General features: G+C 45.3%; 77 protein-coding genes, 4 tRNA genes and 1 pseudogene (1 of these 82 running past the window's edge). 38 read left to right on the top strand and 44 right to left on the bottom strand.

Translation table 11 applies throughout. The features are described 5' to 3' along the window. From KO537_RS16115 to KO537_RS16085, 7 genes are all read left to right on the top strand, one after another. Nucleotides 1–3934: choice-of-anchor K domain-containing protein (locus KO537_RS16115; protein ID WP_219234884.1), on the top strand; the 3934-nt coding region annotated here is incomplete at its 5' end. 116 nt (nucleotides 3935–4050) lie between these two features. Further along, nucleotides 4051–6228: a type I secretion system permease/ATPase gene (locus KO537_RS16110; protein ID WP_173496184.1), complete on the top strand. Its 2178-nt coding sequence runs from the start codon at nucleotides 4051–4053 to the stop codon at nucleotides 6226–6228. Further along, a complete protein-coding gene (locus KO537_RS16105; protein ID WP_168825932.1) occupies nucleotides 6225–7607 on the top strand; it encodes an HlyD family type I secretion periplasmic adaptor subunit in 1383 nt (460 codons plus the stop codon). The genes KO537_RS16110 and KO537_RS16105 overlap by 4 nt, the downstream gene beginning before the upstream one ends. Nucleotides 7608–7636: 29 nt before the next feature. Continuing rightward, nucleotides 7637–9058 (top strand): TolC family outer membrane protein, encoded by a 1422-nt coding sequence (locus KO537_RS16100; protein WP_173247975.1) that lies wholly within the window; start codon nucleotides 7637–7639, stop codon nucleotides 9056–9058. Beyond that, nucleotides 9055–9663 (top strand): OmpA family protein, encoded by a 609-nt coding sequence (locus KO537_RS16095; protein WP_105250449.1) that lies wholly within the window; start codon nucleotides 9055–9057, stop codon nucleotides 9661–9663. Before KO537_RS16100 ends, KO537_RS16095 begins: the two co-directional genes overlap by 4 nt. Nucleotides 9664–9682: 19 nt before the next feature. Then, on the top strand, nucleotides 9683–10390 hold the full coding sequence (locus KO537_RS16090) for a transglutaminase-like cysteine peptidase (protein WP_219234882.1): 708 nt from the start codon (nucleotides 9683–9685) through the stop codon (nucleotides 10388–10390). An 8-nt stretch (nucleotides 10391–10398) separates the two neighbouring features. Continuing rightward, nucleotides 10399–12318, top strand: coding sequence for an EAL domain-containing protein (locus KO537_RS16085; protein ID WP_105250451.1), 1920 nt, complete (start codon nucleotides 10399–10401; stop codon nucleotides 12316–12318). A 264-nt stretch (nucleotides 12319–12582) separates the two neighbouring features. Here KO537_RS16085 and KO537_RS16080 read toward each other — a convergent pair. The 4 genes from KO537_RS16080 to KO537_RS16065 all read right to left on the bottom strand — a co-directional run bounded on the left by KO537_RS16080 (nucleotide 12583) and on the right by KO537_RS16065 (nucleotide 13130). Next, nucleotides 12583–12659: transfer RNA gene (locus KO537_RS16080), tRNA-Pro, on the bottom strand. Nucleotides 12660–12815: 156 nt separating this feature from the next. After that, nucleotides 12816–12892, bottom strand: a tRNA-Pro gene (locus KO537_RS16075). 32 nt (nucleotides 12893–12924) lie between these two features. Further along, a tRNA-His gene (locus KO537_RS16070) sits at nucleotides 12925–13000 on the bottom strand. Nucleotides 13001–13053: 53 nt separating this feature from the next. After that, a tRNA-Arg gene (locus KO537_RS16065) sits at nucleotides 13054–13130 on the bottom strand. A gap of 206 nt (nucleotides 13131–13336) precedes the next feature. Here KO537_RS16065 and KO537_RS16060 point away from each other — a divergent pair. Continuing rightward, nucleotides 13337–15985: a diguanylate cyclase gene (locus KO537_RS16060; RefSeq protein WP_219234881.1), complete on the top strand. Its 2649-nt coding sequence runs from the start codon at nucleotides 13337–13339 to the stop codon at nucleotides 15983–15985. A gap of 47 nt (nucleotides 15986–16032) precedes the next feature. On the opposite strand, the gene rep is transcribed toward KO537_RS16060, so the two are convergent. Further along, complete coding sequence (rep, locus tag KO537_RS16055; protein WP_219234879.1) at nucleotides 16033–18045, bottom strand: DNA helicase Rep; 2013 nt, start codon at nucleotides 18043–18045, stop codon at nucleotides 16033–16035. Nucleotides 18046–18279: 234 nt separating this feature from the next. Here rep and KO537_RS16050 point away from each other — a divergent pair, with 234 nt between their 5' ends. The 3 genes from KO537_RS16050 (at nucleotide 18280) to KO537_RS16040 (ending at nucleotide 19378) form a co-directional block, all read left to right on the top strand. Continuing rightward, nucleotides 18280–18534, top strand: coding sequence for an accessory factor UbiK family protein (locus KO537_RS16050; RefSeq protein ID WP_006083441.1), 255 nt, complete (start codon nucleotides 18280–18282; stop codon nucleotides 18532–18534). Between the two features lie 94 nt (nucleotides 18535–18628). Beyond that, nucleotides 18629–18994 (top strand): hypothetical protein, encoded by a 366-nt coding sequence (locus KO537_RS16045; protein WP_219234876.1) that lies wholly within the window; start codon nucleotides 18629–18631, stop codon nucleotides 18992–18994. Between the two features lie 36 nt (nucleotides 18995–19030). After that, nucleotides 19031–19378, top strand: a complete 348-nt coding sequence (locus KO537_RS16040) for a hypothetical protein (RefSeq protein WP_168825950.1) — start codon at nucleotides 19031–19033, stop codon at nucleotides 19376–19378. On the opposite strand, the gene KO537_RS16035 is transcribed toward KO537_RS16040, so the two are convergent. Next, entirely contained in the window at nucleotides 19375–20547 is a 1173-nt protein-coding gene (locus KO537_RS16035) for a crosslink repair DNA glycosylase YcaQ family protein (RefSeq protein ID WP_219234874.1), read from the bottom strand. The genes KO537_RS16040 and KO537_RS16035 overlap by 4 nt on opposite strands. Nucleotides 20548–20796: 249 nt before the next feature. Between KO537_RS16035 and KO537_RS16030 the strand changes: the two genes are divergently transcribed. The 3 genes from KO537_RS16030 to KO537_RS16020 all read left to right on the top strand — a co-directional run bounded on the left by KO537_RS16030 (nucleotide 20797) and on the right by KO537_RS16020 (nucleotide 23885). Continuing rightward, on the top strand, nucleotides 20797–21327 hold the full coding sequence (locus KO537_RS16030; RefSeq protein ID WP_219234872.1) for a hypothetical protein: 531 nt from the start codon (nucleotides 20797–20799) through the stop codon (nucleotides 21325–21327). 176 nt (nucleotides 21328–21503) lie between these two features. Further along, complete coding sequence (gene creD / locus KO537_RS16025) at nucleotides 21504–22982, top strand: cell envelope integrity protein CreD (protein ID WP_219234870.1); 1479 nt, start codon at nucleotides 21504–21506, stop codon at nucleotides 22980–22982. 93 nt (nucleotides 22983–23075) lie between these two features. Next, entirely contained in the window at nucleotides 23076–23885 is an 810-nt protein-coding gene (locus tag KO537_RS16020) for a phosphatase PAP2 family protein (protein ID WP_173247985.1), read from the top strand. 83 nt (nucleotides 23886–23968) lie between these two features. Here KO537_RS16020 and KO537_RS16015 read toward each other — a convergent pair whose 3' ends face one another. Next, nucleotides 23969–24694, bottom strand: coding sequence for a transporter substrate-binding domain-containing protein (locus tag KO537_RS16015; protein ID WP_219234868.1), 726 nt, complete (start codon nucleotides 24692–24694; stop codon nucleotides 23969–23971). A 190-nt stretch (nucleotides 24695–24884) separates the two neighbouring features. Here KO537_RS16015 and KO537_RS16010 point away from each other — a divergent pair, with 190 nt between their 5' ends. The 3 genes from KO537_RS16010 to KO537_RS16000 all read left to right on the top strand — a co-directional run bounded on the left by KO537_RS16010 (nucleotide 24885) and on the right by KO537_RS16000 (nucleotide 27667). After that, nucleotides 24885–25385 (top strand): Lrp/AsnC family transcriptional regulator, encoded by a 501-nt coding sequence (locus KO537_RS16010; RefSeq protein WP_105253008.1) that lies wholly within the window; start codon nucleotides 24885–24887, stop codon nucleotides 25383–25385. A 333-nt stretch (nucleotides 25386–25718) separates the two neighbouring features. Then, nucleotides 25719–27083, top strand: a complete 1365-nt coding sequence (locus KO537_RS16005; protein ID WP_173247988.1) for a sodium-dependent transporter — start codon at nucleotides 25719–25721, stop codon at nucleotides 27081–27083. Nucleotides 27084–27328: 245 nt separating this feature from the next. After that, on the top strand, nucleotides 27329–27667 hold the full coding sequence (locus KO537_RS16000) for a hypothetical protein (protein WP_173247990.1): 339 nt from the start codon (nucleotides 27329–27331) through the stop codon (nucleotides 27665–27667). 227 nt (nucleotides 27668–27894) lie between these two features. Here the strand turns inward: KO537_RS16000 and KO537_RS15995 are convergent, their stop codons facing one another. The 11 genes from KO537_RS15995 to ilvC form a co-directional block, all read right to left on the bottom strand. Beyond that, nucleotides 27895–28758 carry a TIM44-like domain-containing protein gene (locus KO537_RS15995; protein WP_173247993.1) on the bottom strand — a complete coding sequence of 288 codons (864 nt, stop codon included), beginning with the start codon at nucleotides 28756–28758 and terminating at the stop codon, nucleotides 27895–27897. 273 nt (nucleotides 28759–29031) lie between these two features. Beyond that, a complete protein-coding gene (locus KO537_RS15990; protein ID WP_173247996.1) occupies nucleotides 29032–29181 on the bottom strand; it encodes a hypothetical protein in 150 nt (49 codons plus the stop codon). A 62-nt stretch (nucleotides 29182–29243) separates the two neighbouring features. After that, on the bottom strand, nucleotides 29244–29762 hold the full coding sequence (locus KO537_RS15985) for a DUF4303 domain-containing protein (RefSeq protein WP_173247998.1): 519 nt from the start codon (nucleotides 29760–29762) through the stop codon (nucleotides 29244–29246). Between the two features lie 47 nt (nucleotides 29763–29809). Further along, nucleotides 29810–30436 carry a hypothetical protein gene (locus KO537_RS15980; RefSeq protein WP_346729626.1) on the bottom strand — a complete coding sequence of 209 codons (627 nt, stop codon included), beginning with the start codon at nucleotides 30434–30436 and terminating at the stop codon, nucleotides 29810–29812. Nucleotides 30437–30932: 496 nt separating this feature from the next. After that, nucleotides 30933–31193 (bottom strand): hypothetical protein, encoded by a 261-nt coding sequence (locus KO537_RS15975; protein WP_105250466.1) that lies wholly within the window; start codon nucleotides 31191–31193, stop codon nucleotides 30933–30935. Nucleotide 31194: 1 nt separating this feature from the next. Further along, nucleotides 31195–32328, bottom strand: a complete 1134-nt coding sequence (locus KO537_RS15970) for an alanine--glyoxylate aminotransferase family protein (RefSeq protein ID WP_219234866.1) — start codon at nucleotides 32326–32328, stop codon at nucleotides 31195–31197. A 195-nt stretch (nucleotides 32329–32523) separates the two neighbouring features. After that, nucleotides 32524–34125, bottom strand: coding sequence for a threonine ammonia-lyase, biosynthetic (ilvA, locus tag KO537_RS15965; protein WP_219234896.1), 1602 nt, complete (start codon nucleotides 34123–34125; stop codon nucleotides 32524–32526). Between the two features lie 17 nt (nucleotides 34126–34142). Next, on the bottom strand, nucleotides 34143–36002 hold the full coding sequence (ilvD, locus tag KO537_RS15960; RefSeq protein ID WP_131524929.1) for a dihydroxy-acid dehydratase: 1860 nt from the start codon (nucleotides 36000–36002) through the stop codon (nucleotides 34143–34145). Between the two features lie 57 nt (nucleotides 36003–36059). Further along, nucleotides 36060–36317 (bottom strand): acetolactate synthase 2 small subunit, encoded by a 258-nt coding sequence (gene ilvM / locus KO537_RS15955; protein WP_007651625.1) that lies wholly within the window; start codon nucleotides 36315–36317, stop codon nucleotides 36060–36062. Next, nucleotides 36314–37987: an acetolactate synthase 2 catalytic subunit gene (ilvG, locus tag KO537_RS15950; protein ID WP_219234864.1), complete on the bottom strand. Its 1674-nt coding sequence runs from the start codon at nucleotides 37985–37987 to the stop codon at nucleotides 36314–36316. Before ilvG ends, ilvM begins: the two co-directional genes overlap by 4 nt. A gap of 675 nt (nucleotides 37988–38662) precedes the next feature. After that, nucleotides 38663–40141, bottom strand: a complete 1479-nt coding sequence (ilvC, locus tag KO537_RS15945) for a ketol-acid reductoisomerase (protein WP_131524931.1) — start codon at nucleotides 40139–40141, stop codon at nucleotides 38663–38665. Between the two features lie 219 nt (nucleotides 40142–40360). On the opposite strand from ilvC, the gene ilvY reads away from it, so the two are divergent. Further along, nucleotides 40361–41233: an HTH-type transcriptional activator IlvY gene (gene ilvY / locus KO537_RS15940; protein ID WP_105250471.1), complete on the top strand. Its 873-nt coding sequence runs from the start codon at nucleotides 40361–40363 to the stop codon at nucleotides 41231–41233. A 193-nt stretch (nucleotides 41234–41426) separates the two neighbouring features. On the opposite strand, the gene KO537_RS15935 is transcribed toward ilvY, so the two are convergent. The 4 genes from KO537_RS15935 to KO537_RS15920 all read right to left on the bottom strand — a co-directional run bounded on the left by KO537_RS15935 (nucleotide 41427) and on the right by KO537_RS15920 (nucleotide 48197). Next, nucleotides 41427–42743: a hemolysin family protein gene (locus KO537_RS15935; protein WP_105250472.1), complete on the bottom strand. Its 1317-nt coding sequence runs from the start codon at nucleotides 42741–42743 to the stop codon at nucleotides 41427–41429. A 755-nt stretch (nucleotides 42744–43498) separates the two neighbouring features. Further along, a complete protein-coding gene (locus KO537_RS15930; protein ID WP_219234894.1) occupies nucleotides 43499–45283 on the bottom strand; it encodes a GGDEF domain-containing protein in 1785 nt (594 codons plus the stop codon). Nucleotides 45284–45328: 45 nt separating this feature from the next. After that, entirely contained in the window at nucleotides 45329–46357 is a 1029-nt protein-coding gene (locus tag KO537_RS15925) for an ABC transporter substrate-binding protein (protein ID WP_173248009.1), read from the bottom strand. A gap of 694 nt (nucleotides 46358–47051) precedes the next feature. Next, nucleotides 47052–48197, bottom strand: coding sequence for a DUF1963 domain-containing protein (locus KO537_RS15920; RefSeq protein ID WP_219234862.1), 1146 nt, complete (start codon nucleotides 48195–48197; stop codon nucleotides 47052–47054). Between the two features lie 218 nt (nucleotides 48198–48415). Here KO537_RS15920 and KO537_RS15915 point away from each other — a divergent pair, with 218 nt between their 5' ends. The 3 genes from KO537_RS15915 (at nucleotide 48416) to KO537_RS15905 (ending at nucleotide 51909) form a co-directional block, all read left to right on the top strand. Beyond that, nucleotides 48416–49942, top strand: a complete 1527-nt coding sequence (locus KO537_RS15915) for a YifB family Mg chelatase-like AAA ATPase (RefSeq protein ID WP_131524934.1) — start codon at nucleotides 48416–48418, stop codon at nucleotides 49940–49942. Between the two features lie 112 nt (nucleotides 49943–50054). Next, entirely contained in the window at nucleotides 50055–50951 is an 897-nt protein-coding gene (locus KO537_RS15910) for an acyltransferase (RefSeq protein ID WP_105250476.1), read from the top strand. Nucleotides 50952–50964: 13 nt separating this feature from the next. After that, nucleotides 50965–51909, top strand: coding sequence for an acyltransferase (locus KO537_RS15905; protein WP_219234860.1), 945 nt, complete (start codon nucleotides 50965–50967; stop codon nucleotides 51907–51909). Nucleotides 51910–51916: 7 nt separating this feature from the next. Here KO537_RS15905 and KO537_RS15900 read toward each other — a convergent pair whose 3' ends face one another. Beyond that, a complete protein-coding gene (locus tag KO537_RS15900) occupies nucleotides 51917–52411 on the bottom strand; it encodes a DUF523 domain-containing protein (RefSeq protein ID WP_113941620.1) in 495 nt (164 codons plus the stop codon). Nucleotides 52412–52711: 300 nt separating this feature from the next. Here KO537_RS15900 and KO537_RS15895 point away from each other — a divergent pair, with 300 nt between their 5' ends. From KO537_RS15895 to KO537_RS15865, 7 genes are all read left to right on the top strand, one after another. Further along, the gene (locus KO537_RS15895) at nucleotides 52712–53479 is read left to right on the top strand and encodes a GntR family transcriptional regulator (protein ID WP_006084449.1); all 768 of its coding nucleotides are present in this window, start codon (nucleotides 52712–52714) and stop codon (nucleotides 53477–53479) included. A gap of 52 nt (nucleotides 53480–53531) precedes the next feature. Continuing rightward, nucleotides 53532–54410: a methylisocitrate lyase gene (prpB, locus tag KO537_RS15890; protein WP_006084450.1), complete on the top strand. Its 879-nt coding sequence runs from the start codon at nucleotides 53532–53534 to the stop codon at nucleotides 54408–54410. A gap of 167 nt (nucleotides 54411–54577) precedes the next feature. After that, on the top strand, nucleotides 54578–55705 hold the full coding sequence (prpC, locus tag KO537_RS15885; protein WP_219234858.1) for a 2-methylcitrate synthase: 1128 nt from the start codon (nucleotides 54578–54580) through the stop codon (nucleotides 55703–55705). A gap of 80 nt (nucleotides 55706–55785) precedes the next feature. Further along, nucleotides 55786–58389: a Fe/S-dependent 2-methylisocitrate dehydratase AcnD gene (gene acnD, locus KO537_RS15880; RefSeq protein WP_173248019.1), complete on the top strand. Its 2604-nt coding sequence runs from the start codon at nucleotides 55786–55788 to the stop codon at nucleotides 58387–58389. Between the two features lie 139 nt (nucleotides 58390–58528). Beyond that, nucleotides 58529–59740, top strand: a complete 1212-nt coding sequence (gene prpF, locus KO537_RS15875; RefSeq protein WP_219234856.1) for a 2-methylaconitate cis-trans isomerase PrpF — start codon at nucleotides 58529–58531, stop codon at nucleotides 59738–59740. A gap of 55 nt (nucleotides 59741–59795) precedes the next feature. After that, nucleotides 59796–60659 (top strand): isocitrate lyase/PEP mutase family protein, encoded by an 864-nt coding sequence (locus tag KO537_RS15870; protein WP_219234854.1) that lies wholly within the window; start codon nucleotides 59796–59798, stop codon nucleotides 60657–60659. Nucleotides 60660–61058: 399 nt separating this feature from the next. Continuing rightward, nucleotides 61059–65585 carry an EAL domain-containing protein gene (locus tag KO537_RS15865; RefSeq protein WP_219234890.1) on the top strand — a complete coding sequence of 1509 codons (4527 nt, stop codon included), beginning with the start codon at nucleotides 61059–61061 and terminating at the stop codon, nucleotides 65583–65585. 72 nt (nucleotides 65586–65657) lie between these two features. Here KO537_RS15865 and KO537_RS15860 read toward each other — a convergent pair whose 3' ends face one another. Further along, nucleotides 65658–66749: a branched-chain amino acid aminotransferase gene (locus KO537_RS15860; RefSeq protein WP_131524942.1), complete on the bottom strand. Its 1092-nt coding sequence runs from the start codon at nucleotides 66747–66749 to the stop codon at nucleotides 65658–65660. Nucleotides 66750–66967: 218 nt separating this feature from the next. Between KO537_RS15860 and KO537_RS15855 the strand changes: the two genes are divergently transcribed. Together KO537_RS15855 and KO537_RS15850 are read left to right on the top strand one after the other, a co-directional pair. Continuing rightward, the gene (locus KO537_RS15855; RefSeq protein WP_219234852.1) at nucleotides 66968–67240 is read left to right on the top strand and encodes a Rho-binding antiterminator; all 273 of its coding nucleotides are present in this window, start codon (nucleotides 66968–66970) and stop codon (nucleotides 67238–67240) included. Between the two features lie 13 nt (nucleotides 67241–67253). Then, complete coding sequence (locus tag KO537_RS15850) at nucleotides 67254–67601, top strand: hypothetical protein (RefSeq protein ID WP_173248027.1); 348 nt, start codon at nucleotides 67254–67256, stop codon at nucleotides 67599–67601. A gap of 156 nt (nucleotides 67602–67757) precedes the next feature. On the opposite strand, the gene KO537_RS15845 is transcribed toward KO537_RS15850, so the two are convergent. Together KO537_RS15845 and KO537_RS15840 are read right to left on the bottom strand one after the other, a co-directional pair. Then, the gene (locus KO537_RS15845; RefSeq protein ID WP_173248029.1) at nucleotides 67758–68111 is read right to left on the bottom strand and encodes a RidA family protein; all 354 of its coding nucleotides are present in this window, start codon (nucleotides 68109–68111) and stop codon (nucleotides 67758–67760) included. 81 nt (nucleotides 68112–68192) lie between these two features. Beyond that, nucleotides 68193–69686 (bottom strand): Na+/H+ antiporter NhaC family protein, encoded by a 1494-nt coding sequence (locus KO537_RS15840; RefSeq protein ID WP_219234850.1) that lies wholly within the window; start codon nucleotides 69684–69686, stop codon nucleotides 68193–68195. 179 nt (nucleotides 69687–69865) lie between these two features. Here KO537_RS15840 and KO537_RS15835 point away from each other — a divergent pair, with 179 nt between their 5' ends. Then, nucleotides 69866–70087 (top strand): cell division protein ZapB, encoded by a 222-nt coding sequence (locus KO537_RS15835; protein WP_006083484.1) that lies wholly within the window; start codon nucleotides 69866–69868, stop codon nucleotides 70085–70087. Here KO537_RS15835 and KO537_RS15830 read toward each other — a convergent pair. The 7 genes from KO537_RS15830 to KO537_RS15800 all read right to left on the bottom strand — a co-directional run bounded on the left by KO537_RS15830 (nucleotide 70084) and on the right by KO537_RS15800 (nucleotide 75680). Beyond that, on the bottom strand, nucleotides 70084–70296 hold the full coding sequence (locus KO537_RS15830) for a DUF1107 domain-containing protein (protein WP_006083486.1): 213 nt from the start codon (nucleotides 70294–70296) through the stop codon (nucleotides 70084–70086). The genes KO537_RS15835 and KO537_RS15830 overlap by 4 nt on opposite strands. Nucleotides 70297–70800: 504 nt before the next feature. Then, complete coding sequence (locus KO537_RS15825) at nucleotides 70801–71409, bottom strand: thiol:disulfide interchange protein DsbA/DsbL (protein WP_173248033.1); 609 nt, start codon at nucleotides 71407–71409, stop codon at nucleotides 70801–70803. 129 nt (nucleotides 71410–71538) lie between these two features. After that, a complete protein-coding gene (locus tag KO537_RS15820) occupies nucleotides 71539–72561 on the bottom strand; it encodes a serine/threonine protein kinase (protein WP_173248035.1) in 1023 nt (340 codons plus the stop codon). A gap of 2 nt (nucleotides 72562–72563) precedes the next feature. Beyond that, a complete protein-coding gene (locus KO537_RS15815; protein ID WP_219234848.1) occupies nucleotides 72564–72911 on the bottom strand; it encodes a DUF3630 family protein in 348 nt (115 codons plus the stop codon). Between the two features lie 13 nt (nucleotides 72912–72924). Then, complete coding sequence (locus KO537_RS15810; protein WP_173248039.1) at nucleotides 72925–74379, bottom strand: protein adenylyltransferase SelO; 1455 nt, start codon at nucleotides 74377–74379, stop codon at nucleotides 72925–72927. 9 nt (nucleotides 74380–74388) lie between these two features. After that, on the bottom strand, nucleotides 74389–74700 hold the full coding sequence (locus tag KO537_RS15805) for a hypothetical protein (protein ID WP_105250486.1): 312 nt from the start codon (nucleotides 74698–74700) through the stop codon (nucleotides 74389–74391). A 143-nt stretch (nucleotides 74701–74843) separates the two neighbouring features. Continuing rightward, entirely contained in the window at nucleotides 74844–75680 is an 837-nt protein-coding gene (locus tag KO537_RS15800) for a hypothetical protein (protein WP_173248041.1), read from the bottom strand. 273 nt (nucleotides 75681–75953) lie between these two features. Here KO537_RS15800 and KO537_RS15795 point away from each other — a divergent pair, with 273 nt between their 5' ends. The 4 genes from KO537_RS15795 to KO537_RS15780 all read left to right on the top strand — a co-directional run bounded on the left by KO537_RS15795 (nucleotide 75954) and on the right by KO537_RS15780 (nucleotide 78567). Then, a complete protein-coding gene (locus KO537_RS15795; RefSeq protein ID WP_006083495.1) occupies nucleotides 75954–76313 on the top strand; it encodes a DsrE family protein in 360 nt (119 codons plus the stop codon). A gap of 146 nt (nucleotides 76314–76459) precedes the next feature. Then, nucleotides 76460–76858, top strand: coding sequence for a nitrous oxide-stimulated promoter family protein (locus KO537_RS15790; RefSeq protein WP_173248043.1), 399 nt, complete (start codon nucleotides 76460–76462; stop codon nucleotides 76856–76858). A 57-nt stretch (nucleotides 76859–76915) separates the two neighbouring features. Beyond that, entirely contained in the window at nucleotides 76916–77830 is a 915-nt protein-coding gene (locus KO537_RS15785) for a hypothetical protein (protein WP_173248045.1), read from the top strand. A 152-nt stretch (nucleotides 77831–77982) separates the two neighbouring features. Further along, a complete protein-coding gene (locus KO537_RS15780; protein ID WP_105250489.1) occupies nucleotides 77983–78567 on the top strand; it encodes a YSC84-related protein in 585 nt (194 codons plus the stop codon). A 147-nt stretch (nucleotides 78568–78714) separates the two neighbouring features. Here KO537_RS15780 and KO537_RS15775 read toward each other — a convergent pair whose 3' ends face one another. The 7 genes and pseudogenes from KO537_RS15775 to KO537_RS15745 form a co-directional block, all read right to left on the bottom strand. Further along, a complete protein-coding gene (locus KO537_RS15775) occupies nucleotides 78715–79569 on the bottom strand; it encodes a universal stress protein (RefSeq protein ID WP_173248047.1) in 855 nt (284 codons plus the stop codon). Between the two features lie 32 nt (nucleotides 79570–79601). Then, a complete protein-coding gene (locus KO537_RS15770; RefSeq protein WP_173248049.1) occupies nucleotides 79602–81092 on the bottom strand; it encodes a SulP family inorganic anion transporter in 1491 nt (496 codons plus the stop codon). Nucleotides 81093–81548: 456 nt separating this feature from the next. Further along, nucleotides 81549–82799, bottom strand: a complete 1251-nt coding sequence (arsJ, locus tag KO537_RS15765) for an organoarsenical effux MFS transporter ArsJ (protein WP_173248051.1) — start codon at nucleotides 82797–82799, stop codon at nucleotides 81549–81551. Between the two features lie 5 nt (nucleotides 82800–82804). Then, a complete protein-coding gene (locus tag KO537_RS15760) occupies nucleotides 82805–83815 on the bottom strand; it encodes an ArsJ-associated glyceraldehyde-3-phosphate dehydrogenase (RefSeq protein ID WP_173248052.1) in 1011 nt (336 codons plus the stop codon). 84 nt (nucleotides 83816–83899) lie between these two features. Beyond that, nucleotides 83900–83992 (bottom strand): annotated as a pseudogene (locus KO537_RS15755) (thioredoxin family protein); the annotation flags it as partial. Between the two features lie 11 nt (nucleotides 83993–84003). Next, the gene (locus KO537_RS15750) at nucleotides 84004–85002 is read right to left on the bottom strand and encodes a permease (RefSeq protein WP_173248056.1); all 999 of its coding nucleotides are present in this window, start codon (nucleotides 85000–85002) and stop codon (nucleotides 84004–84006) included. Nucleotides 85003–85092: 90 nt separating this feature from the next. Next, entirely contained in the window at nucleotides 85093–85440 is a 348-nt protein-coding gene (locus KO537_RS15745) for a metalloregulator ArsR/SmtB family transcription factor (protein ID WP_105250495.1), read from the bottom strand. A gap of 357 nt (nucleotides 85441–85797) precedes the next feature. Between KO537_RS15745 and KO537_RS15740 the strand changes: the two genes are divergently transcribed. The 3 genes from KO537_RS15740 (at nucleotide 85798) to arsH (ending at nucleotide 88322) form a co-directional block, all read left to right on the top strand. Continuing rightward, a complete protein-coding gene (locus KO537_RS15740; protein WP_173248059.1) occupies nucleotides 85798–87081 on the top strand; it encodes an arsenic transporter in 1284 nt (427 codons plus the stop codon). 87 nt (nucleotides 87082–87168) lie between these two features. Then, a complete protein-coding gene (gene arsC / locus KO537_RS15735) occupies nucleotides 87169–87603 on the top strand; it encodes a glutaredoxin-dependent arsenate reductase (RefSeq protein WP_198573266.1) in 435 nt (144 codons plus the stop codon). After that, entirely contained in the window at nucleotides 87600–88322 is a 723-nt protein-coding gene (gene arsH / locus KO537_RS15730; protein ID WP_346729621.1) for an arsenical resistance protein ArsH, read from the top strand. Before arsC ends, arsH begins: the two co-directional genes overlap by 4 nt. Before the next feature lie 158 nt (nucleotides 88323–88480). Here arsH and KO537_RS15725 read toward each other — a convergent pair whose 3' ends face one another. From KO537_RS15725 to KO537_RS15710, 4 genes are all read right to left on the bottom strand, one after another. Then, nucleotides 88481–91588 (bottom strand): EAL domain-containing protein, encoded by a 3108-nt coding sequence (locus KO537_RS15725; RefSeq protein WP_219234846.1) that lies wholly within the window; start codon nucleotides 91586–91588, stop codon nucleotides 88481–88483. 288 nt (nucleotides 91589–91876) lie between these two features. Continuing rightward, nucleotides 91877–93127, bottom strand: a complete 1251-nt coding sequence (locus KO537_RS23305; RefSeq protein ID WP_158682992.1) for a response regulator — start codon at nucleotides 93125–93127, stop codon at nucleotides 91877–91879. Beyond that, nucleotides 93120–95789, bottom strand: coding sequence for an ATP-binding protein (locus KO537_RS15715; protein WP_219234844.1), 2670 nt, complete (start codon nucleotides 95787–95789; stop codon nucleotides 93120–93122). Before KO537_RS15715 ends, KO537_RS23305 begins: the two co-directional genes overlap by 8 nt. A gap of 32 nt (nucleotides 95790–95821) precedes the next feature. Next, nucleotides 95822–96832: the 3' portion of an HDOD domain-containing protein gene (locus KO537_RS15710; protein WP_219234843.1), read on the bottom strand. Its footprint extends 210 nt past the window's final position; 1011 of the gene's 1221 nt are visible here — the last part of the coding sequence; its start codon lies off the right edge, out of view; it ends in the stop codon at nucleotides 95822–95824.

Raw genomic sequence — 96832 nt, 5'->3', positions numbered from 1 at the left:
CACCCTGACGGTCAATGCCAACGGCACCTACAGCTTTGAGCCCGCCGCCAACTGGAACGGCAACTTCCCGGTTGTCACCTACACCGTCACCGACGGCGTCAGCACGGACACCTCGACCCTGACTATCACGGTCACGCCAGATAATGACGGAGTTTCTTTAGGTGGTCTCAATGTCCAAGATGGTGAGCTAACAGTTAACGAAGCTAACCTTTCAACGGGTTCAGCGCCTAATAGCAATGCGCTGACTCAGACTGGTAACTTTAGTTTTACCTCTGTTGATGGATTAGCCTCTATCACCATCAAAGGACAAAGCTTTAATTTGGCGGCATTACTGGCACTCAGCCCCAATACTGCGGTAAACATTACAACTCCTTATGGTGTCTTAACACTGACTGGTTTCACAGGTGATGCAAGCGGTGGCTCCATCAGCTACAGCTACACCTTAAATAATAATGTCGACAATGACTCTCCCCCTGCAACTAACACTAGTTATTTAGATAGCTTTGCTGTAACCGTTGTGGATCAGGATGGTAGCCAAGCAAATGGCAGCCTTGATGTGAAGATTGTTGATGATGTCCCTAATGCCAAAAACGACACAGGCAGTGTCGATGTTATCGTGGATACTTTTATCGTATCTGGCGTTGTGGCAAATTGGACATCATGGACAAATGGCACAAGCGTAACCAGGTTCGATGGTACAAATAATCCTAATGGTGGTGGCACGGATAATGACAGTGGTTTAGATCAGATCAGATGGGGGAATCCAACTAATACCTATCAATCTGGCTATGGTTTTATTGATAATGACAGTGCATTAAATGGTCAGTTCTCATTAAACCAAGATATCATTTTAGGTACTTTTACCCACTATAATTTCCCAGTCTCTTCAGGAGGAGCAATTACCAAAGCAAGCATGGATGTCACTTTCTCGGTTACTGATGCCTATGGGGTAGTCACACCAGTGACCCTTAAAGTCAACTTTGAACACAATGAAACGCCTAACACCAACGATCCTGAAGCATCAAAGGATATTATTAAAGTCAGCAATACGAATGTAACCTTTGAATATCAGGGGGCAATTTATACTCTGCAGGTAATTGGTTTTAGAGATCCAATTACTAATCAAGTTGTGACTGAAATTAGAACGTCTGAAAATGATGCAAGTAGCTATGAACTAGTTGTTCGTGTAGTAGCTGGTAATGGTTATGAATTACCCTCAACTACTGGCAATGTGTTAGCTAATGACATAATCAGTGCTGGTGCTGATGATGATATCACGGTAATTGGTGCCGCAGCTGGCAACCAAACAGGTTCAGGTACCTCTGGCAACCTAGGAACCATTATCCCAGGGCAATATGGCACATTAATCATCTTCGCCAATGGTAGTTACACTTATACAGTAACAGCCAACGCCTCTGCGATTCCTGCTAATGCAACGGAAACCTTTACGTACACCATGCAAGATGCTGATGGTGATAAATCCAGTGCATTACTGACTCTTAATGTAAATACCGTTAATGCAAATACGCTGAAAGCGGCTCAAGATCAAGATAGTGGTCCTGAAGATACTACTGTAATCGGTAATGTGCTGGATAATGATGGCAATAAAAATACGTCAGTAACCCATTTCACTGTTGCTAACAATGCCGCTCAGCATGCCGCTGGTAGTAAAATCACCTTGGCAGAGGGCGAACTGACTCTCAATGCAGATGGTAGCTATACCTTCAAACCTGCCGCTGATTGGAATGGTCAAGTCCCAGTGGTTACCTACACCACCAATACGGGAGCAACAAACACGCTAACCATCAAGGTAACGCCTGTTGATGATCCAACGGTAACTCAGGCAGATAGCAAAACCATTTCTGAGGATGCCTTAGCTAATGGTAACGTGTTGGAAAATGATACGGATGTTGATAGCACATTATCCATTACCAGCTTCCAGGTGAATGGCACAACCTATAATGCCGGTAATGCTTGGTATCAATTACCTGAAGGCAAGCTGCAATTGAAGGCAAATGGTGAATACAGCTTTGATCCAAAAGATCACTGGAGCGGTTCATTGCCTGAAATCACCTACACCACTAATACAGGTGCCACAAGTACATTGAATATCACTGTTAAAGCAGTAGCAGATGTACCTAACCTGACAATTAATGGGTACACCTCTGTTGCTGCTATCAACTTTGAAGATGCCAAATTCTCTGGCAGTTGGGATGGTGTTAAGGCAAATGACATTAAGGGCCTAAATACTATCGGCACTTGGCATACCAGCAATAAAGGTGGCCAAGTTGAGATTGGTTATGAAAGTGTCTACGTCTCTGGTGGCTCCAATAGCAATAAAGTCATGGAAATTGAGTTCAATGGTGGCGATAAAACCTTATATACCGATATTCAAGCGGATGCTGGTCGATTCTACGAACTCGGATTTGATATTGCGGCCCGCTCAGGTAGCGTAAATACCTCTGGACTGACGATTAAGCTTATTCCGCTAGATGCTCAAGGCAACCCATTAAATGCTCAAGCCATACCGCTATACGATTTCGATCCAACGAATGCTAATTGGTTAAGAGATCAAAAGATCACCTTACCTATTGATCACTCAGGTAAATATCGTTTGCAGTTTGAAGGAGATAATGGGGACTCATACGGTGCCTTGTTGGATAACTTAGCGTTTAAAGTGGTAGACAATATGGGCTATCGCGGTGAGTTTATTAAACTCAGCAATATTTCGTCGTCGCTCAAAGATACAGATACTTCAGAAACACTGAATCTTAAGCTGCAAGGCTTACCTGAAGGCGCAGTGCTGAAAGATGCTGCGGGCAACGAAGCTACCGTAGGTGTTGATGGCACTGTAGATATCAGCAACTGGGATAAATCCAGCCTACAGATTAAAGTCACTAGCCATGGCAACTTCACCATCACTGTGGTGGCTACGGCGACTGAAACCAGTAATCAGGACACAGCGCAGAGCACTGCGGACTTCCAAGTCACCGTTCTGCACCCCAACAATGTTGTCGGTGGTCAAAGTGTTGATTCATTCATCATGACCGATTGGATCAATAATACAGCTCAATTTGCCGTTAATTTAGGAGGATACGGTACTGTCGCTTCATCATCCAAGACTCAGTACATTGCTAAAGATACTGAGCTGCTGATTAATGCTGGCAATAGTAATGATTACATCGACCTTGGTGTTTCTACTGCTAACAATATTGTGAACACAGGCAGTTCTTTGCCAAACCTAAATAACCCTGTAGTCACTCAGGCAGAGATCCTTAGTAGCAAATTTATGGCTCAGGATGATATCACCACCGATGCAGGTACATTGATGGCTGATGTGCTGCAGCCACTGCAACCAAAAACTGACACTGTTAACCTTGGTAGCGGTGATGATACAGTCTATGGTGATCAAGGTAGTCAACTTGTCTACGGTGGTAGCGGTGATGACTTACTGATTGGCGGCGAAGGTATTGATGGCTTACGCGGCGGTGACGGCAACGACACTCTGATTGGAGGCCTTGGTAATGACGTCCTGCGTGGTGATAGCGGCGCTGACACCTTCGTATGGCGCTATGCAGAAACGGGTATAGACCATATTACAGACTTTAACGTGAATGAGGACAAATTGGATCTGAGTGACTTGCTCCAAGGTGTAAATAGTAACGACCTAAATGACTATTTAAGCTTTAGCTTTGATGACGGCTCAACTTCAATAACCATTGATACAGATGGTAACGGACCAAACTCGGTAACCCAGTTGATTATTCTTGATGGAGTGGATTTATCTAGAGAGTATGGTGTGACCAGCGATGTTGGTATTATTAATGGCTTACTCGGTACCAATGGTAATGGCCCGTTAATTGTTGATACTCAGCCAATTGTTGTAGACCCTGAGCTCAAGCATGAACCATTGAAAACTACAGAACTATTCTAGAAATAAAATTGTGAACAATTTAGTTTTAATAACTAATTGGATGGCCTATAGAAATATAGGCCATCATGACCGATACTTGCCATAACCATATAAAAATCCAAAGGATAAGTAATTAGGTGTCTGCTGCAGCTTCTGAAAAAATTGATCAATGGACCATTTCAGCCTCACAAAGAGTGTTAGTGGATCCTTTGCTGGATTGTTTAGTGTTACTCACTGAGCATTTTGGCAATCCGTGCTCGAGCGATTCGCTTGCGGCAGGTTTACCCTTGTCAGGTACCGTGTTATCACCCGACTTATTGCCTCAGGCAGCTTCAAGAGCGGGTCTAGCGGCTAAGCTATCTCGAAAAGGCTTAAACGAAGTATCACCTATATTGCTCCCCTGTATTTTATTATTAAAAGACAAAAAAGCCTGTATATTGCGAGAACTTGATGTTGCATCAGATAAAGCAATTATTCAATTACCCGAGACGGGCGGTGAAGAAACACTGACAATTGAGTCGCTCGAAGCCTTATATGTGGGATATTTATTCTTAGTCAAACAAGAATACCGTGGCGACATGGGCTTCGATGTTTATCTACACGATAATAAAACCCACTGGTTAGTACAAACCCTCAAAGATTCAGCACCCATTTATCGTGATGCATTAATCGCTTCTGTATTGGTGAATTTATTCGCCTTAGTTTCACCGTTATTTATTATGAATGTGTATGACAAAGTCGTCCCAAACCTCGCCTTTGAATCCCTTTGGGTTTTAGCGATTGGTGCGGCGATTGCTTATATGTTCGATCTTATCATGCGGCAACTTAGAAGTTACCTCATCGATGTTGCAGGAAAAAAAGTAGATATTATTGTGTCTTCGCAACTTTTTGCTAAAGCGATAGGTATTCCGCTAGAAAAACGTTCTCCTAGTATCGGCGGCATGGCGAAACAGTTAGGTGAATTCGATAATATTCGTGAAATTTTAACTTCGGCAACGATCACAACTTTAGTCGATCTCCCCTTCGCGATATTTTTCTTAATCATTATTTTTATTGTCGCTGGTGATCTCGCTATAGTTCCAGTCATTGGCGGCATCATCATTATTGGCTTCACGCTTTATATTCAACCTAAACTCAAAGCGGCAATCGAAGAAGGCAATAAATTTTCAAGCTTAAAACATGGGCATTTAATCGAGAGCTTATCAGCGCTAGAGTCAATTAAAGCTAATGGTGCTGAAGGAATTGTGCAAAAAAGCTGGCAACAGATGATAGGCCACAGTGCAAACTGGCAATTAAGGTCAAAAAAGCTCTCCAACTCTGTATCGAACGTAGCGAACTTTACGGTGCAATTTACCGTTGTCTGCGTGGTGATTTTGGGCGTTTATCGTGTGGCTGATAATGCGATATCTATGGGCGGAATTATTGCTGCGGTCATGCTATCGAGCCGCGCCATTTCACCTATGGCACAACTTGCAGGCCTGATGACGAGAGCAAACCACACAGCCAGTGCACTACGCCAACTGAATGAAATCATGACTCAAGAAGATGAGTTTGAAAATAAAGGACATTTAGTTAGCAAACAAAGACTCATAGGCAAGATCAATGCTGATCATGTTGGTTTTAGTTATCCCGGTTCTGAAAAGCCTGTGCTGCATCCGATGTCGCTGACGATTAATCCTGGCGAACGCATTGCCATTATCGGTCGAAATGGTTCAGGTAAAAGTACGCTAGCTAAGCTACTGGTCGGGCTATTTCAACCCACGGCAGGAAGCTTGCGCTACGACGGTTTAGACTCAGCACAGATTCATCCGAGTGATTTACGTCGTAATTTTGGCTACCTACCCCAAGATGTCACCCTATTCCATGGTTCTATTCGCGACAATATTTTATTTGGTACACGTCAAGTCACTGAACATCAACTCATCCGCGCGGTACAGCTTTCTGGTGTGAGTCAATTCACCAACCTAGAAGCAGAAGGCCTAGACCAACAGGTCGGCGAAGGCGGCATGTCACTCAGTCGCGGACAAAGACAAACTGTCGCTCTTGCTCGCGCCACACTGAATGATCCCCCAGTGTTACTGATGGATGAGCCTACGGCGAGTTTAGATGCTCGCGCTGAACAACAATTTATTCGTTCAATGCAAAATGTCAGCAAAGATAGAACATTAATTCTTATTACCCACAAGATGCATTTATTGCAACTCGTCGACCGCATTATTGTACTTGAACGCGGCCATGTGGTTGCCGATGGACCTAAAGCAGAAGTGCTAGAAAAACTCAATTTTGGCCTAGTGAACGGTGAGGCTAAAAGATGAGTAAACATTTAACAACAAACGACTTAGACATGGTTGATGATGTCTATGGCGCCATGATGACAGACGCTCCCAGCGGACACAGATTAATCATATGGGCACTTGCTGCTATGGTAGTGTGTTTTCTACTGTGGGCGGGGTTTGCTCAATTAGATAAGGTTACTACTGGAACGGGAAAAGTGATTCCTTCATCACAAGTTCAAGTTATCCAAAGTCTAGATGGCGGCATAATGCAAGAACTCTACGTTCAAGAAGGTGAGATAGTCACAAAAGGGCAGCCTTTAGTGCGTATTGATGATACCCGCTTTCGCTCCGACTTTGCTCAACAAGAGCAAGAGGTTTATGGCTTAAAAACCAATGCTATCCGTATGCGCGCCGAACTCGACAGCATTCTAATATCAGACATGACCTCTGATTGGCGTGAGCAAGTGCTAATCACTAAAGAAGCATTGATATTCCCTGAAGCTATCATTGCTGCGGAACCCGCCTTAGTGAAAAGACAACAAGAGGAATACAACGGGCGCTTAGATAACTTAAGTAACCAACTTGAGATCCTCGTACGTCAAATTCAACAAAGACAGCAAGAAATTGATGATCTCGCCTCTAAAACAACGACATTAACGACGAGCATGCAGCTAATATCCCGCGAGCTTGAACTCACTCGACCTTTAGCCAAAAAAGGTATTGTTCCTGAAGTTGAGTTACTCAAACTCGAACGCACGGTAAACGACTTGCAAGGTGAATTGAATTCAATGCGTTTACTCCGCCCTAAAGTAAAAGCGGCATTAGATGAGGCTATCTTAAAACGCCGTGAAGCTGTATTTGTTTACGCTGCAGAGCTGCGCGCGCAGCTCAATGAAACTCAAACCCGCCTCTCTCGCATGAATGAAGCACAAGTTGGCGCGCAAGATAAAGTCAGTAAGGCGATTATCACCTCCCCTGTTAATGGCACCATTAAAACCACACATATCAATACACTGGGTGGTGTAGTGCAACCTGGGATCGATATTATCGAAATAGTACCGTCGGAAGATCAACTGCTGATAGAAACTAAAATCTTGCCTAAAGATATCGCTTTCTTACATCCAGGATTACCCGCCGTAGTAAAAATTACCGCCTATGATTTTACCCGCTATGGCGGCCTTAAAGGAACTGTCGAACATATTAGTGCCGACACTTCTCAAGATGAAGAAGGCAATAGCTACTATCTCATCAGAGTTAGGACTGCAGAATCTAGTTTAACCAAAAACGATGGCACACAGATGCCAATTATTCCGGGAATGTTAACTTCAGTTGACGTTATCACGGGGCAAAGATCCATACTTGAGTACATTTTAAATCCAATTTTAAGGGCTAAGGACACAGCGCTCAGAGAGCACTAAGCCTTTTTTTATAAACCGGGAGGTTGGTCATGAAGACTTCAGCAATACGACAATTTCAATGTTCAAAGATAGCCATAGTGCTGTCATTAATCCTGTTACCTTTATCGGCTCAAAGTCAGACGTTAGAACAAGCCGTTGCACATACGCTAGATACAAACCCAGATTTACGAGTGGCCTTCAACCGCTTTAAAGCGCGAGAAGAACAAGTTAATCAAGCGATAGCAGGCTATATGCCAACTATTGATGTCAATGGTGGCTACGGTTACGAACAAACCGACAGCGTATCGACACGTAGACGACCCAATATCGGCGAAGTCGATAGCAAAGGGGTGGCTGAATTAAATCCCGGAGAGTTTGGTGTTAGCATAAAACAAATGCTTTTCGATGGTTTCTACACCAGCAGTGAAGTTGATCGTTATAGCTTTGAAGCTAGCGCAGACCAATGGGCACTGCTTGCTGCAGCTGAAGATATGGCACTCGATGTCAGTAAAGTCTATCTCAACTATTTACGCACCGATGAAGTGTTAAAATTAGCCGAGAAAAACCTTAACAGCCATAAAGAAATTTATGACCAGATTAAACAACGTACTGACTCAGGTTTAGGCTCAATCGCAGATCTCTCCCAAATCTCGGGACGTTTGGCGCGTGCTAATGCTAACGTTATTTCTGCTCGCAACAATTTACTTGATGCAAAAGCACAGTACGTCAAAATTGTAGCGTCGGCTCCGACAGACTTAATATTACCAGTGCCAGATGCAGACATGCTGCCAAAGGATCTTAGCTCTGGCATTATTGTTGCGCAAGAGAATCACCCCATACTCAAATCTGCAGCAAACGATATTAGTGCCGCTGAAAATGAACGCTCTTCAGTACAATCCAATTACTATCCTCAGGTTTCTTTAGAACTGAATGGTAACTGGAACAACGATATTAGCGGCGAAGATGGAATATCAGGTGCTGGTGCTTTCCGCAGTGATGTGGGTGGTCATAGTAACGATCTCGTCGCCATGGTGAGGGTGAGATACAACTTATTTGCGGGTGGTAAAGATCTTGCCCGTGAAAAAGAAACTGCTTACAAGTTAGGTGAAGCGAAAGAAATCCGCCAACGTGCCCAACGTGAAGTTGTTGAAGGGGTAAACCTAGCTTGGAACGCATTTGAAATGCTAGCGCCGCAAAAACAATATATTCGCGATCATGTCGTGGCCGCAAAGGATACTCAAACAGCCTATGCACAACAGTTCAACTTAGGCCAACGCAGTCTACTCGACTTATTAGATACCGAAAATGAGCTCTTCGAGGCGCGTAAAGACTACTTACAAGCTGAATATGATGAAGTTATTGCTAAGTATCGCGTGCTCAATTCTACAGGGCGATTATTAGACTCACTTAAAGTCACTAGACCTGATGCGTGGCGCGGAGAGCGCAATTATGAAGGAGGAGCTAACAAATGAAAACTCTCACATTTTTTCTAAGTGTCACTCTTTTAGCTGGTTGTTCGATGCGCGATACGGTTAATATTGACGAAATGGTCACAACTCAAACCTATGATCTATCTGATAAAGATAGCGATGGTGTCATTGAAGCCCGTGAACGCTGCAACGACACCGCCCAAGGGGCAGGTATTGATAACTATGGCTGTGGCAAAATAAAAGCGATTAATGAGCGAAAGGAAATAAATATTTTATTCCCGAATGACTCTGCTTATATTGCGCCTGAGTACTATCCTCAAATTGAAGAGGTGGCTATTTTTCTACGTCAGTATCCAACGACCAAAGTGACTATCGAAGGTCACACGAGTCGCACAGGAACCGATGAACGAAATACAGTATTATCTCAAGAACGTGCAAATGCTGTCACCGCAGTACTGGCTGAACGCTTTAGTATTGATAGAAGTCGATTAACTGCTATTGGATATGGTTCTAGCCGCCCAATTGTTTTAGAACAGACGCCGGAAGCAGAAATTCGTAACCGTCGTGTTGTTGCAGAAGTCACTGGTGATGATACGGCAGCAGACATGAAATGGACAATTTACTCGGTCGATGACAACTCAAAATAAAGGACTAACACATTAGGTTATGAACGGCAGACTTGATTATAAAGATTCATTATTGCGAGTCTGCCGCTTTAGCCTAATAGCGTCAGCCTTAGGCATATGTTGCCTATATGCGGTCCCCACACAAAACCTTGATGAAGTGAAGATAACTTCAACCCTAGAAAAACATTACGGCGAACGTGCTGGAATGCGAGCAAGGGCTTGGTTCAAAGTGTTATCGGAAGCGAGTACGCTAGATGAAAAAGAAAAGTTATTGAAGGTGAATAACTTTTTTAATTTATTCCGTTTTGTGGATGACAGTAAATTATGGGGAGACTCGAATTATTGGGCAACGCCGATGGAGTTTATTGGTGTGAATGGCGGTGATTGTGAAGACTTTTCGATCGCAAAATACTTCACCCTACTCCAACTTGGTGTTCAAGAGGACAAGATGCGGATCACTATGGTTAAAGCCACTACGGTTAATCAATACCACATGGTATTGGCTTACTATGAAACACCATCATCAATTCCTTTAGTGCTCGATAATCTTGACCATGAAATAAAACCCGCCACAAAAAGAAAAGATCTACTGCCTGTTTATAGCTTTAACGGTAAACAGTTATGGCTCAATAAAGAGCAAGGTCGAGGCGTACTGGCAGGGTCCTCAAAACGATTAGAAAAATGGAACGATCTTAACCATAGATTAGGTGTTGACCGTCTTAGGCAACCAAAATTAAAACTGGAGTAGCACCAAAAATGACACTGTTTAGACAGATTTATTCGCTGCTTTTTAGCCTATTCTTGCTTGTAGTTGCAAGCCTTGGCTATGTGCAATTCACTGAGACTCAAAGCTTTTTAACAAAGCAAATGGAGTCCGATCTAAACAATGCCAGCACTTCACTCGGTCTAATGCTTACACCAGCACTCGAAGCCGGCGATACCGCAGCGGCAGAAACCTTAGTGAATGTTATTTTTGAAGGTGGTTACTATCAAAATGTAAAATTGACTTGGATGGTTGATGGTAAGCAACAAGAGTGGAATAATCCTTTAAAAATTGAAGATGTCCCTCAATGGTTTATCAATCTAGATCTGTTTAAAACCATAAAAAAACAAAGCACTATCACCTCGGGTTGGCTGCAGCTAGCACAGCTTGAAATCACTGCTCATCCTGGTTTTGGTTATCATGAACTATGGCGAATCATGTCCAATACCATCATAGCCTTCTCACTACTTTTTCTCGTTGCTATTTTTACAGCAAGAGTAGGCTTAACATGGATATTGAAACCTCTCCACACCCTGTCTGAACACGCAAAAAGTATCGCAGCACGCCAATTTGGTCCAGACATGGCACTCCCCAAAACAACCGAATTAAAAGACTTAGTAACTGCATTTAACAGCATGTCAGCTCAATTGAAACAAGTGTTCCATTCTCTTGACGAAGAGGTTGGCGCGTTACGTAAGAAGAATCTTGTCGATCCCGCGTCAGGCCTGCCTAACCGCCAATATGTAGTAAGCCGTTTAAATGGTTGGTTAAGTGAACCTAGCAGCGGCGCTTTATTCCTCGCCAAACTCGACTGGCTCGAAGAAGTGCACAGTAAATATGGCTATCAAGTTCGAGATGAAACCATACGGATCCTCGCAGAAAAGTTTCAACAGCAATTAAACGAAATAACGCCTTCGGTCATAGGGCGTATTGCCGCCTATGAATTTGCATTTTTAGTGACCGATGTTGAACACGATCAGATCAGTAAATATTTACAAACACTTATACGTACTATCAACCAAGAAATGTCAAAGGCAGGGTGTAAGCCCAACGAAGACTTTGCTATCGGTATTGCGGAACGTATTGGGCAAATGAATGTGTCGGATATTTTGGCCCAAGCCGACAATGCCCTTCAAAAAGCGTTACAAGAAAATAAAACCTTCCACTGGTTTGAAACCACAGAGCAGCAATTATTCACCCGCGAGCAATGGCGCGATAATCTCAGCCATGCTATCAGCAATAAGAAGTTTAAGTTTAGATGGCAACCCATCCAATTTTGCGATGGTGATGGCATAGCGCAACGGGAATTGTATTGCCAATTAGAGCTTGGTGATCAACTCGCTCATGCAGGGCAATTTATGCCGTATATCGAGTTATTATCACTTGGTGCCTTACTCGATAAATGCTTAATTGAAACTGTCTACGAGCAAAAACTGCTCGAGCGGAGCTATGAACCGCTCGCAATTAACTTAACCCACCAAAGTATTAACGATCCTCAGTTCCATGAGTGGCTAAATCAATTTTTGCGAAATGCCACATTTATTGAGCGCATCTGCTTCGAAATCCCTGAGGCTGGTGTTTATAGTGATCTTAAGTCATGCCAGCACTTATGTAACATCATTCGCGATAACGGTGCTAAGTTTGGTATTGACCACTTTGGTCGTCAGTTTGGCTCTATGTCTTATCTACAGGAATTAAGACCTAGCTATGTGAAGCTGGATCAATCCTTCGCCTACTATGATGAGACACACCACAATAGCGAATTGTGCCGCGCCCTAATCAACGTAGCAAAAGGATTGGACATTCAAGTCATAGTGACGGGTATTCAAGAAAAAGCTCAGCTAGAACGTTTTAACGAGCTTAGAACAGATGCCTATCAAGGCTTTATCGCCCCGCCAGTGAATCTTGACTAAGCCGTATTATTAAGAAGTGATGTTTGCAAACAAAAAGCTCCGTAAGGAGCTTTTTGTTTTTCTACGGTTGAGTGACTATGCCGATACAGTTCTGCTCTGCAAGTCTGCCAGGTGTAAATAAGAACTGTGGCCAACTTCTATACTCATTAAGGATGCGCTATCAAGCGACAACAAACATGATAATGTCAGTGAGTAGTTCCATTTCGCCAATGCAAAAAAGCCCCAGTGCATTCATTAATGAATGCTGAGGCTTTTCTACTTATTTGGTCGGTGATAGAGGATTCGAACCTCTGACCCTCTGGTCCCAAACCAGATGCGCTACCGGACTGCGCTAATCACCGTAAATTTTGTACTATTGTTTACATACGCTTAGAGGGTTCACCCTCTCGTCCACTTTCATCCAAAACATCAGGATGCGTTATCGGACTGCGCTAATCACCGTAAAACATTAACTATTTACTTAACTTACATTAAGCTCGCTAGCCACGCGAAGAATTTGGTCGGTGATAGAGGATTCGAACCTCTGACCCTCTGGTCCCAAACCAGATGCGCTACCGGACTGCGCTAATCACCGAGAATGAAAATCTTTATATCAAAGTAAATGAATGGGGTGACTGATGGGGCTCGAACCCACGACAACCGGAATCACAATCCGGGACTCTACCAACTGAGCTACAATCACCACTGATTTTCACTTACTTTACTAACCTTAAAGCTCACAACTCTATTCGGAAGTGGTGCGCCCAAAAGGATTCGAACCTTCGGCCTCACCCTCCGGAGGGGTGCGCTCTATCCAGCTGAGCTATGGGCGCTCGCCTTGGTTAGCGCCGCATATACTAGGGTCAAATCCCCTTTGAGTCTATAGCTGTTTTGCACTTTTTTTACTGACTGCTCAAGTTTTATCACATTAGCTGACTTTTAAAGCGGAATGCAGCCAAAATATGACTTGGATGTTACAGTATTTCATGCTAATTATAGACTTTGGTAAAAGCAAACATATATTTAACTAGTGAGTATCATGTTTAAGGATGAAGATGAAACTGGCCAGCCGCGTGTGAGTGAAACTGAACGCTTACGCAAAAAAATTATTCGCTTAAAACAATTAGCGCATAAATATAAGCATGCTGAGATCATTCAAAACGCATTACTCGAAATATCCAATATTGCGACTCATGCTTCTTCACTCGAAGAATTCTATGTCGGCGTACATAGCCATCTAAAACAGCTCATTCCCGCTGATAATTTTTTTATTTCAACCCTGGATACTCACACAGGTGAACTCGCCATCCCCTTTTTCGCTGATGAGAAAGATGCCCATCCAGCGGAGCTTTATCCTGAACAATCACTATCTACATTATTACAGCAAGGATTAACAGGCTACGTACTCAGAACTGGGAAAGCTTTGTTGTGCAACAATGACACTGTCAATGAACTGATTGCGGCAGGAGAAATTGTTAATTTAGGTTCTCCCTGTCATCTGTGGCTGGGCGTGCCCATCAAACAAGATGACATAGTAACAGGTGTGTTAGTGGTGCAAACCTATGACACAAACATCAGTTATGGTGAAATCGAACTCGAGTTAATGACGTTCATTTGTCACCATATTGCTGGGGTCATGGAACGGCTAAAACATCAAGAACAATTAGAACAAGCTATCCAGCAAAGAACAAAAGAACTCAGCCAAGCCTACGATAAGTTAAAACTAGAAGTCTATGAACGGCGTAGAGCTGAACGCTTACAAAAATCACTGTTCGAAATCGCCGAGCTAGCAAGTTCCAGTGCAGACAACCCAGACTTTTATGCCCAATTGCATAATGTTATTCGACACCTCATTCCCGCCAACAATTGCTATATCGCGCTTTTGGATGACACAGAAACTCATCTCACGTTTCCTTTTTATGTATCGCAATTAGCCAATAAGCACCCAGGCACTCGGCCGCTACAAGACGGCTTAACCGAATATGTGCTCAAACATAAGCGCCCACTATTGCTAGATCAAAGCAGTATCAATGCATTAATTGCCTCTGGTGAGCTGTATTCCCAAGCGCCAGCATTAAATCATACTCAAACCATGCATCAGTGGATCGGAATCCCGCTTTTTATCCATGATCAAGTTCGTGGTGCGTTAACGATTTACAGTTTTAGCATGACACAGAATTACCAAGTTAAAGACTTAGAATTACTGACATTTGTATCACAACATATAGGCTCGGCTATCGAGAAAAAGCTGTCCGCTGAGTCCTTACAACGCAGCTATGAAGAGCTAGAAGAAAAGGTTATTGATCGTACCAAAGCGTTAGCCGAACTGAATAAAAGTCTTGAGAAAGAAATTCAACAACGCCGTAGTATGGAAGCCAAGCTAGTTCACGATGCCAAACATGATGCACTTACAGGCCTGCCTAATCGCGCTATGTTTATGGAGCGTTTATCTCAAGCGATCAAGCATGTTCGTCGCCATAGCTTAGAACAGTTTGCCCTACTGTTTATCGACCTCGACCGCTTCAAACAGATTAACGACACTATGGGACACCTAGAGGGTGATAAATTCTTAATTGAGACGGCAAGCCGCCTCAAGTCCTGCATACGTGATAACGACACCTTAGCGCGACTCGGTGGCGATGAGTTTGTGATACTGCTCGATAGCATTAACAACATCAACGACGCAAAAGATATATCAGAAAGAGTGATCCAAAAAATATCCCAGCCCTATCGACTTGGCACAATGGAATTTAGTTCTGGAGCCAGTATCGGTATCACCATCAGTGGCAAACACAGAATTGATACTAGTGAATCTATGTTACGTAATGCAGATACTGCCATGTATCAGGCGAAAGCCAATGGTAAAGGCTGCTATGTTATTTTTGATGATAACGCCCAACATCAGGCCATGCAGGATGTCGAGTTAGAAACTGAATTTAGACATGCATTACACCATGCTGAAATCCAGCTTAGTTACTTACCAGTAGTCAATTTTAAAACAGGTCAAGTGCATGCATTAGAAAGCCGCCTGTTCTGGCAACATCCGCAGCGTGGGCTCTTACAGCAGGAACAACTTAGCATGCTTGCTGAGCAGTCACACCTTACCGTTGAACTCGATAAATATACGATCAGCATCATAGATAGCAGCTATCCCCAACTCCTCAAGCAATATGATGAATCTGTTGAATTACATGTCATGCTTTCGAGCCAACATCTCAAGCATAAGCATGTACTGCGCAATTTGAAAAACACTCTCAAGCAAACCCAGTTAAACCTGAGCCATTTGTGGTTATTCTTCAATGAAAAAGCCCTAGTGCAGGAAACTGAAAATCATATCAATGGCTTTGAATTGTTGCAGAAGCTCGGGGTGAAACTCGGCATCAGCCAGTACGGTAGCGGCTATAGTGCATTAAATAGCTTATTGTTTCTGCCGATAAAAGGCTTAAAACTCGATGCCAACCTCACCAAACAAATACAAGGCGAGCAACAGCTTAAGTTAATGTCCGCTTATCAAAAAACGGCATCAACCTTAGAACTGCAAACCTTTGTCGATGGCATTGATAGTCCTGAACAAAAACGTATCTTCAATGAACTGGGTTATCAGCTGGGTCAGGGGGCTGCTTTAGCCGACACTTTTACCTTATGTGAAACCCAACCACAGATCTGTGCTCAGCTCGAATATGCCTAGTAAAAAATAAGTAGCTGATTTAAAAGAATAGTAAGCGAAACCGCTCGCTATTTTTTAAACATATCTCTTAAGCTAGAAATATTTGCCCGCCCCGTTTGCATCCGCTCCTGCTCCGTTTGTTGTGGCTTACGATTTTCCCACACCACATCATCTTGAGGTAACTCAAGTAAGAAACGGCTTGGTTCACAACGCATGGTTTCACCAAATTGACGCCTTTCGCGGCAGAGGGTGAACCAAAGCTCTCGTTGAGCTCGAGTGATACCCACATATGCCAACCGACGCTCCTCATCGACGTTATCTTCGTCTATGCTGGTTTGATGGGGCAAGATACGCTCTTCTACTCCAACCATAAACACGAAGGGAAACTCTAAGCCCTTAGAAGCATGCAAGGTCATCAACTGCACCTGATCGCCGCCTTCATCCTCACTATTACGCTCCATCATGTCCCTGAGCGTCAATCGAGTCACCACCTCTGGTAGAGTCATAGCTTCATCTAACTCATCACCCGCGAGCATCTCAGTCACCCAACGGTAAAGCTCTGAGATATTCTTCATCCGCATTTCAGCGGCCTTGGCACTGGTGCTGGTTTCGTATAAATAATCTTCATAATTGATCTTACGGATCAAATGCTTCACCGCCTCGACGGGTTCACCACGTTCGGCATGATCCCCAGTCTCCACGATAAAACGACCAAACTGATACAAAGATGACATAGCCGCAGGCGGTAAATGATGATTCAGTTCAGGCTCAAAAATCGCCGCAAACATAGAAATATGCTTCTCGTTGGCAAAATTACCTAAACGCTCTAAGGTTGATGGACCTATGCCACGTTTAGGCAAATTAACGATGCGCAGGAAAGCATTATCGTCATCGGGATTCACCACGAGCTTTAGATAGCCCATAATGTCTTTAATTTCAGCACGAGCAAAAAATGACGTACCACCACTCAATTTATAAGGAATACGGTTCGTCATCAGTGCGCGTTCGAGTAACCGTGATTGATGGTTGCCCCGATACAAAATCGCATAATCGCCAAACTGAGTACGGCCAACAAACTTGTGCCGCACAATTTCAGCAACAACACGTTCGGCCTCTTGCTCCTCATTGGCGGCAAACAGCACCCGCAACGGCTCACCATAGGCAAGCTCGCTAAACAGGGCTTTATCGTAAACATGGGGATTATTCGCGATAAGAATGTTCGCTGCCCGTAGGATCCGCTGGCTAGAACGGTAGTTCTGCTCCAGTTTAATCAGCTTAAGCTGCGGAAAATCTTTACCCAATAACACGAGGTTTTGTGGCTTAGCACCGCGCCATGAATAGATAGACTGATCGTCGTCCCCCACCACAGTAAAGCGTGCCCGATCACCCACTAACAGCTTTACCATTTCATATTGGCTGGTATTCGTATCTTGATATTCGTCCACCAGCAAATATTGGATCTTGGTTTGCCAGCGCGTCCGCACTTCTTCATGGTGCCGCAACAATAGGGTTGGCATCAGGATTAAATCGTCAAAATCTAAAGCGTTATAGGCTTTCATATGTTGAGCATAACGCTGATACAACATAGCAAATAAGTGCTGTTGCTCATCTTTAGCGATTTTGCGCGCCTGATCGGGAATAATTAAGCCCCCCTTCCAGTTTGAAATCGTACTGGCGAGCGCTTTGAGTAAATCTTTATCTTCATCCAACTCGTCTTGGGTTAACTCTTTGAGCAGTGCCAAGGTATCTTGATCATCAAACAGCGAAAAGCCTGGCTTTAAGCCTAAGACCTTATGCTCGCGTTTAATGATCTCAAGCCCTAAAGTGTGGAAGGTTGAAATCCACAGACCTCTGGCTTCCTTGCGGCCCATCGACTGAGCGACCCGCTCTTTCATCTCACGGGCAGCCTTATTGGTAAAGGTCACCGCCGCGATATTACGCGCCTTATAGCCACATTTTTCGACCAAGTAAGCGATTTTATTGATAATTACGCGCGTTTTACCACTACCCGCACCCGCCAAGACTAGGCAAGGGCCTGAAACATAATGAACAGCATCGTTTTGGGCAGGATTAAGTTTCATCTTTGCGCAATATCCAAACAAGTCGACAGAAAGGGATGGGATCATAGCAGAATCGACAGTTTTAAGGCTAACAAATCCCCGCTTAGGTTGAGCAGAACTCAACTCTGTAGATAAGCTTCTCCGTGATATAAACCCCAACAACAGCCAACTAAATTGTTCACGCGTCTGCTTTACTTTTGAAAGCTAACATACTGAGTTACAATCGAGCTATTCAGTAAAGAGGCGGACAAGATTATGATCAATCCAAAGAAAATCGAAGAAATGGCGAAACAATTGAGCGAAAGTTTGCCCAGCGGTCTAAAGCAATTTGCCGGTGAATTTGAAGAGCGCAGTAAGCAAGTACTGCAAAATCAATTGCTCAAGTTGGATATGGTTTCCCGTGAAGAATTTGATGTGCAGCAACATGTACTACTGAAAACCCGCGAAAAATTAGAAGCCCTACAAGCTCAAGTCAATGAGTTAGAAAAAAAGCTCAACGCAGCGGGCTAACTTATCATGCATGTTTGAAAGAGCACAGTTAGCGATAGCGCAGCTGTGCTTTTTTGTTTTTAACACTTCAAGCATTGAGTCACTTGGGGAAATAATGCAACAACTCGCCAGCTATATCCTTGCTATTGAAGGCTATCCAAGCCCTGTCTACGTGGTAAGCCAATCAAACGAGCAGCAAACCTATCACGATGATAATGTGGAGATTTGTGAGTCCATAACGCTTTATCACTTCGATAACGGGGTTGTGATTAGCAAGCTAAGCGAGCAAGATAAACAATCTTATGAGTCAGACATGGTTTGTGAAGATTATTGGCTCAGCTATCGGGTTGTAACAGCTCATATTGCGATTTCGCCGCAGCAAAAATCCTTTAGCAATCTATGTCAGCAAAGCTTTTGGCTTAAGATGCAGCAAGGGCTGGCAGTAAAGCCACCGCTGCAACCAGAGCATAAACAGACTTAATGCTTTAGCGTCGAACAATCAAGGAATGAAGCTACAATGGATGTCACAATCAGCACACACTATCAGGACTATCTTCTTTGGGGATTATTGTTGCTTGGTGGCCTGCCGCTACTCACTTATCCTGGTGTGCTTCTCGCCAGTTTGATGGGACTGGCCAGTCAATCAAGCATTAAACCCGCTTTTATCTATCGATTGATGAATCAGTGTTTTCTATGGGGAAGCCTAATTTATCCCGCCGTGTATATCCCCTGTTATCGCATTACGAGCGATAGCACTGCGACTTCTTCATCTTTAGTCATTGCTGCGTTGCCACTGCTGTATCTAATCTTACTGTATGGCTGCTTTCGCTTTATGGATGCTCCAACTAAAGAGACAAATAATTAAAGCTTTTGTTGGCGAGCATACTTTTGCTTAAGGCCTTTATGGTTAGCCTTAACTAACTTCCAGCGGTCACAACCATTGAAACGAGCATATTCACTGACTGCGATATCAAAGGCCGCACAGAAATTCTCATCTAAGCCATTCACCATCACGCCCTCTTCTAAAATCAATTGCTGTAATAGCAATAGGTTAGCTTGGCGATCGGCTTTAACATCCACACGGCCAACAAAAGTGTCGCGCCACAGAATTGCTAAAGAATAATAACCATACTGACGCTTTTCGGCTGGGACATAGACTTCAATTTGATAATCAAAATCAAACCATTGCTTTAATCTTTGCCGTTGGATCAATAAATTATCGAAGGGATTAAGCAGCCACACTTTATTAGGTAATGGTGCATTTAGCTGTAATGAAGGACGATAAAAGTAGCTTTGGCCCGCCGTCTTAAAACACGCTAATAACCCGTGAGCTAACAACTCTGCCAACTCTTGGGCTACTGCTGATTTCATACCTTTGCGTAAATAAGCCATTTGCGCCGCAGTACCGAAGGCGTGGGCATCAAGATAACCATCAATTAGATAGCGGGTAAATTCACTATCTGTCGGTGCTTTGGCATTTATATCTTGTGGCAACACTCGCGCGGTAAGATCGTAAACCTTTTGAAATTTCTCCCGCCGCACCACCATCAACTCACCATGCATAAACAGCTGCTCTAGGGCTTTTTTCGCGGGTTTCCAATCCCACCAGGCACCGTTTTTAGCTTCACTATGTTCGAAATCACTGGCCTTGAGTGGCCCTTCTGCGAAGATTCGCGCCCGCACTTCCTGCATTATTTTATCGTCGGGCTCAAACCAATGCTTACCGCCATTTTGCAGCTGCTGTTTACGCTGCAAACTAAAACGGTAATCAGCAATAGGTAAATAAGCTGCCGCATGGGACCAATATTCGAAGATCTCTCCTTTGGCTAAAGCCATATCGAGCATCTTTGGCTGATATTCTGGCATACGACTATGCAGCACATGATGATGCGCTCGCTCAACCACGTTGATAGAGTCAATTTGTACATAACTGAGACGTGAAATTGCCTCGGTGACAGAGGTATATGGTTGCAATAATCCTTGCTGCTGCATATTTAATTGCAGCCACTCGCGGGGTGAAAAGGGATTAGACATCGATTCTCCAAATTCAACGACAAGCAAATACCAAACCAGAGCAAAAAATATAACAAACTGAAAATAAAAGTATTTAGCACACGATTCAATGAGTAGGTTTGTGAAATGTGCGCACAACTCTACTCACTAGGCAGTATCTTCGGATAACATAAGCCATTTATACCTTAACGGCTATCGGTTTACCTACCCGTTAATTTCACGACTCGAAATAGAGCCTATCTGGCATAGGCTCTTCATTAAGGATTGATGATGAATATCTACTATCGCCAAGCACAACTCTGCGGCCGCAAAACAGGTAATGGCACTAAGCTGCCATTTTTGATGAATATCTTATATTCACTTGCTGCTAAAAATGGCGATCACCAGCCCTTTTCAATAGATGACATTAACGCGGTACTGTTTAATCAGCATCAGTCGATTGGTTGCTCTATCGAGGCGCCGCTACCGATAGTGAATTGGCGCACCGAAGCGATAGAGTATGAGTTATTTAAAGGCGAAGAGCTGGTGTACCTGCCCCAATGTATCATCTTTAGCAATGGCGCCATTGCCTATGTCATTGTCGTCATGGGTGATGAGTATGAGCTGCGTATTTGGCCCGATTACAGTAATCGTGATCGAGAAAAACACCACTGGTTTTCCCACCATGCCGTAGTCTATTCCGCAGAACTTGATGTCTTTAAGCAAAGCTTCGAAGCACTGCTCAAGCATATTAAAAAAGAAAATGACTACGAGAAAAAACACCCCAAATTTAGCAAAGACACCCCACTATCAGATTCATAAACTTGAATAATGAGTATAGGTTTAGCGGCAATCGCCATAATGTTGCCACTATTGATCAGCAACTTGCCCGCAACTTTTGTAAGAAAATCTGTTTTAATACCCGCCGTGATACCAAGTTAACTCTGCACAATCTTAGCGGATAAGTCTCGGTCGTATTTCATAGGGAATGAAATTCAATGTTCAGCATTATTTTCTGGGTACTCACCCTACTTAGTTTGGCCTTATTTGGTAGCGCAGCCTATTTAGTGGTGCGCGCACTCCTCAAAAAATTTAATCGAAGTCAAGGAATCGATATGTCAGCACAAGAACCGTTGGCAGTAGCCACCGCAAAAGGAACTGCATTAAAAAACACCACCTTATTAAAAGCCTTAACCATTGGCATACTCTCAATCCTCGCGTTGATCCCGCTGGGGATCATTATGGATATGACTTCTGATCGCCAAGCCCTTTACCACAGCGTTGTCGATGAAATCGGCCGTTCATGGGGTGAGCAGCAAACCCTCTCAGGTCCTGCGCTGGTGATCCCTTACAGCTATTTTGTGTTACAAGAAGAAGTCAGTAACGACGGTAAAACTCGCCATGAAGTGAAGCGTACCTATCAAGATGAGCTAGTGATCCTACCGAAAAAGCTCACCCTCGACTTAGACCTAAAACATGATTTTCGCACCCGTGGCATTTATCAATCGCTGGTGTATAACGCAGCTCTACAAGGTCAGGCCGACTTCAGCCTTAACCGTTATGATATTCCTAACCTTATCGCCTTCGATAACAAAAATGCCCGGTTAGTCTTTGGGGTGTCATCGAATCAAGCAATTGATAAAGTAGAAAAAATTGAAATCACCGGTGAATCGACCTTACTCTCTGGCTCGCTGATGTCGGGCACGGGGTTAACCACTGGCGGTTTAGAAAAAGGCTTTAATCAAAAGATCCAAGTCAGCGAAGCGAGTGATTTTAGTGTGGATTTTGCCATGACACTACGCGGCTCTCAGTCTATCAGCGCATTGCCACTAGGCGAGCAAACGCTAATCAATATTCGCGCCGACTGGCCGCATCCAAGCTTTAAGGGATTATTACCCGCAGAACGGGACATCAACGCGCAAGGCTTTACTGCAAGTTGGAATATCAGCCACTTAACCCGTAACTATCCACAAGAGTTTATTAAGAGTAATCAATCGACTCTGACTGAAGTGTCGGCTAATGCGATTTTATTCGAACCAGTGACTCACTACGGCAAGATTGATCGCTCGGTAAAATACGGCCTATTGTTTATCGTGCTGACTTTTATCATGTTGTTTATCTTCGAAATTGGACAAAAAACCAGCCTAAGCACGATTCAATATGTGTTAGTCGGCAGCGCCATGGCCTTGTTCTATTTGCTACTACTCTCGCTATCTGAGCATCTAGCCTTCTTGCATGCCTATTTAATTGCCGCCTGTATTCCCGTGCTGTCGGTATCGGCTTATGTAGGGAGTGCCACAGCAAGTATTAAGCGCGGTGCATTAGTGGGCATTATGCTGGTGAGTTTATATGCAGTGCTGTACTCGATACTGCAACTGGAAGATTACGCCCTATTGATGGGTTCAGGTTTACTGTTAGTCGTACTGTTGATTTTGATGTTCGTGACTAGGCATCACCCTAAGAACACGGCGCAATAGCGCCCTACCGATCCACCCTTGAAGACCCCCGACAGCGCCATCTTTTGCTGTCGGGATTTTTTTATTGGCAAAACCATTGCCGCGTTGTAGCCTATGGCGTTTTATGAAGAGGCTTATATTTTGACCCATAGCGTCTATCTTTTACGCCGTTTAGGTTTAGCTTGGATACTGTTGGCAACCATTCCGGGCTTACTATTACTGACACAGAATCAGCTGTTTCCACTGATCGATCTGCACTCTACCTTAGCCAAAACCTTATATTGGATTACCATGACGGGCACAGCGCCCTATGGCGTCGCAACAGTCTTGTTTGTATTGGCGATCGCCTATCGTCATATGCCTAAACCACTCTTTATAAGTTTATTCTTTGCCATCAGCCTCAGCCAAGTTATCAGTTTAGGCTTAAGTCACACCCTCAAATCTTATTTTAAAGAACCCAGACCTAATCTCGTTTTTCTAGCAGAACAAACACTGCCTAAGCATGAACCGCTTTCACTCGATGCCTTTTATCAATTGGATAAACAGTCACGTTCAAAGACAATTGCCAATGCACTCGATGGCTTGATCGCTGCAGAACCCGCCTTGAAACTCGACTCACGGATCCATCAGCATTGGGAAGATGAAATCGGCTATTCTTTTCCTTCGGGACATACCATTTTTGCTGTGACGCTAGTGCTTACCGCCAGCTACTATTTGCTACTCGCTGGATTACCTAGCTTAGTCATGGCGTTATGGAGCTGGGGATTTTTGATGGGATTAAGCCGTATGCTGCTTGGCATGCATTGGCCGCAGGATGTGCTGTTTTCAACCTTTTTAGCCGCCATCATCAGCGGATGTAGCGTGTTTTTTGTCAGTAAGTTGCGTCCACTCTCCCATGCGTTTGCTAAAGGATCTGAACGCTAACGCTGTTAATTCAGCGTCTCGATTTGGCTGTCGACTCAAATACGATAGCTTCAAACACTATGAAGTTAAATACTTAGGCATTGCTAAGCACTGCCTAAGTATTTTGCCACTAGGGCCTGATAAATCCCATTGGCCTTAATTCTAGCGAGCCCTTGATTGAAAGTATCCCGCGCCACTGAGTTGTGGAACACCATTCGATAGGATGTTGGGGGGAAAATAAAGTGGTAGCTTAATGCTTGCTGGGTATCAACATCATCCTCAACGAACTTATTCAGTTGAGCGAATATATAACGATCGGCAATCACAGTATTAATGCGACCTAAGTACAACATACGGTTCTGGCTTAATTGGCTATCGACTTCACGATAAATAGTCTGTTGCGCTACGGCATTAAACTCAGGGCCAAGTAAGAAGCGAGCATTTTCAAAAGCGGCGACACTGTACTTTTTAAGATCCACAATACCTGTTATTTCAAGGCGTTGTTCGGACAAACTGATCGCCACATTGGTATATTCAACATAATCATTGGACCAATAACCATCAACGCCATTTGCAGGGTTCATCGTCATTACAGCATCTAATCTATCTTTATTGAAATATAAAACTTGGCGTTTACGAGAGTAGAATTTGAAGTTGACTGGCTGCCCCATTTCCTTAAACGCGGCCTTAATAATATCGATCTCAAGCCCTGATTCAGCATCTTCGATAATATAAGGCGGTCGATTTAGAGCACTACCAATGGTTAACGATGCAGAAAATACATAAGTCGGTAATATGAATAAGCAGATTAGCAACAAACTCAAGCGCATACAGTGTCTCACTCTTATTAGTATCATAACAATAGCGGTAAATAACGGGAGTTCAAAACAGCGCGACTCCCAAAATCTCTATCCGTTATCACTGTCACAACCTTTAAAATATCTCATTTGATCAAGATTTTTGGCAAAGTCCGCTAAGACTGGCAAACTAGAGGCTGACTCAGTTAACCCTAAGCTTTCGATGACAGACACTCACCCCTACAAACTCGATCAACTCGATTTAACGATTCTGCGCTTACTGCAAACCCACGGCAGATTATCGAATCTCGAACTGGCCAATAAAGTCGGACTATCGCCATCTCCTTGCTCGCGCCGTGTTAAAGCCTTAGAAGAAGCGGGTTATATTGCCGATTATGCAACGCGTCTGTCGGCGGATAAGTTCAACCTGCATTTGACCGCGTATATCCATGTTCGAATGGAGAAACATACGCCGGCGATTCTCAATCAATTTGAAACCAATGCACTCGCCTACGAAGAAGTCCAAGAATGCGCGCTGATCACGGGCTCAGAGGCCGACTACCAACTTAAAGTGCTAGTACAAGATATGGCGCACTTTCGCACTTTCCTGTTAGATAAACTCACGACCAACGTGCATATCGCAGGGGTGCATTCCAGCTTTGTCCTCAAAAAGGTTAAGGACCACACGGCCATTCCCTTAGGGCACGTCAACATTCAAGCATAAGCCAACAGTCACGGCAAACACCGCAAACAAGACAGAGGCACAAGTAACAGTCATAGCACAAAATAGCCATTAGACATCTGCCATACGGTATTTTTTGACCATAAGATCACAATTCAATGAATTTTTATCATCGCAATGATTCGCCAAATCTCGACCATCAGTCGCACCTGATAGCAATAAAATCTCGCACAAAACAGATAAGCGGCACACAACATTAACTTATAGCCAAAAACCGATAAATTATTGCCAATTAACACCAAATTAACGCACTAAAATTGCGTTGAAATCCTAATTTATCCGCCTAAGATACGCCTTCTTTTTACGGGAGGCACAATGCAATCGGCCAATACAAGTTCAACTAACCACTTCAGCTCACGCTTAGGTTTTATCATGGCGGCCGCAGGTAGCGCCGTTGGCGTCGGCAATATTTGGGGATTCCCCACCCAAGCGGCCACCCATGGTGGCGGCGCCTTTCTACTTGTGTACCTAGTGCTGATTTTCATCCTAGGCATTCCCATGCTGATGGCCGAACTCATGATAGGTCGCCACGGGCAAACCAACCCCGCCGATGCCATGGGCAAACTCGGCTTCAACTCGCTCACCCGCGGTTTAGGCAAGACCATAGGTTTGCTTTCCATAGTGACAGCGGGATTGATTTATACCTTCTACAGTATTCTCTCTGGCTGGTTTGTCAGCTTTGCCATCGCGCCAATCGCCACAGCCTTTGGCTCGAATGATACCGCCGCTTGGCTAGTGGATTTTTCGCTGTCACGTAATCTGGTGTTTACACTGATCTTCAGCACGCTGGTGTTTCTGGTATTACTGCAAGGCGTGCAAGAAGGCATAGAAAAATGGTCGAAACGCTTAATGCCGTTATTACTGATCATGCTGATCGCGGGCGTGGCGTATATCTTCACCCTAAATGGTGCGAGCGAAGGGATAAGCGCGCTACTAACACCTAACTTTACCAAGGCACTGGCGCCAGATACCTTGATCAGCGCGCTCGGACAAACCTTCTTCTCCCTTACCATAGGCACAGGTGCCATGATGGTGTACGGCAGTTATCTGAGCCAAAAAGAGAATATTGCCAAGCTGACCGTCTGGGTTGCCTTTACCGACAGCGGTATCGCCTTTCTCGCCGCCTTTTTAATCATCCCAGCCATGTATGTCGCCCAGCACAATGGCGTGCAGATTTTTAACGCTGAGGGCAAATTACTCGATTCGGATGCATTGGTGTTTACTGTCTTACCCGCGTTATTTTCGACCTTAGGCGATACGGCCAACCTCATCATCAGCGTGATTTTCTTTATTCTGCTGATCATCGCAGGTTTAACCTCGGCCATATCCATCGCCGAAGTGCCGACGAGTTATGTGATGCAAAAGTTCGGACTCAGCCGTCAACGCGCCACCTTGATCATCGGCCTATTGTTGACCTCATTATCCTTATTACTGGCGGTATTTTTTGAGACGCTATTTAGTTTCACTATAATGCTGACCACCCAAATCGCCCAGCCGCTGGTCGCCCTCGGTATTGCGGTTTACTTAGGTTGGATTTGGCGCCAAACCCAGCTGCTCAAGGTAATTCGTGGGCAAGAAGGTGTCGATAGCACAGGACTTTTCTGGCGCATTTGGCCAAAGTATGTGAAGTATATTTGCCCAGTGCTGATTATCGCCATAGCCATCAGACAATTTGTATAACCTCTTTCCAAAAGCTAACAATCCACGCTGAATTCGGGGATTGTTAGCTCACAATCAAAAAACTAAGCCCCCCCCTTTTATTCTGTTTAAATATATAATGCCAACCACCTTAAAAAACACATAAGGTATAGCACTTTATTTTTGTATAAGTATAATCAGCCCTCAATGAGAGCAATTGAAATTTATTGCCTTTAAACGTTGCAGATTAATTTTGTAATAGATTTTCATATAAAATGGATTTTATTATGCTAGCGTGGATCATCTTGATATTAATAACGATTGTTCCAGTAAAAATTGGAGCTGAATTATTTGAAGCAGAAAATAAAACTATTATACATTGTGGTTTAGCCGTTTCGATTGGAACAATACTAGCATTTACAATAGTTATTGCCATCAAAGGATTGTTTGGACTAATTGTGACATATATTGCAATATCAGTAGTTTACAGCAAGATTTTTCAACTATCCTTTGGTAAAGGTTTAACTTTTACATTAGTAGTATTTGTAATTCAATTAGGAATAGTACAAGGTTTAACTGATTTTGGCCTCCACCTTATTTCTCCATATATTAGCACCTCAACTTAACGAAAAATTAGCGCTATAAAATACAATCTATAAATAATAGCCCTCATAGTAAGTAACTTAATTACAACTCGTCACGCAACGACTGTCTAGCCAGTAAAACAGTCAAAGTAATGATAAGCGCTTTTTCAATCAATAACGTTGAACTACTGAGGGAAGGCTGGATTGAAACGAAAGGGGATGTAAACAGCAGCCTTAAGAGATTAAGGCTGCTTTAAACACTGGGCTGATTACTGTTCGATACCCACAATTAACCAAGGTGAGTTGGCTTGTGTTACGTTACGCTCCAAATGCCAGATTTCCTTAATGTCCTCTTCTACGCCTTCAACAGTATCGCGGTAGCGGCCGCTAAATTTAACACTCACTTCCGCAAGATTGGCATTGTGCGTGGCGCGGACCAGTTCTGCATCCAAAAACATCACTTCTGTGTGCTGATCGCCAACTAACTCGCGACGTTGGTTGCTGAGTTCATTGTAAAGATCAATAGAAACATACTCTTGGATTTTGCTTAGATCGTTTTCATTCCACGCCAATTGCAGGGTTTTGTAATGACTGCGAGCGCCTTCCAAAAAGCCGGGTAAATCAAAACCGGCAGGCAAATCGAAGGGAACTGCGCTTGTCGCTTGGCCAAAACCATTGCTGCCGCTGTTTGCATTGGTGGCAAAACCTGTTTGTTCAGTCTGTTGACGCTGCATATTCGGATTGGGTTGGCCAGCACCCGCATAGGCTGGTCTTTGCTGCGCCCCCGCTTTTGAGGCCATCACAGTACGGACGATTTTGAATAGCACGAATGCCAGCAAACCGATAATCAAAATATCCATGATTTGAATATTTTCAAAACCACCGCCCATAAACAGCGCAGCCAATAAGCCACCTGCTAATAAACCGCCTAACATGCCGCCCATCATACCTTTTTTGCCCGGTGCTCCCGCTGGCGCCGTAGTCGGTGTGTTGGTCGCCACTGGTTGAGCCGGAGCCGTTTGATGGCTTTTGCCGATAGATTTACTACCGCCGAATTTTTTCGCTTCAACGACTGGGCTAGTAACTAAGCTAACCGCAAAAATCATCGCCAGCATAATAAATAACTTTTTCATTTATAGGATCTTGTTCGTGTAATCTGAGGTGCTGCCATAATAGCGGGATGACATTATATGTCAATTAGCAAAAAGCGAAGGCTGATTGTCCTGTGCATATTTAGTGAGTTGCGATTAGCACTGTCATTCCAGTGACGCGCCAACTTTGGTTTAAAAATAAGTCATCCCTGCGGGCTCGACGACGGCATCTGCTGCATACGGAAGTGCAAATGTCGCGATCACATGGATGTGAATGAGCGACCATGCCGCCAACAGTCACTTACATGCCAGTGCTTAATCCCATAAACTGCCGTACATTCTGATAGCCTGAACTACCCAAACCGAAGTCCAGACAAAGGTGACCATCTCAGCAGTCATATCTTTTGAATCAAGATTTAGAATAATCGCCATGAAGAAAAGATGCGTTTGTCCTATATTTTTCATCTTTGTCATCTTTTCAAAAAGATACTTAGCTTCTATTTTAATAGATAAACCTGTACAGTTAATTAGTCAAATCTTGAAATAAATGCCATTAAAAGTGGTGTATCGTTTATTAATTTTGCAGAAGAGTTTTCTATTCCCTCAGACTCATCATCGTCAGTAATTGAAACAAAACACACTGTCGAATTTAGCTCAAGAGACAGTTCTCTTTTTATTCTGATTAGTACATTTGATAATGTCTTAATTAGTTCATTTTTAAAATTTTCAAAGTTTATTTCTCGAGATGAGTCCTCTCGAAGCATCTTACTTATTTTGCAGAAGGCTCCCGCATTATATCCGTCATAAAACCACTCAGATACTGCCCATCTATAGTAATGTTCACACTCTATGCTCTGATCTTCTTCAGCAGCGAGAATGCTTTTAAGCTTACCCTCAGAGCTAGCACTTAATGATGCTGACATGGCACTACTGTCAGTGTAAAGAGATACCGCATAGAATGCCTCATCTTTATTTTCTAACAATAACATCTTGATTGTATCGTATGTAATTTCAAAGCATTTTTCTTCTAACTCAATCCAGTCCATTATTCACTCCTTGTACTTAGCTTCAACATTATCATTTTATGAGGCACTCAGTCCCATGCAGAATACTGATAATTATCATTTATTTCCTTAAAAACCACACCCATCAAACCAAGAGCCTCGTACTCGTTTTTAAACTGAATAGAACATACAGAAGCCGCTATCTCGTTACAAAAGAATAAATGTTCACGAACATTATTCTTTATTTTAAATTTATCTATAGACTCATAATATGTCTTCTTTAACCCACGTTCCTCTTGCGTGTTCAATTTTCCAGAATCTAAGTCAATCGAGATAGTATAAGTGGACTCATCCTTATCTAAGATAGACAAATAACTTAGTGGAAAAAATAAAAAGTACTTTTTCTGCAGACGAAATCCTTGATGCAAGTTAATATCGACAGGAATACGAATACACTTAACCTTTAATTTTTCACACAAGTATAACATTTCATTAGAAACTAAATTTTCATCAACCAAATAATCACCATTCAGTTGATATGTTTTTGCTTTAAGAGAATAAGCATTTAAAAAATCAACCTCACATGGTGGTGAGTCATAAAACTCATAGTCAGGTAGCTCAGGAGTCCAATGTTTATCCATAAAATACGGTATTCCCTTACCATCAGGATCTGATTGCACAATAAAAAATGGCTGTAGATTTGTACTCAAAATCACTACCATGTAATAGGTTAAAAGTTTAATGTCTCTAAGAAAGCATTAGCGCAAACTTAAATTTATTTAAAACATCGTTTTACTCTGTTGCTAGCCATAATATTCCTCCGCAAGTCAAAAAAGCTTAACGAGCCACCCATTGTTAAATTCTCGGTATTAAATTCTCGGAATGCATAATTATAAATAACAGACTATCAGGCATACCAAGGGTTTAACGGGATTAAGCACTGTCGTGGAAGTGACCATTGGCTACATGCTCGCTCATTCACATCCATATGATTGCGACATTCTAGTCTTGTTATAAATCTAGCCATATACAGCAGATACCGCCGTAGGGCCGATAGGGTCAACTTATTTTTTAAACTAAAGTCGGCGAGTCAGTGGAATGACAGTGCTAAATCAATATTACCTGCTGCCAAAAGCGACTTTATTAACAAAATTAAAAAATCCCCGCATTTCGGGGATTTTCGTTTAATCAAAACCACTAAAACTAACTAAGTTACAAACACTTTCCATCCGATGAATCATCGGAAGAAAGTGCTCGGCTGATGCCGCCGAAGATGACATTCAAGAAGCCGATACCGACATCTTTTTGCCGCTCATCGGCGCTGCCCGTATCGTGGCCGCTCGCGTCGCGCATGCTTTGATTATTGTTGGTTCCGCGCACAAAATCGCAGGAGACATTGCTCGTATTATTCACCGAGCAGGCACTGAGCAAAGCGATCATTAGCCCGCAAAAGGCAAGGCGTAATCTTGGCATATTAGTTCAACACCTCTTCTAATGCCTTGAGGCATAAGGCGACATTTTCGCGACGGGCACCAAAACCCATGAGGCCAATGCGCCATGCTTTGCCCGCAAGGGCGCCAAGGCCGGCGCCGATTTCGAGATTGTAATCTTTGAGCAAACGAGTCCGCACCGCGGCATCATCGACTCCAGCGTGGATGTAAACTGCGTTAAGTTGTGGCAGACGCGAATCTTCGGCCACCACAAAATTTAGCCCTAACTTTTCCAGCCCAGCACGCAGCACTAAGTGCATGTCATGATGGCGTTGCCACGCATTCTCTAAGCCTTCGGCCGCTAAAATACGCAGGGATTCATGCAGTGCATAAAGCGCATTCACTGGCGCAGTGTGATGGTAACTGCGCTTGCCGCCCGCGCTGGTCCAATAGGCCATCACTAAGCTTTGATCGAGGAACCAACTTTGCACTGGGGTCTTGCGATTCTTGAGTTTTTCGACGGCAGCAGGCGAGAAAGACACAGGCGATAAACCCGGTACACAGGAGAGACACTTTTGGCTGCCAGAATAAATAGCATCTATGCCCCATTCATCGACTCTTAACTCAACGCCGCCAAGGGAAGTCACCGCATCAACTATGCTCAAACAACCATAGGTTTTGGCTAATGCGCACAGAGTTTTGGCATCGGACAAGGCGCCAGTTGAGGTTTCGGCGTGCACAAAGGCTAAAAATTTGGCATCGGGATTGGCTTTCAGTGCCGCTTCAACCGCAGCAGGATCAACAGGTGTGCCCCACTCATTGTCCACCAGCACGGCAATGGCGCCCATACGCTCGACGTTTTGGCGCATACGCTCACCAAACACACCGTTACGGCAGACAATCACCTTCTCACCCGGCTCGACTAAGTTAACGAAACAGGTTTCCATGCCCGCACTGCCCGGCGCTGATACCGCCATGGTCATTTCGTTTTTAGTTTGGAAGGCGTATTGGATCAGACTCTTAAGCTCATCCATCATGCCCACAAACAGCGGATCTAAGTGGCCAACCGTAGGTCTGGACTGCGCCGCAAGCACTTCGGGATAAACATCCGACGGGCCAGGGCCCATTAAAATACGGCGAGGAGGATTAAAAGCGGTAAAACGCGGTGCTGGTAACATCATGTCTCCTTAATGCGTGTAGGTGTAGGTCGAAGTCTAGTTATTATTCGTTAGCCAATCGTCAGCGGATTAAGTCAGCGACTTAACTGTGGCGCGCTAATCGGCGGCTAGAGTATTAAGTCTACAAAACTACCACAAAAAGGAGCGCCTGTGCGCTCCTCCTTTAGCCTTAGTTATGACTAACATAACTATCCGCTAAGGTTGTAATGCCTTGTTGCCGTTACCCGCATTTAAAAACAGCTGATAGGCAGGACTTTGGGTTTCCTCTTGATAGACGAAACCCAGCTCAGTTAAAAACTGTTGGAACGGCAAGGCATCACTCGCAGGTACTTCAAACCCCGCCAGCACTCGGCCAAAGGCCGCGCCGTGGTTGCGATAATGGAACAGACTAATGTTCCATTTGCTCTGCAAGGTCGTTAAAAACTTCAGCAGCGCACCGGGATGTTCAGGAAACTCAAAGCTAAATAAACGCTCCTCTAAAGGCTCTGGTGGATGACCACCGACCATATAACGCACATGCAATTTCGCGGTTTCATCCCCGGATAAATCCTGAACTTCAAAACCATTAGCCTCTAAGGTGGCAATGATTTGTTCTAGCTCACCTTGGCCTCGGCTTAAGCGAATGCCGGCAAACACCACGGCAAGATCACGACTACTGAAACGATAGTTAAACTCTGTCATCACCCGCTTATCGAGCAACTCACAGAATGTTAAGAAACTTCCAGGACGCTCAGGGACTTTCACCGCCAGTACCGCTTCTTTCTGCTCACCGAGTTCGCAGCGTTCCGACACATAACGCAGACTGTGGAAATTCACATTCGCGCCACTTAAAATCGCGGCGACCTTCTCACCATTGCCGCAATCACCATGGGCATTAGCGCTGATATATTTTTTAAGCCCAGCTAAGGACAAGGCCCCTGCGGGTTCGGCGATCGCACGGGTGTCTTCGAAGATATCTTTCACCGCAGCGCAGATTTCATCCGAAGTGACAGTCACTACTTCATCGACATAAAGTTTCGCGACTCGAAACGGCTCAGTGCCGATACGTTTAACCGCCACGCCATCGGCAAATAAACCGACTTGCGCCAGCGTCACCGGCTCGCCCGCTTCCATCGCCGCCTTTAAACAAGCGGCATCTTCTGGCTCGACGCCGACAATTTTCACCTGCGGCATCACCGCCTTGTAATAGGCTGCGATACCCGCGATTAAACCGCCACCGCCCACGGGCACAAATACCACTTCAAGATCGCGCTGCTGCTGCAACATCTCTTGGGCGATAGTGCCTTGGCCTGCGATCACCGCTTCATCATCGAAGGGCGCGATATAGACTCGGCCCTCTTCTTTGGCCATCGCCATCGCAAAACCATTGGCTTGATCGAAGGCTTGGCCGTGCAATACCACGTTGCCACCTAAACGGCGCACCGCATCGACTTTAATATCGGGCGTCGTCTCAGGCATCACAATCACAGCATCCACACCGCGACTCGCCGCTGACATCGCCACACCCTGAGCATGATTGCCTGCTGAAGCACACACCACACCGCGCTGACATTCTTCTTTCGTCAGCTGGGCGATACGGTTATAGGCACCGCGTAACTTGAAGGAATGCACTGGCTGCATATCTTCGCGCTTCAAAAATACCTGACAACCCAAACGCGCCGATAACTTGTTCATGCTGGAAAGCGGCGTCACTTTCGCTATGTCATACACAGATGACAACAGGATTTTTTGCAGATAGCTTTGTGCCAACTGAAAATGAGTTAAATCCGCCTGAGTTTGCGATGCAAGTGGCAACATAGATGCAGTAAACATAATTAGTCCTCCAGTTTACTGCGATCGCGCACCGCGCCCTTGTCGGCACTGGTGGCTAGCATGGCGTAGGCCTTAAGTGCGAGTGACACATAACGTTGGCGACCAATTGGTTTCCACGCCATTGGGCCAAGACTGTGCATTTTTTCACGGCGAGCATTGAGTTCAGCATCGCTTACCGCCAGCTTGATGCTGCGCTTTGGTATATCAATTTCGATACGATCGCCATTTTCAATCAAGGCGATTGTGCCGCCAGCGGCCGCTTCGGGTGAGACGTGGCCGATAGATAAACCTGAAGTACCACCAGAGAAACGACCGTCGGTTATCAGCGCGCAGGCCTTGCCTAAACCACGTGATTTTAAGTAACTGGTTGGATACAACATTTCTTGCATACCCGGGCCACCTTTCGGGCCTTCGTAACGGATAACCACCACATCACCCGCCACCACTTCACCGCCTAAAATGCCCGCCACTGCATCATCTTGGCTTTCATAAACGCGCGCCGAGCCGATGAAGGTCAGATTAGATTCATCTACGCCCGCAGTTTTAACGATACAGCCGTTTTCGGCCACATTACCCGACAATACGGCAAGACCGCCCTCTTGGCTGAAGGCAAACTCGCGGCTACGGATACAGCCTTCTTGTCTGTCATTATCCAGTGACGGCCAGCGACAATCTTGGCTAAAGGCTTTAGTGGTCGGAATGCCCGCAGGTCCCGCCATAAAGAAATGTTTTACTTTTTCATCTTGCGTCTGCATCACATCGTATTTCGCCAATACAGACTTCAAATTGCCACCTTCATCGGCCGCCACATGGAACACATCGGTATGCAGTAATCCGGCTCTGTCTAGCTCACCTAAAATCCCCATCACGCCGCCCGCACGGTGCACGTCTTCCATATGGTATTTAGGCGTCGATGGCGCAACCTTACAAAGGTGCGGCACAAGGCGTGACATACGGTCAATATCCGCCATGGTAAAATCAACATCGGCTTCCTGCGCGGCGGCCAATAAATGCAATACAGTATTAGATGAACCGCCCATGGCGATATCTAAGGTCATGGCATTTTCGAAGGCTTTGAAGTTGGCGATATTGCGTGGTAATGCCGATTCATCATCTTGATGATAATAACGTTTTGCCAGCGCCATCACGCGGCGCCCCGCTTCCAAAAACAGCTCGCGGCGATCCGCGTGGGTTGCTAGCATAGAGCCATTACCCGGCAGCGATAATCCTAGGGCTTCGGTTAAACAGTTCATTGAGTTGGCGGTAAACATGCCCGAACAAGAGCCACAAGTTGGGCACGCACTACGCTCGATTTTGGCACTGTCTTCATCGCTCACGTTCGAATCGGCGCCCGCCACCATAGCATCGACTAAGTCGAGCTTGATGAGTTTATCCGACAGCTTAGTTTTACCCGCTTCCATCGGTCCACCAGAGACAAACACGACGGGAATATTGAGGCGCAGCGCCGCCATCAACATGCCAGGTGTGATCTTGTCGCAGTTGGAGATACACACTAAAGCATCGGCGCAGTGGGCATTAACCATGTATTCCACACTGTCGGCGATAAGCTCGCGCGATGGCAGACTGTAAAGCATGCCGCCGTGGCCCATGGCGATACCATCATCGACTGCGATCGTATTGAATTCTTTGGCGATACCGCCCGCTTCTTCGATGGCGCTCGCCACCAGTGAGCCCATGTCTTTTAAGTGCACATGGCCCGGTACAAACTGAGTAAAGGAGTTAGCAATGGCGATAATTGGCTTACCAAAATCATTGTCTTTCACCCCTGTGGCGCGCCATAGCGCACGGGCACCCGCCATATTGCGGCCTTCGGTACTGGTAGCTGAACGTAACTTTGGCATTGACTGTATCCTTTATCTCAAATCGAAAATCGTATTCTTAATTCACAGGGCGAATACTTAAGCATTCGCCGTTTGTTGCAAGCTCAGCGGTAACAATACCTTACACTGGGTCACATCAATCAGTTTATTCAGCTGATTACTTAACAGTTCGATGGCACGTTCGCTATCGACCTCCATATCCAGCGACAGGCTAGCGTCGTCATTCATGCGCATCTGCATTTGGGTAATCCTAAAGCCACGATGGCGAGTCACGCGCAAAACACGCTCAAGCACTTCGGGGCGTTGTTGAACCGTTAATTCCAGAGAGTGGATCATGTTTGTTTCTCCATTTCGTCCATCATATCGCTGTTTGATGCGCCGGGGGGCACCAGTGGCCAAACGTTAAAAGCATCGTCGATTGCAACGTGTAACAAATACGGACCCTTAGCCGCTAACATTTCGGTTAAGGCTTCTTCCACTTCATCGGAAGAAAAAATCGTGCGGCCGGGAATATCAAAAGCGGAGGCCAATTGCACAAAATCGGGGTTATCGGATAAATCCGTTTCGCTATAGCGCTCTTCAAAGAATAGCTGCTGCCACTGCTTCACCATGCCAAGCTTTTGGTTATCAACCAGCACGATTTTCACCGGCAGCTTACGGCGTTTGATGGTGGTCAGCTCCTGCACATTCATCATAAAAGAACCGTCGCCAGAGACAGTCACCACAGTCGCATCGGGACGCGCCACTTGCGCACCAATGGCGGCGGGTAAGCCAAAGCCCATAGTGCCTAAGCCCGCGCTGGACAGATGATCTTCAGGGCGGCGGAACCACATATGCTGGGCAACCCACATTTGGTGCTGGCCCACATCGCAACAAACAACATTGTCCTCGGGTAACTTATTGGCTAAACGGCGCAGCAGCGCAGGGGCGTAAATCAAACTGCCGGGGTGTTGATAATCCCATTGATGCTTACGACATAAATGCTCCACTTCAGCCTGCCAAGGCGTAATGTTCATCGACATGGCTAAGGCGGGGAGGATTTGGCGTAAGTCACCGGCGATTGCCACCTCTGGCATACGTAACTTGCCCAGCTCAGCGGCGTCTATGTCTAAATGGATCACTTTGGCCTTGTCGGCAAAGCTCGCTAAACGGCCGGTGACTCTGTCATCGAAACGGGCGCCAACCACGATCAGCAAATCACAATCCTGTACCGCTAAGTTAGCCGCCTTGCCACCATGCATGCCTAACATGCCTAAGTAACCTGGCGTGCCGTGGGCGATACTGCCCAGCCCCTTCAAGGTCGCGACCGAAGGTATACCCGTTACTTTGATAAACTCACGCAGTTGATCGACCGCGCCCGCCATGCCCACACCGCCGCCGACATACAACATAGGTTGTTTCGCTTCTGCCAACAGCGCACGGGCGGCCTCGATATCACTCATCTCGGCTTGGGGTTCGTTCATGACGGCCAGCAAAGGTGTACGGTATTCGAGGTGAGCGAGTTGGATATCCTTCGGGATATCGACCAACACAGGGCCAGGGCGGCCGGATGCGGCGATTTCGAAGGCTTGATATAAGGTTGGGATAAGATCGTTGATGTTTGTCACCATAAAACTGTGCTTAGTGCAGCTCAGTGACATGCCCAGCACATCGATTTCTTGAAACGCATCAGTGCCGATAACGGCGGTGGAGACTTGGCCTGTGATGGCCACGATAGGCACTGAATCTAACAACGCATCGGCAAGCGAGGTGATAAGGTTAGTCGCGCCTGGGCCTGAGGTCGCGAAGCACACGCCGGTTTTACCGCTGGCTCTTGCGTATCCTACGGCGGCAAAGGCGGCGCCTTGTTCGTGACGGCTTAAGAGATGTTCAACAGGGCTTCCATAGAGGGCATCGTATATTGGCATAATGGCACCACCTGGGTAACCAAACACTGTGGTGACTCCATGTGCTGCTAACACTTTGATTACCGCGTCTGCACCTCTGATCATCTGCCCTGGTTCCATATTCTCTCTCGCTACGTTAGTCCTGAATTGCCGAAAATCGACGCTAATTTTTTACTCTTTCGAAGCTTAGGACCTTGCTCTAGGCCCTGAAACGAAGAACCCCCCGGTCCTTTCGGAGCGGGGGGTTCTTTCGAAACTTTTAACCTTTTAGGTCTATCAGTTCGCCATGCGCCGCCCCCGCTGTGATTTAATAATCACGACGGTAATAATCACGAGAATGAGCTTGGCAGCTTGGTTAAACATCAATATGGATTCCTAATCGGTGTTTCTAAAATTTGGGTATTGAATGAAAGTTAGTATCGCTTTGGGCTTTGCCCTAGCGCGAGCTATTAGCTTTACCATAAAGCAACGGCCAAACACAATAAAAAATATCTTTTGTCAAAAAAAATTCAGCTTCCCTGCCGAGACAATGCAAAACAACAAAGTAAAACGTTAACTGTTGAGCCTCAGTCGGCGCGATTCACCTACTTAACGATAGACTCACTAACTGTGTCGTTTTTGCCCGCTCGACAACCCACTGAACAGGAAAAAATTGTTTCTCACTAAACTGATTCATCACTAAGCAAGCTCAAGATGCGCGTTTCACTATCTTGAGCTTGCTTGGGAACTGAGCTGAGACCCAAGTCCTTTGAGTCTCAACCCTCTCCCCCAATGCTGGGCTTAACTCACTATCACTTAAGCCTCAACAATGCTCTTCATATCAGTCATGTAACCGCGAAGCTCAGCGCCAACATATTCCACTGCCGTTTCACGAATCGCTTCGTTAACAGCGATGAGCGTTAGGTTGTCGACACCGGTTGCGCTGTCTTTCAGGCCAGCACCTAAATACTCAGATGACATGGCATTAACATAGTCACGCAGCATAGGTACGGCAGCGTGATTGAACAGGTAGCAACCGTATTCGGCTGTGTCTGAAATCACTACGTTCATTTCGTACAAACGCTTACGAGCAATCGTGTTAGCGATCAGTGGGGTTTCATGCAGTGACTCGTAATAAGCCGACTCTTCCACAATACCCGCAGACACCATAGTATCGAACGCCAGTTCCACACCCGCTTTGATCATAGCAACAAGGAAAATACCTTTGTCGAAATAGGTTTGTTCGTCGATATGCTCGCTCGATACGGGCGCATTTTCGAAACCTGTTTCGCCAGTTTCGGCTCTCCAACGCAGTAAGTTCGCATCATCGTTTGCCCAGTCTTCCATCATAGTGCGTGAGAATTCGCCGCTGATGATGTCATCCATGTGCTTTTCAAATAATGGTTGCAGAATTTCTTTTAAATCTTCTGCAATTTCAAATGCTTTAATCTTGGCTGGATTAGACAAACGGTCCATCATGTTAGTGATGCCGCCGTGTTTCAGCGCTTCAGTGACCGTTTCCCAACCTTGCTGGATAAGCTTGGCCGCATAGCCTGGCTCAACGCCATCGGCGATCATTTTCTCGTAACCTAAGATGGCACCCGTCTGCAACATACCGCACAGAATGGTTTGCTCGCCCATCAGATCCGACTTCACTTCTGCGATGAAAGACGACAGTAAAACACCGGCTCTGTCTCCACCCGTTGCGCTAGCATAGGCTTTAGCAATCTCTAAACCGTCACCGTTTGGATCGTTTTCTGGGTGAACAGCGATAAGGGTAGGCACACCAAAACCACGTTTGTATTCTTCACGCACTTCAGTACCAGGGCACTTAGGCGCAACCATCACCACAGTGATGTCGGAACGAACTTGCATACCCTCTTCAACAATGTTGAAGCCGTGTGAGTAAGACAAGGTAGAGCCTTGCTTCATCAGTGGCATAACTGCGTTAACCACGTTTGAATGCTGTTTGTCCGGCGTCAGATTAAGAACCAGATCCGCCGCAGGGATTAATTCTTCAAAGGTACCGACACGGAAACCGTTATCGGTTGCTTTTTGCCATGAGGCACGTTTCTGTTCAATCGCTTCAGGACGCAGGGCAAAAGAGATATTCAGACCCGAATCACGCATGTTCAAGCCTTGGTTAAGACCTTGAGCACCACAACCTAAAATAACAATATTCCAATCTTTGATGTAGTTACAGCCGTCGCTAAACTCAGAACGATCCATGAAACGACATTGGCCAAGCTGTGCTAATTGTTGACGTAAATTCAGAGAGTTAAAATAGTTAGCCATCTGATATACCACCTATAAGTCAGAAATTTTGGACGCAACCAAACTAACATAATGTTACGACTTGGTTGTGATTGAAATCACTATAACCCATGCTTATCATTGCTTAAAATGATATATTCGGAACTTCATATTGCATTATTCGCAACGTCAGCCGCAATAACGCTCAGTAACATCGGCGGCAATATGCAGCACTCAAGCTCAGGCTAAACAGGATAAGTTATGGATATTCGTACCCTCAAATTGTACCTGCACTTATGTGACAGTTTGCACTTCGCCAAGACCGCGGAGCAGATGCATGTGAGCCCATCGACCTTAAGCCGAGCCCTGCAAAGATTAGAAGAGGAAGTGAACGCTAAGTTGTTAGAGCGGGATAATCGCAGCGTGACCTTAACCCACGCGGGACACGAGTTTAAGCGCTTCGCCGAGCAGACCTTGAACCATTGGAGCACGCTCAAGCACAGTATCGATCTCAAGCAGGACGTGCTGCGCGGTCGGCTGAATCTGTATTGCTCGGTCACTGCCGCCTACAGTCATTTACCGGGTTTATTGGATCTATTCCGCCAAGAGCATCCCTTCGTCGAAATCGCCTTAACCACGGGAGATGCAGCCAACGCGCTAGCAGAAGTGCAGCAGAATCGCGCCGATATCGCCATCGCCGCCCTGCCCGATCCTTTCCCCAGCAGCTTACATTTTGCCAAAATCGACGATGTGCCACTGTCGATTATCGCACCGACGATCCGCTGTGCAGTACAGCAACAAGTGAGTCAAACGCCCATCGATTGGTCGAGCGTACCCTTTATCATCCCAGATCACGGCCCAGGACGGCGCCGCGCCGATAACTGGTTCAAACAAATGGGCATCAGCCCTAATATTTACGCCCAAGTGTCGGGCCAAGAAGCGATCGCCTCTATGGTAGCGTTAGGTTGTGGCGTGAGCATGAGCCCAGAAGTGGTGATCAATAACAGCCCAGTGCGTGATCGCATTCAGCTGCTCTCGTCGCCGGTTGCGATTCCACCGTTCGAGTTAGGTTGCTGCTGCAAAGTGAAACGGCTTGACGATCCCATCGTTAATGCGTTTTTGGATGTGATTTAAACGAGGAAAGTAATACAAAATAAAAGTGCGAGTGAAGAGTTTCAACGAGATAGAAAACCGAAACGGCTCTCAAAAAACTAAAAAATTAGCTAAAGAGAACCGCTTCACTATCGAACAGTTGCGATCAAATTGGTGCTAACGAGCTATTGCCACAGGATTTCTATCGCCAGGCAATCAACACAAGATGACAGGATTACACATCCGGCGAGTTGAGCTTATCAATAGGATCGATACGGGTCACCAATAGCTGATCGACCTTGTACGAATCGATATCGACCACCTCAAATTTATAGCCCGCATAGTTCACGAAATCCGTACGCTTAGGGATTTTACGCAGCATATACATCATAAAACCAGCAATGGTTTCGTAGTTCTGATTATGCGGAAACTCCTCAATACCAAAGGCGCGCATTACGTCGGTAATAGGCGTCACACCGTCGACTAACCAAGAGTTGCTATCACGGGCGATGATCTGCTCTTCGCTCTCGTGCAATGACCAAGCCCCCATTACGGCGCGCTGTAGATCGTTAGTCGTGACAATCCCCACCACTAAGGCGTATTCGTTCATTACCACGGCAAAATCGGCGCGACTATTTTTAAAGTATTCCATCGCTTCTGACAGGCTCAGCGTATCGGGAATGATCAGCGAAGTATGGATTAAGTTACTGCCTTTTAAGATGATATTCTCACCGTTGATCACACGGATCAGCAATTCTTTCGCATCCACGAAGCCTTTGATCATATCTAACTGACCATCGCAGACGAGGAACTTAGTATGGGGATCTTCAGAAATTTTACGCTTGATATCTTCTTCACTGTCTTGCAGTAAAAAGTACACTAAGCTTTCACGGGCCGTCATGGCCGAAGTCACAGAAACGGTTTGCATTTCAAACACATTTTCCATCATCTGTTGCTCACCGCGATCTAGCACCCCAGCTTCGGCGCCCGCATTCATGACGGCATAAATATCGTCGGAGGTGATGGCATCGTTACGCACGGTTGGGATCTGCAGCAGTTTAAAGATACCACTCGCCATGCCATTGAAAAACCACACTAATGGGCGTAATAGCACAATACAGAAAGACATCGGCCCGACAACAGCTAAAGCGACAGGCTCAGGCATCGCCATGGCAATGCGTTTTGGCATTAAATCGGCGACTAAAATAAAGGCGCTGGTTACCGTTATGAAGGATAAAACAAAGCTCAATTGGCTCAGCCAAGGCTCGGCAACTAAAGGGGAAAGCAACTGATAGAAGTAAGGCCGAAATGCCGACTCACCCACAATACCGCCCATGATGGCAACGGCATTAAGACCAATTTGTACTACCGTAAAAAAGCTACCGGGAACGGCTTGTAACTGCAGCACTTTTTCTGCTCGTGCATCGCCCTCATCGGCTAACTGACGTAAACGAATTTTACGTGAAGCGGCAAGTGCAATTTCTGACATAGAGAAAAAACAACTCGCGCCGATTAGACACAATATAATCATCACGTTATCAAAGAGACTCATGTAACACCTTTCATTTAACACTGGACTAACTAGGACCAACTCGCGCTTTATTGCTCGCGAGTCAGTTGAATTCATTGTATTTGAGCAAAGTTTGCTTTGTCTGGTCGCTGCACAACAAGATTGTATTGACCACTTTCACCCCAAAGATGAATGATCGCTTAGATGACAATCCTTAGGGTGCACTCAGTATATCTGCAAATTCACGAGTTATGCGTGACTCCGCTCTCGCAGCCCACGCATAGCGCTAATGCACTTGCATCATTTAAGTAATGTTTTATGTCGAAGCGACTGAATATACAGCATTTAATTATTTTACTCGACTCGATGGCATTAGACATCCGAGCGCGGTGGCTTTGATATTGAGCTGCTAGAACGTACATTTAAACCAATAGAATTGACTATGCAGTCGTGGCTTTGCTTAGTTGCGTTACGTAAAATACGTCCAGAATGGCAGCATGGATGTCACTCAGAGTGCATCGCTAAATCGACATTAGGCGGCAGATTATATCTCATCTGCCGCCTAATATTACCTCACCTTGGGTAATTTTTATCTTAGCGACTTATCTACCGCTATGTTTCACATAAATGTTATCAATTAGTTAGCATGATTGAGGGCGTCTGTGGCGTGGTGATGCTAACCGAATATGTCTCCAATTTTGCAGCATAGAGCCTAGACTCTTGAAGCTCAGTAGCCAATCCAGCAACGCGTTGGGATATCTTGGCGAAAGAGTAACGTCACCTTCAACCGGCTCCCATTAAATCACTTCAACCTCGACTCTGTTGCGACCTTTATCCTTAGCGCGATAGAGGCAAACATCGGCGCGGCGTAATACGTCGGCCATCTTAAACCCCGAGATCTTATCTAATGGCAAAAACACGCTGCCAATACTGATCGTCACCACAGCCAAGGGAGATACTTGATGGGGAATATTGAGTTGCTCAACGAGATAACACAGTTGCGTAGCAATAGCCGTTAACTGTGCTGGCGTGACCTGCTCGACGACCAAAGCAAACTCTTCACCACCAATGCGAGCCAATAGAGCATTATGCGGCAGGATATCGCACTGTGCTAAGGCATCTGCCACTCGCTTGAGCACAGTATCGCCTTCAAGATGACCATAAGTGTCGTTGTAGGATTTGAAATAATCGATATCCAACATTAACAATCCCGCTGGAGTGTTAGCTTGTAGCACAGTAGCTAATCTTTCAGTAAAGGGTCGTCTATTAGCTAAGCCAGTTAACTCATCGGTTTCAGCCATCACCTTTAATTGGCTATTCGCGGCAACCAGCGCTTGTTGTAGCACTATCATCTGACGCTCTTTCTGTTCGCGTAGCAGTAACTCGTTCAATGCGGAGGCGAATTGGGTCAGCATATTCTTTTTCTGGGCGTTCCAATTTAATGGCCGCGACACAGTCGACAGCGAGAGCAATCCCAATAACTCCCCAGCATTTTTAATCGCAAAGGCGGCAATCGAACATATCCCCACGGATTTCATTACCTCATATTCCTGTGGTGAAAAAGCCTTTAACGCCTCAAGATCCTCAATCACTAAGGTCGATTCCGTCTCGAATTTTTTAGCCAGTTGAGCAATATTATCTACCGAAATCACTTGGACCTTATTTGCGTGTAAGTCACTGGTCCAAAAGCTGCGGTAATAGGCATGCTGCTGATGGAATTCGAGAAGACTCACCCTTTCAACATCAAATAACTGACCTATTTTGTGGCATACCTCAGTTAAGGTTTTATCCACATTGCAGGTATCTATGCTCAAAAATTGCAACGAAATCTCAGCCAATAATTGATTCGACTGCGACTGCCAATCTAATTCTTTAGTTCGTTCTTTGACCAAGTCAGACAATAAATGCTGTTGTTGTTGCAGTGCACGTTGCTGACGTTTATTGATGGCTAGATCATTACGTATCCTTTGATACATGCCCTTAAGTGACAATGCCACATGGGCTATTTCATCGGGTCTTGCGGTTACCGTCTCGGGCACAGATAACTTTTTTAACGAGTTAAGATTGATTTTATTAGTGAAATCTTCCAGTGCCGACAATCTATCTGTCACCATGAGTCGCACTAAGGTCAAAATCAAATAAATCATCAATAGGGTCTTTAACCCATTACCGAGCACGATAAAAATCAACTGCCGCCACAGCTCGTAGTAAAGCCGATTGGTATCTAACCCTACGGTCAAAGTCGCTATTGACTGCTCTTGATAGGTCACAGGATAGTGAAATAGAGTTTGCGACTCGTCATCGGTTAACAAAGGTTTACCCAGATGCATAGTGACGCCATCGATACTGTCTAAATGTACACTCGACACTAATGGCATCATCCCCAGTCCAGAGAGCAAATCCGATAACAAGCTACGGTCGACGTCCCACAGTGACTTCGCCACGCTTGGCAAAATAGATTCTGAATACTCGCGGATATCCGAAGTCGCATTATCGATACTATCCTGATAGTTCCAAATCAACTGTACCAGCATAGTTAACACAGCAAAAAACGAGCTCACCCCAATAATAATCAGCGTCATCTTGTGGCTAATAGAATGATTACGATGCTTCATGTACACCTGTTATTACGCCTTGAGTGGCAACTTATTCAAAATCTGAGACTGGAAAATCTGTGGCCAATCTCGAGCAACTAACATTTGATAAAATGCCGAATCTGGTTGCAAAACACCGAACAAGGCAACATTGTCATAGGGGAGATATTTTTTATGCTGCTGATAATATTGCAATTCGACCAAACCTAAAGCGCCAACCAAAAAATGCCCGCCACCAATAACACTCACAGAGTGCTGGCGACAAAGCTGTAAAATCTCAGGTGAAGTATTGATCGTACCGACAAATACATCTTTACCAGACACCAAACCTTTTTCCTTCAATGCCTTAAGCACCCCAATCGCCATACGATCACTGGCGGTCCAAATCACATTCAGATCAGGATAACGATTCAGCAGGGTTAACGCTTGCCCATAAGCCACAGCCTCACTCCATTGGCCATAAACCGTTTGAGTCAGAGTGGCATTGGACTGCATAAAGAAATAGTCACTGGCGCCTTGGGTACGTAGCACTGAAGCAGGCGTCGATTTATCGCCCGAAATCAACAGAACTTTAGCCGCCTTTCCCTCTAAATCGTCCATTAAGGCCTTAGCGGTCGCCGAACCAATAGCGTAATTATCGGGAATAATGGCGGGTAACAGATATTCTTGCCAATGGGGATCTTGCAGCAAGGCATCACGCTCGCCAGGGGAAATATCATTTAAAATCAATTGCACATAGACAGGGTGAGGATAAAGCGCCTGCAGCATTTTTATCGCGGATTGTTTTTCATTAACCAGAATAACGTAATTAGGTAACGCCTTTGCAGAAGCTAACAACTCATCGAGTTGGGTGATCATCTTGAAGTGATTGCGATCGGAATGAATGATATCGAGTTTAATATCGAGTGTCGTCGATGCCGCCAACATCAATTGGTCGACATCTCCCCAAAAACTGTCATCGACAGCCCCAGGATTAAAAAAAACCACATCGAGTTTTGCCCATGCTGCCCCACCAAAACCCGCAGTACAGATAAACACACACGCTAACATCCACGAACGCATAGGCGAGTTCTCCTCGACCATGTTCCCTCAAATGTCATCCTTCACAAGAGGTCACTTTATTATTATCGATTCACAACCTTGTTACCGCATCGCCGCCCAAAATGTTGCTAAAATCGGCAGCAGATGTTTCGATTAAACCACAAAATGATACAAAGTATACTTTATATGCTGACTATTTATTCCGACACCCTGTCTGTATAAGGAGTTCGAGTGGCTCAGTAGCAGAATGTTTATGGGGATGGTAAGTGGCGGCCTTATGGTCAGTCTTGCAACCTAACCACGGAGAAAATGACGGGGACTTAAAAGGAATACAAGTTAGAACTCAGACGTTAATGCAGCCTAGCGCTCAAGTTGAATCAAGGTCGTGGGGAGGGGAACCATGATTTTCAGTGGAGGGTAAACCAAATGAGACTGTGCAACGATGCCCTCATATAATGGCATAGGTTAACCAGCCTCTATTAACTGATTGAAATAATTAAATATAACTATCAAGCACTCAATCTATTCAGTCGTAATCATTTCTCCCAGAATCAATCCTTTATAACTCATATTCATTCAAAGGCACTAAATTGTGCTTGTGACTCTTCTTTTAATCGGTCGCAACATACATCTTCAATCGTCTCGGTGTACTCCAATTGCTGTGTAGCCCGTATCGCCCAGCAAAAAGGTTGGCTGTAGCCAACCTTTCGATGAACTAATAATCATATATGCAGTAAATGCGATCGAATTTTCCTAACGCTAAATCGTCTCGATGGATAATAAAATTCAACTGCATCGAGTGCTCACTATAGACGACTTTGAACAGCACCAGATAATCTTCGGCATTGCCGCCTAACTCAGCCGCGGCGCGGAGTTCGGGGGCTTTATAGCGGCTATCTCCATGGCCATTAATGCTGGCGATACCATTGTAATACGGCAGCGGCTGCTCGGGGACCAGCAATGCCTGCAAGTTGGATGACTGCCAGTCGGTATTAGCCCATTGCGATTGAGTGAGAATCTGACCAGGGATAAACCCGTGCTCATTCAATTGTATCAGCTCATAGCCCTTGAGCAGATCTTGCCACTCTGGTGCCAATTCATCATCTACAACCGCTAAGGCCTCCAGCACCATAGCTTGTTGCGGTTCTGGTAGCGCTTGTAAACGTGCCTTGGCTAACTTTACTAAATGCGGGTTGTCACTATTAATCATGTCAGGGGCTATCATCTTAATGCTGGCAATTCCCTGAAGTTGATAAGCCTCTTCATACTCATAGTTTGCACATACCGCATCGTCGAACTTAGGTTCGGCAATCGCTTTTCCAGAGTTCAGTTGCTGATCCTCAGCGACATAATAGACATGGCCGCGAAGCATTTCCGAGAATCGCCAGCGCTCCAAAAAGAACAACAATCGCCCTTCTCGAGGCAAATAAGATTGAAACGCCTTCAGGTCGCTGCAGTTGAGCTGTGCGATAAATTGCATGGGCACACGGAAGGCTTGCACCGCCTCGTCCCAGTCCCAAAGATGCGCCTCATCTGTCTCCCAATCATCCTGCCAGTCCTCCCGCCAATGCTCATTAATAAACTCGCGGGTATGGCCAAAGCTCTCAACATAGCCATCCAACATCTCCTCCCTTCCGACCAAAGTCACCGGATAATCCATGCCAACAGGCAAATCCGGCAATCCACCCAGTCGGCTATTACCTAACTGGCCATAGTCTTCGATTGGACAGGGATAGAGATCGACACTACTTCGAATAAATGCCGAAAGCGTATGGGCAAGATGCGGGTCTTTAAACTGCGCCAACTTTTGCTCTAGCAGCTGCTGACGAATGGGGGAATTTTCTGCTAACAACATATCCATATTTACCTCACGACTCCAATATTTGTTTTTTTATCATTTCTATCAACTATTTGCCACCTTCAAATAAGGCAAATTGCCAAACCTATCACACGATTAGCAAAGCCGGAGTCAACGGCTTGCTAATGAGAAGGGCAACGACCTAGGCGATAGGAAACCCCTCCCATTAATTACTGCTACACTCAAATTCAGCGCAAAAAAATTAACAAAAGGATTTGTTTATGGCGATAGCCTGTGTCAATACCCGAGCCAGTTGTGGAGTCGAAGCTCCTCAAGTCACAGTTGAAGTGCATCTCAGCAACGGCTTACCAGCATTTAATCTTGTAGGCTTACCCGAAGCTTCGGTAAAAGAAGCCCGTGAGCGAGTACGCAGTGCCTTGATCAATGCGGGATTCGAGTTTCCAATGCGGCGGATAACAGTCAATCTCGCGCCAGCTGATTTACCTAAACAAGGTGGCCGCTACGACTTACCCATCGCCGTGGGCATATTGGCCGCTTCGGAACAGATTCCCATTAACAGTTTAAAAAATATCGAGTTTGTCGGCGAGCTGGCACTGTCAGGGCACATACGTTACTGCCAAGGATTATTGCCCGCGATTATCGCGGCGAAGCGCCAAGACCATGCCTTGGTCTTACCGCTAGATAACCGCCACGATGCCGAGCTAGTCGGCTATCCCAATGTGTTATTTGGTTCGCATCTGCAAAGTCTAGCCGCGTATTTACAAGGGCAAAACCAACTGCCCACACTGGCGCCACAGTTAGAATGGGTAAGCCAAGAGACACCCGAGTCTCATACTTGCCTGAGCGATGTGATTGGCCAATATCAAGCCAAGCAAGCTCTCGAAATTGCCGCTGCGGGTAACCACAACCTCTTGATGCTAGGCCCGCCGGGTACTGGCAAGACCATGCTTGCCAGCCGCATGATGGCGCTATTGCCCGCGCTCAATTATGAGGAAGCGTTAGAAGTGGCGGCAATTCATTCCGTTGCTGGGCTCGACATTAAACCGCAGCATTTTTTACAGCGACCATTTAGGGCGCCGCACCACACGAGTTCTTCGATCTCCCTCGTGGGCGGTGGCAGTATCCCAAAACCCGGTGAGATCTCCCTCGCCCATCGCGGTGTATTATTCTTGGATGAAGTGGCTGAATTTCCGCGTAAAGTCTTAGATTGCCTGCGCGAACCGATGGAAACCGGCGAAGTAGTGATTTCCCGCGCCGCCGCTAAACTGACATTTTTGAGTCGATTCCAATTAATCGCAGCGATGAATCCTAGCCCGAGTGGCGACTTGGATAGCCATCATAGATCCAGCCCTGAACAAATCCAACGTTACCTTTCGCGGCTTTCAGGTCCGTTTCTCGATCGTTTCGACTTGACCATAGAAGTGCCTAAACTTCCCGCGGGCACTTTAACTCAAGCCGCGCCGCAGACAGAAACCAGCCAAGATATCGCCAAACGAGTTAAGCTAGCACGTGAGCTACAACTCGCCCGTGCTGGTGTGCTCAATAGCGAACTTACAGGGAAACAATTGAAACGCTTCAGCGGACTCAGTGATGCTGATTTAGTATTTTTGGAGCAAAGCGTGGTGAAGCTTGGCCTTTCGGTTCGCAGTTTTCATCGTATACAAAGAGTCGCCCGCACTATCGCCGATCTTGAACAAGCACCTAACACCGAACGCCGCCATCTTGCCCAAGCACTGGGTTATCGTGCTATGGATAGGTTGCTCGCACGACTATCCCAGCAATATTGAGTCAGCAGCTTTACAGTGAAGATGAACAAATGCACCGACCAGCAGTGCCTAAGATTGAGCCAAACGCCTACACCGAGTAACATAGGCCTCCAATTTTTGTCAGGGGGCTCGGATGGGAATGCTGTTTTCACAGATAAAAGGCTGTATTGCATTTTTAGGTTACGTTATAAATACCGTCTTTTGGACTATCCCAATCGTGTTAATCAGTTTTATAAAACTGATACCTATCAGTCCATTAAGGACTGCGACTAGTCATGTGCTCGATTTTTGTGCCAGCGCTTGGATCAGCGTCAATGGCGTGATTGAGCGTTGCTTACATCCCGTTAAAATAGAACTGAGTGGTGACACCGACTTTTCCACTAAAGAGTGGTATATGGTGATTGCCAACCACCAGTCTTGGGTCGATATCCTGATCCTGCAGCGGATTTTTAACCGAAAAATTCCTTTCTTAAAGTTTTTCCTCAAGCAAGAGCTGATTTTTGTACCTGTATTAGGCCTAGCTTGGTGGGCACTCGATTTTCCTTTTATGCGCCGTTATAGCACAGCGCAGTTGCGTAAGAATCCCAAGTTAAAGGGCAAAGACATTGAAATTACACGTAAAGCCTGTGCTAAGTTTAAGGCTAAGCCTGTGAGTGTGATGAACTTTGTCGAAGGCACGCGCTTCAGCAAGGCTAAGCATCAAAAACAAAACTCACAGTTCCAACATTTGCTAAAACCTAAAGCGGGCGGTATGGCCTTCGCGCTATCAGCCATGGGTGAACAGATCCACAAGCTAGTCGATGTCTCCATTTACTACCCAGACGCAGTACCGAGCTATTGGGACTACCTGACAGGCAAGTTGCCAAGCGTTAAAGTACACATCAAGGTCTCCGATATTGATCCTGCAATGCGCGGCGATTATATGAATGACCGCGATTTTAAAATTGGCTTCCAAGAACAACTGAATCAACTCTGGCTCACTAAGGATCAAGTGTTAAGCCAACTCGCTAGCCAAGCGAATAAAGAATAAAGGTAACGCCACTATGTTGAATTTCCTGCCTGGTTCAGTGTTGTTTATTCTGAGCTTAAGCTTGCTGATCATTAATACCGCCGTTTGGGGCTCGCTTATCAGCATTGGCGGATTAGTGAAACTTGTGATGCCAGCACAAAATGCGCGCAATGCGGTGACTGCGGTCATGAACCGTTTTATGTGGGCTTGGGCCTGCTGCAACGGTGGCATTTTGTATTTGATCGCTAAAATTGAGTGGGATGTCAAAGGGCTCGAAGGACTCGATAAAAACAGCTGGTATTTACTGATCAGCAACCACCTCAGTGGATTCGATATCGCCGCGCAAACTTACGTGTTACGTAACCACATCCCTATGCTGAAGTTCTTCCTCAAAAAAGAACTCGCCTATGTGCCCATCATGGGCCTAGGATGTTGGGCGCTGGATATGCCATTTATGAATAGAACCAGCCCAGCAAAACTTAAAAAGAATCCAAAGCTTAAGGGCAAAGATTTAGCGACCACACGCCGCGCCTGTGCCAAGTTTAGCAATATGCCCACCTCAATCATTAACTATGTTGAAGGCAGCCGTTTTACCCAAGATAAACATCAGCGCCAAAACTCGCCTTATCAACATTTGTTACGTCCTAAAGCGGGTGGTATCGCCTTTACCTTATCAGCCATGGGCGAACAATTTACTAACCTGCTGGATATGACAATCGTCTACCCAGATGCGCCTGAAGATATTCTGTTTGGGGTAATGAATGGTAAGGTCAGTAAGATTATTGTGCGAATTAACGCCCTGCCCGTGCCCCAAGTCGATGCGGCACGTTATTTCTCTGAGTCAGAGTACCGCGTCGAATTCCAGCGCTGGTTAAATCAAGTGTGGGCGGAAAAAGATCAACAAATTCATGCTTTACTCCAAACACATCAAAGTGTGAACAATAAGGCCACCAGCCCAAATCACACTCAAGCAAGCTAGCTCGTCTCTAGCTTTGCTCTAGTTCAGCAACACATGCCGCTGCAGCGGATAACTCCAATTCATTGAATACAGTTATTCCTGCGGCGCTGAGTTTTTCAGCCGTTAATCCTTGTCCCGCAATTAACTGTTTTACAAATTGACCATCGTAAATCTGCCTATTACCACAGGATGGACTACGGGCTTTTAAAATCGCCACTTTAATCCCGTGTTGCTGCGCCAGCTTAAGCGCGAGATCGGCTCCCAGACTAAAAGCGTGGGTCACATCCTCACCTTGGGCAGTTAAGATGCGCTGTCCAATCCGCTCCGCTGGCGGTCTAGGTGTTGGCAAACCGCCTGCACATTCGGGACAAATCGCCACAATCCGCCCTTGCTCGAGCCACGTTTGCACCAGCTCGCTCTCCATCAAGTTATGGCCACCGTCGTAGCGCACCGCTTGTCCGAGTAAACAACTGCTCACTAACACTTTTTCCACTGTCATCCCCAAATGTCTCATTCCGCCCATAGCATAACGCGAAGGATAAACATGCCAAATTCATTTGGACGATTTCCCCCAAAACCATCAACATCCGCAACGAGGTTGGAAGGTTAAAACTACGCCATTGTTGACAATTTAATATTTAAATATTCATAACATAAAATATTAATAACGAGATAATTAAAATAAGATGATAAAAATCAATTACTAAAACAGAAGACCATTGAAATATAGACTTACGTCTAAGTAAACACATTGTTGACAATCCGCCAAGGGAGGGCTATTTTTTACCCATTGTCGACAATCCTATTAATAGTGATGCGCTCTATGTTGAAGCAAGACACGACGTTCGTTTCTGATGACACTCAAGTTCCCCACCTGCACAAGGTCAAATCGACCTCGGCAGATAAGACGTCGACCACATTAGCCGATCAAATTTTGGTGCAGATCCAAACCAGCATTATCAAGGGCGAACTGCCTGCAGGCAGCAAGATTAATGAGCAAGCACTGGCCGAAAAATACGGCATCAGCCGCGGCCCGACCCGCGAAGCACTGCAAACCTTAGAAAGACAACGTTTAGTGGTGCGTGCGCCCCATGTTGGTGCCCGCGTCGCCCAGCTAACAGTGAGTGAACTTAACGATTTATATCAACTACGTAGCGTGCTTGAAGGCATGGCCTGCGAACTCGCCGCCAGCCGTATTACCCCAGAACAATTAGCCAAATTAGAAGATCTGCTCGCAACGCAAGAAGCGGCGCTCGCCAAGGGCGATACTTACTTCCAAGAGGAAGGCGATGTCGACTTCCACTACCAAATTATTCAAGCCAGCGGTAACAAGCATCTGCAGGAAACCTTAGTCGGCGGGCTGTATCACTTGCTGCGTATGTATCGCTACCAGTGCACCAATAAAAATCGCCCAGTGAAAGCGATTGCCGAACACAGACGCATAGTCGAAGCCATTGCCCAGCGCGATGGTGAGTTGGCCAGTTTGCTGATGCGCCGCCATATCGAACAGGGGCGTAAAAATACCGAATTACGCTTAATTGAATTGCAAGCCAATGCAGCCGCAAAAGAAACCTTAGCCAACATTAGCTAAGTTCTTACGGCTCAATATGCCCACTTCCCATAAAATGGAAAAGGATAAAACCATGACCCAAAGCGCAGGATTACGTTTTCGCCAAGCTCTTGCTAAGGCCAAACCGTTACAAATCGTTGGCACCACCAATGCCTATTTTGCCTTAATGGCAGAGCAAACTGGCTTCCAAGCCTTGTATCTTTCGGGCGCTGGCGTTGCCAATGCTTCCTACGGTTTGCCTGACTTGGGCATGACATCAATGAATGACGTGCTGATTGATGCAGGCCGCATCACCTCTGCCACGCAGGTGCCTTTATTGGTCGATATCGATACTGGCTGGGGCGGCGCATTCAACATTGCTCGTACCATCAAAGAATTCGAAAAAATCGGCGTCGCTGCTGTGCACATGGAAGACCAAGTGTCGCAAAAGCGTTGCGGCCATAGACCCAACAAAGCAGTCGTGAGCATTGAAGAAATGGTCGATCGCATTAAAGCGGCCGTCGATGCCCGTACCGATCCTAACTTTGTGATCATGGCGCGTACCGATGCGGTCGCCGTGGAAGGTTTAGAAGCGGGTATTGAACGTGCTCAAGCGTATATCGCCGCCGGCGCCGACATGATCTTCGCCGAAGCCTTAACTGAGCTAGACCAATATCGCCATTTTAAAGCACAGGTAAAAGCACCAATTTTGGCGAACATGACTGAATTTGGTCAAACCCAATTGTTCAATAAAGAAGAACTCGCCGAGGCGGGTGCCGACATGGTGCTTTATCCACTCGGTACTTTCCGTGCAGCCAACCAAGCCGCACTGAACGTCATGCAAGCGCTGATGAATGATGGTCATCAACGCAATGTGCTAGACACTATGCAGACCCGTAAAGACTTGTATAAATACTTGGGCTACCACGCCTTTGAAGACAAGTTAGATCAACTGTTCAGCCAAGATAAATAACCGAAAAGCTGCAACCCTACAGGGTTTGACGTTAAAACAGATTTAGCGTTAAACAAATTAAATAAAAAGTGCAGCCTTAACCAATAAATGTCGGCGAATAAGTGCTCTGAAATGAGCACTGAAATCCGCCAGCAATAACCACATAGAGTTAACGGAAGGGAAGGATTATGTCAGAAGCGAAAAAACTAAGCGGTGCAGGATTACGTGGCCAGAGCGCAGGCGAAACAGCATTGAGCACAGTGGGCGTGTCAGGCAGCGGCCTAACGTACCGCGGTTATGATGTGAAAGATCTCGGTGAAAATGCCACCTTCGAAGAAGTCGCCTACCTTATTCTTTACGGCGAGCTGCCCACGGCAGCCCAACTTGATGCCTACAAAACCAAACTCAAAGGCCTTCGCGGTCTGCCGCAAGCATTAAAAGAAGTATTGGAGCGCATTCCAGCCGACACTCATCCTATGGATGTGATGCGTACTGGCTGCTCTATGCTAGGCAACTTAGAAGCCGAGCACAGCTTTAGCGAACAGAGTGAAATTACCGACCGTTTACTCGCCGCCTTCCCATCAATCATCTGTTACTGGTATCGCTTTAGCCACGATGGCGTACGTATTGATACTGAAACCGATGACGATCAAATTGGCGCACACTTCCTGCACTTGTTACATGGTAAAGCGCCGTCGGCACTGCATGCTAAAGTGATGGACGTATCGTTAATTCTTTATGCAGAACATGAATTTAACGCATCAACCTTTACCGCCCGCGTATGCGCTTCAACCTTGTCAGATATGCATTCATGCGTCACTGGGGCGATTGGTTCACTGCGCGGTCCGCTGCATGGCGGCGCGAACGAAGCGGCGATGGAACTGATCCAAGACATGAAAGATGAAGCCGATGCGCGCGACATCTTAATGGGCAAACTCGAGCGTAAAGATAAGATCATGGGCTTCGGTCACGCGATTTACCGCGACAGTGATCCACGTAACGCCATCATCAAAGAATGGTCAGAAAAACTGGCGGCGGCCAACGGTGACGACCGCCTATATCGAGTATCAGTTGCCTGCGAAGCCCTGATGTGGGAACAGAAAAAACTCTTCTGTAATGCAGATTTTTTCCACGCCAGCGCTTACCACTACATGGATATTCCGACTAAGTTGTTTACGCCAATCTTCGTGTGTTCACGCGTCACTGGCTGGGCGGCGCACGTGATGGAGCAACGCTCTAACAACCGCATCATCCGCCCGAGTGCCGATTATGTGGGCGTTGCGCCGCGCAAAGTGGTACCGATTGCCAACCGTTAAGCAAAATTGACCACACTTGGCGCGAGATTTCACTCAATGTAAGTCTTGCGCCAACTTCATTTTCCGAAATGGATGATGTTATGAGCACTGCTATGAATACCCAATATCGCAAGCCCTTACCCGGCACTCAACTCGATTACTTCGATACCCGCGAAGCCGTAGAAGCCATTCAAGCTGGCTCGTATGCCAAGCTGCCTTACACCTCGCGCGTTTTAGCTGAAAACTTAGTCCGTCGCTGCGATCCGGCCGTTTTGACCGACTCGCTAAAACAGATTATCGAATCTAAGCAAGAACTGGATTTCCCTTGGTTTCCTGCCCGCGTGGTGTGCCATGATATTTTGGGGCAAACCGCTTTAGTTGACCTTGCAGGTCTGCGTGACGCTATTGCCGCTAAAGGTGGCGATCCCGCCAAAGTGAACCCAGTTGTGCCAACCCAGCTGATTGTGGATCACTCACTCGCTGTCGAATTTGGTGGTTTTGATAAAGACGCCTTTGCCAAAAACCGCGCCATCGAAGACAGACGCAACGAAGACAGATTCCACTTTATTGATTGGACGCAAAAAGCCTTTAAAAACATTGATGTTATCCCTCAGGGTAACGGCATCATGCATCAAATTAACTTAGAGCGTATGTCCCCTGTGGTGCATTCACGCAATGGCGTGGCCTTCCCAGATACCTTAGTTGGCACCGACAGCCACACGCCGCACGTTGATGCGCTCGGCGTTATCGCCATAGGTGTCGGCGGCTTAGAAGCCGAAAGCGTGATGCTAGGGCGCGCATCCTATATGCGTCTACCGGACATTATCGGTGTAGAGCTCACGGGCAGACCACAGCCCGGCATTACGGCTACCGATATCGTATTGGCCTTGACCGAATTTTTACGCGCACAAAAAGTCGTCTCCTCTTACTTAGAGTTCTTCGGTGAAGGCGCAGCGGCACTGACATTAGGCGATCGCGCCACGATTTCGAACATGACACCTGAATTTGGCGCTACTGCGGCCATGTTCTACATCGACCAGCAAACCTTAGATTATTTGACCTTAACTGGCCGCGAAGCCGAGCAAGTTAAGCTGGTTGAAACCTATGCCAAAACCGCAGGTTTGTGGGCCGACAGCTTGACCGAAGTACACTATCCACGCGTACTGCATTTTGATTTATCTTCGGTGGTGCGCACCATTGCAGGGCCATCAAACCCACATGCGCGGGTGCCAACATCAGAATTGGCTGAGCGCGGAATTAGCGGCGTAGTCGAAAACGAGCCAGGCTTAATGCCCGATGGTGCTGTGATTATTGCGGCGATTACCAGCTGCACTAATACCAGTAACCCACGCAACGTGATTGCCGCAGGTCTCATTGCCCGCAACGCCAACGCTAAAGGCTTAAGCCGCAAACCTTGGGTCAAAACCTCACTCGCCCCCGGCTCAAAAGCGGTGCAGTTGTATTTGGAAGAAGCCAAGCTATTGCCTGAACTTGAACAACTCGGTTTTGGGATTGTTGGGTTTGCCTGTACGACGTGTAACGGTATGAGCGGCGCGCTGGATCCTGTGATTCAAAAAGAAGTGATCGACCGCGACTTGTACGCCACCGCTGTGTTATCGGGTAACCGTAACTTCGATGGCCGTATTCATCCCTATGCTAAACAAGCTTTCTTAGCATCGCCGCCATTGGTCGTCGCCTACGCGATTGCAGGCACCATACGTTTCGATATCGAAAAGGATGTGCTGGGACTAGATAAAGACGGTAAGCCAGTAAAACTTATCGACATTTGGCCATCGGATGAAGAAATCGATGCCGTGATTGCGACAAGTGTTAAACCTGAGCAGTTCCGTAAAGTGTACGAGCCCATGTTCGATTTAGCCGTCGATTATGGCGAAAAAATCAGCCCGCTGTACGATTGGCGTCCGCAATCTACTTATATTCGTCGCCCACCTTACTGGGAAGGCGCATTGGCGGGTGAACGCGCACTCAAGGGTATGCGACCACTGGCGGTGCTGGGTGACAACATCACCACAGACCATTTATCGCCCTCTAACGCCATTATGATGGACAGCGCCGCGGGCGAATATCTGCACAAAATGGGCTTGCCGGAGGAAGACTTTAACTCCTACGCCACCCACAGGGGCGATCACTTAACCGCCCAACGTGCGACCTTTGCCAACCCTAAACTTAAAAACGAGATGGCAATCGTTGACGGTAAAGTGCAACAAGGTTCACTGACGCGTATCGAGCCAGAAGGTCAAGTGACCCGTATGTGGGAAGCGATTGAAACCTATATGGAACGTAAGCAGCCGCTGATCATCATAGCGGGCGCAGATTACGGCCAAGGTTCGTCCCGCGACTGGGCAGCCAAAGGCGTGCGTTTAGCGGGTGTAGAGGCCATAGTTGCCGAAGGTTTCGAGCGTATTCATCGCACTAACTTAGTCGGTATGGGCGTGTTGCCGCTGGAATTTAAAGCTGGTGACAACCGCGCCACCTACGGTATAGACGGCACAGAAGTGTTCGATGTCCTAGGCACGCCAGCGCCAAGAGCGGACTTAACTGTCGTTATCACCCGTAAAAACGGTGAGCGCATCGAAGTGCCAGTGACGTGTCGTCTCGATACCGCCGAAGAAGTGTCTATCTACGAGGCTGGCGGCGTATTGCAGCGTTTTGCTCAGGACTTTCTTGAGTCAAATCAGGCTTGAGTCGAGATTTGAATCGACGCCCGTGTCTGGTTAGAGACGACTCTTAAATATCAGCTAGCGAAACCGAGCGCCAGCGACTTCACCATTAAGTTACTGACGCTCATTTGGACTCCATTGGGAGTCCTTTTGGAGTTAATGAATGAATGCTTCAACAATCCACGCGCCACAAATCAAAGTCGCCGCGACTTATATGCGCGGCGGCACCAGCAAGGGCGTGTTTTTCCGTCTGCAGGATTTACCTAAAGCTGCACAAGTTGCCGGCCCCGCCCGTGATGCCCTACTGCTGCGAGTGATAGGCAGCCCAGATGCTTACGGTAAACAAATTGATGGCATGGGCGGAGCCACCTCGAGCACCAGCAAAACTGTAATCCTCTCCCCTAGCACCCAAACCGATCACGATGTCGATTACCTCTTCGGCCAAGTGGCGATCGATAAACCTTTTGTCGATTGGAGCGGTAACTGTGGCAACTTGACCGCCGCTGTCGGTGCCTTTGCCATCAGCAATGGCCTAATTGATACGGCCCGCATTCCACACAATGGCGTCTGCACAGTCCGAATTTGGCAAGCCAATATAGGCAAAACTATTATCGCCCATGTGCCAATCACCCAGGGTGAAGTGCAAGAAACTGGTGATTTTGAGCTCGATGGTGTGACCTTTCCTGCCGCCGAAGTGCAAATCGAATTTATGAACCCAGCTGCGGACGAAGATGGCGGCGGTGGTAGCATGTTCCCTACGGGTAATGTTGTCGATGTGCTAGAAGTGCCTGGCATTGGCAGCTTTAACGCTACTATGATCAACGCGGGCATTCCCACCATTTTTATCAACGCAGAAGACTTAGGCTACACGGGCACAGAGCTACAAGATGATATTAATAGTGACAATGCCGCCCTGGCCAAATTTGAAACCATTCGCGCCTATGGCGCCGTGCGTATGGGCTTGATTTCACATATTGATGAAGCTGTTGCACGCCAACATACGCCTAAGATCGCCTTTGTCGCTAAGCCTAAAGCCTATGTGTCATCGAGCGGTAAAACCGTCAATGCAGATGAAATTGACCTACTGGTACGCGCCTTGTCTATGGGCAAACTGCACCACGCTATGATGGGTACGGCTGCCGTTGCGATTGGTACGGCGGCGGCAATTCCCGGCACTTTAGTCAACTTAGCCGCAGGCGGAGACACTAAGGATAAAATAGATGCGGTACGTTTCGGTCATCCATCAGGCACCTTGCGCGTTGGCGCTGAGGCGTCAATGGTCAACGGTGAATGGACAGTTGTTAAAGCCATTATGAGCCGCAGCGCCCGGGTACTAATGGAAGGTTTTGTGCGGGTGCCGAGCGATAGTTTCTAATCGTTTATCTAGTTTTAGATTCAATAGCTAAAGGCGCACAAGGAAGACGATTCAAATGAAAAAAACAACGGCATTACGACAAATGCTGAGCGGCACCGATATCCACGTCGCCCCAGGCGTTTACGATGGCATGACGGCACGTTTAGCCGAACAGGCGGGGTTTAACCTGATTTATGCCAGTGGCGGCGCCATTGCGAGGAGCAGTGGTTTCCCCGACATAGGCATGTTGAGCTTTAGCGAAGTATTGCATCGACTCGAACAAATGGTTGAAGTGACCCAAGTGCCCATCATAGCAGATGCGGATACTGGGTTTGGTAATACAATCAACGTGAGTCGAACAGTGAAAGCCTTTGAGCGAGCAGGTGTCGCGGCATTACACTTGGAAGATCAAACCTTTCCAAAGCGTTGCGGCCATCTGAATGATAAATCTTTGGTGAGTACCCAAGAAATGGTGCACAAGATCCAAGTCGCCAAAAATAGCCAAACTGACCCAGATTTTGTCTTAATTGCCCGCACAGACGCGATCGCCGTTGAAGGATTCGACGCTGCGATTGAACGCTCACATGCTTATCTAGCAGCAGGTGCCGACGTGATTTTTGTCGAAGCGCCCGAAACCATTGAGCAAATTGAATTAATTGCTAAGCATATCAAGCAGCCTAAGCTCATCAATATGTTCCACAGTGGCAAAACACCGCTAGTATCGAAGGATAGACTGCAAGCATTGGGATACAAATTCATTATTATTCCCTCTGACTTACAGCGAGCGACTATCCATGCTTGTCAACACACCTTACGCACCATTCTCGAGCAAGGTGACAGTGGCAGCATTGCCGAGCAGATGGTGTCATTTACGGAGCGTGAACAAATCATCAATACCCAAGCGTATTTGGATCTTGACCTCGGTTATGAACATAAATGAGTCGCCGCAGGTTTAACCCTATCCTCTAAACGCTAAACGCTAAACAGTTTAACCAAAGACCTTGCTTCTCCCCCTTCCGGCAAGGTCTTTTTTCTATTCTCGCCCATCATTTTAATCTGCTTCGCCCGTATTTGTCTTAGCATGATATGTTGACATACCTGAAACAATGCTAAGATCCTTTAGCAAAAACGCCAGAATACAAACCCGTCATAAAAAGAATATTGGCAGTGAAACGGTACAGTTAATATATTGCATGATCTATTACAGAATCGCGCCCATCGATTTTGGTTATTTTTAAACCAAGTCAGCAATTTAAGTCGCATTTTTACAGCAAAATGGCATGTAAGGTCTAGGCTAAGAACTAAACTAAATAGAAACCTAATCAGGATGGGTCCGTTTTTGGTAGGGGAAAATTTGAGTCAACTAATCCACAAGCTAATGTTTAGTACGCTTTTTATCCTAAGTTTGTTGGGGATCTCGTGCAATGGATTAGCTCAACCATTGAGCGCGGCTTCTACACAGCTCAAATTTGAACATATTCGCAGTGAAGATGGCCTTACCCAAAATACGATTACTAGCCTGTTTATGGATAATGCAGGTATGTTATGGATTGGCACTCAAGATGGTTTGCATGCTTATAACGGTCACAGCTTCAATATTTTCCCCCATTCACCCAATGATCCGAGGAGTATTTCTGAGAGCTATGTCTCTGACATTATTCAAGACTCAGAAGGTAATATCTGGGTTTCGACTTTCAGCCAAGGGGTAAATCGACTCGATTTGAGCACAGGGACCTTTGAACACTTTGGCCAAGAACAAGGGCTTACCGATCCACGCACAACCAAACTCAGCGTTGTAGGCAATACACTCTGGATTGGTACTAAAGCAGGACTATTTTCCCTATCGACCAAAACCAAACGCATTACCCAAGTAAACTTAGGTAATAGTGTTCAACCCCACATCACCAGCTTAGCCAATGTTGAAGACACTTACCTGCTGGCAGGAACACAAGATAGCGGCACCTTTGCTGTCAGTGCCAATACTATCACTCGCTTAAATGTCCCGCAGAATCTCACTGCACATCAAATTAGGGCACATTCCGCTAATGCGATCACCTTAGCTCTGGGTGAGCAATTATGGCATTACAACTTGGCGTCACAACAGGGCGAAATCCTCTGGCAGACAGACGATAATGTGCCTTACATTAAAGATTTTATCCAAACTGAGCAGGGTGACTTTTGGGTTGTTGGGCCAGAAGCCGGTCTCATTCAACTCGAGAGAAACGATAAAGCATTTACTGCGACCTACCACAGGTATGATCCTAAGCGTACCAACAGTATCAGTGAAAATAACATACTGAGCTTACTGCAAGATCCCTTTGGCAATTTATGGTTAGGTGCCAGTTATTCTGGTCTAGATAAAATAAATACGCGCCGTCAGTATTTTCAGCATATTTACGAATCCACCCCTAACCTGTCGCAACAAAGTAACAACATTCGCACCTTGTTCCGCAGCCAAGATAATGCGCTATGGATAGGCACCGAAGGTGCTGGGCTTAAACGCATGTTGGCCAATGGAAAATATGAACACTACACGGAGCTCTTTGCTAACGCCTTAGGGATGCATCAACGCAACTTGAATCTTATCCTGCGAGATATAGACCAAGACAAAAATGGCGTGCTTTGGTTTGCCACTAACTATGGGCTAGGTCGACTGGCGCTAGATGGCCACTTCCAGTTACTCAAGGTGACAGAACGCACCGATCAAGGCTCAGAAACCAATTATATCCGTAGTTTAGATATTGATGAGCAAGGTCGCCTCTGGGTGGCAACAACCAATGCCCTCTACCGTAAGGCGATAGATACCGATGAATTTACTTTTATCTCATTGGCACATATTGATAATTTCTATCCAGCACAAAACCAGTTTTTAATCCTCAGAACACACAAAGACACGCTATGGATAGGTACTCTCGATGGCCTACTTAAACTGGATATGAAAACAGGCACAGGTAAATCCTACTTCCATCAATCCTCAGACAAAAACAGCCTGATCAACAACCGTGTCCGCGATATTTTAGTCACAAAGTCGGGCGAGGTATGGTTTGCCACCCATGGTGGGATCAGCAAGTTACCGTCCCAAGAGACTGATGCAGGTTTTAGCCACTATACCCGCAATCAGGGATTACCAAGTGATACCATCTATGCCTTACTCGAGGATCAAGAACACAACATTTGGTTTAGTAGTAATGCGGGGATAGGAAAGCTCAATCCTAAAACCAATCGTGTCATCATATTTAACGAACAAGAAGGGCTACAAGCACTGGAGTTTAACGGTGGCGTAAAACTTGAAGACAGCGATGGCGATCTCTGGTTTGGTGGCATTAATGGCATAAATCGTTTCAATCCAAAGTCAATTCCAGATCAACGACCCGATGTTAAAGTCGCACTCACTGGCTATAGTATTGCGGGTAAAGGGCACACTATTCTCGATTTAAGTCATCCACCTAGCATAGTAATGGACTATAGCGATCAGCTGATCAGTTTTGAGGTGACCTCATTGGATTTCAGCTATACGGGTAAAAACCGCTTCAGCTATTTTCTTGAGGGATTTGATAACGAGTGGCATGAGCTCCCCACAGGTAATGAAATCACCTTCACCAATATTAATCCTGGTCACTACCAACTGCATGTTCGCCATGGGCTGCAATACAACACTCAAGGTGACTACGCCCTTTCTGTCGATCTTCATGTAAAAGCGCCCTTCTATCGAACTCAGTTCGCCTACGCCCTCTACAGCTTGCTCTCTCTATGGCTGTTGGCTTGGATCATTATCTGGCGTAAAAGAAAACGTCAGCAACAGCGCGAATTTGAAACCAGTATCCGCGCCTCAGAGGAGCGACTCAAACTTGCACTTTGGGCCTCTGGCGATGGCATGTGGGACTGGAACATACCAGAAAATCGAGTCTATCGTACCAATATGGATTCTTCAGTCCCCCATTGGAATAGCAGCAATATAGCCCATGAGAGCATGCACTCAGAGGATAGAGAAAGATTCAAATTTGAGCTTAACGAACACCTTCAAGGTCGTTCGCCTTTCTTCGAAGCAGAGTACCGAGTCGAACGCTCCCCCGGTAATTGGGTATGGATTTTAGACCGCGGTAAAGTGGTGGAAAAAGATAGCCTAGATAATCCGATCCGCATGACAGGGACCAATCGTAACATTACCTCGCGCAAACTGATTGAAAACGAGTTGGTACTGTCATCACAAGTGCTCAACAGTATGAACGAAGCCGTTGTAGTGGGAGGATTAAACTATCGAATTCGTTCGGTCAACCCAGCATTTTGTGCCATTACAGGGTACACAGAACGCCAAATAACCGACAGGCATTTCATTCACTTAGCCTTTAGTCGCCAACAGCGGGAGTTGTTCAATACAATTGAACAACAGCTACTGCGTCACAAACATTGGGTCGGAGAACTGTGGATCCGCAATAAACAACGTCAGGCCATTTTAGTCTGGCTTGAAATCAACCAAGTGATCGATATCAAAGGCGAAACCAGTCACTTCGTTGCTGTATTTACCGACATCACAGAGCGGAAAAAAGCCGAAGAAGATCTGCGTTTCCTCGCCAGCTTCGACACATTAACTGGCTTACCGAACCGAACTTTATTTCAAGACAGGCTCAACCACGCGATTACTCAAGCGCACAGAGCGAATAATATCGTTGCCTTGCTGTTCTTAGACCTCGACCGCTTTAAACATATCAACGACTCTATGGGTCATCATGTCGGGGATTTGTTACTGAAAGCCGTGGCAAGACGACTGCAAAATGCAGTGCGTGATGGCGATACTGTCGCACGCTTAGGTGGCGATGAATTTACTATTATTTTAGAAGGTGTTGCGAAAACAAAAGCCGCAACCCTGATCTCAGAAAAAGTGCTCAGAGCATTCCAAACACCCTTCCTATTGGACGATAAAACGCTAACCATCTCGACCTCAATTGGTATCAGCTTATACCCTAACGATGCGGACAATGCCGACTCACTGATTAAATTTGCCGATACCGCCATGTACCACGCAAAATCATCAGGTCGAAATAACTTCCAGTTTTATACCTCTAAGTTGAATGAAATCGCCACCCGTCATGTACAACTCGAAAGTGGTTTAAAGGAAGCTATCCAACGCAAAGAACTAAGCTTGGTTTATCAACCTAAATTCTGTTTACGAGATGGTTCACTCACAGGACTGGAAGCACTTTTACGTTGGTATCACACTGAACTTGGTCCTATTTCACCTGTGGAATTTATTCCACTCGCGGAAGAAACGGGTATCATCACTCAAATTGGCCACTGGGTGATCAATCACGCCTGCCAGCAATTAGCCGAATGGAATAGCCTAGGATTTAACGGGATCACTATTGCCGTCAACCTATCGGCTCGCCAACTGAAGGCGGACATTATCTCCACCATCGAAGTTGCTTTAGCCGTATCAGGTCTCCCGGCTCAATCCCTTGAGCTTGAGCTTACTGAATCAATGATCATGGGCAATCCGCAGGAGTCGGTCAGCATCCTATCTAAACTCAAAGCCCTAGGATTGACCATAGCCGTGGATGATTTTGGTACGGGTTATTCGAGCCTAAGCTATCTCAAACGCTTCCCGATAGACACACTCAAAATCGATCGAGAATTTGTCAGAGACATCACCAACGATCCCGACGATGCCGCCATCACCAGCGCCATTATTGCCCTCGCTCACAGCTTAGAACTGAATGTCGTCGCCGAAGGCGTAGAGACCCAAGAACAGCTCAACTTCTTGGCGATGCAAGGTTGCGATCAAGTACAAGGTTTTTTACTGAGTAAACCCTTAAATGCCGAAGATTGTTTAACCTTACTCAAAAATCAATCTAAGCCACAGCCACTTTGATTTAAGGCATTATCGACAAAAACAGCCAATAAAAAAGGCTCCTAGGAGCCTTTAAACATCACCACAAATTCCTTACTTTGCTAAACGTTCAACACGCTTAACCCAGCCTTCAGGACCTTTAATATGGCCCTTTTGGATTTCGGTATACAGTTTATAGATGCGCTGAACATGCTCGCCCACTTCACCATTACCGACAGTGACAACATGGCCATCTTCAAAAATGTAGGAGCCCACAGCAGAAACCACGGCCGCCGTCCCAAAACCACCCGCCTCGATAATTTCACCAGATTCAATATCAGCGATAAATTTATCAAGCATGACAGTCTCTTGGCGCACTTCACAACCAAGCATCTCACCCAATTCCATAATGGATTGCGAGGTGATCGACTTCAAAATAGTATCTGTGAAGGTTGGAATAATCACAGTGCCATCTTTCAGAATGTGGAAATGATTCATCGCGCCCGCTTCTTCAATCTGTTGATTGGTTGAATCGAGATATAACACTTGCGATGCACCAAAGGCTGCCGCTGCTTTACCCGCACGCAACGAAGCCGCATAGTTACCCGCGGCTTTTGAGGCGCCAGTGCCACCCGATACTGCACGATGGAAAGTTTTGCTGATCAGCAAGCGTATGCCTTTGTTCACGCCAGCCGCGTAATAAGCGCCACTTGGGCTTAACACGACACAGAAGGTATAACGCGAACTTGGGCTCACAGAGAGGCGGTCTTCGGTCGCAAAAATAAAAGGACGAATATACAGACACGCGCCTTCTTGCATCGGGAACCAGAGGCGATCGACATCGATCAACGCATTGATCGCATCCATCTGCATTTGTTCATCGATATTGGGAATACAGACGATATCGGCGGAGCGATTCATCCGCTCGGCATTCTTATTAATACGGAAAGTATAAATCTCGCCGTCTTCATGCATAAAGGCTTTAGCGCCTTCGAAGATCGACTGGCCATAATGCAACGCCATTGCACCCGGTGCCATTTCAAATGGTCCATAAGGAACGATGCGCGGATCGCACCATTGTCCATCATGATAATCCATCAAAAACATATGATCGGTTCTGAGGCTACCAAAGCCCACATTACCCTCGGGCTTGAATTGCTCAGTACGGCGCTCGGACGCAGGTTTTAAATTGTAAGTTATTTCCATCGCATACCACCTTGATTACTGAACAAGCAGACTAGGGAGCGACAGGAATAAAGTCAAGAGGGGCGCGCATATCTAAAGGTCTAAGCAAATAAAAAACTCGCTAACACGCTTGGTTCAACTTTTCACACGGCCTCAGAGACAGGATAAAACAATCCACAATAATGCCAATGGCAAGTATTTTTGCCACAATAGGGTCGAACTCCCAATGAGATGATCCAATGTCAGATTATAAAATGATCCCCTGCGCCCACTACGACTATCTCGAACTCGCCTGTCTGCGTGGTTATCAACTCAACATTGAGCTTATTGATGGCACCCAGTGCCAAGGTAAAGCCATCACCACGCAGACAAGAACCGACAAAACTGAGTGGCTTATCATCCAACTGCAACAAACTAAACAATCCCTTAGACTCGACCATATCGCCGCCATCACACCCCTCGAGCCTAATGCTGAATTTAGCCGAGTACTCATTGCGGCCAAGCAACCCTAGCAAAGGATATAACATGGCAACTATGATTTTATCGGTTGAAATCGGTCACTGGATCGGTGGGCATAACGGCCAATACCCTCATCTCATTGAATTTGATATGGCACACCTGGATAGACCCTTTCAGGTCAGCGAAGGTTGGGGGCATGGTTTAGGAGGCTCCGCTTACTCACTCGCACAATTTGTCGAAACGCCTTATTTCCTCAAACTCAAAACCGAGGCTCCTTGGGCGTTTGCCATTATCGAACAAGGCTTAGCCCAACAAGATATTGAGACTATCGCCAGCGCACTCTCAGAACAATATGGGGATCATCCGCCGCTTGTCCCTGCACATTTAATGGAATACTTATTAGGTTTAAGCTAAAGGGTTTTGTTAGAAGAGAGTGGACCTGCTGAACAATACAGGTTTAGTTAACGAGGTGTATTGCGGAAAAGCTTCACCGAGTCATGACACTCGGTGACAGGATTCGAAATAGGGATCGAAACAGGCTTCTAAACGGTACGAAAAATAGCTTAGCGCTTAAACCGCAACCGCCGCAATCACAGAAACTTCAACCAAATATTCTGGCTCGGCAATAGCGGCTTGCACACAAGCGCGGGCTGGCGCATGGCCTTTAGGCACCCAAGCATCCCATACCGCATTCATCGCATCATAATCCCCCATATCTTTCAGATAAATAGTCGCTGACAGTAAATGCTCACGCGAACTTCCCGCCTGCGCTAACAAGGTATCGACCTCCTCAAGCATAGTGACAGTTTGCTCGGTGATGCCTTGATACTTGTCCTTCGCCACTTGGCCACACAGATACACAGTACCTTGGTGGATCACTATACTGCTCATACGGGTACCTACATCTAAACGGGTAATACTCATATTGATAATCTCTTAAATCAGATGCACTTAAATAAATGGCTCAGCAAGAACCGAATCGGCCATTTTAGCGATAAACTGGCTTTATGTCTGCGCCACGAATCTAGGCAAAGGTGAATAAAAACGTGCCATCAAGGCAAATAATCCTAGGCTACAGCTCACCACGGCCAGCCACACTAACGGTGTCACCACGGCTAAATTGACTAATTGAAATCCGACTAAGGCTGCGCATGCCGCGATCAAAGCAAAGGGCAACTGAGTCACCACATGGTCATGGGGAGCGCAACCAGAACTGGTCGCACTGAGCACGCTGGTATCTGAAATGGGCGAGCAGTGGTCGCCAAAAACCGACCCCGCCATCACAGCGCTCAGTACAGGTAACAACAAATGAGGATCCAAGTTATGGGCAATCTCTGCGCCAATAGGGATCATAATTGCAAATGTTCCCCAGCTTGAACCCGTCGCAAAAGCCATTATCGCGCAGAGTAAAAACATTCCCGCTACCAGCAGGTGCGGAGAAAGATAAGCCTTAGCCCAAGCAGCCAACAATTTAGCGACGCCAAGATCTTGGATCACAGCGCCAATCATCCAAGTGCAGAGTAAAATCGCAATGGCGAAGGCGATCATGCGAACTCCGTGGCTCAAATCCCCCACTAACGCCGTTAAACGTCGCCCAGACAAGCCTAACATGGCAAGAGTGACTAAGGTTGCCAACAAACAAGCATCGCGCATAGAAGCACCAATATCAGCCTTAGCAAGCCAAAGTGACACATCCCAAGAAGAGACCTGCTGAGCCCCAGACCACAAAGTTAATCCCACTGAAGCAGACAGCAGAGTCAGCATAGGGATTGCGAGCAGCCAAGGATTTCCCTTAACCTCGACCGTATTGGAGGATTCCACAGCAGTAGCAGCAACAAAAGAGTGAAAACCTACGCCATACCAAGCGACGAGCACGGACAAGCCTAAGGTCACTATGGCGTAAAAGTTAAATAAGGCCACCTCAATAAAGGCTTCCAGCGGCGACACGGGCAAAAAGCTGATCCCCGCGATAAGCGCCATCACATAGGGGCCCCAACTGGAGAAAGGCAATAGCGCGCATAAAGGCGAAGCATTGGAATCAACTAAATAGGCGAGCTGCTCATGGCGAATACCATAACGCTGGCTGAGCGGCTGACAAACATGGCCGACAGCAAGACAACTGAAAATCCCATCGATAAACACTAACCAACCAAGAAATACGACCCCAAGACGCGCCTGACGTTCAGTACGAATACGGCTATACAGCCAATCACCAAACTGACCCACGGCACCACCACGTGCTAACAATTGCGTCATGCTACCGAGCAGTAACATGGCCAATAGCACATTGAGATGCCACGCTTGCCAAGCACCTTGGGCATAAAATTGTTTTACACCGGTATCAAGCAAATACAACCCCGTTTGCAGAGGATCAAATTGGGCGATTAATAGGGCACCAGAGACAATACCTACACCTAACGCCACCAGTGTGCGGCGTAAAAATAGGGCTAAGGTTAAGGTCAACAGTAGCGGGAGTATGGCGAGCAAACTAGGCGACATGGACCATTCCGATAAAAAATAAAACCAAGAATACTAACGAGTTAATAACAAATGCAAAAAAACTTAATTTAGAACCCAGTAATAGGGTGTTTTTTAACCAAACGGCAAGAATCGCTATTCCTTAAGTTCTAGGCACTGCTAGAATCACAGTCCCATCCAGAAACCATAGGACTCTCCAGATGAGCCTTGAATTACTGTCCAAACTGGAAACCAAAATCCAGGCTGCACTCGAAACTATCGAGCTTCTAAAAATGGAGCTTGAAGAAGAGAAGCAAAAAGCGTCTACGCTGAGTGAGCACAATCAACAATTGAATGCGCAAAACCAGCAACTACAAGAAGAACTCACTTCTTGGAACGAAAAAGTGACTGGCCTTGTTGGCTTGTTAAACAGCGAAATCTAAACTGCATTAGTTTGATGATGCTGCGCTTCGATCAGTTCGTTCAATTCTAAAATAGCCTGCTTCACTTTTGGCAGGCTTTTTCTTGGCAGTAAAAACCGTCCCTTCTCAAATTCCAATCGTCCTAAATCTTTAACCCAAATAACACCAGTGAGAAAAATACGCGCGTGCTTAACGATAAGCTTAGGTGCGTAGACAGGAAAAACTCTCATATGACCACCTACAAGCATTCTTGTTGTTATTGATTACAGTTGTTTGACAGAAGCTTTGCCACTTGAGTTTCATCGTTAGAGTGGTATTTTTCATCTTTTATCGCCAAAAATACTTAATCGTTTGATTTAGTTAAACTATGAATATGTCACCCTGTGAGTAAAAAAGAAGAACGCCATAATAATGTCACTTGCCAATTTTTTGACACTCTGCTAAATTATTAGCGTTACTCAGGGTAAAAATGAGTCCTCTGGCTCAAGTCCGTACTTTCTTTTACAAGAAGTACGGTTTTTTTTGCCCATTTTTTGCCTCGTCTTTATTCAGTAAGTTCAAACGACTAGCCTACAGAGGCCTAACTCAGTACGTTAAACTCCCTATCAAAGCTTTATTTGCCTTGTTGTTGCCAACCCCCCAATAAAAAAGAGCCCTTAGGCTCTCTTTAACATGCAATCGATACAGCATTATCATCCGCTCATATGACAGCAGTGCGGGTAACGCCTATCGAACTATTTTTTTGCTAGGTAGAAAGCAATTTCTAACAGCTCGTCGTAGGATTTGATTGCCCCTGTTTCAACACGGTACTTACCGTTAACAACCAGAGCAGGTACACCCGTCAGCTTAGCGTTTTCAGTATCACGCTTCATCTTTGCCATTTGCGCCTTTACCATGAAAGACTCTGCGGCCGCATCGAAGGTTTTACCATCGACACCGTTAGCAATAAACACGGCACGAACATCATCGCGATTAGTAAAATGCTGTTTCTTCTCATGAATAGCAGAGAATAACGCCGCATCCATTTTCTCATCGACGTTTAACTGATGTGCGACTGCAAATGCGCGTGACATTTCAACCCCCATCTCTTTGCCGATAAAATCAACGTGTGCTTGGTTAAACGCAACGCCTTCTGGCTTATCGGCGAGAATTTTTGGCACTACGGTTTTAGAGAAAGTAAAACAATGCGGACAATAGAAAGAGAAAAACTCAGTAATTTCAGGCTTCGCAGTTGCTGGGCCATCGTTAATCACTGTGTAATGCACACCTTCTTGGTATTCCACAGCCGATACTGCCAGTGGCGCCAGTAACAGAGCCGCGGCCATGAGTAATACTTTTTTCATGAAAATTCCTTAAATCATTTTGATAAATTGGCTGGAGACTAACATATTCCATTTTTTGAGTGTAACTCAAGCTTAAGAGTTCAATCTAATGTCACAAGATACGTCTGTGAAATCATATTTTGCTCAATGCTAATACGGCACTAGGCTCAGTGGTGGTTCGCTAAGGGCAAATAATTGCTCTTTGAACGCCAAAATCTGCTGTTCCCAATACTTTTCATCCCCAAACCAAGGGAAGTTCATCGGGAAGGCCGGATCGTCCCAGCGACGGCCAATCCACGCGTTGTAATGCACCATACGCAGCGCCCGCAGCGGTTCAATCAAGGCTAACTGCCTTGTATCAAACTCACAAAATTCTTCATAGGCTTCGAGTAAGATCTCAAGCTGCATCATTTGCTGCGCTCTATCCCCGGTTAGCATCATCCATAAATCTTGAATCGCCGGTCCCATGCGAGCATCGTCTAAATCGACGAATCCGGGACCGTCTGGCGTCCACAAAATATTGCCTGGGTGTAAATCGCCGTGTAAGCGAATGGCCGCAAAATCTTGGCGATCCCAAATCGCATTCGCCTTAGCCAGCACCTGCTCTACTACGGTAAAGAACGGCAAGCGTAGGCTATTAGGCACCAGATTAGATTGCTTTAACCACGCGAGCGGCTCGGCGCCTAAAATCTGCGGATTCAGTGGTTCACGTTCAGCAAATACCGTTTGTGCCGCGTACTGGTGTATCCGACCGATGAACCGCCCCACTAATTCCAGCTGCTCTAAATTATCGACTTCGAAGGCGCGACCACCTAAGGAAGGAAACAGGGTAAATCGATAACCTTGGTACTTGTGTAACGTATGGCCTTCGATAATTACAGGTACGGCAATCGGGATATCTTCTGCCGCGAGTGCGAGCGCATAATCATGTTCCTCTTGGATCTGCGCATCGCTCCAACGGTCTGGGCGATAGAACTTCACCACATAGCGCAGTCCTTCATCGCTACGGAACTGATACACGCGGTTCTCGTAACTGTTCAGCGCGAGTAAGCCCGTTTCCGGGTACACGCCCAGACTTTCAATCGCATCTAAGATCAAATCCGGTGTTAGGGCTTGAAAATGGAACTCAGCGCCGCTAGGACTCGTGGTTGGTGGCGTCATATTCTGACTCATATTCAGTTCACTCTTAGGTGAGGTTGCAGCAAAGTGGCTAAGTATTCCAGCACCTCAAAATCGGCTTCTCGTTCGGTCGAGAGCCAGCAAATGTTGCCGTAAAACTCATAATTGAGCCATAACTGGCTGCCTTCAAATTCTAATAACCATTGGTGCCTATCGGCGCCCCACTGACGCTCGCGCACAGTGCAATCGAGCGCCGCAGCTAAAGGTTCGGCAAAGTCGGCGAAACGATCAAAATCGATATCCGCACTGACCGCTAAACTTAAGGCACTTCTATCTAAGCGAATAGTATCTAAGCTAATGGTATCTAAACTCATGGCTTTTAAATGTGTGCTTAGTAATTTCATGCTTGTTATCCCATCAACTACTACATGACATGATCAAACCTTGGCCCCAGTCCGGTGGACGCTTGGCCAAGTCTTCATGCTCTGCGTGTTCGGCAAAGGGCTGAGTTAAGATTTTTTGCAGCAAATGCAGCGGCGCAAGATTACCCTCTTCCACCGCAATTATCGCCTCTTGGGCTAAATAGTTACGCAAAATATATTTGGGATTCACACTATTGCGCTCAGTTTGCCACGTTGGGATATCCGCTACTGCGCCCAATCGCTGTTGATAAGCTTGATACCAAGCATCAAACTGGCTGACATCAATAAAGTCATCCCGTAGCGCACTGTGTTTGCTGGTTGGATCTAACTTGCCTAATTGACGCCAAGTCTGAGTGTAATCGAGTTGATTTTTCTCCATCAGCACAGTAAATCGACCTATAAGTTCGAGATCCTGTTTGTCCTGCTCTACCGACGAAACATCAACTGCTGATAGACCTAGTTTTGCCCGCATCAAGCACAAATAAGGCTGCACTAGCGCCTCTTGGTATTGATTAAGAATGGCAATTAAGTCATCGGATGGGATCACTGGTGTGAGCGCCTGCGCTAAACGTTGCAAGTTCCACAAACCGACTCCCGGCTGCTGACCAAAGGCATAGCGACCTTCGGGATCAGAATGATTACAGATAAAGTCTTCTTGGAATGTATCGAGGAACGCAAAGGGACCGAAGTCAAAACTGTCACCCAGAATCGACATATTGTCTGTGTTCATCACGCCATGGGCAAAACCGACCGCCTGCCAGTGGGCAATCATCTTAGCGGTATCTTGCACTACCTGTAAAAACCACGCTTTATAGCCTGCGGCATCACAACTCAAATGGGGATAATGCTGAGTAATAGTGAAGTTGAGTAATTGAATCAGCTTATCGGCACGGCCGCGCTCACTGTGGCAGAAAAACTCGAAATGACCGAAACGAATGTGGCTGCGGGCTAAACGCACGGTAATGGCTGCAGTTTCTTGGCTCTCACGCCATACGGGCAAGTCAGAGCCAATCACGGCCAAAGCGCGAGTCGTCGGCACATGTAAATGATGCAGCGCCTCAGAGACTAAAAACTCACGCACCGCGGAGCGCATCACAGCGCGGCCATCACCACGGCGCGAATAAGGCGTCGGACCGCCGCCTTTAAGGGCGACATCCCATGCGCCATTTGGACCAATCGCTTCACCTAAAATGATCGAGCGTCCATCCCCTAAGCGCGGCGTGTAACCGCCAAATTGGTGGCCGCTATACACTTGGGCATAGTAAGTCGCGCCATCGACGGCAGCATTGCCAGATAAGCCCAATAACAGCTCATCGGTGGGTTGGCTCAAGCAAATCAATTGCGCGGCGTCATTACTCCATGCCAGCCATTCAGGCTTAGTTATCCCTTGTGGATATACTTGCGAGTAAAACTCAGGCAGCTGAGTAAAAAAATCCTGTTTAAACTTCATCTTGTCCACCTATTGGCTCATGGTCTTGCAAACCAGCACCGATTTATCGTCGAACTCGCATAGGTGCCCACATTGATAAGATCCAAGGCCAAAACCACTCACGCCAGAACGACTTAGACGTTGCATACCATGAGCCTTGCTCTGGCATTGCTCTAGAGAATCGTAGTAACCATTAATATCTTCGGCCTGCAAAGGTGTCACCGGAATGGCACTCACATCGGGATAATAAAATAGGGTCCATTCTGGGGTTTTAGTACAGCCACTGAGTAGCAATAATCCAAGCCCGAATAAGACATTCGGTAAGGCATAGCTTAGTTTCATTTTTCCCCTATTAAGCCCATAAAAAAAGCGAACCTTAGTTCGCCTTTTGCGCATTCAGTTAGCAGGGATTCTACACTGCTTAGACGAGGGAAATAACCGCTTTTCGACTAAGGGTTTACCCGCTAAGCGCTCCCTACAACATATCAAGCCGTGGTTGCTTTAGTCTGTGCTTTCTCAATCCGGTTGATTCGGCCCTCAAAGCCAGTGACAGTGCCATCGCTCAGCCCAAGCTCGAGTGCTTTACGACAGATGACAATGGCGGCATCGAAGGCTTGAGTATCATTTAGCAAGGTGGCTAAATGCAGGAAACCGGAAGATTTAAGCTCAGTATCTTTGCCTTGCTCGGCGCTAGCCGCTTGGAACAGTGCAATATACTCTTCCGCTAACTGAGCACCATAGTTGAGGTAATCCGCCGATTTACGCTGTTTGTAGCATTCAGCTATCATATTTTGCAGCGCGATATAGCGAGCACTGGCTGACGTCGCTCCTTGATACTCCTCAAAGGCCCGAACTAAGGTCACATTCGCCCAAGCCCCTGGCGCACCGACCTCAGAACGTGTGTTCGATGCTGGCTCTGCTTCAGTCTTAACGTCATCTTGTTCATCTGCAGGCGTGGTGCCTAAAATGATCACCGTCTCTTCATTATGGGCAGCAGGAATATCGACTTCGATGATATCTGTGTCTAGCGCCACCGAAATGCTCGCAGGGCTTTCGGTCTCACGGGGCATTAATTCGGCTTCAACTTCGATAACGGGCTCTACTTCAGCCACGCCAGTATCATCAACCCTTTTAACTGGCTCAGGTTCTACACGCTCGGGCTCAGCAGCGGAGAAAATAGGTGCCTCTTCGGTGGGAACTACAGGTTTTACCGAGGTCGACTTGGGTTTCATCGCCTCTTGTTCTTCTTTCGCCAATCGCTGCGCGCGAAGGAATAAAAACACCCCGACAGCAATCAGTATAAATACGACTAAGATCTTCATTCTTGTTCACCTTTGATGGCCGCTTCTCATCAGAAGCCGTGTCAATGGGTTTGCCAACGTCCATCAGGACTGCGTCCATGGCAACCGAGTCTAGCTAAAAATTGAGCAGAGATTAACCGCTATTAAAGTCCATTGTGTCGGTGCAAATCAAGTATTTATGCCTTTTTATACGATCTTGCGCTCAAATAGTTATAGCCAATTGCGCTAGACTGGCACAATCGAGTTCCCTAATCCCCCCATCCACCTGCTTATAACAAACATAAGGAAAACCTGATGCAAAGTATTCTTATCGTGGCCCATGCCAGTCCCTACGGAACAGAAAAGCTATTTAATAGCTTACGCATCGCATTAGCCCTGAAGGATCAGGACGAGCAAGCGGTCGATCTTAAACTTTTTCTCATGTCAGATGCCGTGTTTGGCGCACTCAAAAATCAAACCACACCTGACTTAAGCTACAACCTGCAGCAGATGTTTGAAATTCTCTCGGCACAGCAAGTTCCGATTCTACTTTGCAAGACCTGTGCTCAAGCGCGAGGCGTTACCGCGGAAATGATCATCGAAGGCGCGCACATAGGTACGCTGCAAGATTTAACCCGCTGGACATTAGCTGCCGACAAAGTGATGCATATCTAAGGTTGACTTGTAAGTGCGACATTGAGGATGAAGGATTGTTTAAAGCCCTATTTTGTGCGCACCTTCATAAATTGGCGCTTTCGTTTTGTCAGCGCCAATTTCACTGCCTATGATGGGATATCCGAGTGACAAGCTAAGGTATTCCAATGGGCACAGCCACACTGCTTACGGGCAAACTCCTGTACGAACACCAAACCATTGCCGCTATGGTGGCGATTTATTGCAAAGCGAAACACCAAGGCCAAGACTCAACAGGTCTATGTGTAGATTGCATCGAGCTATTGGATTATGCCGCGACACGCCTAGATCGCTGCCCCTACGGACAAAACAAACCCACCTGTAATAAATGCCCAGTACATTGCTACAAACCCGCGCAGAAACAAATCGTCAAAGAGATCATGATCTTTTCTGGTCCACGGATGTTATTACCGCATCCCGTTCGTGCAATCAAACACTTACTCGCAGAACGCGTTCCCGTTCCCAGCGTTGTGCCAGAGGCGGCTTCAAATCGTCATCGGCGCATAGCAAGCCAGCAGAAAAACTAACGGCGATACTTTTACCGAGCCGATTTCCCTGATATAACAGGGCTCGAGGTATCGCATATGAACGAGTTTCATAGTTTTTTCACTCAAGCTTACTGGTGGTTGTCATTATTTGGAGGCGTACATTGCCTCGCGTTAGCTATTTATATTCGCTATTTCTATCACCCAGACGCTAACCAAAAACTCCTCGCCGCTTTCTTAAGTCTTATTGCTCTATACTTCCTCACGGGTATGTTGAACCGCGATAACAGTCCAATTCCCATTCATATCCTATTCAATCTGATTAACCCTATCTATTTTTTGCTCATGCCTTTGCTCTATCTCTATTGCAAACGCAGTTTAGCGCCAACCAATAAACCGCTAGGTTTTTCAAAGCATTACTGGCCATCTGCATTAACATTAGTTTTCGCCATTTTAGATATTGCCCTAAGATTAACTGCGCATCCCATCAACGAGTGGCAACCCATAGCTCTGATGCTTAAAGAAATGAGTATCAGCCAATGGGGCGCTCTACTCCCAGCGCTGTTATCTGTACAAACCTGTTTTTACTTTATCGCGCTGTGGATGTTGTTTCGTCGACATAAGCGCAATCAAAGAGATGTCACTCAAACCCAAGAGGCGCTCGGCACCATTCGGTTTCGTTGGCTGATAAGCTTGACCTTGGCCATGTTGTTGAATTGGTTAATCCGCGTATTTGTGGTGATCTTGCCTTTCTATCTTGGTGATAATCTATCGCTACTTTCCCACGCATTGCCAAGGCTGACCTTACTACTGAGCATGTATATGCTGGCGGTGTATGGGCTAAAGCAAATCACCCGCTCTGCCTACTTAAAAGGCCGCATGGCCGAACCACAGCTAGAGCAACGCCCACTCGTCATTGAAAATATTCTCACCCCAGAGGAGTATGAATTTTTGCATCAAGTTCAGCAGGACGATGCAGAAAAAAACCAAGGTTCTTCGCCACCTAAGAACTAATTGGCGAAACTGCACTCCAATCATCACCACCAATATCACTCCAACCATTAAGTCGAACACTGAACCTAAGCTGACACATATGTCACTTTTGGCTGTCATTTGTGTCGATAAAGGCTAGTCTGGAACAACTAAAGACTTGAAGAGGCGTTACCATGAAATCATTTTTAACAGCCATTGCGGCATCAACATGCCTTATTGTGAGCCTATTTGCTGCCCCAACTGTACATGCAGATGAAAGCTACGATCAGGCTGTAGTCAATTTCCAAAAAGCGAAAGAAACCAGTAAATTTTTCGACACAGCCTATGGCTATGCTTTATTCCCAACTGTGGGTAAAGGCGGAATTGGGATCGGTGCAGCCTATGGCAAAGGCCGAGTCTACCAAGGCGGTGCCTATATGGGTGATTCGAGTCTGACTCAATTATCCATCGGTTTTCAATTAGGTGGACAAGCCTACAGCGAGATCATCTTCTTTAAAGATGCCAAAGCCTATGAAGCCTTCACGAGCGGCAGTTTCGAGTTTGATGCCCAAGCGTCGGCAGTTGCCATCAACATGGGAGCAAGCGCTCAAGCAGGAACCACAGGCAACTCAGCAGGCGCAGGTCAATCGGGTGGTAATCGCTCCGCAAGCGGCTCTTATATCAACGGTATGGCGGTATTTACCGCAGCAAAAGGCGGCTTAATGTTTGAAGCCGCTCTTGCGGGTCAAGCCTTTAGCTTCGAGCCTAAAGCTAACTAACACGAACCATTCGACTGTGATATCAAACGGCGAGCCTAAATGCTCGCCGTTTTTTCTTAAATGATTACCTCAAGCTTCTGACTCAGATGTTCTAACTAAAACCAAGTCATTAGAATTGAGCAAAATAAGTTGAAATGCATATTTAACCTAGCGAAGTAATAACAAGGGGATATGGCTTTTACTGATCATCCTTGTGGTATTACTACCCACAAAAAACTCCCGAATACGCGAATGACCATAGGCGCCCATCACCATAAGATCGATTTGATGCTCAAGTTGATAGATCTCAAGGGCCGTTTGCACTTCTCCCTGACAAACGGCGGTAACCACATTGAAATCCGCCGCAATCAGAGATTCGGTCACCAACGCCAGTTCAGCTGTCGCCAGCGATTGATCATCAGACACCATCACTAAATGACATTCGAGCCCTTTAAGTAGCGGACTGCTTACGACTCGATCGAGGGCTTTTCTTGCGGTCACACTGCCATCATAGGCGATCATAAATCGCTTCGGTGCAGTAAACTCGTCCATCACCACTAAAATAGGCTGCTTAAGCGTGCGAATGACATTTTCTAAATGGCTGCCAATGGCCTGCGTCTGATCTTGATGCTGCTCCCCTTGACGGCCCATCACCACCAGTCTGGCATGGGATTCTTGCTCTAACAGAGTTTCGACTAAATCGCCGTGACGCTGCAAGGTTTCAACCACGACTGCGGGTTGTGCCTCCACGATGCGCGTTTGCGCATCTTGCAACATATACTTACCCTGCTCGAGTGCGAGTTTGCCTCGACGCGCTTCAAGCTCAACCATTTCATTGAGCAAGTGCTCCCGTGTACCTAGGCCAATATTTCCTGACAGATTTGACTCTATTGGATAGGCTGACTTATCCAATACATGTAATAGGGTTACTGGGGCATCCAGTTGCTGAGCGGCCCAGCTACTGGCGTCACATACAGCGAGTGTCACTTTTGAACCGTCGATACAGGCAATCACATTTGTCATCGTTATTTTCCTTTTCCTGTGTTGCTAAGGGCTTAGTGACCAGACATCATGTTTTCAACGTCTTCAGGCTTATCATGCACCCCAAACTTATCGACTATGGTTGCACTTGCTTGGTTAAGGCCAATTAACTCCACTTCAGTTCCCTCGCGACGGAATTTAATCACTACCTTGTCTAGGGCCGATACCGCAGTAATATCCCAGAAATGCGCTTGAGATAAGTCGATAGTCACCTTATCAACCACTTCCCTAAAATCAAATGAATTACTGAACTTATCTGCCGAGGCAAAAAAGACTTGCCCAATAACTTGATAATGGCGACCAGCGTCGGCAGCAGCCGTTACACTCTTAACCACCATAAAACGGCCCACTTTATTAGCAAAGAACAGAGACGCGAGTAATACCCCCACAAATACTCCCATAGCTAAGTTATGGGTAGCGACCACCACAGCAACGGTCGCCACCATCACAAGATTGGTTGATATTGGATGATGCTTAAGATTACGAATTGAATCCCAAGAGAAAGTACCGATAGACACCATGATCATCACGGCAACCAGTGCCGCCATAGGGATGAGCTTTAACCATTCGCCGAGGAATACAATCAATATGAGTAGAAATACCCCCGCTGAAAAGGTCGATAACCGTCCGCGACCACCCGATTTAACGTTGATGATCGACTGACCAATCATAGCGCAACCGGCCATACCGCCCATTAAACCCGCGCCGATATTGGCAATACCTTGGCCCTTACACTCACGATTCTTATCGCTTTGGGTATCGGTTAAGTCATCGACTATGGTGGCGGTCATCATAGATTCTAGCAAACCCACCACGGCAAGGCCGGCCGAGTATGGGAAGATGATCATCAGAGTTTCAAGGGTCAATGGCACTTCAGGCCAGAGGAAAATAGGCAAAGTATCAGGCAGTTGCCCCATGTCACCGACAGTACGAATATCTAACCCCATATAAACCGCAAAAAGTGTTAATCCGACAATACACACGAGAGGCGAAGGTACGGATTTACCGATCACAGGGATAAGTGGGAATAAATAGATAATACCAAGACCTGCAATCGTCATCGCATAGACATGCCAAGTCACATTGGTCAGTTCGGGCAACTGGGCCATAAAGATCAGAATCGCCAGTGCATTCACAAAGCCTGTCACCACAGAGCGGGAGACGAAACGCATCAAGCTTCCTAGCTTTAAGTAACCCGCGGCAATTTGCAGCACACCCGTTAATAGGGTCGCCGCGAGTAAATACTCGAGGCCGTGTTCCTTCACTAAGGTCACCATCAACAACGCCATAGCGCCCGTTGCGGCAGAGATCATACCAGGACGGCCACCTGTAAACGCGATGACCACTGCGATACAGAATGAAGCATACAGGCCGACTTTAGGATCGACGCCTGCAATAATAGAAAAGGCAATCGCCTCAGGGACTAACGCCAGTGCAACCACAATACCGGCTAACAGATCTCCGCGTATGTTGGAGAACCACTCTTTTTTCATGGTTTGTATCATGTCACTCACTCTGATTGAAATTTAATCATATCTTCCAATAGCTAATATCAACACTTGACTCAAATGTCAGCGCATAGCCAATAAGGTACTTATGCGTCAAGGTGACGAAATGCAATTGGGATTATGGGGTACAGCAAAACAACTACCGAGTCGGTAGCTACTAAGGACGGATCTTAACGATCCAAGAAGGAAGGATTAAACTAATGCGGCTTAATGCTCATCACCGAAAAATAACCTCACTTATATGAGCCAACTCAAATTTGACTGCATTAAAAATAGTTGTGCTATTGGGAATAGCGACATAATGACGTGTATAAAACAGGCCGGAGTATAGAGAGTTGTTTGCTCAAAATCAAAAAACTTCAGTTAACATCAGAGTGATTAAAATACCCACCATACTTTGGTGGGCATTGAATAAAAACAACCGCAACAACTCAGGGATAACTTAGGTAAGTATTAAGCACCATCTGATATCGCTTTATGCCGAGGCAGTTTGATTGAGATAAGCGCTGCAAGCGCAATAAATGCTGCCGATATCCACAGACAAGCCGCCATGCCATACACTTGATACACCCAGCCAGACAACACAGTCCCGATCAAGCGTCCCATAGCATTCGCCATGTAGTAAAAACCCACATCTAACGATACACCGTCTTCGTCGGCATAACTGACGATAAGATAGCTGTGTAATGAAGAGTTGAGTGCGAATAAGGCGCCAAACAGCATCAATCCCCAAATCAGTATATTCGCGGCATGAAAGTCATAACTTATCGCCAGCGCAATGCCTGCTGGCACTATGCTCAATATCGCCGCCCAACCTAAGGCGCTACGTCCATCGGGAACCTTGTTTTTGCCCGCCGACTTTGTCCCCGTCAAGCGAGGTGCGAAGCCTTGCACTATGCCGTAGCCTATCACCCAGAGTGCGAGAAAACCGCCGACATACCAATGATCCCAACCAAAGGCTGAGGCCAGATAAACGGGTAAGGCCACCACAAACCACACATCCCGCGCACCAAACAAAAACATGCGTGCGGCAGAAAGCGTGTTTACCGCCGGACTCTTAGAGAAAATTTCCGTGAACTTAGGTTTGTTTTTGGCTTTACCTAAATCGCGCTGCAAACTTAACAGACTAAAAATCCACACCAGCAATAGGCTAATCGCCATGCCTAACACGGCCAGCTGGAATCCAAACAGGGTCAGTAAGGCGCCGCCCAAGAAGAACCCCGCACCCTTTAGCGCATTTTTGGAGCCAGTGAGCATGGCAACCCACTTATACAGCTCACCCTGAGCATCATTGGGCACCAACAACTTGATACTGCTTTTAGCGCTCATTTTATTGAGATCTTTAGCGATACCCGACAAGGCCTGCGCCGCCATCACCCAAGCAACCGTCAGCATACCGCTAGGCACAAGCAGCATGCTAAGGGCGACAATCTGCATAAATAGGCCCACATTCATGGTCTTATTTAAGCCTAAACGTGCCCCGAGCCAGCCGCCAACTAAGTTCGTTACCACCCCAAAGATTTCATAGAAGAGGAATAGTATGGCAATTTGCAGCGGGCTATAACCTAATCCATGGAAATGAAGCACCACTAACATACGTAATGCGCCATCGGTGAGCGTGAATGCCCAATAGTTGCCTGTGACCACCAAATACTGGCGGATCTCGGGTGATATGTTAGACAAGAACCCTGTCAGCTTACCCATAAAGCTTATGCCTTATCCATCAGACCGACCATGCGGGCCAGTTCGACGGTGCGATTGGCATAACCCCACTCGTTGTCATACCAAGCGTAGAGTTTGACCTGAGTGCCATTGATAATCATGGTCGATAGCGCATCGATAATGCTCGAACGCGGATCGGTTTTATAATCGACCGAGACTAATGGGCGTTCCTCATAACCTAAAATGCCTTTTAGCGGTCCGTCTGCCGCTTCTTTTAACAGGCGATTGACTTCAGCTTCGGTCGTTTTGCGACTCACCTCGAACACGCAATCGGTTAATGAGGCATTCGCTAATGGCACCCGCACCGCATGGCCGTTGAGCTTACCTTTGAGTTCAGGGAAAATATGGGTAATGGCCGTCGCCGAGCCCGTCGTTGTGGGGATAAGGCTTAAACCACAGGCCCGCGCACGGCGGAGATCTTTATGCGGTGCATCTAAAATAGTTTGAGTGTTGGTAATATCATGAATGGTCGTCATGGAACCATGCACTATGCCGAGGTTTTCGTGGATCACTTTAACGATTGGCGCCAAACAGTTAGTAGTACAGGAGGCTGCAGTCACAATCGGATGAATAGCTTTGTCATAGAGTTGATGATTCACTCCCATGACAACGTTTAACACGCCCTCTTCTTTAACAGGCGCAGTGACTACAACGCGTTTAACACCTTGATCTAAATAAGCTTGTAGCACTGCTTTGGTTTTCATCTTACCCGAAGCTTCAATCACAACATCACAGGCGGACCAATCGGTTTCCGCGATGGTTTTATTGCGTGTACAGCGAATACGCTTGTCATCGATAATAATGTCATCGCCCTCGGCATTGGCTTCGTACTGCCAGCGACCATGCACAGAGTCGAATGTCAGCAAATGGGCTAAGGTCGCCGCATCCCCTGCGGGATCATTAATCTGCACAAATTCAACCTCATCCCAGCCCCAAGCAGCGCGCAATGCTAAACGTCCCATACGGCCAAAGCCATTTATCCCGATTTTGATTGTCATACCTGCATCCTTCACACTCAGTTTTATATTAAGTGTTTTATATTATTTTTTAAGATTAAAGCGTTATCTGTTCGATATAGCCGCGTTGATGCCCTTCTCGTTGGCAATGGCCGTAATGATCTCAGCGGTTTTAGTGCATTTAGCGCATCCGCTACCTAATACTTTGATGTTTAACATTTTTATAATTCTCACAGAATGGGACCTATAGCGTTAAAGATCCAACCGATTAAGGTGAATGAAATCAATAAAATGGCAAAAACGATGGCCAGCAAACGCCATTGCATCACCTGCTTGAGCAAAATGAACTCGGGAAAACTGGCGGCAACCGTAGACATACAAAATGCTAATGTCGTCCCTACGGGCAAGCCATTAGTGATAAGGCTCTCCATGATAGGAATAACCCCTGTGGCATTGGAATACAGAGGAATACCAATCAATACCGCCGCAGGAACCGACCACCATTGACCATCGCCTAAGTGGGCTTCGATCCAACCGTCAGGCACAAATCCATGGAGTGCGGCGCCAAGCCCAACCCCAATAATGACCCATTTCCACACTCGGCCAAAAATCTCTAGGGTCTCGCCTTTCGCAAATTCATGTCGCTCGGTTAACGTCATGGATGTCGATGTCATACCCTCGCTATTATCGCGACTTGCTTGCGCCTGACCTTGCTCGAGTGCTTTGGCGGCAAAGGATTGCAGCCAACGCTCAGCGCGAATCGTGTCTAAAAATGCCCCCGCCAACATACCCACTGACATGCCGACTAGCACGTATATCACAGTGAACTGCCAGCCCAGCAGACTCACAAGCAACAGAACGGCAACTTCATTAATTAACGGCGAAGTGATCAGAAATGCCATAGTGATCCCAACGGGGATCCCCGCGGAAGTGAAACCTAAAAAAACCGGAATACTCGAACATGAGCAGAATGGGGTAACAGCGCCAAAACCCGATCCCATAACGTAACCGACAAAACGATTTTTACCCGCCAAGTAATCCCGAACACGCTCGACATTGAGCGAGGCCCGCACCAAAGCGATGCCATAAATCATCAGCAACAGGAGCGCAAAAATCTTAGTGGTATCTTCAATAAAAAAATGGATGGCGTCGGCGAGCTTAGTATTGGGCTCTAAGCCCATCAAATCAAAAGTTAACCAGCTCGCTAAATCTGAAAATATTTGCAGCATTGTTACGCCACCTTAATATTAAGCAAAACTTTAGACACGTAAACATATGAAAAAACGTATATTTGAGGTTAAATTTTTGCTGCTAGTCTTCTAGCAGCAAGCTTTAGCACGGTCAGGACGCCCGCCCATCTTGCACAAATTACGCATATTTTCTTCAAGGAATACAGTGTTTTGGTTGGTAACTTCACTCAACACTAACTGACTCCATTCGGGTAAGTCATTATTGATACGATAGAAAATCCATTGCCCCTGACGGCGATCAACTAATAAACCGCATTTACGTAATTGGGCCAAATGTCGCGAAATCTTAGGCTGGGTCTCTTGCAATGCCTCGGTCAATTCACAGACACAGAGCTCCCCCTCTTGCTGTATCAACATCATGCAACGCAAGCGGGTTTCATCGGCTAAACATTTAAAAAACTGGGTTGGATTAATCATTGATGCCCCTAGACTGAACTAATACAAACATTTTGATCCTTTTGTTAACTTTCCTAAAGGTTCATTCAAACAGCAAGCTGTGAGCGGTAAGAAACAACACTCGTTTTTCATGGCTATGGATCTTTTGGAAAGACCTTGTACAATATATACGAATTTTCATATATGTAAATATCCGTATATAAGATCACCTTAAGTTTCACGCATTAGCCAAAATGGTATTTAAGTATAGTGTTCAACACTAAGATATATACGAAAATTCACATATAAAAAATCATTCAAACCCACCGACAATATCGTTAGGTGAGGGCATTATTTTATGGTTACGGGTAGACAATCTCTACTCTTTGAGGAGCTGGTATGTGGTTAGCAGGGGCAATTTTTGTTCTCACCATAGTGTTAGTAATTTGGCAACCTAAGGGGTTAGGCATAGGTTGGAGTGCTACCTTGGGCGCCGTATTGGCCCTACTACTGGGTGTGGTCCACTTAGGGGATATTCCTGTGGTATGGAATATTGTCTGGAATGCGACCGCCACCTTTATTGCCGTGATCATCATCAGTTTATTATTAGATGAGTCGGGATTTTTCGAATGGGCCGCGCTACATGTGGCCCGTTGGGGCAAAGGTCGTGGCCGTTTACTCTTTACTTACATAGTGTTACTCGGCGCTACTGTTGCCGCATTGTTCGCCAATGATGGCGCGGCGCTGATCCTCACCCCGATCGTAATTGCGATGTTACTGGCTCTGGGCTTTAGCGCCGGAGCAACCTTAGCCTTTGTGATGGCGGCGGGTTTTATTGCCGATACCGCAAGTTTGCCGTTAATTGTCTCTAACCTAGTCAATATTGTTTCAGCAGACTTCTTCAACATAGGTTTTAACGAATACGCCTCTGTGATGGTGCCCGTCGATATTGCAGCTATTAGTGCCACCTTAGTCATGCTGCATCTGTTTTTCCGCAAAGATATTCCCGCGACCTACGACTTGCAAAAACTGCGCGAACCTAAGACCGCCATTCGCGACCCTCAAACCTTTAAAACCGGTTGGGGAGTATTAGTCTTACTCTTGGTGGGCTTTTTTGGCTTAGAACCCCTCGGTGTGCCCGTGAGTTTAGTCGCTGCCGTGGGTGCCCTGATCCTGTTTATTGTCGCGAAAAAAGGCCATGCCATAGATACCACTAAGGTACTTCGCGGCGCGCCCTGGCAGATAGTGATCTTTTCATTAGGCATGTATCTAGTGGTTTATGGTCTTCGCAACGCAGGCTTAACCGATTACCTATCAAGCGTATTAAATAGCTTGGCAGAACAAGGGCTTTGGGCTGCCACTATGGGCACAGGCTTCTTGGTCGCCTTTTTATCGTCCATCATGAACAACATGCCAACGGTGTTAATTGGCGCCCTGTCGATAGACGGTAGCAATGCCACCGGCGTGATTAAAGAAGCCATGATTTACGCTAACGTGATTGGTAGCGATTTAGGTCCTAAAATCACCCCCATCGGCAGTTTAGCAACCCTGCTATGGCTGCATGTACTGGCGCAGAAAAATATTAATATTACCTGGGGTTATTATTTCCGCGTCGGCATAGTGATGACGCTACCTGTGCTATTTGTCACCCTAGCGGCACTGGCACTGCGCCTCTCCTTCTAATCTTCGTCCATGGGCACTAGAGCATCTGTTTAGTGCCTATGGATAAATTTATAAGCGATTATTTATCAGAGACATGTTATGACTAATATGATTGATGACAGCATTAAGATTTACCACAATCCAGCCTGTGGTACATCGCGCAACACCTTAGCGTTGATCCGTAATAGTGGAGTCGAACCCCAAATCATCCACTACTTAGAAACGCCGCCCTCCCGCGATGAATTACTTAAGTTAATTAATGAGATGAAAATCTCTGTGCGTTCATTGCTACGTAACAATGTTGAACCATTTGAACGACTAGGACTTTCTGAAGACACATTTACTGATGAAGAACTGGTTAACTTCATGCTGACTTATCCCATTTTAATTAACCGTCCTATCGTCGTTACGCCGCGAGGCACAAAACTCTGTCGCCCGTCTGAGACTGTGCTTGATATTTTGACCAAAGCACAACAAGGCCCTTTCACCAAAGAAGATGGCGAAATCATCATTAATGAACAGGGACAAAGAGTTCGCACATGAAACCACTAAATCACGATATGCCAGCACTCAAACAAGAATTAATGGTTAATAACATGGATATGGACTGTTTTAATCTAACTCCTTTAACCCATCCGCCTAGAATACTGATGCTTTATGGCTCAGTACGAGAGCGCTCCTATAGCCGACTGACGACGGAAGAAGCCGCTCGACTGTTAACGCATATGGGTGCAGAGGTGCGTATTTTTAACCCTTCTGGACTTCCACTTCCTGATGATGCGCCTGACAGTCATCCCAAAGTCATGGAACTAAGAGAAATGGTACGTTGGTGCGAAGGCATGGTGTGGTGTTCACCAGAACGCCACGGTGCGATGACAAGTATAATGAAAGCTCAAATTGATTGGATCCCTTTGGCTGAAGGTGCTGTCCGGCCTTCACAAGGTAAGACATTAGCAATAATGCAGGTGAGTGGTGGTTCACAGTCCTTCAACACACTAAACCAAATGCGAATATTGGGCCGATGGATGCGCATGTGCACCATACCCAACCAGTCTTCAATCGCAAAAGCTTGGTTAGAATTTGACGAGGCAGGCCGAATGAAACCTTCGCCTTACTACGATCGTGTAGTTGATGTTATGGAGGAATTGATGAAGTTCACTTTACTCCTGAGGGGCAATGTTGATTTCCTCACGAACCGATATAGCGAACGCAAAGAAAGCGCTTCAGAGCTATCAACCCGAGTAAATCAAAAAGAAATATAGATTAAACACTAAAAGTATTCTGAACTATGGAGCAAAAGATTAGCCCAGCGCCAACTTTTGCTCCAGATAAGAACCATCACGCCAAATAAGTACATTCCAAATACACGAGTGAGCACCTAAATCCTTAAAGCCAGCTAAAAACTCTCTGTAACTTGCTATTAACGATGCAATTCGTCCATTTGCTTGAATTCATTTTTAATCTGTTGATATTGCGATGGCCATTCGTCGTACCAAAGAGCAAACTCCTCTACAGGCATAGGCCGAGCAATACCATAGCCTTGGCACAATTGGCAGCCCAATTCAGCTAAACTCTTACCATGGGCAATGGTTTCAACACCTTCAGCAATCACATTAAGATTAAATACTGACGCTAAGCGGATAACACCCTCCACGATACGCCAATCATCTTCGCTATCGAGCATACCTCGCACAAAACTCTGATCAATTTTTATCGTCGATATGGGTAATTGGCGTAAATACGTTAACGACGAATAACCTGTACCAAAATCATCTAGGGAAAAATGGACACCCAAACGCTTACATTCCTGAAGGATCTCAATTGCCAATGTCATATCTTCAATGGCGGCACTCTCTAAAATTTCCAATTCTAGATCCGAGGCCGTCAAATCGGGATATTGCATTAACGTCGATTTTAAGAACGCGCTAAAGTGTTCAGCCAATAGCTGCCGAGCGCTTACGTTAATACTTACTGCTATCGGGCGACCACTCTGTTGCCAATTCTGCCATTGTGCTACTGCAGTATTGATAACCCATTCACCTAAAGCAATTTCAAGATCACTGCCTGCAATATCCGGTAAAAACTCACTCGGACCGACTATACCTCGCAGTGGATGACGCCAACGAATTAAGGCTTCCGCACCAATAATTTTACCGGTAGCGAGATTCACTTTTGGTTGGTAAAACATCACAAATTCATGACGTTCAAAAGCTGACTTAAGTTCTTCTAACCAAGTTCTCCGAGCAATAATGTTACGATCAATGTCAGGATCAAACATTTGGAAACGATTCTTACCTGCCGATTTTGCCATATACATGGCTTGGTCGGCATGGCGCAATAAAATGTCGGGGTCAACGTTATCCTCTGGATACAAACTCACGCCAATACAAGCCGTTAAACAAAGATTTAAATCACCGATTAATATCGGCTGATCGACCGCCGCCAGTATTCGTAATAGTACTTGAGTACATTCTTCCTCAGACATCATCTCAAATAAGATAACGAACTCATCGCCTCCTACCCGGGCCAACGTATCTTGCTGCCGAATCACCACAGACACATTATTTGCAATCGCGATCAACAGTTGGTCACCAACCTCATGGCCATAACGATCATTGATCACCTTAAACCCGTCAAGGTCAATAAAACACACGGCACAGAGACTGCCATTACGTTGAACATGGGCAATCATTTGCTGAAAACGGTCTAAAAGTAAGCGACGATTTGGTAATCCTGTAAGTGCATCATAATTTGCCACGCGATCTAACTCAGTCTCATGGGTCTTTAATAACGTGATATCGGCTTGGGTTCCCGAAATCATCAACGCTCGACCTTGACTATCCTCTTCAACGACCCGCCCCTTACACAATATCCAGCACAGCTCGCCAGTCTTTTTAATGCAGCGCACTTCCAACTCTATACTGCTTGTTTTATGGATGAGATGCTGTAGAACCTGTTGCTCTATATTTTGCACATCTTCGACATACACATATTGACGCCAATTATTAACCGTCAGCTTCATCTCGCCAGCTTGATATCCCAAAATGGCTTCAAATCTTGGGCTGATTTGCACTTCTCCAGTAACAGCATTCCAGTCCCAGAATCCTTGTTCAGAACCTTGAATAACCCTTTGCAATTGTGCTGTTTGAGCCGCTAGTTGTTGTTGAAGCTGTCGCGCATGGGTAATATCTTGCACTGTACCGTGCAATTTAAATATCTTACCGTGCGGATCACGCTGTGCTTGACCCCTAGCCATAATCCAACGATGGGCACGATTAGGATCTAGCAACTCAGCTTCGCATTCATACTCTTCTCCCGTATGCACACATCGCATCACCAGCGTACTTAACGCTTGCCAACTCTCAGGAGTAAATAATTTCTGCACTTGTTCTATCGAAGGGGCGGCTTCTTTATATGGCAAGCCATAAATCACAAAAACCTGTTCAGACCAAGTATGCGAATCAGTAACTAAATCCCACTCCCAACTGCCAATCCCTGATAATTGTTGTGCTTGTTTTAATCCCAACTCACTAATGAGTAAATGTTCAGCATTTTTTTCTTGAGTCGTCACATCCCTTGCTATTCCAAATAAGCCACAAATTGCACCTTGAACGTCAAACACAGGACCTTTGGTCACTTGAAAAATGGCTGCTTCACCCTGAATATGTAAATACTCTTTATGTGTGGTGACCATTCCGGACACTAATACAGTGCGATCTTTTTCTTGGATAATATCAATAGAGTCAGCATCAAAAATATCAGTGTCATCTTTGCCCAAGATGTCACTCATACTCTTGCCGACAAAGGTAGCGGCACCTTGGTTGACCAAGATGTAACGCCCCGCCAAATCCTTCACAAAAATACCATCGGTTGTTTGAGAAACCACAGAATCGAGCAGTTGATGATTCACATCCAATTTCTGTAATGAGGCACGTAAATAGCCGCTTAGTGCACTGATCACTATGCCGTAAACACTTAGACTAATAAGCTGTAACCAATCTACCGAATGAATATTGTCGAGACTATTGGCGGTTGGATGAAGATAATAGACACACAGAACAGAGAGACATGTCGCGACTAATCCGGGGGCGAATCCGCCACCAATAGCGCTTAATGAAATGGGCAACATAAAAATCAGCAATAGTAAACGCTGGTGCTGCTCAGCTGAAAGTGAATTGGCAAACCATAGCGTTATCAGCGTAAAACTCAATATCGCAATGTATTTAAGCCATGAGATATTACTTATCGCTACAGAGCGAGCAAAGGTTATTTCAAGCAAATTACCCGATGGAGCATTATGACGGTCAGGAACGGCATTCAGAACAAAAAGTAGGATAAAGGCACTGGTAAATACAAAGAAAAAACCTTTAGCGAGGGATAAACGAAACACAGTTTCTGTGTCCGTAAATACAAGCAACAATTGATCGGATAAAAAGATCCATCCAAGCGCCGCAAGCGCATAAATAGCCACAGCTAAAATAATATATTGAGTCCGAGATTTATGATTATGTACAGTATTGTCAACCATCCTAACTCCATCACAACTAGCGCCATCAAAACGACTCCCTTGATCTATGATTGGCACTAACGCCAGCCAACAATAGGTGGTCATTCCACAGATGAACATCATATTTAAGCTAAAGACTATAACTTAAAAAACATCAGTATAATCTAATAAAAACCCCAAAGAACAATGTACAACATAAAAACCCAACAATTTAAATACCTAAAAAGGTAGATATTACGGGTAAGGATATAGGCCCATACCTGTGAGACTAAAAATATACAAGCACTATTGAACCCCCTGTCTATAGAACTATCGCAAATGCAATGGAATATCATACTTCCTAAAAAGCTTGATTATCGAATCCTTATATAGTGGTTTGATAATGTAACCTTTAGCTCCTGCAGCTATTGCCTGCTGAACTGATGACTTATTTTTATTCCCTGTCAACATAACAATGGGCGTAATTGCATTTATTCCATTAGACTTATTAATGTGGTTAATAATATAAAACCCATTAGTATCAGGAAGATTTATGTCCATTAAAATAACGTCATATTTTTTCTTAGAAAGTAAATCTAACGCCATACGTCCAGACAATGATGTATCAAGTTCAATGGCATACGTTCTAAGAAGCATAATAGTTAAATTCAAACTAATGTGATCATCCTCAACAATTAACATCTTTGGCACTACAGGAACTTCAACTGATACAAGAGAATTTTTTGACTCCGAATACAATCGATTAAACGTGTATTTAGTATCAGGCACGGTTGGAGCTGCCTTGTTGCTAACCTCAATATGCTCCTGTTCTGGCAAAGGGGCTTCTGCGACCGTCGCCACATTTGATACATCAGTAACAACAAGTTCAAGTAAGTGCAACGCCTTACTTTGCAGTTTCAACAAAGCTGGTCTAATTTCATTAGAACGAATAAATGATAATATCTTCTTCAATGAAGCCAGATCTAACTCAGCGGTTCTATTACTTGCAAGGTGCGCTTCTGCCTTATCTAATGATTGCTCGATTTCAATCAAACTTAATTCAAAGCTATGTTCTAAATCCTTCTTGCGCTGAACACCTTTAAGGACAATCTCCTTGATATGCGAAGAGTAGTTATCTTGTACATTTACAAACTCTTCTACTTTTTTATATTTTCCTCTCAACCCAATTTCCCGCAATAAATGTGTACATATTATAATTGCTCTATGTACTTCATACATTGGCCTAGCGATTAAATAATCATTAATCACACCACTACGGTAAGCCTCGTACGCTTCTCTTTCTTGATGTTTTGGAATAAGAGAAACAACGGCATGCTCACATATTTCTACAGCCTGCAATTCCTCTATAGCTTCGTAATAAATAAGTAAAGTTTCTTGTAAAGTTTCAGCAGCAACAAGAATCACTTTTGGGGTTGATTGTTTGATTTGCTCAACAAGCTCAGCATTCGTTTTAATCACATGAATACGAGAAAAGTGACGAATTAGAACACTTATCAATAATCTATCATTATCTTGGTCGTTCGTATAGAGAACGATATGCTCAAAATTGACTCTATCCACTAGCATTACTCCTTTGCATAAAAAACTCAATTAACGCAAATAAATCATCATCAACCTCTTGCCAACATTTTAAGATAACTTTGTAATCAATAGCATTGTTACGCGAAACACGCTCTAGTTCTTGGCAAGATAAATTTAATTTTTTTGCACCTATGTAAAGAGAATTACTTTTAAGGGTGTGGCTAATTGCAGTAATAATACGAAGATCATTATCCACAATTGCAGACCTTAATGCTTCACGCTTAACAAGTAAATTACTGTAATATTGCTCTAAAAAAATAGATAACTCTTCATCGCTTATATCTTCACCTACAAAATTATATATATCTGACAAGTTGACTATCTGTAAGATGTCTACTAATTCCTGCGGTGTTTCATCACAACAGAAAAAACTATTATCAAAAGAAGTATTATCTGCTTTAACTGTAGACTTTTTTAAACTTGTATTATTTGACAAAGTGACTTTTACTTCATCTAAAAGGCCAATCAAATCATTCAATGTCAGAGGCTTTACAAGTACGCGATTTGCTCCAGCCTGCAAACATTCATCTTTACATATGTCGCCATGATCAGCGGTCAACATCACAATAATCGATGGCGCTAATTCCCGATACCCTTCAACTTCTCTAATGACGCCAATGAGGTCTGAGCCCGATATAGTTGGCATTATCACATCAGAAATAACGACATTAAATTTATTTGTCTTAAAAAGCTCAATTGCTTGCATCGGATCTTGAACACAGGAAACTATGACTCCAACAGATAATAACTGTTTTTCGATAACAAATAAGTTTTCTTGACAATCATCAATAACTAACACACTAATATTACTATAATCAGCACTATCCGAAGCCTGCTCGTCAATAATATTCAAATAATTTTTAACATTAACGAAATCAGTTACTGATTGAATTCTGAGTGGTGGATATGAAATCACTTCGTAGTCAGAGTTAGACTTAGAAAGTGACACTCGCCTTAACTCTGCAACTCTTTCTTTTCTTGTAAAAAGACTAGTTACAAATTCATTCTTTGAGATAATATCATTTTGATTCAAGTCAATAAAAAGTATTGAGCTTTCAGTTTCAAATTCCAGTAATTCATTACTTGGTAAATATAGCAACTCGAAATCAAGCTCTTTGGAATATCTTGAAACTGATTCGTGAAAAATCGAACTGTTAGTATATGCTGTTACTGAAGCATCAATATCAGAACGATAGGAGCCGCTTACATCATGCGCCGTAAAGTGATTATCTAAAGCAAAATCAATAACAAAATAGAAAACGCTACCATCACCGATACGACTAATAACCTGAAGATCACTTCCCATTGAACAACATATACTTTTACTTATGTATAGTCCTAAGCCAACACCACCATACTGACGGTAAGAATTTGATGATGCCTGCTCATACTTACCGAACACTTTTGATTGTTCCTCTTCAGTTAAACCGATACCATTATCAATAACAGAAAACTTTAGTTTTACATTTTCGAATGACTGTTCCAGAACTTCTACTTCTAATAGAATCGACGAGTCAATTTTATTGGAAAACTTAATTGAATTGGAGATTAAATTATAGATAACTTGATTTAGTTTAACTTCATCACAAATAACCCTGCGATTAAAATTTAATGGCATAAAAAAGTCTAAATTAATGTCTTTTTTATCTGCTTGAAGGCTAAACGCATCAACAACAGATTCGCCTAACAACCTAACATCTACCGAGTCATTTTTAACATCTGCACTACTCTCATTTGTCTTTTTAAAATCCAACATACTATTAATGAGTAATAAAACTTGTTTTGAAGTACTGAATGCGACAGATAATAACTTCTTATCCTGTGCCCTTACATTACCTAAACTGAGCTCAATTAAGCCTAGCACTGCATTTAATGGTGTTCTAATCTCGTGACCTAGAGTGGCAATAAAATCACTTTGAAAGCTATTCAATTGTTCCAGCTCTGAACATTTCTCTATTAATACTTTTTCTTTCTCATATCGTTTAGATTCATCTATAATTAATCCAAACCGAGTTCTATCATCAAGGAAGAAATCTCTATACTCAAAATACAACCCTGATTTAGTTTTAAAAGATAGACATATTTTTTTATTAGTTGCACATTTATATCTAAACCACTTCATAATTCTATAATTATCTCTACCAACAACCTCATAGCTAACAATATCTTGAATTAAACTAAAAAATGACTTGCCAATATAATTATAAAAATGTAAATATGGGAAAAGGTATTTAACCCCGCCACCAATAAAATCAATATTACCAAGACTATTTACGACAAGAACACCATCTGAAGTAATTTCCTGATATCTAGAGTCATCACCCGCAGGATTCTCACACCTAAATTGGCTATACTCGAAATTTTTTGTTATTGACGCATCATGCTCTACAACACAGAGCACAATAAAATTTTTATTTGCCATCTTTAATAGGCTAAACTTTAAACAGTTACTTCCTATCATTAAGCATTCATTAGGCGTGATATTCTGTTTAATCTTTTCAAAATGCTGAATTATTTTTTTCTTGGCATTTTTTAAAAAATTATTATTTGAGAAAATTTGATTCTCGCCTAACCACTCCACCTCAGGTGATAACATAAATGCACAAGAATCAAACAAGTCTAAATCAATACCATTCATCATCGCATATCCTTATTGCAAACTAGCATTCATTACTACTGAACTGAATTTTTATACTGATTAAACCAGCTATACACTTTATCACACGCTGAGATGAGCCTCTCAGGATCAATATTATAATTATCAATGAAATAATCGACAGTAACCCAATCACCTTCCATATACGCCAGAGTAAGTTGTAAACAATGAGCTAGGTATCCATGATTATTAAGTAAAGCACGCTTTATTTGCTGTTCAAGAGGAAGCGGCTCTATCGCTCTGTTCATCGGTTTATCTAAAATGGCATCTAAAGTAGATAATAATCCAGTCAAAAATGCTGACTCTTTCAACAAAGGAAATCCCATTAATGATATTAACTCTTCACATAACCGAGCCCTGATTATAGTATTATTAATTAACACAACTGGTTTATTGGGGTTAAGTTCAGCCAAAATAATGAGACTTACAAACTTACGAAGTTTATTTTCACCTAAAAAAACCATAGTCTGCTTAATAGAGGTAAATTCATTCACATGCTCAAACTGACTTGAATTGACATATCTTAGTAATTTATAAGTAAGATCTAAATCTTGAGAAAAATAATTTTCAAGTTTTTTATAACTAAAATCAGACTTAAAAACCTCATTATAAATAGACATAACAAAATGTTGTGTAGCACCTATTTCACTCCCCTCTATGAGTTCTGGCTTATAAAAATAATAACCTTGAAAATAATCAAAACCGAGTGACTTAGCTAGCCTATACTCTTCCAATGTTTCAACTTTCTCTGCAAGTAGTTTTAAATTATACTGGCTAAATTTAGGGATCAGATGAGAAACACTATCCAAAGGCGTTGAAATTATATCAATTTTTATAAGTTTAAAAAAATGAAAAAAACGTTCCCACTCAGGAGAATAAACAAAGTCATCTAAAGCAAGATAATAACCCAAGTTAAATAACTCTTTAATTAAAATAAAGTTATCCTCGCTTGGGCTAACAGTTTCCAATACCTCAACAATAATATTTTTGTATGGGAACATGTATAATAAATGGTCTCGCAAGAAATG

Origin of the sequence: Shewanella sp. NKUCC01_JLK (genome assembly GCF_019345615.1) — a bacterium.
GTDB lineage: Bacteria > Pseudomonadota > Gammaproteobacteria > Enterobacterales > Shewanellaceae > Shewanella > Shewanella oncorhynchi.
This window is presented reverse-complemented; position numbering and strand designations above follow the sequence as displayed.

What these genes read in the sequence shown, in the direction of transcription:
- KO537_RS16105 (WP_168825932.1), top strand. Translation starts at nt 6,225, where the DNA reads ATGAGTAAACATTTAACAACAAACGACTTAGACATGGTTGATGATGTC.
- KO537_RS16100 (WP_173247975.1), top strand. Translation starts at nt 7,637, where the DNA reads ATGAAGACTTCAGCAATACGACAATTTCAATGTTCAAAGATAGCCATA.
- KO537_RS16095 (WP_105250449.1), top strand. Translation starts at nt 9,055, where the DNA reads ATGAAAACTCTCACATTTTTTCTAAGTGTCACTCTTTTAGCTGGTTGT.
- KO537_RS16090 (WP_219234882.1), top strand. Translation starts at nt 9,683, where the DNA reads ATGAACGGCAGACTTGATTATAAAGATTCATTATTGCGAGTCTGCCGC.
- KO537_RS16085 (WP_105250451.1), top strand. Translation starts at nt 10,399, where the DNA reads ATGACACTGTTTAGACAGATTTATTCGCTGCTTTTTAGCCTATTCTTG.
- KO537_RS16060 (WP_219234881.1), top strand. Translation starts at nt 13,337, where the DNA reads ATGTTTAAGGATGAAGATGAAACTGGCCAGCCGCGTGTGAGTGAAACT.
- rep (WP_219234879.1), bottom strand. Translation starts at nt 18,045, where the DNA reads ATGAAACTTAATCCTGCCCAAAACGATGCTGTTCATTATGTTTCAGGC.
- KO537_RS16050 (WP_006083441.1), top strand. Translation starts at nt 18,280, where the DNA reads ATGATCAATCCAAAGAAAATCGAAGAAATGGCGAAACAATTGAGCGAA.
- KO537_RS16045 (WP_219234876.1), top strand. Translation starts at nt 18,629, where the DNA reads ATGCAACAACTCGCCAGCTATATCCTTGCTATTGAAGGCTATCCAAGC.
- KO537_RS16040 (WP_168825950.1), top strand. Translation starts at nt 19,031, where the DNA reads ATGGATGTCACAATCAGCACACACTATCAGGACTATCTTCTTTGGGGA.
- KO537_RS16035 (WP_219234874.1), bottom strand. Translation starts at nt 20,547, where the DNA reads ATGTCTAATCCCTTTTCACCCCGCGAGTGGCTGCAATTAAATATGCAG.
- KO537_RS16030 (WP_219234872.1), top strand. Translation starts at nt 20,797, where the DNA reads ATGAATATCTACTATCGCCAAGCACAACTCTGCGGCCGCAAAACAGGT.
- creD (WP_219234870.1), top strand. Translation starts at nt 21,504, where the DNA reads ATGTTCAGCATTATTTTCTGGGTACTCACCCTACTTAGTTTGGCCTTA.
- KO537_RS16020 (WP_173247985.1), top strand. Translation starts at nt 23,076, where the DNA reads ATGGCGTTTTATGAAGAGGCTTATATTTTGACCCATAGCGTCTATCTT.
- KO537_RS16015 (WP_219234868.1), bottom strand. Translation starts at nt 24,694, where the DNA reads ATGCGCTTGAGTTTGTTGCTAATCTGCTTATTCATATTACCGACTTAT.
- KO537_RS16010 (WP_105253008.1), top strand. Translation starts at nt 24,885, where the DNA reads ATGACAGACACTCACCCCTACAAACTCGATCAACTCGATTTAACGATT.
- KO537_RS16005 (WP_173247988.1), top strand. Translation starts at nt 25,719, where the DNA reads ATGCAATCGGCCAATACAAGTTCAACTAACCACTTCAGCTCACGCTTA.
- KO537_RS16000 (WP_173247990.1), top strand. Translation starts at nt 27,329, where the DNA reads ATGCTAGCGTGGATCATCTTGATATTAATAACGATTGTTCCAGTAAAA.
- KO537_RS15995 (WP_173247993.1), bottom strand. Translation starts at nt 28,758, where the DNA reads ATGAAAAAGTTATTTATTATGCTGGCGATGATTTTTGCGGTTAGCTTA.
- KO537_RS15990 (WP_173247996.1), bottom strand. Translation starts at nt 29,181, where the DNA reads ATGAAAAATATAGGACAAACGCATCTTTTCTTCATGGCGATTATTCTA.
- KO537_RS15985 (WP_173247998.1), bottom strand. Translation starts at nt 29,762, where the DNA reads ATGGACTGGATTGAGTTAGAAGAAAAATGCTTTGAAATTACATACGAT.
- KO537_RS15975 (WP_105250466.1), bottom strand. Translation starts at nt 31,193, where the DNA reads ATGCCAAGATTACGCCTTGCCTTTTGCGGGCTAATGATCGCTTTGCTC.
- KO537_RS15970 (WP_219234866.1), bottom strand. Translation starts at nt 32,328, where the DNA reads ATGTTACCAGCACCGCGTTTTACCGCTTTTAATCCTCCTCGCCGTATT.
- ilvA (WP_219234896.1), bottom strand. Translation starts at nt 34,125, where the DNA reads ATGTTGCCACTTGCATCGCAAACTCAGGCGGATTTAACTCATTTTCAG.
- ilvD (WP_131524929.1), bottom strand. Translation starts at nt 36,002, where the DNA reads ATGCCAAAGTTACGTTCAGCTACCAGTACCGAAGGCCGCAATATGGCG.
- ilvM (WP_007651625.1), bottom strand. Translation starts at nt 36,317, where the DNA reads ATGATCCACTCTCTGGAATTAACGGTTCAACAACGCCCCGAAGTGCTT.
- ilvG (WP_219234864.1), bottom strand. Translation starts at nt 37,987, where the DNA reads ATGGAACCAGGGCAGATGATCAGAGGTGCAGACGCGGTAATCAAAGTG.
- ilvC (WP_131524931.1), bottom strand. Translation starts at nt 40,141, where the DNA reads ATGGCTAACTATTTTAACTCTCTGAATTTACGTCAACAATTAGCACAG.
- ilvY (WP_105250471.1), top strand. Translation starts at nt 40,361, where the DNA reads ATGGATATTCGTACCCTCAAATTGTACCTGCACTTATGTGACAGTTTG.
- KO537_RS15935 (WP_105250472.1), bottom strand. Translation starts at nt 42,743, where the DNA reads ATGAGTCTCTTTGATAACGTGATGATTATATTGTGTCTAATCGGCGCG.
- KO537_RS15930 (WP_219234894.1), bottom strand. Translation starts at nt 45,283, where the DNA reads ATGACGCTGATTATTATTGGGGTGAGCTCGTTTTTTGCTGTGTTAACT.
- KO537_RS15925 (WP_173248009.1), bottom strand. Translation starts at nt 46,357, where the DNA reads ATGCGTTCGTGGATGTTAGCGTGTGTGTTTATCTGTACTGCGGGTTTT.
- KO537_RS15920 (WP_219234862.1), bottom strand. Translation starts at nt 48,197, where the DNA reads ATGGATATGTTGTTAGCAGAAAATTCCCCCATTCGTCAGCAGCTGCTA.
- KO537_RS15915 (WP_131524934.1), top strand. Translation starts at nt 48,416, where the DNA reads ATGGCGATAGCCTGTGTCAATACCCGAGCCAGTTGTGGAGTCGAAGCT.
- KO537_RS15910 (WP_105250476.1), top strand. Translation starts at nt 50,055, where the DNA reads ATGGGAATGCTGTTTTCACAGATAAAAGGCTGTATTGCATTTTTAGGT.
- KO537_RS15905 (WP_219234860.1), top strand. Translation starts at nt 50,965, where the DNA reads ATGTTGAATTTCCTGCCTGGTTCAGTGTTGTTTATTCTGAGCTTAAGC.
- KO537_RS15900 (WP_113941620.1), bottom strand. Translation starts at nt 52,411, where the DNA reads ATGGGCGGAATGAGACATTTGGGGATGACAGTGGAAAAAGTGTTAGTG.
- KO537_RS15895 (WP_006084449.1), top strand. Translation starts at nt 52,712, where the DNA reads ATGTTGAAGCAAGACACGACGTTCGTTTCTGATGACACTCAAGTTCCC.
- prpB (WP_006084450.1), top strand. Translation starts at nt 53,532, where the DNA reads ATGACCCAAAGCGCAGGATTACGTTTTCGCCAAGCTCTTGCTAAGGCC.
- prpC (WP_219234858.1), top strand. Translation starts at nt 54,578, where the DNA reads ATGTCAGAAGCGAAAAAACTAAGCGGTGCAGGATTACGTGGCCAGAGC.
- acnD (WP_173248019.1), top strand. Translation starts at nt 55,786, where the DNA reads ATGAGCACTGCTATGAATACCCAATATCGCAAGCCCTTACCCGGCACT.
- prpF (WP_219234856.1), top strand. Translation starts at nt 58,529, where the DNA reads ATGAATGCTTCAACAATCCACGCGCCACAAATCAAAGTCGCCGCGACT.
- KO537_RS15870 (WP_219234854.1), top strand. Translation starts at nt 59,796, where the DNA reads ATGAAAAAAACAACGGCATTACGACAAATGCTGAGCGGCACCGATATC.
- KO537_RS15860 (WP_131524942.1), bottom strand. Translation starts at nt 66,749, where the DNA reads ATGGAAATAACTTACAATTTAAAACCTGCGTCCGAGCGCCGTACTGAG.
- KO537_RS15855 (WP_219234852.1), top strand. Translation starts at nt 66,968, where the DNA reads ATGTCAGATTATAAAATGATCCCCTGCGCCCACTACGACTATCTCGAA.
- KO537_RS15850 (WP_173248027.1), top strand. Translation starts at nt 67,254, where the DNA reads ATGGCAACTATGATTTTATCGGTTGAAATCGGTCACTGGATCGGTGGG.
- KO537_RS15845 (WP_173248029.1), bottom strand. Translation starts at nt 68,111, where the DNA reads ATGAGTATTACCCGTTTAGATGTAGGTACCCGTATGAGCAGTATAGTG.
- KO537_RS15840 (WP_219234850.1), bottom strand. Translation starts at nt 69,686, where the DNA reads ATGTCGCCTAGTTTGCTCGCCATACTCCCGCTACTGTTGACCTTAACC.
- KO537_RS15835 (WP_006083484.1), top strand. Translation starts at nt 69,866, where the DNA reads ATGAGCCTTGAATTACTGTCCAAACTGGAAACCAAAATCCAGGCTGCA.
- KO537_RS15830 (WP_006083486.1), bottom strand. Translation starts at nt 70,296, where the DNA reads ATGAGAGTTTTTCCTGTCTACGCACCTAAGCTTATCGTTAAGCACGCG.
- KO537_RS15825 (WP_173248033.1), bottom strand. Translation starts at nt 71,409, where the DNA reads ATGAAAAAAGTATTACTCATGGCCGCGGCTCTGTTACTGGCGCCACTG.
- KO537_RS15820 (WP_173248035.1), bottom strand. Translation starts at nt 72,561, where the DNA reads ATGAGTCAGAATATGACGCCACCAACCACGAGTCCTAGCGGCGCTGAG.
- KO537_RS15815 (WP_219234848.1), bottom strand. Translation starts at nt 72,911, where the DNA reads ATGAAATTACTAAGCACACATTTAAAAGCCATGAGTTTAGATACCATT.
- KO537_RS15810 (WP_173248039.1), bottom strand. Translation starts at nt 74,379, where the DNA reads ATGAAGTTTAAACAGGATTTTTTTACTCAGCTGCCTGAGTTTTACTCG.
- KO537_RS15805 (WP_105250486.1), bottom strand. Translation starts at nt 74,700, where the DNA reads ATGAAACTAAGCTATGCCTTACCGAATGTCTTATTCGGGCTTGGATTA.
- KO537_RS15800 (WP_173248041.1), bottom strand. Translation starts at nt 75,680, where the DNA reads ATGAAGATCTTAGTCGTATTTATACTGATTGCTGTCGGGGTGTTTTTA.
- KO537_RS15795 (WP_006083495.1), top strand. Translation starts at nt 75,954, where the DNA reads ATGCAAAGTATTCTTATCGTGGCCCATGCCAGTCCCTACGGAACAGAA.
- KO537_RS15790 (WP_173248043.1), top strand. Translation starts at nt 76,460, where the DNA reads ATGGGCACAGCCACACTGCTTACGGGCAAACTCCTGTACGAACACCAA.
- KO537_RS15785 (WP_173248045.1), top strand. Translation starts at nt 76,916, where the DNA reads ATGAACGAGTTTCATAGTTTTTTCACTCAAGCTTACTGGTGGTTGTCA.
- KO537_RS15780 (WP_105250489.1), top strand. Translation starts at nt 77,983, where the DNA reads ATGAAATCATTTTTAACAGCCATTGCGGCATCAACATGCCTTATTGTG.
- KO537_RS15775 (WP_173248047.1), bottom strand. Translation starts at nt 79,569, where the DNA reads ATGACAAATGTGATTGCCTGTATCGACGGTTCAAAAGTGACACTCGCT.
- KO537_RS15770 (WP_173248049.1), bottom strand. Translation starts at nt 81,092, where the DNA reads ATGATACAAACCATGAAAAAAGAGTGGTTCTCCAACATACGCGGAGAT.
- arsJ (WP_173248051.1), bottom strand. Translation starts at nt 82,799, where the DNA reads ATGGGTAAGCTGACAGGGTTCTTGTCTAACATATCACCCGAGATCCGC.
- KO537_RS15760 (WP_173248052.1), bottom strand. Translation starts at nt 83,815, where the DNA reads ATGACAATCAAAATCGGGATAAATGGCTTTGGCCGTATGGGACGTTTA.
- KO537_RS15750 (WP_173248056.1), bottom strand. Translation starts at nt 85,002, where the DNA reads ATGCTGCAAATATTTTCAGATTTAGCGAGCTGGTTAACTTTTGATTTG.
- KO537_RS15745 (WP_105250495.1), bottom strand. Translation starts at nt 85,440, where the DNA reads ATGATTAATCCAACCCAGTTTTTTAAATGTTTAGCCGATGAAACCCGC.
- KO537_RS15740 (WP_173248059.1), top strand. Translation starts at nt 85,798, where the DNA reads ATGTGGTTAGCAGGGGCAATTTTTGTTCTCACCATAGTGTTAGTAATT.
- arsC (WP_198573266.1), top strand. Translation starts at nt 87,169, where the DNA reads ATGATTGATGACAGCATTAAGATTTACCACAATCCAGCCTGTGGTACA.
- arsH (WP_346729621.1), top strand. Translation starts at nt 87,600, where the DNA reads ATGAAACCACTAAATCACGATATGCCAGCACTCAAACAAGAATTAATG.
- KO537_RS15725 (WP_219234846.1), bottom strand. Translation starts at nt 91,588, where the DNA reads ATGGTTGACAATACTGTACATAATCATAAATCTCGGACTCAATATATT.
- KO537_RS15715 (WP_219234844.1), bottom strand. Translation starts at nt 95,789, where the DNA reads ATGATGAATGGTATTGATTTAGACTTGTTTGATTCTTGTGCATTTATG.